The sequence below is a fragment of the Mesorhizobium sp. M0923 genome (assembly GCF_040319365.1).
GTDB lineage: Bacteria > Pseudomonadota > Alphaproteobacteria > Rhizobiales > Rhizobiaceae > Mesorhizobium.
In genome coordinates this window covers 109,442-219,833 of sequence record NZ_JAMYNW010000003.1, presented here as the reverse complement: position 1 = coordinate 219,833, position 110,392 = coordinate 109,442, and the positions used below count along the sequence as shown (strand labels likewise).

Genomic DNA, 110,392 nt, shown 5'->3' with positions numbered 1-110,392 from the left:
GGTCGTCCATCGAGCCGCCGACATCGAAGAACATCAGCAGCTTGACCGCATTGCGACGTTCGGGTTGTGTCTTAACGTCGAGATATCCGTGCTCGGCGGTGGCGTGGATGGTCCCTGGCAGGTCGAATTCCTCTTCGGCACCTTCGCGCACCCAGCGGCGCAGGCGTTTCAGCGCGACCTTGATATTGCGGGTGCCGAGCTCGACGGCATCATCGAAATTCCTGAACTCGCGTTTGTCCCAGACTTTTACCGCGCGGCGGTTGCGGCTTTCGTGCTGGCCGATGCGCACGCCTTCGGGATTGTAGCCATAGGCGCCGAAGGGCGAGGTGCCGCCGGTGCCGATCCATTTCGAACCGCCCTGATGCCGGCCCTTTTGCTCCTCCAGTCGCTTCTTCAGCGTCGCCATCAGCTTTTCGAAGCCGCCCAGCGCCTCGACCAGCTTCTTCTCCTCATCGGTCAGGTGCTTTTCGGCGAGCCTCCGCAGCCATTCCTCCGGGATGTTTGCGACATCGACCGGGTTTTCGCCAGCCCGCGCCTCGACACCTTTGAAGATGTGCGAAAAGACCTGGTCGAAGCGGTCGATGTGGCGCTCGTCCTTCACCAGAGCGGCGCGGGCGAGATAGTAAAAGCCCTCAACATCATAGTCGACCAGCCCGGCCTCCAGCCCCTCCAGCAGCGACAGATATTCGCGGAGCGAGACCGGAACCCGCGCTGCCTTCAGTTCGAGGAAGAAGGGGATGAACATCTCACGGTCTACAGCAGATCATACTCGATGAAGCCGGTCCTGCGCGCCACATGGTCGTAGAGCTTGCGTGCGGTGGTGTTGGTCTCGTGCGTCATCCAGTAGACGTTCTTGACGCCGATCTTGCCGGCTTCCTGCCTGACCGCTTCGATCAGGGCGGCGCCGACGCCCTTGCCGCGCACATCGGGGTCGGCAAACAGGTCCTGCAGATAGCAGTTGTTTATCTCCGACCAGCAGGAGCGATGGTAGAGATAGTGCGTCAGGCCGACGGCCTTGCCGTCGAGGGTGGCGATGAAGCCTTTCGGCTCGAACTCGCCCGCCGTGAACAGCCGCTTCCAGGTGACGGCGTAAACCGCTTCCGGCAACTTGGTTTCGTAGAAGGTGAGATAGGCGGTCCACAGACGCCGCCAATCGGCATGGTCGGATTGCGCCAATGGGCGGACGGTGATCTCGGTCATTTCATTTCCCTCTGAACTCGGCAACCCGAAGCTGCCTCCGTCCCTGACCAAGGGCAACGGTCCAGCGACGGGAAACCGCTGTCCGAGGGCTTTCGTCGGCTTCCGACTGACCAGCCCCTCACCCCTGCCGTCTCGCCATGAAGGCCAGGCGCTCGAACAGATGCACGTCCTGTTCGTTCTTCAGCAACGCGCCATGCAGTTTCGGCAACGCATTCTTCGGGTCGGCGCGCAGGTCCTCGGGCGCGATGTCGTCGGCGACCAGCAGGCGGATCCAGTCGAGTGCCTCGGAGGTCGACGGCTTCTTCTTCAGGCCGGGCACATCGCGGATCTCATAGAACTGGGTCAATGCCGCTCGCACCAGTTTCTGCTTGATGCCGGGATAATGCACGTCGACGATTTTGTGCAAAGTGTCGACGTCGGGGAAGCGGATGTAGTGGAAGAAGCAGCGGCGCAGGAAGGCGTCCGGCAATTCCTTCTCGTTGTTGGAGGTGATGATGACGATCGGCCGGACGGTGGCGCGGATGGTCTCGCCGGTCTCGTAGACGAAGAACTCCATCCTATCCAATTCCTGCAACAGATCGTTGGGGAACTCGATATCGGCCTTGTCGATCTCGTCGATCAGAAGCACGACTTTCTTGCCGGCCGCAAAGGCATTCCATAATTTGCCGCGCTTGATGTAATTGCGAATGTCGTTGAAGCGCTCGTCGCCGAGCTGGCTGTCGCGCAGCCGCGAGACGGCATCGTATTCATAGAGACCCTGCTGCGCCCGCGTGGTCGATTTGACGTGCCATTCGATCAGATCCAGACCGAGCGCTGCCGCCACCTGGCGGGCAAGTTCGGTCTTGCCGGTGCCGGGCTCGCCCTTGACCAGCAACGGCCGCTCCAGCGCGATCGCCGCGTTGACCGCCACCATCAGATCCTTGTCGGCAACATAGGCTGCCGTGCCTTCGAAACGCATTTTTGCTCCCGGGTTCATCGCGCGACCCTAAGGACGCGGCCTTCGCTGTGCAAGGCGCTGCTGGCGAAGCGGGGATCTTGCCGGCGCTGACCTCGTTGAGGGGTTCTGCGTCGATTTAAGACTCGAAGCGTGTCGTCTCTCTGGCGCTGGGCCTGCCGTCTGCCTATATTGGCGGGGACGGTCTGCGCTTCCCGGCAGGAGAACATTTTCCCCGGGGCCTTAATGATCCCTAGGGAGCTGTCCCTGGGAAGACCCGTGGGTTTTCTCATACGGCGCCCACCTACTTTGTAGGTTCCCGGGATCGCTCTCTCCACCGGTTGTGTGGATCGTCACTCACATTTCAGTGGGCCATGCGGTAGGAAACGTCGCTCCCAAAACCCCGTCCAGATCCGACTTTTTCTATCCTGGCTCCATGACCTTCCGAAAAGACCTGAAAAAAAATCTCCGCAACGAAGCCCTCGGGCGCCGCGACGCGCTCGATCCGTTCTGGCGGGTAGAGGCAGCACTCGAAATGGCCGAGACGGCGCGCGACCGGATCACCGTCGAGCCGGGCCAGATCGTCTCAGGCTTCTGGCCGATGCGCTCGGAAGTCGACGTCCGGCCGCTGATGTTTGCCTTGCGCGAGAAGGGCGCGAGGCTCTGCCTGCCGGCCATTCTCGACAAGACCACCATCGTTTTTCGCGAACTGGTGCGCGGCGCGCCAATGATCGACATGGGCTTCGGCACCGTCGGGCCGCATGAGGAAGCCGAGGTACTCGATCCGCAGGTGATGCTGGTGCCGCTTGCCGCCTTCGATGCGCGCGGCCACCGCATCGGTTACGGCGCCGGCTATTACGACCGGGCGATCGCGCGGCTGGCCGACAACGGACAGCAGCCGCGGCTGATCGGCATTGCCTTCGACTGCCAGGAGGTGGCCCTGGTGCCGGACGAGCCGCATGACGTGATCATTCCGGAAATACTCACCGAGAGCGGGTTGCGCCTGTTCGCGCCGAAATTGTAGATAAGTTCCTGGACGCATGGTCTTTTCCGAAAGTCATGCAGCTTTTTGCTTCGCTGACCTTCAGTTCAGGATCACGCTTATATGAGACTTCTCTTTCTCGGCGACATGGTCGGCAAGACAGGACGTACGGCGGTGTGGGAACAACTGCCCGGCCTGATCTCGGATTTCAAACTCGACTTCGTCATCGTCAATGGCGAGAACGCCGCCGGCGGCTTCGGCATCACCGAGGAGATTTTTCGCGAGACGATCTCGGCCGGCGCCGATGTCGTCACCACCGGCAACCATGTCTGGGACCAACGCGATGCGCTGATTTTCGCGCCGCGCGAGGAACGCTTCCTGCGTCCGTCCAACTTCCCGAAAGGCACGCCGGGGCGCGGCTCAGGCGTCTACATCGCCAGGAACGGCGCGCGCGTGCTGGTCGCCAACATCATGGGCCGGGTGTTCATGCATCCCGAGCTCGACGATCCGTTCCAGGCCGGCGAGCGCGAACTTGCCGCTTGTCCGCTTGGCGAGCAGGCCGATGCGATCGTCATCGATTTCCATGCCGAGGCGACCTCGGAAAAAATGTGCTTCGCCCATTTCGTCGACGGCCGTGCCAGCCTTGTTGTCGGCACCCACACGCATCAGCCGACCGGCGATCACCAGATCCTCAATGGCGGCACCGGTTATATTTCCGATGCCGGCATGTGCGGCGATTACGATTCCTCGCTCGGCATGGACAAGGAGGAGCCGCTCAACCGGTTTTTGTCCAAGGTGCCGAAAGGCCGTTTCGAGGCGTCGACCGGACCGGCGACATTGTGCGGCCTCGGCGTCGACATTTCCGACCGTAGCGGCCTGACTGAACGGATCGCGCCGTTTCGCCGCGGCCCGCGGCTGGAGGAAACGGCTCCTTCCTTCTGGTCGTGACATTGATATGGACGCTTGCAATACCCAATTGCCGGCGAAACTGCTCTAGATCGTAGAGGGGACGACCTCCATGCAGCTAGTCGAATTCCTGGCGCCGCATTTCGCCTTTGTCTCCGACCCGACGGCATGGGTCGCGCTGCTGACGCTGATCGTGCTGGAGGTCGTGCTCGGCATCGACAATCTGATCTTCATCTCGATTTTGACCAACAAATTGCCGGTAGCGCAGCGAGCCCGCGCCCGGCGGCTCGGCATCTCCGCCGCGCTGGTGATGCGGCTGATCCTGCTGGCCACCATCTCGATCATCGTCCAGTTGACGATGCCGATATTCACCGCCTTCGGCCACGGCTTTTCATGGCGCGACCTGATCCTGATTGCCGGCGGCCTGTTCCTCGTCTGGAAGGCGACCAAGGAGATCCACCACACGGTCGATCTCGATGATCACCAGGACACGATGATGGGCGAAACGCTGCAGCTTTCGCTGGCCGGCGCCATCTTCCAGATATTGCTGCTCGACCTCGTCTTCTCGATCGACTCAATCATCACCGCGGTCGGCATGACCGACGAAATCGCGATCATGTACATCGCGGTGATCGTGGCGGTGAGCGTGATGATGCTGGCGGCCGGGCCGCTGGCCGATTTCATCGCCAGGAACCCCAGCATCGTCATGCTGGCGCTCGGCTTCCTGCTGATGATCGGCATGACGCTGATCGCCGACGGCATGGGTTACCACGTTCCGAAGGGCTACATCTACGCTGCCATGGGTTTTTCGGCACTGGTCGAAGGGCTCAACATGCTGGCCCGGCGGCGGAAGAAGGCAAAGGGCGGCGGGCACTGAGGATGGCCCACCGCGGTTGACCTAATGCCCCGGCAAACCCTTCGGATGGCGGTCGCCGGTCAGGCCAAGCGTCAGGCCTTGCTCGAGCCACGCCTTGGCGCCGGCGAGCACCAGCGCAAAACCGCCGGTCGAGTCGATCGCCTGCTTGACCTGCTCATCGGGGCTGCCGGCAAAGCCGAAATTGCGGACCTCGAGAAAGGTCGTGCCGCCCGGCATCTCGGTCAAGGTCCACACCACCGTGGTCGGCGGATCGCTCCATTGCATGACGATCTTCTCGTTCGGCACGATCTCGCTGACCGTTACCGTCGTCGAGACGCCATACATGCGCCATTCCCAATGGATTTCCTTGCCGCTGTCCAGCCTGTCGCTGCCGTGGGTGAACCAGAATTTTGTCGTGATCGCCGGATCAACGATAGCTTCGAACACGTCGGCGACCGGCCGCCTTATCAGCATGCCGGCTTCGGCGGTCGGTGTTTCATGGATTTCCATAGCGTCCTCCTTTCCACGGCGCCGCCCCGGTTCACCAAGCATCGGGTTCGCGCACGAGGTGAATGATGTTGGCCGGGTTGGTGATCCAGCCGCCGCGAAAGCCTTCACCCAGTGCCTCGATGGCGTCGCAGCGCACGACGCCGGCCCTGGCGAGATGGTCCGCCGCGCCTGGAAAATCATCGGTGAACAGTTCCAGCCAGACCTCGGCCTGACTAAGCATCGGCGCCTCGTCGATCCACAGGCGATTGGGACCGAGTTCAAAGCCGATAGCGGGCGCCTTGGCCGTGAATGGCTTCAGGCCGATGACGTCGCGATAGAAGGCGATCGTTGCCTGGTATTGATGTGGCGGCACTTTCATGGCGATGTTGATGCCGCCGCTGATCTTCGCGGTCATTTGCTGGCTCCATTCCCGTGTTCAGGTTCGATTGGCCGGTTCGGTCCAGAACCCGCTATGCCAAATTGATTTGCCAGGAGACTCCGAACCTGTCGTTGAGCCATGCAAACCGGCGGCTGAAACCATAATTGTCCAGCGGCATCAGAAATTTGCCGTGCTTGGCCAGGGCCTCGACAATGCCGTTCAGCTCTGCCTCCGTGGAGCAATCCACATACAGCGAGACCGACGGCGTGAATGTGAAGGCATGGTGCACGGGGCTGTTGTAGACCATCACTTCCAGACCGCTTATGGACACGCGCGCCAGCTTGACCGCCCCTTCCGGGCCGTCTTCGCCGGAGCCGTAACGTGTGACGTCAAGGACGCTGCTGTCGGGGATCGTCTCGCAATAGAAGGTCATTGCCTCTTCGGCCTTGCCCTCGAACATCAGAAATGGCGTCACTTGCTTCATCGCAGGCCTCCGTCATCTTGGTGGTTTTTCAGATGTTGTTCTCGTTGGCCGGCTCGCCCTTCATCTCGCTGCGGTAATAGCCGTCGCGCAGATTGATGCCGTATTCGACATAGGCCTTCATGCAGGCCAGCATCTGCGACCAGCCCTCGCAATTGAGATAGGACTTCTTCAGGCCGACCGCGTCCTCGCGCCAGCCGGTCTCGGCGATGGTGACAAAGGTGCCGCCATCATCGAGCGGTTCGAAATTCATCTCGATGCGGGTCTTGTAGGCTGGCTTGCCGTCGGCATCGGAGGCGTCCCAGTGCAGCACGATGCGGCTGTCCTTGATCACTTCGTCGACCTCGACGGGGACCTTGCCCCACCAGACAACACCGGCACCAGCCACCAGCGGCGCGCTGGCGCCGCCGATCGTAGTGAAATAGCCGCTAAGCTTCTTCGGATTGACGACCGCGTCGAAGACTTCGGCGACCGGCTTGCCAATGCGGCCGGAAACCCTGAATCCAAGAGACATATCCACAGCTCCTTCCTTGAAGGGTTCAACGATATGTTATAGAAACATAACATGTCAAGCCATTCGCAGGACGACAATGTTTTCAAGGCGCTGGCGCATCCGCGCCGGCGTGAGTTGCTGGACCGGCTGAAGGATGCGCCGCAGACCACCGGCATGTTGTGCGATGCCTTCCCCGACATGGACCGCTGCACGATCATGCTGCATCTGAAAGTGCTGGAGGAGGCAGACATGGTCGTGGCGCGGCGCGAGGGCCGCGAGCGTTGGAACCATCTCAACGCGCTGCCGATCAAGCACATCCACGACCGCTGGATCAGCCAGTATGCCACGCACGCGATCAGCATTCTCGACCGGCTGAAGTCCGATCTGGAGGGGTGAACGGCCGCCGAAGCCTGCCTTTTTCGGGTCTCAAGCCCTTGCGTGTCGTCTGCCACGGCGCGGCTGGACGAATTGAGCCGATTTATCTATAAGCCGGCCATTCCGACATAGAGCGCCGTACGTCCGTCCGGACGCAGCAGGACGTTCTGAGATTTTGAATTCGAGCATTTTGCAAGGCGCCGGGTGGTTCACCAGGCCGCGGATGCTCTAGCCGAGAAGACGACAGGAGTGCCATGGCTGGCCATTCACAGTTCAAGAACATCATGCACCGCAAGGGCCGTCAGGATGCGGTGCGATCGAAAATGTTTTCCAAGCTGGCGCGCGAAATCACCGTCGCCGCCAAGAGCGGCACGCCCGATCCATCGATGAACCCTCGCCTGCGCCTTGCGGTGCAGAACGCCAAGGCGGTGTCGATGCCGAAGGACAACATCCAGCGCGCCATCAACAAGGCGTCGATGGGCGATGCCGAGACCTACGAGGCCGTGCGCTACGAGGGTTATGGGCCGGGCGGCGTCGCGCTGATCGTCGAGGCGCTGACCGATAACCGCAACCGCTCGGCGTCGAATGTGCGCGCTGCCTTCACCAAGGCCGGCGGGGCGATGGGCGAGACCGGCTCGGTGTCGTTCATGTGGGACCGCGTCGGCGAGATCTACTATCCGGCATCGGCCGGCAGCGCCGAAAAGGTGATGGACGCGGCGATCGAGGCCGGCGCCGACGACGTCCAGTCGGACGAGGAAGGCCACACGATCTACTGCGCCTTCGAGAATCTCGGCGAGGTGTCGAAGGCGCTGGAAGGCGCGCTCGGCGAGGCTGAATCGGTGAAGCCGATCTGGAAGCCGCAGACCAATATCGCGGTCGACGAGGAGCGGGCACAATCGCTGATGAAGCTGGTCGCGACGCTTGAAGATGACGACGACGTGCAGAGCGTCTACGCCAATTTCGAGGTCGACGAGGAGACCTTGGCGAAGCTCAGCGCGGCATGACCCAACACGCGCTGCCTACAGTCCGCATCACCTATTGCACGCAGTGCCTGTGGCTGCTCAGGGCCGGCTGGATGGCGCAGGAGCTGCTGTCCACCTTCGGCACCGATCTCGGCGAAGTGGCGCTGGTGCCCGGCACCGGCGGCATCTTCACCATTTCCTGCAATGACACGCTGGTCTGGGACCGCAAACGTGACGGCGGTTTTCCCGACGCCGCAAAACTCAAGCAACTGGTTCGCGACGTCATCGATCCGGATCGCGATCTCGGCCATGCCGATCGCAAGGGTCATAAGTCGAAGGACCCTGCCTGAGGGTCTTCTTGCCCCGGCATTCACCGCCACGCGAAGATAAAACAGCCCAGCGCCACGATGGCGGTGATGGTGCGGACATGGTTCCACATCACCCAGTCCTTGAGATAAGTGGCCCATACCGCGGCGCCGTTGGCGCTTGCCGGATCGACGGCGGCCAGGGCGTTGTTGAGCGGCACGTTGAACATCATCGTCACGATCGGGTTGCCGACGAGATAGATCAGGGCGCCGGCGAGAAGCCAGAACGCGCCCGGCTGGCTCCAGCCGATAAGAGCGCCGGCGGCAAGCACAAGACAGACCAGCCCGGTGCCGAATAGCGCGGTCATGAATGCCGGCGTAATCACGGTGATGTTGATCGAATTCATGGCGGCGATGCCGCCTCCGGCAGGCAAGCGGGCGAGCGCCGGCATGATAAAGTTGGAGAAGGCGAAGAAAACGCCGCCGACAACGCCTGAGCCAATGGCAGCGACGAAGGTGAGGGTGGGAAGCAGTTTCATGATCATGTCAGTCACTCCAGATGCCCGTGGCGGCGGTTTCGGTTGCGTAGGTGGAAAAGTCTTTTGGGGCGCGGCCGAGCACGCGCTGGACGCCGTCGGTCAGCGTTTCGTTGCGGCCGTCGAGCACTTCGGTGAACAGCTCGTTGAGCAGCCAGGCGAACTCTGCCGGCAACTCGTGCTCGGCGATGGCGGTGGTGAACTCGGCATAGGAAACCCGCTTGAAACGAATGTCGCGGCCGGCGGCCCTGCCGATCTCGGCGACCGCGTCGGCAAAGCTCAGCAGCCGCGGCCCGGTCAGCTCATAGAGCTCTCCGACATGTCCTTGCTGGGTTAGCACGGTAAAGGCGGCCTCCGCGATATCGTCGGCATCCACAAATGGTTCGCCCACACTACCGACAGGCAACGCCACCTCGCCCTCCTGCAAAGATTCGACGAGGAAGCCTTCACTGAAGTTCTGGGAAAACCAGGCGCAGCGCAGGATCGTCCAATCGGCGCCTGAAGCTTTGAGCATCTCTTCGGCGCGCTGTGCTTCCGTTTCGCCGCGCCCCGACAGCAGTACCAGCCGACGCACACCACACTCCACGGCAAGACGAGAGAAGGCGCCGACGGTGTCGGCCGCGCCGGGCACCGCAAGATCAGGATAGTAGCTGATGTAGACGGCGCCGACACCATCAAGTGCGGGCTCCCAGGTCGTGCTATTTTCCCAGTCGAAGGGCGGCGTACCCGAGCGCGAGCCGATCTGCACCGGCAGGCCCCGCGCCGTCAGCCGCTCGGTGAGACGGCGGCCGGTCTTGCCGGTGCCGCCGAGGATCAAAGTTGGTTTCGTTACAGTAGGGTTCATGTCGATTTTCCTCAGTTTGCAAATGTGAGCAATCCTCACATTTGCCAAACGTGATAAACCCTCGTATTTTGCGAGTCAAGCCAATTTGTTGATTGTTCGCCTGGAGACAGTGATGGAAGGCTCTGCCGTATCGGATTCACAGGATGGCCAGATCGCATCGCCGCGCCGAACGCCGAGCCAGCAGCGTAGCCGCGAGCGGGTCGAGCGCATGCTGGCCGCAGCGTCGGCGCTGATCGCCGAGCAAGGCAGCGATGCGATGCGCATGGGCGAGGTGGCCGAGAGGGCTGGCGTGTCGATCGGCTCGCTCTACCAGTTCTTCCCGGACAAGCGGGCAATCATTTGGGCGCTGGCCGAACGCTACACCGCCGAAAGCCAGGCCTGCATCGCGGCGGCACTCGCCGACGTCAGTGACGCCGACGGCTTGCGCCAGGCGTTTTCGGAGCTGGTGGATATCTACTACCGGTTATTCCTGGCCGAGCCGGTGATGCGCGACATCTGGTCGGGGACACAGGCCGACAAAGCATTGCGCGAGCTTGAGCTTGCCGACAGCCGGGCCAACGCCGAATTCCTCACCACGGTGCTGAAGCGGTTGCGGCCGTCCGCCGATCCGGAAGCGCTGGAAACCACGGCATTTCTCATCTGGCAGATGGGCGAGGCCGCAATGCGGCTTGCGATTTCGGTCGACCGGCAAGAGGGTGACAGGCTGGTTGCGGCCTACAAGCGGATGGCTCTGCGAGAGTTGCTCGGCGCTTGACCGGCGCCGCGCGCATTCATTTTCCCTTGCCTGGCAAGGAGATGGCCGGCATCGTGCCCTTCGGCGGCCGATACTTCCGCCGCCACGCCTTCGGGCTCAGGCCGGTGATGCGCAGGAACTCACGGTTGAAGTTCGATTTGCTGAGGAAACCGGCGTCGAGCATGATGCGGGTGATCGGTTCGTCGGTCGCCGCGAGCAAGCGGCGGGCCTCATCGATCCTCCTGCCGTTGACGTATTGGGATACGCTCGATCCGTGGACGCGATTGACCGCCGATGACACTTGCCGTGCGGGGAGGCCGAGCCGCCTGGCGATGCGCCCGAGGTTGAGATCGACATCCTTGTAGAGATATTTCGATGTCATCAGCGCGTCGACCGCCGCCGCGACCGCGGAATCTTCGCTGGTCACCCGTGGCGTGGTTTGGGCGTGCGACACATCCTCTTCCTCTTCGTCGGAAGCAGCGGTTTCGCTGGCAACAGCGGCCGCGCTGCCGAGCAGCATCAGCGCTAGGACGTTGGCGGCGGCAATCACCGCGCCGGAATGAGTGCCACCTGTCCATTCGAGGTCGAAGCTGATGATGATGTCGGTGACCGGCGATGCAAGGATCGCCAGCGCCGTCACCAACAGCGATCGGTAGGACCGCAGGACGCCGTCGAGACGCGATTCGACAAGAACATCCGGACCGGCCAGCGCTAGCCAAAGAAGGGCGGCGCCATAGGACAGGAAAACGAGGATGATCACCGGCCCGACCGGCTCGCGCCAGAAGATCAGGAGCAGGACAACCAGGCAGGCCGGCAGCAAATGCGGCCAGAGTGATGCCAGGCGATGCGCGGACGGTTCCTTTGTCAAACCGCTGAAGGCTATCCAGGCAAGGGGTGCGATCAGTGTCGCCAGGACCGACTGGAACGGCATGATTGCCCTGACATCATAACCCCAGCGAATGCCGATCAGCACCGACTGCAAGGCATAGGCGGCGATCAGCAGCATGAAGGCGATGTTTTCACGCAGATCGGCCTCGTTTCGGCGGACCATCTGCACGAGCAGGATGACCAGCAACAGGGCAACGACGAATGGCAGGGGAATGAAGATCATGATCGCAAGCGTGGTTCCAAAGCGGGCAGCGGCCGACAATGACCCGGATTGCGTTCGCGGTCGTCCCGGATCGCGATCAAGGTCGCGGAAATCGACGTTTCAGATCATCTCGACAACGCCACGGTCCAGTCGCGACCGCCCAACATGATCGGAGACAATGATGAAATCCGCAATTCTCGTCTTGCTGCCTTTTGCCGGCGTTGCCCTGGCATCGCCGGCGACCGGTGAGGCCTCCAAGACGCTCGATCTCGTCGGGGTGAGCGCCGTCGTCATCACCGGCGAAGCCAGTTCCGTCAAGCTCACCACTTCGTCCGCGGCACCCTACCACGCGACGATCAGCGGCCGCCGTGAAGGCTGGTTTGCGAGCTGGTATTCGAGTTGGTTCGCCAGTGACTGCCGTTCCGCCAGCGACATGAAGCTGGTGGCCTCGACGCTACGCATCGATGTTGCTCCCTCCTCGTGGCTGGATCCTTCGGACTGCGTGGTCGAGATCAACGCCAACATCCAACCCGAGAGTTCCGTGTCGATCGACCAGGCGGCGCTGCAAGCCAACACGGCGGGGAATTTCTCTACTATCGCCATCGCCGGCAAGGCCGCCGATGTTTCACTCGACGGGCATGCTTCGAGCATCGATCTCAAGGGCGAGGCGCTGAAGGTCAATCTCTTCTATGGCAGCATCCGGCAGGACGAAAACATCGCGATTGCCGGCAAGGCGCTGGATGCCACGCTGTCCTTCGGCCAGCAGGTTCCGATCAGCTATTCGGTGACAGCATTGGCGTCCTTCGTCGACAGTTCGCTTCCCAACACCGCCGGCGCCAAACCCTCGATCGTCATCAAGGGCGATTTCGTTCGCGCGACGATCCGCTGAATAAAAAACCCGCCACAAGGGCGGGTTTTTTATCTGCAGGCAGCCAATACGGCTTGAGCGTTCTTCGACCTTACAGGCCAAAACCTTCGAAGCGCTTCTTGAACTTCGACAGGCGGCCGCCGCGGTCGAGCAGGGTCTGCTGGCCGCCGGTCCAGGCCGGATGGGTCGTCGGGTCGATATCGAGGTTCATCGTATCGCCTTCCTTGCCCCAGGTCGAACGGGTCATGTATTCGGTGCCGTCGGTCATGACGACCTTGATGGTGTGGTAGTCGGGATGGATGTCGGTCTTCATGGTTCTGTTCCTGGCTTGCCGGGTGCTGCCGACGGGCTGAAGCCTGCGTCGATGCGCCCCTTTTTAAAACTCGAAGCCGCAGCTATTGAGGAGCCACGGCTTCTAAAACGGTCGGCGAGCCTATACATCAGCCGGAATTGAATCACAAGGCCGCGGCAAGCGCATATTGATGGCGCAAACCTCAAAAGGCCAAAGGACACGGTCATGGCGAACATCAGCGGCGATGCAGACGAGCGCAGGCGCTCGCTGAGGCCGCTGCAGCGCCTGTTTCCCTACATCACCCATTACCGCAAAATGGTCATCGGCGCGATCATCTCGCTGGCCGTCGCGGCGGCGACGACGCTGGCGCTGCCACTGGCCGTGCGGCGGATGATCGATCACGGCTTTTCCGCTTCCGATTCCAGCTTCATTGCCGAATATTTCGCCATGCTGGTGGTGATGGCCGCCGTGCTGGCGGCGGCGTCTGCCAGCCGCTACTATTTCGTCATCACGCTGGGCGAGCGCGTCGTTGCCGATATCCGCCGCGATGTCTTTGCCCACGTCACGACGCTGTCGCCCTCCTTCTTCGACACGGCCCAGTCGGGCGAGATCGTCTCGCGGCTCGCCGCCGACACGACACAGGTCAAATCGGCCGTGGGTGCTACCGCCTCGGTGGCTTTGCGCAACGTCATCCTCGGCCTTGGCGCCGTGGCGATGATGGTCTTCACCAGCCCAAAACTGTCCGGCCTGGTCATCGCGGCCATTCCGTTAATCGTGCTGCCGCTGGTCGCCTTCGGCCGCTCGGTGCGGCGCAAGTCACGGCTGGCGCAGGATACTCTGGCCAATGCCACCGCCTATGCCAGCGAGCAGATCGGCGCGGTCCGCACCCTGCAGGCCTTCACCAACGAGAAGCTTGTCACCGGGTATTTTTCATCCGCCGTGGAAGCAGCGTTCGAAGCGGCGCGGGCCTCGATCTTTGCCCGCTCCTTTCTCACCTTCTTCGCCATCTTCATGATCTTTTCCTCGGTGGTGGCGGTGCTGTGGTTCGGTTCGCGCGACGTGCTCGACGGCACGCTGTCGCCAGGTACGCTTGGCCAATTCCTGCTCTATTCGGTGTTCGCTGCTGGCGCGCTCGGCGCCTTGTCGGAGGTCTGGGGCGAACTGTCCCAGGCAGCAGGCGCTGCCGAACGGCTGACCGAGATCCTGGCCGAGAAACCCGCGATCCAGGCGCCCGCCGATCCGAAGCCGCTGCCGGCAAAGGCGAGAGGCGCGATCAGCTTCGACGATGTCTCCTTCTCCTATCCGGCCCGGCCCGACCACGCCGCCGTCCATGGCCTCAGCTTTCAGGTCAAACCCGGCGAGACGGTGGCGATCGTCGGACCATCCGGCGCCGGCAAGAGCACCGTGTTTTCGCTGCTTCTGCGCTTCTACGATCCGGAAGCCGGCAGGATCGTCATCGACGGAGTCGATCTGCGCGAGGCCGATCCGGCCGCGATCCGCGCGCGCATAGCCATCGTGCCGCAGGATGTCACCATCTTTGCCGCAAGCGCGCGCGACAATATCGGCTTTGGCCGGCCTGGCGCCAGCCAGGCCGAGATCGAGGCGGCGGCGAAAGACGCGCTTGCCGACGAGTTCATCCTGAAACTCGAAAAGGGCTATGACAGCCAGGTCGGCGAGCGCGGGGTGACGCTGTCGGGCGGCCAGCGCCAGCGCGTGGCGATCGCCCGCGCCATTTTGCGCGATGCGCCGATCCTTCTGCTCGACGAGGCGACCTCGGCACTCGATGCCGAAAGCGAGACGCTGGTGCAGACGGCGCTCGACCGGCTGATGCATGGGCGTACCACGATCGTCATCGCCCATCGGCTGGCAACCGTGCTGAAGGCCGATCGCATCCTGGTCATGGATGGCGGCCGCATCGTCGAGGAAGGCACGCATCAGAGCCTGGTCGCCAAGGGCGGCATCTATGCGCGGCTGGCCAAGCTGCAGTTCGAAACCGGGGCGAATGCCTTCAGGGGCGCGGCCGAGTAGGTCCCCCAGCGACCGCTGGGATTCTTCAGCTACCGAAAGCTCGGCGTTTGCCGCGTCGATAGGCGATGAACAGGGGAACGCCGACAAGCAACGACAACAAAAGCATGCTGGCGACGGTCTGTCGCTGCTCCTTTGCCGGATCGCTGAGCTGCACATCGGCAGGCGGCTCTTCATAGGTAAAATCGTACTGCCACCGGATTTCGTCCGCGACGTCATCGACGGTTTTCAGATAGTCGGCAATCGCCTTGGCCGGCACTTCAGTTGCCAGGCTCTGAAAGTTCCATTCGACTTGAAATTCGGTGGGCGTGTTGGACCAGGACGCCTTGAGAGACAGATAGGGCGTCACGACGTTTTTCATCGACTCGCCGGAAAACCTCGCCTTGAGGTTGCGCACCGTTATCTTGTGACGCCGGTAGAACTGGGGGCCGATGGAGACTGGCCCGGTTCGGTCGACGATTGTCGGGGTTGGAAGAGAGTTGTTGCCGAGATCGGCCGCGCGGATCGGGAAATTCTTTGCCAGATCGTTGGCCGCCAGCGCCTCTGCCGGCAAGCGATAACTTTCCTTCACGCTCACTATGTTGTCGTCGCGGCGATCCACGATTTCCGGCTTGGCGACGGTTTGGATGCCCGGATATTGCTTGTTGTAGTATTTCAGGTAGGCGTCCGACACCTCGCTCAGCGACCGGCTGGCCAAATTGCCGCGCATCCAATCGGCATCGGCGTCCTGATATGTCGAGAAGACCGTCAGCACGAGGGGATCGCCCGGTTTCCGCGGAAAATCGAAGTCCTCGGCGATCTGGATCGATGGGCTGGTAAGCACAGGACTCGGCATCTTCTCCAATCCGCCGGTGCTGGAAAGCGGCAGCGCGAAGCCGTAGTCCGACTGTGCGAGATTGGGCGCCTTGCCGCCCTGAAGATAGTCGGTAGCATCCAGCCAATATGTCTTTGTTCCGATCCTCGCCTTGACGATGGCATGGTCGAAATCGCGAAGCGCCGGCAGATGCTGGTCCAGGGCCCGCCCTTCGTCGAGATCGGCCAGGGCAACCTCGGCAGCAATGCCAAGCCGCACAAGCGAAGAAACCAGCAGCAGTGCCTTGTCCTTGCAGTCACCAAACCCGCTCAGGATGACGGTCGCGGGATCACGCGGAATGTAGGAACCGGCACCCATCGACAGGCTTACATAGCGGATCTGGTCCTGCACCAACCGCATTGCCTCGACCATCCGGTCTTCGGGCACTGGATGCCGCAGTGCGATGTCGTCGAGCTTTGCGGCAAAAGCCGAGGGAAAAACGGTCGCTGGCTTGTAATAGGGCGCAACAGCATCGACCACACTTTGCCAATTCGCGGTCGATGCGACATCGATAGAGCCCCAGCCTGGATATGTCACGGGCAGGTTGTCCTCGACATTGACCGGTTTCGGGTTTGGAATTTCCCACAGATAGGTCGTGTCCGGCCCTGTCGACGAGATCGAAGGCTTGAGTTGGGTCCCCCTTGTCTTGGTCTCGAGCGGCTGGCCCGAAGGCCAAATGATGCTCGTGCGGATAAGCGCTACCGGCTCTTCCCATTCGGTGGAGAAATTCTTGAAGAAGAGATCCTTGCCAACGAGCGGCGTTATCTCATAGGTCGATCCGTAATCAACGATGTCGCCGGCGCGCACGTCATCGATGTTGACATGTGCTGTCAGCCAGCCGTCGAAGACGCCTTTCTCGGCATCTCTTTCCCTGCGGAAGATGTCGAATTCGACGTCTTCCAGCCGGTCCAAAACGGCGCCGTCGCGGATGATGTGAAGATAGTTGAGCGTGACCTTGTGCCGGGACGGATCGAATTGCAGATCGATACTCGCGCCCCGATCCAGCCCGGGACGGTCAACGATTTTATAGACTGTGCGCGAGTACTCGACATAGCCGCCGGCGCGATGCTTGATCTGGTCGTCCGAGAGCAGCCATGAAACGCCATTCTTGATTTGATCCGATCGGGTGGGATCGGCAGCCGGAATATCAACCTGCATTACCCAGCTTTCCGCGGGGCCCTTGAGAACCATGTCGTCGGACATGGCCGGAGAACTCAGGCCGATCAACAAGATGAAAAATACCAAGCGGGGCCAGAAAGACTTCATCCTACGAAAACTGTAACAGGCAGACATCTACGCTCGCCCAACTTGGAAGAACTCCTTTTTCAGAGGCTTTCCTGCCAAAGTAAAGGCCAGTTTCGCGGATTTCTGCAGTCACCGCAGCAAGAACCAGGAACAGACGAAGCGACTCAGTTACCGTACCGCTTCTTCAGATGATCGGTGAAATGCACGGCATTGAGCTTTTCGCCCGTGGCGCGTTCGAGCAGTTCCGGCGTCGACCAGCGCGAGCCTTGCGACCAGATCCTTTTGCGGCGCCAGTCGTTGATCGCGGCGAAATCTCCCTTGGCGAGGTCTTCGTCGGCTGAAGGATGATCTCTGGTCAGTGCCGCCCATTGCTGCGCCGCCATCATGGCGCCCAGCGTATAGGAAGGGAAATAGCCAAAGGCGGCGCCCGGCCAGTGGACGTCCTGCATCGGACCATCAGCCGGATTGTCTGATGTCGACAGGCCGAGATAATCGCGCATCTTGGCATCCCAGGCCTCGGGCAGGTCGGCTGCCTCAAGCCGCCCCGAGACAAGCTCCTGCTCCAGCTCGTAGCGCAGGATGATGTGCAGCGGATAGGTGACCTCGTCGGCATCGACGCGGATCAGGCCGCGCTCGACCCGGTGCACATGCGGCAGGATGTCGTCGATCGTCCAGCTCTCGCCGAGGTGCCTTTCGACCACCGGCAGCGCCCAGCGCCAGAATTCTGGATTGCGGCCGATCTGCTTTTCGACGAACAGGCTCTGGCTTTCATGCACCGCCATGCCGCGCGCTCTGCCGAGCGGCCAGTGTGCCCACGCCTTCGGCAGGTTCTGCTCGTACAGCGCATGGCCGGTCTCGTGCAGCACGCCCATCAACGCCGACAGGAAATCCGAGGTCTTGTAGCGGGTGGTGATGCGCACGTCGCTCGGCACGCCGCCGCAGAAGGGATGGTGCGAAACCGACAGCGAGCCGTGGGTGAGGTCGAAGCCGACTGCCGCCATCATGGCGAGGCCAAGCTCGCGCTGCTTGTCCAAGGGGTAGCTGCCGGAAAGCGGCTTTAGCGGATGTTTCGCCAGCCGCTCTTCCTGCACGGCCAGTGCCTCCGGTACGAAGCCTTTCAGGAAGGCCTTCAACTCGGCAAACACCGGCGTGATGTCGGCGGTGCGATTGCCCGGGTCATATTGCTCCATCAGCGCGTCGTAAGGCTCGAGCCCGAGCACCTCGGCGCGAAGTGTCGCCTCCTCGCGGACCAGCGCCACGACGCCTTCGAGTGCCGGCAGGAAGCCGGCCCAGTCGTTCTTGGCGCGCAGGTCGCGCCAGAGCTGCTCGGAGCGCATGCGTACAGTCGTCTGGCGCTCGACGAACTCGACCGGCAGGCAGGTCAGGTTGGTGTATTGCCGGCGGAATTCCCTGACCGCGGCCTGCTGCTCTTCGTTCAACGCCTCCTGCTCGGCCGCCGCGATCCAGTCGGCAATCTCCGGCGCAGTCGCCTGGGTGTGGTGCATGCCGGCAAGCGCCGACATCGCCTCGGCGCGCTTCTCGCCGCCGCCGACCGCCATATGGGTCGCCTCGTCGGCGCCGAGAATGGCGAGGGCATGTTCCAGCGCTTCGAGCTTGTGGCCGAGGTCGTCGAGTTTTTGAAAGGACATGGTGGGTTCCGCTGATTTGACGGCGGGAAAAGATACCAACGCAAAAGTGTTGGCAACCCCTGAAGACCGTCTGCGACCGATGCATTGACTGCCGGCCGCAACGGCCGAACGGCATCTTGCGGAAGCGTGGCGTGCGTGATCAATGTCGTCGGCGGCGGCAGACCGCAATGGGGGAGACGAGATATGATCGCCAATGTGCTGGTCGGGCTGGTGGCCGTGATCCACCTCTGCATCGTCTATCTGGAGACGGTGCTGTGGGACACGCCGCGCGGCCACATGGTATTCAAGCTGACGCCGGAATTCGCCAGTGCCTCGAAAGTGCTTGCGGCCAATCAGGGACTTTACAACGGTTTTCTCGCAGCCGGGCTGATCTGGGGGCTTTACCTCGGCGAAGCCGGTTTCCAGTTCAAAGTCTTCTTCCTGCTCTGCGTCGCCGTCGCCGGTCTCTACGGCGCGGCGACGGTGGGCCGTAAAATCCTGTTCATCCAGACAGTGCCGGCAATGCTGGCGCTGATTGCGCTGGCGTTGGGCTAGCGCATGATCCCTGAACCGAAAACTGGAAAAGGATCATACGCAAAATCAATTGCCACAGCGCCGGGCGCTGCGGCCGATCTCAGCCGCCTGGATAGTTTGGGCCGTAGCCGTTAGGATAGTATCCGCCATCGCCGCCGTTGCCGATGAGGAAGGCACTGCCGGTATCAGCGCGTAGCTTTTGGCTGACATCGTCGAGCTGCGCCAGCAACTGCTGATATTGCGTGCTCGGCATCGTTCCATCGCGCGCGGCCCTCTGGGCGGCCCGATCGAGTTGAGCGACCTGCGTGCGCAAGTCACGCGCCTCGCCCGGCTCGAGCTTGTTCGCCCGGATGGCGCCCTGGATACCCGTCTCCACGCTCTGGATCTGATTGATCAAGGCCGTCACACGCGGGCCGGCGTAAGCGCCAGCAAACGGAACGGCGAGGAGAAGTGTGGCGAGCGTAGCAGTCCTGAGGTTCCTGGGAGCGAAGAAGCGCATGGTTGCGTCTCCTTTACTGGGGAAGGCGGTGGTTGGGAGGGGCCCGCCTTCCGGCCGCGGGCCGTCAGGTTCCGTCGCGTCGCGATGAGCGGTTCCACCGCCGGCGGTTCTCGGCCCATGACCAAGGCTAAAAGGTGGTGGTGGCAAAGTGTAATTAAAAAAAGGTAATTTTTTCAGCTCTTGCCGCTGCCGCACCAGTGCCCTAGATGCCGCCGACTTGAGCCGGCTCGATCCGGTGCATGTAACGAGCCAAAGGCTTGCAGATCACCGCTCGGTCAGCTTCAGCTCGATGCGGCGGTTCTTGTTGCGCGCCTCTTCGGTATCGGCGGGGTCGAGCGGCTGGAATTCGCCGAAGCCGGCGGCGACCAGCCGGTTGGCCGGGACGCCGTTCTCGATCAGGAACTTGACCACCGACGTCGAGCGCGCCGTCGACAATTCCCAATTGTCGCGGTAGCGGCCGGTGCCGGAGAGCGGCTTGTTGTCGGTGTGGCCGTCGACGCGCAGCACCCAGTTGATCTCCGGCGGGATCTCCTTCTGCAATTCGATGATGGCATCGGCGAGCTTCTTCATTTCGACCTTGCCGGCATCGTTGATCACTTCGGAGCCGGTCGGGAAAAGCACTTCCGACTGGAAGACGAAGCGGTCGCCGACGATGCGGATGTTCTCGCGGTCGGCGAGAATTTCACGTAAGCGGCCGAAGAAATCGGAGCGGTAGCGGTTCAGTTCCTGCACGCGTTGCGCCAGCGCGACGTTGAGGCGGCGGCCGAGATCGGCAATCTTGGTGTTGGACTCGCGATCGCGCGTTTCGGACACGTTGAGCGCTTCTTCGAGCGCTCCGATTTGCCTGCGTAGCGCCGCGATCTGCTGGTTGAGGATTTCAACCTGGCTCAGTGCCTGTTGACTGATCTGGCGCTGGCTGTCGAGCTCGCCGGAAAGTGCCGTTGCGCGCTGGTTGGCGGCGTCGCCGGCGCCAGCGCCTTGCGCCAGCAATTGTTCGAGCCGGCTCTTTTCCGCCTCCGATGCAGACAGCGAGGCCTGCAAATTGGCAAGGGTGTCCTCCTTGTCCTGCGTCGTCGAGCGCTCCAGCGCCAGAAGCTGGGTCAACTCATTGATCTGGGAGTTGAGGCGGTTGAGCACCGTGTCCTTGCCGGAGATCTCGCGGCCGAGCAGGAACTGCGCCAGCACGAAAACCGTGAGCAGGAACATGATCGCCAACAGCAGCGTCGACAGCGCATCGACGAAGCCAGGCCAGTAATCGATGCGGCGGTCGGAGCGCCGGCCTCGTGCCAACGCCACGTCAATGCACTCCAGGTTTCTTCAAGGCGTCGGCGATCTTCTCCAGGGTGTTGCGCATCGCCTTCTGCTCGTCGGACTGGGCCTCGACCCAGTCGCGCATGATCTGCTGTTCCGAGCGCATGTTCTTGACCAGGCCAGAAATGCCGTCGGCGAGATTGGCCATGGCGGTGGCGACGCGCGGATTGGAGCCGCCGCCATTCTCCTGCAGGGTGCGCAGCTTTTCCGACAACAGACGGATTTCATCGGAGGGTTCGCTCTTGGCCGCGTCGGCAACGACGATGTCGGAGGACAGGTCGGTGACCGAGGACAGCCAGTTCTCGAGCTCGGTATAGAAGCGCGTCTGGGCGCGGCCGGCCTGCAGGTCGAGGAAGCCGAGCACCAGCGAGCCGGACAGGCCGAACAGAGACGACGAGAAAGCGGTGCCCATGCCGGCCAAAGGGGCGGAAAGCCCCTGCTTCAGGGATTCGAGCACGGCCGCTGCGTCGCCGGTGCCGGGATCGAGCGACTCGATGGTTTCGCGGATCGAGCCGATCGTGTTGAGCAGGCCCCAGAAGGTGCCGAGCAGGCCGAGGAACACCAGCAGCCCGACAAGGTAGCGCGAGGTGTCGCGGCTTTCGTCGAGGCGGGTGGCGATCGAATCCAGCATGGTGCGCATCGAACTGGTCGAGAAGGCAATCGTCGAGGAGCGGCCGATCATCGCCTTCATCGGCGCCAGCAGCACGGGTTCGGTGGTTTCGGAACCGGCGCGGAACGAATTGACCCAGCGCACCTCGCGGAACAACCGGCCGACCTGGACGAAGGCCAGCAGGATGCCGACCGCCAGCACGCCGATGATCAGGCCGTTGAGGCCGGGATTGGTGACGAAGGCGGTCGAGATCTGGCGGGTCAGGATGGCGGCGATAAAGGCCACGATGAACAGAAAGATCACCATGGTCAGCAGAAAGACCTGCGGGCTCGACAATTTGTGCGGGTCGTAGATCAGAACGTCGGAGCGCCTGCCCATGCCGAAGGATCTGAGTAAAGTCATCCGTGCCCCGTTTCCGATGCCATCGCCGCCGATCACATTGTGTTTGCGACTCTAAACGGAATTGTGACGAAATTGAATGGCGCTTGGCAATATTGCCACTGTCCGCGACCGGAGGTCAAAGCCGGTTGATGACCAGGCAGTCGACCATGGCGGCCAGATGCAGGCCGGCGCCGGTGACGACAAAGCCGTGCCACAGCGCATTGTGGAAGCGCAGGCCTTTCCAGGCGAAGAAGATCACGCCACAGGAATAGACGATGCCGCCGGCAACGATGAGGGCGATCGATGTCGCCGGCAGCGTCCGTAGGAGCGGCTCCACCAGAACGATGCCGCTCCAGCCGATGGCGAGATAGAACACGATTGCCAGCCGGTCGAAACGGCCGGGGAGAAAGACCTTGATGGCGATGCCGACCGTCGCGGCGATCCAGACCAGGACGATCATCGAAACAGCCAGCGGCGAGCCGCCGAGCTGGGCAAGGAACGGCGTGTAGGTCGCAGCGATCAGCAGGTAGATCGCCGCATGGTCGAAGCGCCGCAATATCCATTTCGCCGGCGACGATACCGGCCACAGATTATAGGCCAGCGAAACCGACAGCACGGTGAGCAGCGAGACCACATAGAAGGCGGCGGCGACATATTCGCCGGGGCCGGTTCGATAGGCGGCCAGTGCCAGCAACGTCGAGCCGGCAGCGATCGCCAGCACGATGCCCACGGCGTGGACGATACCGTCGGCGATGATCTCGGCGCGCGAGTAATGCCAGCGCCCCATGAAGGGGATGTCGAGCTGGGATAATTCGCTCTGGGATGTGGGCCGGCTGTTCGTCATCGATGATCCTGCGTCGCCTTATCTGGGCGGCCGCGGGACAGTATTTCAAGCTTTGGTTGCGGTTTTGCGACTGCGGCGCTTCAGCGCGGCGCGACTACATCAGCGCGCTGGGAGCGGCTTCTTCACCGTCTTCAACAGCGCGCGTTGCATGAGTTCGTTGCCGGCAACGACCGAACCGGCGGTCAGCATGTCCTGGCCGCCGGCAAAATCGGAGACGAAGCCGCCCGCCTCGCGGATCAGCAACATGCCGGCGGCAATATCCCAGGCCGACAGGCCGATTTCCCAAAAACCGTCCATGCGGCCGGCGGCGACGTAGGCGAGATCGAGCGAGGCGGAGCCGAGGCTGCGCACGCCCGAGACCTCGGCCATGACATTGCGCAACTCGACAAGGAAATTGCCGTGCTGGCCACGCCCGAGATGCGGCACGCCGCAGCCGATCACCGCATCGACCAGCTTGGTGCGGCCGGCGACGCGCAACCGTCGATCGTTCATGAAGGCGCCGCCGCCACGCTCGGCGGTGTAGAGCTCGTCCATCGCCGGATTGTAGATGACGCCGGCGACGATCTGGCCTTGGCGCTCCAGCGCGATCGAGATCGCGAACAGCGGGATGCCGTGCAGGAAATTGGTGGTGCCGTCGAGCGGATCGACGATCCAGCGGTGCTGGCCGTCGTCGCCCTCGATCACGCCGCGTTCCTCCATCAGGAAGGCGTAGCCGGGCCGCGCCTTGGACAGTTCGGCAAAGACGATGTCTTCGGCCTTGCGGTCGGCCTGGCTGACATAGTCGCCCGGCCCCTTCATCGAGACCTGCAGGTTCTGCACTTCGCCGAAGTCGCGCGACAGCGAGCGGCCGGCCTTCATTGCGGCCTGGACCATGACATTGAGGATCGCGGAACGCGCCATTGCTCTTCTTCCTGTCGCTGCGCCTATCTGCTTTGACGCGTGATCCTATCCAAAAAGTCTGCCACTTTTCGGGATCACGCCTTAGTCGGCGCGGCGTACGTAAGTGATTTCGTTGGTATCGACGATGATACGCTCGCCCGAGCCGATGAACGGCGGCACCAGCACACGGATGCCGTTTTCGAGTATCGCCGGCTTGTAGGACGAGGCTGCCGTCTGGCCCCTCACCACCGGGTCGGCCTCGGTGATGGTCAGCGTCACCTGGTCGGGCAGCGAAATGCCGATCGGCCTTTCGTCATAGAGCTGGACCGTCACCATCATGCCGTCCTGCAGGAAGGCGGCGCGATCGCCGACGAACTCCTTTTGCAATTCGAGCTGCTCGTAGCTTTCGGTGTCCATGAACACCAGCGCGTCGCCCTGCTCGTAGAGGAAGGAAAAATCCTTCAGATCGAGCCGGATCTGCTCGACCGTCTCGGCCGAACGGAAGCGCTCGTTGAGCTTGGTGCCGTTGATCAGGTTCTTGAGTTCGACCTGGTTGTAGGCGCCGCCCTTGCCGGGCTTGACGGTGTTGGTCCTGACCGCCACCCAAAGGCCGCCATCATGCTCGATGACGTTGCCGGGACGGATTTCGTTGCCATTGATCTTGGCCATGGTGAGGTGATCCGGAAATGAGATGATCGCCGCAAAGGGCAATTTGGCGCCTCCAAGACCACAAATCGCTAGCAGAGGCAAGGAGCGCCTTCCGATGAAGCGGGAACGAAGCTCGCCCGGCAGCGCGGCGCGGCAGCCTCAGTCCGTCCTGACGATGGCGGTTACGGCCGCGCTCATGGCGTCGGCTACCTCTGTTAAAAGATGCAGGTGCGGCGAACGCAAGACGACAATTCGCAGCGACAGCTCGAGGCCGGGAGCGTCGACCAGGGCAATGCCCTCCGGCAGCTTTTCCTGCAGCAGCCGCTTGGGCAGCAGGCCAAGGCCTTGGCCTCGACGAACCCAGTCGATCTGCAGCGCGCTGTCCTGAATCTCGGCGCCGACCATCAACCTGTGGCCGCCCTCGGCAAGGGCAGCCGCCAGCCGCCGGCGCGCGTCGCACGGTTCAGGACTGAGAACCCAGGGCATGGTCTTGACGTCGGCTTGCCGGCCGGTGTTTTCGGCGGCGATGATGGCGAGGGGCTCGGTTCCGACAACGCCGTCGCCAGTTTTGGAATTGCCGCCGTCCAGGATGAAGGCGAGGTCGAGCTGTCCGCGCTTGTGCTGGTCGGCCAGCTCAAGGCTCCAACCGCTCTTCAGACGCAGCGAAACCTTCGGAAACCGCGCCACGGCATCAGCAATGGCGGCGGCCACGGCTTTGTCGCAAAGTCCATGGGCGAGGCCGAGCCGCAGCAGACCCTCCGGCTCGTTGCCCCTGGCGAATGATCGCAGCGCGTCGACGGCGGCGAGAATGTCCTTGCCGCGTGCCAGCACCTCTACGCCGGCCGGGGTCAGTCGCGACGGCTTTAGCCGGCGGTCGAGCAATTCCGTGCCGAGCATCTCCTCCAGCCGCTGGATCTGGCGGGTGACGGCCGGCTGCGTCAACGGCAGGCGTCGAGCCACCTTCTGAATCGAACCCTCCTCGGCAAAGAGGGCCAGTGTTTTCAGTTCTTCGAGCACGAGACACCTGAACATGTCAGAGAGGCATAATTATGCTGAACATTATGAATTTGAAATCCGATGGATGGCAAGCGATTTTCCTCCGGCAGGGCCAGCAGAGAAGGAACACGATGAAAGCGATCGAATTGCAGAGCCCGGGCGGCCTCGAGAATCTCAGAATGGTCGAGCGGCCGATGCCTGAACCAGGGCGCCAAGAGATGATTGTGAAGGTGAAGGCGACGGCGCTGAACTACCGCGATGCCGAGATCGTCCGCGGCAGCTATCACACGAAGTTTGCATTGCCGCTGGTGCCGCTGTCGGACGGCGTCGGCGAAGTCGTAGCCGTCGGCGCCGAGGTCAGCAGGTTCCAGATCGGCGACCGGGTCTGCGGCACGTTCTGGCAGCGCTGGGTCGGCGGCAGTTTCGCGATGGCCGAGCCCTCCTATCAACGTGGCGGCCCGATCGACGGGCTGCTCAGCGAATTTGCTCGGCTCGATGAACAGGCGGCGGTGCTGGCGCCGGCCAATCTGAGCGACTTCGAGGCGGCGACGCTGCCCTGCGCCGGCGTGACGGCATGGCACGCGCTGTTTACAGAGGGCAGCGTCAAGCCCGGCGACACCGTACTTTGTCTCGGCACCGGCGGCGTTTCCTTGTTTGCGATGCAATTCGCCGCCGCTGCCGGGGCGCGCGTCATCGTGACGTCGAGCAGCGACGAGAAACTTGCACGGGCAAAGCAACTGGGCGCGCATGATGGCGTGAACTATCGCAGCGTCCCCGACTGGGCATCGGCCGTGTTGGGATTGACGGATGGGCGCGGCGCCGACCATATCATCGAGGTTGGCGGACCGCAGAGTTTTACACAATCGCTGAGGGCAGCGGCGCGCGCCGCCCAGATCAACGTCATCGGCTATCTCGGCGGCAGTGACGGCGCCATCAACCCGCTCGACATCTTCCGCCGGCAGGTCAGGGCGCGAGGCATACCGGTGGGCTCACGCGAATCCTTCGAGGCGATGAACCGCGCCATTGTCGTCAACCGATTGAGACCGGTGATCGACCGGGTCGTACCGTGCACCCAGGCCGCCGAAGCCTTTCGGTACCTTGAACACGGCTCGCCCTTCGGCAAGGTCGTGCTCGATCATACGCAATGAGCCTCGCGCTTGCGAGTCCGGGTGCAATGAGTCGCGAGATCACAGTCAGGGCAGGCGATTGGCCCGTTGCAGCGCCTGCTGCGTCTGCTCGTCGGTCAGGCCCTGCAGGAAATCGTCCATCTCTTGGTCGATGAGCCCAGCGCGGCGGGCGACAACATACCAGGCGCCGGCGAGGATCAGATCCGGATCGGTGCCGATGCCGTTCATGTAGAGCTTGGCGAGACGGTTCTGGGCGGCGACGTTGCCGCCTTCTGCGGCCTGCTTCATCCAGTTAAAGCCCGATTTCAGGTCGCGGGCGCCGCCGCGCCCCTCGATCATCCAGGTGGCGAGATCGATCTGCGCCGTGTCGTAGTTCTGCCGCGCAGCCTGTGCCAGCAGGCCGCGGGCGCGGACATCGTCGCGCGGCTTGCCGCCGGCGCCATTGGCGTAGACCTGTGCCATCGCATATTGTGCGTCGGCAAGCCCGGTCGCGGCGGCGCGCTCGTAATAGGATACGGCTTTGGCAATACCGGCATCGCCGGGCTCCTGTTCGACCATCAGCTGGGCAAAATTAAACTGCGCCAGGCGGTTGCCGGCTTCGGCGGCGGCCTGCATCAGCGCATAGGCCTCCTTCTCGTCCTTTTTGACGTAGCGGCCATCGAGCAGCATCAGCGCATACTGGAATTGCGATTCCGGGATGCCCTGCTCGGCGGCAAGCGCATACCACTTCGCCGCCCCTGCCGCGTCGACCGGCACGCCGAGGCCGCGCGACAATATCTCGGCCACCAGCGTCTGTGCCGCCGGATCGCCGTTTTGAGCACGGGAAATCGCAAGGTTGTAGGCCGTCTTGTAGAGGCCGCGCTGAAAGGCGCCGTAGGCGGCGTCGGACGGTTTTGCGCCGAAGCGGTCGGGGTTGATGGTATCGGCCGACGGCAAAGGGGCCGTGGTGGCGGGCTGCGGCAATGGTGGGAGAAACGGCTTGTCGGCAGGCTCGCTGGAATCCGGCCTCGGCTGCGGCAGCGGAACGGGTTCCGCCGCTATCGCCTGGGTTACGGCCGTTGCGAGAAAAGCGCTGAAAAGGATCGTCCGAGAGAGCACGTCAGTCCTCGAAGCGCGGTGCGGTTTCGTCGAGCAGCGCGTTGGCGGTGGCAACCGCCGTCTTCGGATCGACGTCGCCGGCGAAAACCGCGCTGGAAAGCGCCACGAATTCGGCACCGGTGCCGGCGACAGCTTCCACCGAGGCAAGATCGGATCCGGCCATGACGATGCAAGGGATCTGGATCACGTCCGCCCACCATTGCCCGAGCGACAGGTTGCGGGGATGCGGCTCCGGCTTGTTGTCGTAGCCGAAGCGACCGAAGAAAATATAATCGGGCCTGACCTCGCCAAGTTCCAGCGCGTCGTCGCGGGTCTTGGCGCCGCCGGTGCCGACCATCATCCTGGCCTGGAAGTGTTCGATCGTTTCGGCGAGCTCGTCCTTGCCGACCTCGACATGGATGCCGTCGGCCTGGACGCGGCCGGCGATGCGGGTGTCGCCAGCAATGATGACGGCAATGCCGGCCGCTTGCGCCACCGGCACGATCTGCTCGGCAAAGGCCTGGAAGGCGGCCTCGTCCATGCCGTTTTCCGGCAGGATCAGCGAGGCGACGTCACCGCCGTCGAAGGCTGCGGCGATGCGCTCGGCCGGCACGTTCGGCGGCGCGATCAACACGATACGGCAGCGGTTGGGGGGCGTTGCGTCATTCATTGGTGTTCGGTCCCGGTTATCGCCTATGCCGGGCGAAGATGGTTGCATTGCGGCATAGAGCAAAGTGCGGGGATTGAACAGGCGGCAGGGGGATCACGATTGCCGGCTAGATCTATCGGGGCTCGGCGCATGACTACCGTTGGCCGAAATTCTCCTCGCCTGGTCGCTTGCGGGCTCTACGCAGGCACTTTCGATTTCCAAAGCGACCAGCCGAGGTTCATGCCGGCGGCGGCGACCAGGATGGCGGCGGCGCCGGCGATCTGCGCCGGATGCAGCCGGTGGCCGAAGGCGACGACGTCGACGAGGATGGCGACGACTGGATAGATGAAGGACAGCGACCCCTGCAGATGCGTCGGCAGTTTCTGGATGGCGCCGTACATGAGGATGTACATCAGGCCGGTATGGACGATGCCGAGCGTCGCCAGCATGACCCAGCTCCGCGCATCGGCGGGAAGGTGGGTGAGATTGGCGAAAGGTGCCAGCATGAGAACGCCGACGCAGACCTGGATCAGGGCGATCAGGTGCGGCGGCGTGCCTTTGAGCTTCTTGGTGACGACAGCCGCAACGGCCCAGAAGAAAGCCGCGGCCAGCGCCATCGCAATGCCGGTAAAGTAATCCGTACCATGATCGCCTGCATCGGGCGCGGCATGCACGATCAGCAGCATGCCGGCGAAGGCGATGCCGAGCCAGGTCAGCTTGGTCACCGTCAGCCGTTCGGAGAAGAAGAGCGCGCCAAAACCGACCAGCATGAAGGGTTGCGTATTGTAGACAGCCGTGGCGATCGAGATCGACGCGCGGGAAAACGCGCTGAACAGCAGCAGCCAGTTGATAACGATGGCAGCACCGCCGAGAGCCGCGATCGCGACAATGCGAAGCGACAGCCTGCCGCGCAGCAGTCCCAGCGCCGTGCAGATAACCAGCAGCGTTACCGCACCGAAGGCGCAGCGCCAGAACACCACGTCCATGATGGGTTGGCCGGACAGGACGACGAACCAGCCGATCGTGCCGAGGATCGCCATCGCCGCAGTCATTTCGATCGTGCCGCGTACCGTGTTGTCCATGGATGCTCCCGAAACCCGTTGAGATTCTATAATCCCACGGCAGATATGGGCCTTTCCATGACTTGTAGCTGGTGATATGCAGAACGAACCTAATTTAATTAGGTAAACATCGGCTTTTTCTTGGAATTGTAAAATGCTGGACGAGCTCGATAGAAAGCTCCTCGATATCCTGGTCAGGGATTCACGGACCTCGCTGAAGGAACTGGCGCTGCAGGTCGGGTTGTCGTCGCCAAGCGTTTCGGAGCGGCTTCGGCGGCTTGAGGATCGCGGCGTCATTCGCGCATTCACCATCGACATCGATCCGCAGGCGCTCGGCTACGCCTTGCAGGCGATCGTTCGCATCCGGCCGTTGCCCGGTAAGCTGCACATCGTCCAGAAGCTGATCGAGGAAATCCCGGAATTCGGCGAATGCGACAAGGTGACGGGCGATGACTGCTTCGTCGCCCGGCTGTTCGTCCGCTCGATCGGCGAGCTCGACGGGATTCTCGACCGCATCGCCGACAAGGCCGAAACCAGCACCGCCATCATCAAGGCGCAGCCGATCCGGAGACGCCCGCCGCCGCTCGACATGCCAAATATGTGACGGGCTCCGGTGGCGTGGCCCACGTATTTGCGGTCGCGGTCTGGCCATTTCTGGTCTATTCCAGAGTTCAACTTTCCCTCCAGCCTCCTTTCCCCATGTCAGGCCTGCTCATCGATCCCTGGTTCTATGCCGCGGCCATGCCGGCCGTCATCCTCGTCGGCCTGTCGAAAGGCGGCTTCGGCGGCGCCGTCGGCTTTGTCGGCGTGCCATTGATGGCGCTGACCATGTCGCCGGTTCAGGCTGCCGCAATTCTTCTGCCAATTCTGTGCCTGATGGACATTGTCTCGGTGTGGACATGGTGGGGTATCTTCGACCGCAAGATGCTGGCCGACATGATGCCGGGTGCCGTGATCGGCATTGCCCTTGGCTGGCTGACGGCGGCACTTGTAACCGAAGAGATGGTCCGGCTGATCGTCGGCGCGGTCGCCCTGATCTTCGTGCTGCGCTGGCTCTATTTGCAACTCCGCCACGGTGCCGGCCACGCGGCGGAGCCCAACCGCGTTGCCGCCGGCTTCTGGGGTACCGTTGCCGGGTTCACCAGCTTCGTCGCCCATGTCGGCGGCCCGCCTTTTCAGGTCTATGCGTTGCCGATCAGGCTGGATCCGAAGGTGCTGTCCGGCACCGCGGCGATCTTCTTCGCCGTCACCAATGCACTGAAGCTCATCCCCTATTTCGCGCTCGGCCAGTTCGACACCACCAATTTGACCGCGTCGGCGGTGCTGATGCCGCTGGCGCCGCTGTCGACAATCGCCGGCGCCTGGCTGGTGCGGCGGATGCGGCCGGAGCTGTTCTATCCCTTCACCTATGCGACCGTGGCGGTCGTCGCGGTCAAGCTTCTGTGGGACGGCATCGCCGGCCTTCTGTAAGACGGCGGCCCCAGGCGGCCGCCGCCGGATTCCTTAAACCTCAGGCGGCACTCGGCAGCAGCGGCCGCGTCCTGCCAAGCGCGAGAGCAGCGCCGGTTGCCAGCACGAACGCCAGGCAGCCAAGAATGGTGATGTCGTGCAGTGTCGGCTTCAGCACCATGTCCGCGATGATCATCAGCATCACCGAATAGTCGAAGCGCGCGGCATTGAGGACGCGCTGGCCCTGGGCAAGCACCGCCGGCGTCACGCCATCCTTGGCGATCATGCCTGCCATGCGGTCGGCAGTCGGCTTGAAGACGAACATGCCGATGCAGAAGGTCGTCGCATAACCGGCAAGGCCGATCAGCACCCACAAATCGGAAAAGCCGACCCAGAAGCCGCACATGATGAGGCCGAAGAGCAATGTCAGCATCGACATCGGCGCGAAGAACCGGTTACCGAGCTCGCCAGTGGCGCGCATCGCCTGCAACATGCCTTCGACGTTTCCAGCGCGGTCGGCGCGTACCGCAAGCAGCATCAGGGTGAAGCCGCCGCCGACCCAGAGGATCGCCGAGACGATGTGCAGAAATTTAACGGCCGAGTACCAGTCCATTGTTCGCTCCTTGAGAAATTTTGATGATTGCCGGAGCGCAATTTTGCTCCGCCTCGTTGCGAGGAGCGGGCGTTTAGCGCGGCGCCTGTTTCGGAACGATGTCGCGCGGCGAGCGGATCTGTTTCGGTATGTCGGTCACGATCTGGAGGAACCGTGGCGCAAGCGCGTCGCCCCCACTTTCCAGCCGGTGGTGAGAGCGGCGGCTTAGCCGGCCATCTGTGCTGTTACGGCACAGATGCTGGGCGCTTGATCGAAAAATATGCCCTGCGTTAAGGCTTTGTTAAGCTTTACAGGCGTTTACTATGTCCATCCAGTGATCTGGATTCTTACCGAGTGGTTGGAGCCACTTTGTTTGACGCCTCCCTGTTAAACTCCTGAGAGCCGCCTTATCCGCGGCTCTTTTTTTGTTCGCCGGCATGGAGCCCCTTGGGCCAAATGCGGCCGTTAACCGTTTGTTAAACATGTGCTTGCCTTCGCCGGCAGCGAAGCGCATTTTCAAGCTTCAGTCGTTTAGGCTGCCGGATATGGCGGCCAAGAGCCGAATCGGCCGGCTGTCAGGCAAGTGCAGGGGCGCAGCGATGAACGAGCCTTCGAAGGCGAGCGCGAACACCATCAAGCTGGCGGAGCGCCGGGTTTTCTCCCAATCCTTCAAGCCGCTCTATCAGGAAGGCATGGGCTTGGTCGAGCAGGCGGCCGAATATCTCGACGGCAAGGGCCGCGCCGAGGCCAAGAAGCTGTCGAGGCTGGCGGCGACGCTTTATGCGGCCGAGTCGATGCGGCTGACCACCAGGCTGATGCAGGTCGCCTCGTGGCTGCTTTTGCAGCGGGCGGCGAATTCCGGCGAGATGACCCGCGATCAGGTGGCTTCCGAAAAATCCAAGGTGCGTCTCGACACCGCCTCCGCGCATGACGAGGCGCCCGGCTGGGCCGAGCTGCCGACGGATTTCGTCGACCTCGTCAACCGCTCGCTGCGCCTGCAGGCGCTGGTGCGCCGCATGGACGAGGAGATCTATGGCGGCCTCGCCGAGGTGCCTCAGTCGAGCCGTCGCCTCAATCCGGTCTCCGACCAGATCACGTTGCTCAACACGGCTTTCGCCCGCGGCTGAGAGACCGTTTGGAAACTCTACTCCAGCGGCCATCTGGCGGCGTTTTCTCCGCTTACCTGCAGCGCCGCGTCCTTTTGGACGCGCAAAGGACGCTGCAGCACTTTGATTGCGCATGATCCCCTCGGGATCACGCGTGGGCTCACGGACCCAAATGTCCGCTGCGCTCCGGTTCTCGAAACCACCACCATATGACTCGCCGGAGCGACCTTTCGAAACGGTCTCAGAGGCTTTGTGGACATCACGAGCCCCGTTTCTGGTTTGTTCACATTTCGCTGGCATCGCTGCCCGCCGAAGGTAGACTTGGCGGATGGGGGAAGCGATTCGCATCATCGGCATCGATCCGGGGCTTAGGCGCACCGGCTGGGGCATCGTCGAAAGCCTTGGCAATTCGCTGCGCTTCGTCGCTTCCGGCACAGTACGGTCCGACGACAAGGCGGCGCTGGCGGTGCGTCTTTGCCAATTGCATGACGGGCTTGCCGAGATCCTGCATGCCACGATGCCGCACGAGGCGGCGGTGGAGCAGACCTTCGTCAACAAGGATGCCGCGGCGACGCTGAAACTCGGCCAGGCACGCGGCATCGCCATGCTGGTGCCGGCGCGCGCCGGCCTTGCCGTTGCCGAATATGCGCCCAACGCCGTCAAGAAGGCGGTGATCGGTGTCGGCCATGGCGACAAGAAGCAGATCCATATGATGGTCAAGGTGCTGATGCCGAAGGCGACTTTCGACACCGACGACGCCGCCGATGCGCTGGCCATCGCCATCTGTCACGCGCATCACAGGCAGAGCATCGCCTACAGGATGGCGATGCTGGCCGAATAAGTTTGTTCTTGACTTGTTCTCCAGTGAACAATAAGTAATACCAACGAGGTATTACCATGCGCGTTACCACCAAGGGCCAAGTGACCATCCCGAAGGAAATACGGGATCATCTGGGTATCGGCCCGGGCTCGGAGGTGGAGTTCGTCCCCACCGAGGACGGTGCTCGTGTCATTGCGGTCGACGAAAACATGTCGAAGGAGGAAGCCTCGCGCAGATTCAGCCAGATGCTCGGCCGTATGGCTGGTACGCTGGATCTGGGGGGCATGACGGCGGACGAATATGTGGAATGGCTGAGGGGCCCGCGTGAAGACCTCGACATTGATTGACACAAACGTCCTGATCGACGTTTGGGGTCCTGCCGGACGGGAGACGAAATGGTCGGCATCAGCAATTACCGCATGCCGGCGCGACGGCGCACTCGTAATCAATGCAATCGTCTGGTCCGAACTCGCGCCGTTGATCGCGACCGAACAGGCCCTTCGCCAAGCAGTCGACATGCTCAAGATGGATCGCGAATTCCTGCCGTGGGAAGCGGCCTTCCTTGCTGGTGTCACGCACTCCCGCTATCGCCGCGCCGGCGGCCTCCGCGAACGAACGCTGCCGGATTTCTTTATTGGAGCCCATGCGGTTGTCGCTGGGCATCGCCTGCTGACGCGCGATGCCGCGCGCTATCGCAGCTATTTCCCGGACCTCGATATCATCTCTCCGGAAACCCACCCGGCATGATCGGCAAGCTCAAATGATCGGCAAGCTAAAAGGCACGCTGGACGAGATCGACGAGGATTTCTGCATCGTCGACGTGCATGGCGTCGGCTATGTCGCCTATTGCTCGGCGCGCACGCTTGCCGCATTGCCGCCGCCCGGCGAGGCGGTGATATTGTTCATCGAGACCTATGTGCGCGAGGATATGCTGCGGCTCTATGGGTTCCAGTCGGTGCTGGAGCGCGAATGGTTCCGGTTGTTGATGAACAATGTGCAGGGCGTCGGCGCCAAGGTGGCGCTGGCAATCCTGTCGACGCTGGCGCCGGCCGACCTCGCCAATGCGATTGCGTTGCGCGATATCGCCATGGTCAGCCGCGCGCCGGGCGTCGGCAAGAAGGTGGCGGAGCGCATCGTCACCGAGTTGAAGAACAAGGCGCCGGCCTATGCAGGTGCTGCCTCCGGCACCATCGGCCTGAAGCAGGAGCTCGGCGAAGGCGTTGCTTCGGCGCCGATCACCGACGCAGTCTCGGCGCTGGTCAATCTCGGCTATTCTCGCGACACTGCCGCCAACGCAGTGGCGGCGGCGTTGAAGACGGCCGGCGAGGAAGCGGACGCGTCGAAGCTGATCCGCTTCGGGCTGAAGGAGCTGGCACGGTGAGATGTTGCCCGACAAATAAATTCCGACTAGGAACAAGAGCATGGTCGGATATGCGGGCTTGACCTCCAGGGGGCAGCTTACGATTCCAAAGAAAGTCCGGAACGAGTTGTCGCTCAAGTCAGGCGATACTGTTGCCTGGACGGTCGTGGATGGTCTCCTGATAGGAACGCCGCGCAATCTCGAATTTGCCGACCTCGCTGGATTTCTGGGTGATCCACCTAACGGGCCCGCTACGCTGGAACAGATCGACGCGGTGGTAAGGGATGCAGTGGGCCGCCAGGTTGTTGGCGAGCAGCAAGACGCCGAACGAGAGGGTGCCGGGTGACGTTAATCCGTGTCGATACGAACTTTTTCCTTCGAGCGGTATGCGCATGAGCCTTTCGCCACGCCTCATTGCTCCCGACAGACGCGGCGAGGACGCCGAGCAGACCTTGCGGCCGCAGACGCTCGGCGACTTCGTCGGCCAGGCGGCGGTGCGAGCCAATCTCAAAGTGTTCATCGAGGCCGCCAAGGGCCGCAGCGAAGCGCTCGACCATGTGCTGTTCGTCGGCCCGCCCGGCCTCGGCAAAACGACGCTGGCGCAGATCATGGCGCGCGAGCTCGGCGTCAATTTCCGCTCGACCTCGGGTCCGGTTATCGCCAAGGCCGGCGATCTCGCGGCGCTGCTCACCAACCTCGAAGACCGCGACGTGCTGTTCATCGACGAGATCCACCGGCTCAACCCGGCGGTCGAGGAAATCCTCTATCCGGCGATGGAGGATTTCCAGCTCGACCTGATCATCGGCGAGGGGCCGGCGGCGCGCTCGATCAAGATCGACCTGGCCCGCTTCACGCTTGTCGCCGCCACCACCCGGCTCGGCCTGTTGACCAACCCGCTGCGCGACCGCTTCGGCATTCCGGTGCGGCTCAATTTCTACTCGGTCGAGGAACTCGAGCAGATCGTGCGGCGTGGCGCCCGCATCCTTGCCATGCCGCTCGGCGACGACGGTGCCTTGGAGATCGCCCGGAGGGCGCGCGGCACGCCGCGCATCGCCGGCCGGCTGTTGCGCCGGGTGCGCGACTTCGCCAGCGTTGCCGGCGACGGCCATGTCGACCGCAAGATCGCCGACGAGGCGCTGACGCGGCTGGAGGTCGACGGGCTCGGCCTCGACGCGCTCGACCGCCGTTATCTGTCGATGATCGCCCGGAATTTCGGCGGCGGGCCGGTCGGCATCGAGACCATCGCGGCCGGGCTTTCCGAGCCACGCGATGCCATCGAGGACATCATCGAACCCTTTCTGATCCAGCAAGGCTTCATCATGCGTACCCCGCGCGGCCGCGTGCTGGCGGCCAATGCCTGGCGGCATCTCGGCCTCGACGCGCCAAAGGACCTGGCGCAGCAGCAGATCAGCCTGTTCCAGGAAGAACCCTAAGTTCCGCTGCTTATGGCTTCGGTGCTGGCAGTTCCCCGGCCCAGCCCTCCAGGTCTTGATCATCGCCGGTCTATGCGCAAAACAGGTGTTGCTTGAAACAGGGCCTGTCGGGCCAAAAGGACAGCGCAATGGACGATCACGGTGAATCGGCATTGTCCGCCGGGCTTTCCGGCGCGCTGACGGAATTCGGCCATCGACTGATGGCGCGGGTCTATTATGCAGACACCGATTTTTCCGGCGTCGTCTACCACGCGCGCTATCTCGAATTCTTCGAGCGCGGCCGTTCCGACTATCTGCGGCTGGCCGGCGTCCACCACACCGAGCTTGCCGACGGCAAGCATGGCGAGAAAATAGTCTGGGTGGTGCGGCGCATGGAGATCGATTTCCGCGGTTCGGCCCGCATGGATGACATCCTGACCATCGATACGCGCACCGACGAGATTTCCGGCGCCCGCATCGTCATGGCGCAGCAATTGAAGCGCGGCAGCGAAGTGCTGGTCGAGGCGCGTGTCGAAGCGGCGATCGTCGGCGAGAACGGGCGGCCGCGGCGCTTTCCCAAGGACTGGATCGCAGCCTTCATGCCCAGAACGCGCAAATAAAGGTTCAGAGGCGGACGATCCCGGAGCTCCCGGTCCAGGCCAGAATCGCGAGGCGGCCTATCAGGGCGCGGCAATGCGCCGCGCTGTACGTCCTAACCCATCCTTAACCATAACGGTCCATGAAGGGATTGGTTAAGATTGGGAGAATCCAAGCGCCTTCCTTTCACCAATATTTGCCCCGAAAAGGCCGCCAACGGTGCATTTGGGGTTATTCCGCAAGCCTAACGCGAACGGACCACAAGGGATGCCCATGGGCCAGCCGCCAGCCACGCCCGGAAAATCTTTAAGGACGTAACATGGAAAACATCGCTCTCGCCGAACCGGGCGCGCATTTATCGATTTGGGCCTTGTTCATGCAGGCCGGTTGGGTGGTCAAGCTGGTCATGATCGGGCTGCTTGGTGCCTCGATCTGGACCTGGGCGATCATCGTCGACAAGCTCGTCGCCTATGCCCGCATGCGGCTGGCGCTCAACCGCTTCGAACAGGTGTTCTGGTCGGGGCAGTCGCTGGAAGAGCTTTACCGCACGCTCGCCGACCGCAAGACGACCGGCATGAGCGCGATCTTCGTCGCCGCCATGCGCGAATGGAAGAAGAGCTTCGAGAAAGGCGCGAAATCGCCACTCGGCCTGCAGACCCGCATCGACAAAGCGATGGATCTGGCGCTGACCCGCGAGATGGAAAAGCTTGAAGGGCGGCTCGGCTTTCTCGCCACCACCGGCTCGGCGGCGCCCTTCATCGGCCTGTTTGGCACGGTTATCGGCATCATGACCTCGTTCCAGGCGATCGCCGCCTCGAAGAACACCAGCCTATCGGTGGTCGCGCCCGGCATCGCCGAAGCGCTGCTGGCGACGGCCATCGGCCTGCTCGCCGCAATCCCGGCCGTCATCGCCTACAACAAGCTGTCGTCCGACGCGAGCAAGATCGCGGTGCGCATGGAAGGGTTCGCGGATGAGTTCTCCGCCATACTCTCGCGCCAAATCGATGAAAAAGTCGCGCAGAAGGCTTGAGGAACGATCATGGGAATGTCTGTAGGCGCGGGTGGCGGAGGGCGCGGTGGTCGAGGCCACAGGCGGCGCGGCCGCCATCACGCGATGATATCGGAAATCAATGTCACGCCGATGGTCGACGTGATGCTGGTGCTGCTGATCATCTTCATGGTCGCCGCACCCATGTTGACGGTCGGCGTGCCGGTCACCCTGCCGGAGACGAAGGCCAAGGCGATGAACGCCGATACCCAGCCGATTACGATTACGATCGACGGCACAGGCAAGATCTTCGTGCAGGAGACCGAAATCCCGCAGGAGGAGCTGATCGCCAAGCTGAAGGCGATTTCTAAGACCGGCTACGAAGAGCGCATTTACGTCAAGGGCGACAAGACCACCAATTATGGCGACGCGATGGTGGTGATGGGTCTCATCCAGGACGCAGGCTACAAGAACCTCGGCCTGATTACACTGCCGAAACAGGATCAATAAACGCGAGATGAGGACCGGCCTCACCACATCGGTGATTTTGCATACGGTGGCGATCGCCTTTGGGCTGTTCACCCTGTCGGCGCCGGCTGCGCTTCCGTCGTCCGATGTCGAGTCGGTCGCAGTGGACATTGTGCCGATGGAGGCCGTCTCGCAGGTTTTGCAGGGCGACAAGAAAGCCGTGATGCACGAAAAGCCGGCGCCGCTGCCGACACAGCGTCCCGACATCGTTCCCGACGCCCAGAAAGTCGGCGATAACAGCGTCGACACCGACAAGCCCCCGACACCTGAGCCCAAGCCCCAGCCAGTCGACATGACGGCGGCTCCGCCACCCGCGCCGACGCCAGTCGAAAAGCCCAAGCCCGAGGACGTGCCGAAGCCGAAGGAAGAGCCGAAGCCAATTCCCGCTACGGAGGTGGCGCCGGTGCCGCAGCCGAAGGAAGAGGTCAAGCCCGAACCTGTCAAGCAGACCGAGCCCAAGCCGACGCCGGCCAAGGAGCCGACGCCCACACCGCCGCAGGACAAGACTGCCGCGATCGATCCGCAGCCCGAGGTCAAGCCGGATGCCGTCGCCGAGGCGATTGCCAAGCAACCGCCAACCGAGGAGGCGCAGCTTCCGGACTCGGCGCCAGCACCCGAGGCTCGGCCGAAGCCGCAGCCGGCCCAGGCCGAAAGCGCCAAGGCGCCCGAGCGCAAGGATGCCGACAAGCCGGTCCAGGAAGCCTCGTCCAGGCCGAAATCTGAAGACAAGCAGTTCAACGCCGACGAGATTTCGGCTCTGCTCGACAAGCGGAAGCCGTCCGGCGGCGGCGCCAAGCGCTCGACCCAGCAAGCATCGCTCGGCGGCGACAAGGATCAGGGCCAGAAGCTTTCGAAATCGGAGCAGGGGGCATTGGAGGCCCAGCTTAGTAATTGCTGGACCCTGCCGGTAGGGCTCGAGGGTTCGGAGAATTTCGTGGCTGTGATCCAGTTCAACCTGGACGCCTCCGGCAAGCTGGATGGCCGGCCTACTGTCGAAAAATCGAGCGGAAACCGCCCGTTTGACGAAAGTGCAGTGCGCGCGGTTCAGAAATGCGACATGGCCGGCCTGCAGGTTCCGGCGGGCAAGCAAGACATCTGGTCCGACGTTCGGGTCACTTTCGACCCCAGGGAGATGCTCGGCCTTTAGGCCCGGCTCCCACAGAATCAGCGAAGAGAAGCGAGAAGACATGAAATCCATCCTCAAGCCGCTCCTGATGATCGTAGCGATGGCGCTGGGCATGACTGCCGCCGCCACCTTGCCGGCGCGGGCGCTCGTTGAGCTCAACGTCAACAAGGGTAATGTCGAGCCGTTGCCGATCGCCATCACCGATTTCCAGGGTGGCGATGCACTCGGCGCCGAGATTTCCGGCATCGTCAGTGCCGACCTGAAACGCTCCGGCCTGTTCGCGCCGATCGACAAAAGCGCTTTCATCGAAAAGATCTCGAACCCGGATGCCACGCCGCGCTTCGAGGACTGGAAGGTGATCAATGCGCAGGCGCTGGTCACCGGCAGTGTCGGCAAGGAGGCTGACGGCCGTGTCCGCGCCCAGTACCGGCTGTGGGACACCTTTGCCGGCCAGCAGATGTCGGGCGAACAGTTCTTCGCCAACGACGCCAATACCAGGCGCGTCGCCCACATCATCGCCGACGCCATCTACGAACGGCTGACCGGCGAGAAGGGCTATTTCGACACCCGCGTCGTCTTCATCGACGAGTCCGGCGCCAAGAATGCGCGTAAGAAGCGGCTTGCCATCATGGACCAGGACGGCGCCAACGTCCGCTATCTCTCGAACGGCAAGTCGATCGTGCTGACGCCGCGCTTCTCGCCGAACCGGCAGGAAATCACCTATATGTCCTACGAGAGCGGTCAGCCGCGGGTGTACCTGCTGCAGATCGAGACGGGGCAGCGCGAGCTGGTCGGCAATTTCCCCGGCATGACGTTTGCGCCGCGCTTTTCGCCGGATGGCCAGAAGGTAATAATGAGCCTTCTGCGCGACGACGGAAATTCCAACATCTTCGCCATGGACCTGAGAAGCCGCTCGACGACCAGGCTCACCAATTCGACCGCCATCGATACCTCGCCATCCTACTCGCCTGACGGCAGCAAGGTGGTGTTCACGTCGGACCGCGGCGGCCGCGCGCAGATCTATGTGATGGGCGCCGACGGCTCGGGCCAGACCCGCATCTCGTTCGGCGACGGCGTCTATTCGACGCCGGTGTGGTCGCCGCGCGGCGATCTCATCGCCTTCACCAAGCAGACCGGCGGCGAATTCCAGATCGGCGTCATGCGCACCGACGGTTCGGGTGAGCGCATCCTGTCCACCGGCTTTCAGCAGGAAGGGCCGACCTGGGCGCCCAACGGCCGGGTGCTGATGTTCTTCCGCGATTCCAATGGTGGACCAAAACTTGTTTCGGTCGATCTCACCGGCCGCAACGAACAGTCGATCCCGACGGCGAACTTCGCCTCGGATCCGGCTTGGTCGCCGCTGCTCGAATAGAGGAACTGAGGAATTGACGAACTGACGAGTTGAAGAACTGAAGAATGGAGAAGCCAGGGGCCTACATCGAGCACGCGAGGGATTTGGAAGTCTATAAGCGCGCCTATGCGGTTTCCCTTGGGGTACACAGAGCCACGCTTGCTTTTCCGAAAATGGAGCAATACGCGCTCGCCGATCAACTACGTCGTTCCAGCAAGGCGATCTGCGCCAATTTGGCTGAGGGTTTTGCCAAACAGACCCGCTCCAAGCCCGAATTCGCACGCTTCATTTCGATGGCCATAGGGTCATGCAGTGAAGTGGAGACGTGGATTTCGTATGCGTTCGACCTCGAGTATATCACACAGGTGCAACGCGACGACTGGTTGCAATCCTATGCCCGCATCTACGGAATGCTGGTCAATCTCAGAGAGAAGCTGAGGTGATCTCTTTCCTCAATTCCTCAACTCTTCAATTCTTCAATTCCCTCTTTTTCATGTTTTGGCCGCATTTCCGCCTACGGTCCGCGCTCATTGTCGCCCTTGAGTAGCCCTCGGCAGAACGGTTGTGGACGGCAGCCGAAACCAAATTTTAACCGTGTTTCTTGAGCGCCGGTTAACCCAAACGTGGTTACTGGACGATCAATGAAATCACTCGAATTGCGAAGGAGAGGCGGCATGGGCCGTATCGCAGCACTTACCACAAACCCGGTCATGATCGCGCTGGTCGCGATGCTCGCGATCACCGGTTGCGCCTCGAAGAAGACGCCAAACAGCGCCGCCGATCTCGGCCTCAACGGCGCTGGTGCGGCAACGCCCGGGTCAGCCCAGGACTTTACCGTCAACATCGGCGACCGCATCTTCTTCGACACCGATTCGTCGTCGATCCGCGCCGATGCGCAGACGACGCTGGCGCGCCAGGCACAGTGGCTGAACCAGTACAAGCAGTATGCCATCGTCATCGAAGGCCATGCCGACGAGCGCGGCACGCGCGAATACAATCTGGCGCTCGGCGCCCGCCGTGCTGCCGCCACCCGCGACTTCCTGGTCGCGAAGGGCGTTTCGGCGCAGCGCCTGAAGACCATTTCCTATGGCAAGGAGCGTCCGGTCGCGGTTTGCGACGACATCTCCTGCTGGTCGCAGAACCGCCGCGCCGTAACCACCCTGGGCGGCGCCGGCTCCTGATCGGCATAAATGCAACACTTGGTGCGAAAGGCGGCCAAAGGGCCGCCTTTTTCATATCTGCCCGCTCCAAACAAAATTTGGCCGAAGTCTCACGTCCTGTTAAGAGCCGAGAGCGTCTGGCTAGTCCCAGTTGGCTGGTCTACTTCGAGTGAGAGGCGCGCAACAACGGTTTCACGGCGAGAGGCACATGCATTTCAGATCGGTCTTGAGCGGCACGCTTGCGCTGCTGCTCGTATCAAGTATCGCGGCACTTGCTGACGGGGCAAGCGGCACCGAGCAGTCATCGGAAAGCGGCTTTTCCTTCCATCTGCCGACGATCAAACTGCCCGGCATTTTCGGTGAAAAGAAAAAGCCGGATCAGGTTCAACTCGCGCAACAGGATGGCACCGGCACTCCGGCGCTGGAGGAACAGCTCCGGCAGATGAACGGCAAGATCGAGGAACTCAACTTCCAGGTCCTGCAGATGCAGGAGCAGATCCGCAAGCAGCAGGAAGACAACGAATTCCGCTTCCAGCAGTTGGAAGGCGGTCCGCAAGGCGCGCAGCAGCCGGCCGAGCAGAAGAAGTCCGAGGCGGCGCCCAACAGCGACAACCCCAACGGCGACAGTAACGTGGCGGAGGCGCCTGCAACGCAGGCTCCGGCCGCTGCCGACACGCCGCCAGCCGGCGACAAGAGCGTCGAGGACGTCATCGTCGAATCGCCCAACGGCGATCCCGGCAAGCTGATCCCCGGCGCGCCGCCCAAGACGTTCGGCACCATCACCGTCGACAAAAACGGCAATGTCGTCGAAGCCGATGGCAATGCGCAGGCGAACGCGCCGGAGCAGAATACGGCCCCAGCCAACGGCGCCAACGCAGCCGGCAACAAGGCCGGCAAATCCGACGATACGGTGGTCGCGGCACTCCCCTCGACCAACGACCCGGAGGAGCTTTACCGCAACTCTTACCAGTTCATCCTGTCGGGCGACTACAGCACCGCCGAACAGGGCTTCCGCGACCATATCGCTCGGTTTCCCCGGGACGCCAAAGCGGCGGACGCGCATTACTGGCTCGGTGAATCGCTGCTCGGCCAGCAGAAATACCGCGATGCGGCCGAGACTTTCCTCGCAGCCAGCAAGGACTATCCCAAGGCCAAGAAAGCGCCAGACATGCTGCTGAAGCTCGGCGTCTCACTGGTCGGGCTGAAGCAGCGCGACGTGGCCTGTGCCACCTTCAGCGAGATCGGCAAGCGCTACCCCGATATTTCCGGCGCGCTCAAGGAGCGGGTCAAGCAGGAAAGGGCACTCGCGGCGTGCTAGTTTTTCTGTTGCACGTCGTTGCCCCAAAACCGGGCCCACTTTTGGGCGACATGCATGACGCTCGACACCGAGCCTGATCTTTCGGATTTTTCGCGGATCGACTTTTCCAACGGCGCTGTTGTGGCCGTGTCCGGCGGCAGCGACTCGACCGCCCTTCTCCTCCTCCTCAAAGCCCATCTCGACCGTACCGCACCGGCAACGAAATTGCTGGCGGTGACGATCGATCACCAATTGCGGCCGCAAGCGGCAGCGGAAGCGCAAGCCGTGGCCAGGCTGTGCGCGGCGCGCGGCATTGCCCATCGCATCGTCGTCTGGTCGGGGCACAAACCAGCGACCGGCCTGCCCGCCGCCGCGCGCGAAGCCCGATACCGGCTGCTCGCCGAGGCCGCCGAAGCGGCAGGCGTCGGGCTGATCCTGACCGGCCACACCGCCGACGACCAGGCCGAGACCGTGCTGATGCGGCAAGCGCGTGACGAGGTGCCAAGTGAGGAGAGGCCGCGGGGCCTTGCCGGCATGGCGCCGGCAACCCTCTACGACTGGCGGTACTGGATCGTGCGGCCGCTGCTCGGCGTGCGGCGTGCGGCGCTGCGCGAATTCCTCCGGCGCGAACAGGTCGCTTGGGTCGAGGACCCGACCAATGCCGACACTGCTTTCGAGCGCCCGCGCGTCCGCGCAGCACTTGTTGAAGGCGACGATGCGCTTCGCATGGCTGAAACGATGGCGCTGGCCAGAAAGGCGGCGGTCGAGCGTGAGCAGTTAGGACAGCGCGCGGCCATGCTGATCCGCGGCTTGGCCTCCAGGCCGGCCGCCGGCCTCGTCCGCCTCGATCAGGATTTTGCGACGGTCGCCGACCGCCGGGCGGCTATTTATGCGCTGCGCATCCTGCTGGCGGCGACCGGCGGTACCGCCTTCCTTCCCGACCAGGCCCGCGGCGAAGCCCTTTTCGGCCGGCTCCGGGCCGGGCCGCTTTGTGCCACATTGTCGCGGAGCGTGGTCGATGCCCGGCGTACCGGCATCTTTCTGCATCGTGAGTTGCGCGATCTGCCGCCCGCTGTTGCGGTTTCCGACAATGCCCTTTGGGACGGCCGCAGACGGATCACATTGAGCGACAGTTCAGGTGCATTGTTGATCGCGCCGCTGTTGGTTGCCCCGCTCGGGGTGGCTCTTGCCGCAAAGCGGGCAATTGCCGGGCATGGCACGCCGGCAAGCCTTGTGCGTGCCGCCTTGGCCGCCGAACCAGCGCTATGGCGGGATGGCGAGTGCCTTGGTCTGCCTGGGCAAGGCCCGGGTTTGCCTGAGGAAAGCCCGATGCCGGCGGCGGTCGCCGCATATCCGGCAGTCGCGCCCTTCGCCCGTTTCCTGCCGTCCTTCGATCTGGCGCCGGCCGATGCCGTCGCCGCGTTGCTTGGCGCGGCGCCGGTTCCAGCCGCGCCATTCGGCGGCCACAGTGCCGGCCTACCACGGGCGAAAGCTTAACCGAGACCTGCTGTTATGCTTGGCAAGGGGAGACGCTCTCCCTATGTTAGGGCCAAGTTTCCTCTCACGACGTGCGTCCGCCCAGCGGGCGCCAACGGGACAATTGATGAATCCAAATTATCGCAACCTCGCGCTCTGGGCGATCATAGCGGTCCTGCTCATCGCTCTCTTCAATCTTTTCCAGACGCCGCAGACGCGTGGAGCCTCGAGCGATGTCCCCTATTCGCAGTTCCTACAGGAGGTCGCGGCGGGACGGATCAAGTCGGTGACCATCGCCGGCGCCCGTATCTCCGGCAACTACACGGACAGCTCCAACGGCTTCCAGACCTATTCGCCTGGGGACCCGTCGCTGGTTTCGCGGTTGCAGGACAAGAACGTCACCATTAATGCGCGTCCTGAATCCGACGGCTCCAATTCGCTGTTCGGCACCCTGATCTCCTGGCTGCCGATGATCCTCATCCTCGGCGTCTGGATATTCTTCATGCGCCAGATGCAGTCCGGTTCCGGCCGCGCCATGGGCTTCGGCAAGTCGAAGGCGAAGCTGTTGACCGAAGCGCATGGCCGCGTCACCTTCCAGGACGTCGCCGGCGTCGACGAAGCCAAGGAAGATCTAGAAGAGATCGTCGAGTTCCTGCGCGACCCGCAGAAATTCCAGCGGCTCGGCGGCAAGATCCCGCGCGGCGTGCTGCTCGTCGGTCCTCCCGGAACCGGCAAGACGCTGCTCGCCCGCTCGGTCGCCGGTGAAGCCAACGTGCCGTTCTTCACCATTTCCGGCTCGGACTTCGTCGAGATGTTCGTCGGCGTCGGCGCAAGCCGCGTCCGCGACATGTTCGACCAGGCCAAGAAGAACGCCCCTTGCATCATCTTCATCGACGAAATCGACGCCGTCGGCCGCCATCGCGGTGCCGGCCTCGGCGGCGGCAATGACGAGCGCGAGCAGACGCTGAACCAGCTGCTGGTCGAGATGGATGGCTTCGAATCCAACGAAAGCATCATCCTGATCGCCGCCACCAACCGGCCCGACGTGCTCGATCCGGCGCTGCTCAGGCCGGGCCGCTTCGATCGCCAGGTGGTGGTGCCGAATCCCGACATCGTCGGCCGCGAGAAGATCCTGAAGGTGCATGTGCGCAACGTGCCGCTGGCGCCCAATGTCGACCTCAAGGTGATCGCACGCGGCACGCCGGGCTTTTCCGGCGCCGACCTGATGAACCTGGTCAACGAGTCCGCCCTGATGGCGGCGCGGCGCAACAAACGCCTCGTCACCATGGCCGAATTCGAGGACGCCAAGGACAAGATCATGATGGGCGCCGAGCGCCGCTCGTCGGCGATGACGCAGGCTGAGAAGGAGCTGACAGCCTATCACGAGGCCGGCCACGCCATCCTGGCGCTCAATGTGCCGTCGGCCGATCCGCTGCACAAGGCGACCATCATCCCGCGCGGCCGGGCACTCGGCATGGTCATGCAGCTGCCGGAAGGCGACCGCTATTCGATGAGCTACAAATACATGATCTCGCGCCTCGCCATCATGATGGGCGGCCGTGTCGCCGAGGAGTTCAAGTTCGGCAAGGAGAACATCACCTCAGGCGCCTCTTCCGATATCGAGCAGGCGACCAAGCTGGCGCGCGCCATGGTGACGCGCTGGGGCTTCTCCGACAAGCTCGGCCATGTCGCCTATGGCGACAACCAGGAGGAGGTGTTCCTCGGCCATTCGGTGGCGCGCACGCAGAATATCTCGGAAGAGACGGCGCAGATCATCGACGCCGAAGTGCGCCGGCTGATCGACGAGGCCTATTCGACGGCAAGGTCCATCCTGACCAAGAAGAAGAAGGAATGGATCGCGCTGGCGCAAGGCCTGCTCGAATACGAGACGCTGTCCGGCGAGGAGATCAAGCAGCTGATCGCCGGCAATAAGCCCGCACGCGACCTCGGCGACGACACACCGCCGAGCCGCGGCTCGGCCGTGCCGAAGTCCGGCCGCCGCAAGAAGGGCCCCGAGCCCGAAGGCGGTATGGAACCCCAGCCGTCAAGCTAGGCTCCGGCCCAGGAGAGATCGACTTCGAAACGCCGCGGCTCTGACCGCGGCGTTTTTCTTTGGGGAATGCGACCCTTCCTGCATCGCTGGAAATTGGCGAAAGTGACGATGACGGCCAATCTCCCCCCTCGCGGGGGAGATGTCCGGCAGGACAGAGAGGGGCGCGAAGGAACGCGGCCTTCTATCGTCCTCGTTGACGACTTCGGGAAGATCGACAAGGCGCGCCGGTGAAGGAAATTCGCAGTTTTTTGCCGACGGCGCCACATTTTGTTCTTGCTTTGTGCCGGCAGCTATGCTACTAATTTGCGTATGGTGCCAATTGGCTCCAACGACCCGCCCGCCGAGGCGGGTTTTTTGTTTCAGGCTCCTTCGACCAAACGTGGCGCGTGCTGCCGACCATCGATGTCGGCGGGACAGCGCCCCTCTCTGTCCTGCCGGGTCCTGCCGGACATCTCCCCCACGAGGGGGGAGATCGCTAGAGCGGCGGCCGACTGCGCGCGGATGCCGCCTCTTCGGAACGCGCGGCAGCATGCAGCAACAAAAAAGCCCGCGAACCTTGCGGCTCGCGGGCTCATGTCGTCGGATGATGGCGCTGGTCAGCTCTTCAGCTTGGCGTTGCAGAGGCTGTAGAAGCCGCCGCCCTTCTGGATCCACCTGAGGCCGCCCAGCGTGTTGGCGTCCTTGTTGGCGTAATACAGGTCGAGGCAGGTGTGCATGCGGCCCTTGGCCGGGGTCTCGGTAGCGTATTTCTTGGAGATCGCCGTCGGGAATTTCACGCCCTGGGGGGCGGTGATGGTCGGCGCTTGCGGATCGCCGGTGTACTTCGCATCGGGAGCCGGCAGGGTGTCGTCGTCGTCGGCTGCGCCGGCGCCGCATTGGCTCTTGCGGAAGTCGTTCCACTTCATGCCGTTCAAAGTATTGCCGGACTTGGCGGCCTGATATTTGGCGCTGCAATCAGCCATGCTGAGGCCTTTGCCGGTATCGGTCGCGGCAGCTGTCGTCGCCTTGGCAGGTGCCGCGGCAGGTTGTGCCGCTGCAGTTGCGCCGGCGGCGCATTCACTCTTGCGGAAATCGTTCCATTTCATGCCGTTGAGCGTGCCGGCAGCCTTGGCGGCCTGGTATTTGGTGCTGCATTCCTTGGCCGTCAGGCCCGGCGCAGCGTCGTCGGCGGTGGCTGCCGCAGCCTTGGTCGTGGCGGCGGGTTGTGCGGCTGCCGTCGCGTCGGCGGCGCACTGGGTCTTGCGGAAATCGTTCCACTTCATGCCGTTCAGCGTGCCGGCGGCTTTTGCCGCCTGGTACTTGGTGCTGCACTCCTTCGCCGTCAGCCCAGGCGCCGCATCGTCGCCGGCGGCTGCCTTGGTGGTGTCGGCGGCCTTGGCCGTGGCTTTGGCTGGGGCGGGATCGGTCGTAGCGGCGGTGGCATCGGTGCCGCATTGGGCCTTGCGGAACTGGTTCCAGTTCTGCCCGCCAAGCGTTCCCGCATCCTTGGCCGCGTTATACTTGGTGCTGCACTCGGCCATGGTCAGCGCATTGGCAGGCGCCGCCAGGAATAAGGTCGCGACGGCAAGGCCCGTCAAAGTGGCAAGTCGATGGATGAGCATGCGTTTTCTCCCTATGGCGGTTCATGATATGTCCCAGTGCAGCAATAGCGCTCAACGGCTGGTTGCGCCAGATGCTAAGTAGCGTAGAGACAATTTAGAAGTGCATTCTTTTCTTTAAGGTGATGAATTCGTTGCCGGGACTGTTTCCCAGCCAAGTTCGTCCGGGTGCATTGCACGGAGAGCGCGCATATGGCTCGTTCCCAGCGAGTACACTGCGTCGCATGACAGCCAGTCAAATCGGCGGGTGCGACGGACCTGAGCCTATCTCTGTCTGAAGCAGCGCGATGCGGATTCGGGTTCAAGGCCACACTGTCACAAACCAAAGGATCCAGATGAGGTTTGAGGTTGACGTTTCTGATGCTGCTGCCGCAACAAGGGCTCGAAACTTGAAAATCAACACATTAGCGTGACGCAAAACACACAAGACAACAATTTTCTAAGGATTGGTCGTCCATAATCATACAATGTGATGACAGAGCTCGGCCGATTTTATGGCATGAGATGCTCGGAAAGAACCATCGGGAAGCTGGCTAGCATGGCAGGACATTATTTCGGTACGGACGGTATTCGTGGGCGCGCCAACAAGTTTCCAATGACGGCGGAGGTCGCCATGAGGGTCGGCATGGCCGCCGGCCTCTCGTTCCAGCGCGGCAGCCACCGCCACCGCGTCGTGCTCGGCAAGGATACCAGGCTTTCCGGCTACATGATCGAGAACGCGATGGTGTCGGGCCTGTGCGCCGCCGGCATGGATGTCTTCCTGCTCGGCCCGATCCCGACGCCAGCGGTTGCAATGCTGGTGCGCTCGCTGCGCGCTGATATAGGGGTGATGATCTCTGCCTCGCACAACCCCTATTACGACAATGGCATCAAGCTGTTCGGCCCCGATGGCTACAAGCTGTCCGATGAGATCGAGGAGCGTATCGAGGGGATGCTCGACAAGGATATCGAACTGGCGCTTGCCGATTCTGATGGGCTCGGCCGCGCCAAACGCGTCGACGGCGTGCATGACCGCTATATTGAATTCGCCAAGCGCACGCTGCCGCGCTCGATGTCGCTGTCGGGCCTGCGCATCGTCGTCGATTGCGCCAATGGCGCCGCCTACAAGGTGGCGCCCGACGCGCTATGGGAACTCGGCGCCGAGGTCGTTGCCATCAATGTCGAGCCCAACGGCTTCAACATCAACAAGGAATGCGGCTCGACCCATCCGGCCGGCCTGCAAAAGAAGGTGCACGAGGTGCGCGCCGATATCGGCATAGCGCTCGACGGCGATGCCGACCGCGTCGTCATTGTCGACGAGAACGGCGCGATCGTCGATGGCGACCAGATCATGGCGCTGATCGCCGAATCCTGGCACCAGAGCGGGCGGCTGGCCGGCGGCGGGGTCGTCTCGACGGTGATGTCCAATCTCGGCCTCGAACGCTTCCTCGGCGACATGAACCTGCAGTTGCATCGCACCAAGGTCGGCGACCGCTATGTCGTCGAGCACATGCGTGCCCATGGGCTCAATGTCGGCGGCGAACAGTCGGGCCACATCGTGCTGTCCGATTTCTCGACCACCGGCGACGGCCTCGTCTCGGCGCTCCAGGTGCTCGCCTGCATCAAGCGGCAGAACCGGCCGGTCAGCGAATTGTCGAAGAAGTTCGAGCCGGTGCCGCAGCTGTTGAAGAACGTGCATATTTCCGGCGGCAAGCCGCTGGAGGAGGCGCCGGTCAAGGCAGCGATCGAAGATGCGCGCCATCGCCTCGGCAAGGCCGGGCGCTTGGTCATCCGGCCATCCGGCACGGAGCCGCTCATCCGTGTCATGGCGGAGGGCGACGACCCGCAGCTTGTCGAGTCCGTGGTCAACGACATCGTCGAGGTCATTTCGGAAACGCGCAGCGCCGCCTGATCTCCCTCCAATATCAGTTCAAAAAGCCCGCCTTGCCGGCGGGCTTTTTGTTGGATCGCCTGTCAGTCCTGCAACAGCAACGGCCGCCAGAATCCTCGGATTTTAGAGATTCGTGGTTAATCGACACGGTTAAACGCCTTTTAACCTTTCCGATTCATTATCCACAACTGAGGTCAATCATATTTCGGGCGCGTTCGCCGTTCGAGGGTTCTCAGGGGTGATAAGCATGTTCAACACAGCAAGAATGGCTCTCCTGGCCGCGCTGTTTGCCGGCGTCGGGCCGGCATTCGCCGCCGATTTCGTCGAGCCGCCGGTGGTCGAGGAGGCGCCGCCACCGATCGCCTACGAGCCGCCGGCCGAGTATGGCGGCTGGTATATCCGCGGCGATATCGACTATCACTGGTCGAAGTTTCGCGGTGGCGACTATATCACCTACGGTGTAGCGCCCCAGAATCCCGGCAAGTTCGATACAGGCAAGCTGGATGGCGCCTTCTCGGCCGGCGCCGGTGTTGGTTACCAGATCGACGAGCATTTCCGTACCGATCTCACCTTGGACTGGATGAGCAAATCCAAATTCCGCGGCTCGACCAACGGCTTCTGCGGCGTATTACAAACCCCTTGCACATCCGTCGACACCTCGTCCTATTCGGCGCTGCTGCTCTTGGCCAACGCCTATGTCGATATCGGCACCTGGCATGGCGTCACACCTTATGTCGGAGCGGGCATCGGCGGCGCCTGGGTCAAGTGGGATGAACTGCACAACGTCGATGACGACGGCGAGTTCGAGCATCATGGCGGTAAGGGCTGGCGTTTTGCATATGCTGCGATGGCGGGCGCATCCTACTGCCTGACCGACCGCGTAAAGCTCGATGTCGGCTACCGCTTCAGCCACATCAACGGCGGCAAGATGTTCGAATATGCTTCGGATAGCAATGTCGGCCCAGGTTATGACCGAGGCATCAACGTGCACGAAGTGCGCGGCGGCCTGCGCTACCAGTTCGGCAGGTCGGACTGTGCTCCGCCCCCGGAGCCCTATGTTCCGGAACCCGAGCCCGTCTACACCAAGTAGTCGCTTCGAAATCGAAGAATTCGTCGACCGCCCGGCTTCTGCCGGGCGGTTTCGTTTGGCTGCCTAAAGATGCTGCGTTGCTCTGTAATACCGTCCAGCTCGAGGAGCGAAAACGGATCAAATCAATTGCTAACGCCTTGTTATCCTTAACCCGCACTTAACCACTATGGTTAACAATGCTCTCTGAAACGGCGCGCGCGATCGCGAATGCGCCAAGTCGGGAGCCGGGGACCATGACATTCAAATCGCCTGTAGTGCTGGCGCTTGCAGCAGTCGTCCTGATGCCGCTCACGCCGGCGCTTGGCGCCGATTACGATCCGCCGGTCTATGTCGACCAGGCGCCCGACTATGTACCGGTCGAGGTTGGCTCGGGATGGTATCTGCGCGGCGATGTCTCCTATCTGGTGCAGAAGAGCTTCAAGGATGAGGATTTCGCCTTCACGCCCGCGAGCTTCGACGAAAAGGAAGATCCCATCTTCGCCAGCATAGGCTTTGGCTACCATTTCAACGACTATCTGCGGGCCGATCTCAATGTCGGCTATCTTCCCGGCAACAAGATCGACGTCGGCTATAACGACGGAACGACGGTGGCATCGGCGACCCTGAAGAACTATGCCTTCTCAGGCATATTCAATGGCTATGTCGACCTTGGCACCTATGTCGGAATCACACCTTATCTCGGCGCTGGTATCGGTGTCGTCCAGAGCAAGCGTCGCCTCTCGGCGAGCTACTTCATCGACAACGCCAACCCCGCCGACGATTTCGTCCTGCGTGACGACAAGACCCAATACTCCTTCGCCTACACGCTGAATGCCGGCCTTGCCTACCAAGTGTCCAAGAACGTCTCAGTCGATCTGGGCTATCAGTATTTTTCCGCGCCAGACGCCGAATATGTGACTGCGGAGAGCCTGACTTCTTTTCCGATCCGCAAAGGAATCAACAATCATCAAGTCAAAGTCGGACTACGCTACGACCTCTGGTAGGCTCGATCGAAGCCGAGGCGTTAACAATGGCGGGTCGTAGGCTCGCCGTTCGCATTTTTGCCCCGGGCGCTGGCAATATCCTGACAGCGACAAAAACTTTCCCCTTGACGCCGAAAGCCTGAACGCATATCGCCGTTCGTGGGCCACCCCTCCCCAACGAGGGGCCACTATCTGGAAGGATAGACCACGATGACGACGCATACGAAGCCCGGATTCCGTCCGGCAAATCCCAATTTTTCCTCAGGTCCCTGTGCAAAACGCCCCGGCTGGTCGGTCGAGGCGCTCAAAAATGCCGCGCTCGGGCGCTCGCACCGTGCCAAGATCGGCAAGACCAAGCTCGAACAAGCGATCGAGCTGACGCGGGAAATCCTCCAGGTTCCGGCAGACTATCGCATCGGCATCGTGCCGGCCTCGGACACCGGCGCGGTCGAAATGGCGCTGTGGTCGCTGCTCGGCGAACGCGGCGTCGACATGGTCGCCTGGGAGAGCTTCGGCTCCGGCTGGGTCACCGATGTGGTCAAGCAGCTGAGGCTTGCCGATGTGCGCAGGTTAGAGGCCGACTACGGGGCACTGCCCGACCTGACCAAAATAGACTTCGACCGCGACGTGGTCTTCACCTGGAACGGCACGACGTCGGGCGTGCGCGTGCCGAACGGCGATTTCATCCCGGCCACCCGCAAGGGCCTGACCATTTGCGACGCCACTTCGGCGGCCTTTGCGCAAAAGCTCGATTTTCAGAAACTCGACGTCGTCACCTTCTCCTGGCAGAAGGTGCTGGGCGGTGAGGGCGCGCATGGCATGCTGATCCTCAGCCCGCGCGCCGTCGAACGCCTGGAAAGCTACAAGCCGGCCTGGCCACTGCCGAAGATCTTCCGCCTCACTTCCGGCGGTAAGCTGATCGAGGGCATCTTCAAGGGCGAGACTATCAACACGCCGTCGATGCTGTGCGTCGAGGACTATCTCGATGCGCTGCATTGGGCGAAGTCGATCGGCGGCCTCGATGCGCTGATCGCCCGTGCCGACGCCAATGCCGCCGTGCTCGATGGCTTTGTCCGGAAATCTTCCTGGCTCGGCCATCTTGCAGCCGACCCGGCGACGCGCTCGAACACATCGGTATGCCTTTCCTTCACCGATCCGGATGTCGCGGCACTCGACGCCGACGGACAGGCCGCGTTCGCCAAGGCAATTGTCTCGGTGCTCGACAAGGAAGGCGTCGCCTATGACATCGGCGCCTATCGCGACGCACCGCCCGGCCTGCGCATCTGGTGCGGCGCGACGGTCGAGGCCTCCGACCTCGAGGCGCTGCTGCCTTGGCTGGACTGGGCCTTTGCCGCGCAAAAGGCGTCGCTCAAAGCGGCGGCCTGATCCCTCCCCCTCGAGGGGAGGGTGGCCCGAAGGGCCGGGTGGGGTCGCCTCCACCCGCTCAACGACACGAGCTCAACGATCCACCATCCAGAAAGATTCGGCCGCATCCGGCCGCACCGACCCCACCCCGGCGCTTCGCGCCGACCCTCCCCTCAAGGAGGGACGCCAATCGCAAAGGACCAAGCCAATGCCTCGCGTTCTCGTCTCGGATAAACTTTCCACCACCGCCGTGCAGATCTTCAGGGATCGCGGCATCGACGTCGACTATTTGCCGGATCTCGGCAAGGATAAGGAAAAACTGCTCGAGGTGATCGACCAGTATGATGGGCTGGCCATCCGCTCGGCGACAAAGGTCACGGAGAAGCTGATCAACGCCGCGACCAGGCTGAAGGTCGTGGGCCGCGCCGGCATCGGCGTCGACAATGTCGACATCCCGGCGGCGAGCCGCAAGGGCATCATCGTGATGAACACGCCCTTCGGCAATTCGATCACCACTGCCGAGCATGCGATCGCCATGATCTTCGCGCTGGCCCGCCAGATACCGGAGGCCAACGCCTCGACCCATGCCGGCAAATGGGAAAAGAACCGCTTCATGGGTGTCGAGATCACCGGCAAGACGCTGGGCATCATCGGCTGCGGCAATATTGGCTCGATCGTCGCTACGCGCGGCGTCGGCCTGAAGATGCATGTCATCGCCTTCGATCCGTTCCTGTCGGACAGCCGCGCCGAGGAGCTCGGCGTCGAAAAGGTCGAGCTCGACGAGCTGTTCGCCCGCGCCGACTTCATCACGCTGCACACACCGCTCACCGACAAGACGCGCAACATCATCGATGCCGCGGCGATCGCCAAAATGAAGACCGGTGTGCGCATCATCAATTGCGCGCGTGGCGGGCTGGTCGTCGAGGCCGACCTGATCGCGGCACTGAAAAGCGGCAAGGTGGCAGGCGCCGGCATCGACGTGTTCGAGGTCGAACCGGCGGAGTATAATGAACTGTTCGGCATGGAGAATGTCGTGGCGACGCCGCATCTCGGCGCGTCGACCACCGAAGCGCAGGAGAATGTCGCCCTTCATGTCGCCGAGCAGATGTCCGACTATCTGATCAAGGGCGCCGTTTCCAACGCCATCAACATGCCGTCGATCACCGCCGAAGAGGCGCCGCGGCTGAAACCTTTCGTCAAGCTTGCCGAAGTGCTCGGCGCCTTTGTCGGCCAGGTCACCGAGGATCCAATCAAGGAGGTCGAGATACTGTTCGACGGCTCGACCGCGACGATGAACACGCGCGCGCTGATCAGCGCCACCCTTGCCGGGCTGATCCGGCCGCAGGTCTCCGACGTCAACATGGTGTCGGCGCCGATCATGGTGAAGGAGCGCGGCATCATCGTCGCCGAGGTCAAGCGCGACAAATCCGGCGTGTTCGACGGCTATATCAAGCTCACGGTCAAGACCGAGCATAGGACACGCTCGATCGCCGGCACCTGCTTCTCGGATGGCAAACCGCGCTTCATCCAGATCAAGGGCATCAATCTCGACGCCGAGGTCGGCCAGCACATGCTCTACACGACGAATGCCGATGCGCCTGGGATCATCGGCCTGCTCGGCACGGTCTGCGGCGAGAACGGCGTCAACATCGCCAATTTCCAGCTCGGCCGCAACCGGCCGGGCGGCGATGCCATCGCATTGCTCTATCTCGATGCGCCGTTCCCGGAAAAGGTGTTGGCGCAGGTGCGCTCGCACAAGTCGATCGACTCCGCCAAGCGGCTGCACTTCGACGTCGGCGTGGCCTGAAATTCGGTCACCCCGTGTGCAGCAGCACGCGGGGCGCTTCCACGGTCGTTGATGGACCGCAGTCAAACGTCGCGGCAAGCGACTTCATTCAGCGGCGGATATCGCCGTCTTCCGTCCGCTGTATTCGGCGAGGCTGATGCCGCTGAGCACCAGCGCGAGTGCCAGCGCCTGATAGAGCTGGAATGTCTCGCCGACGATCAGCACCGACAGCAGCGTACCGAAGATCGGCACCAGATTGATGAACAGGCCGGCCCTGTTGGCGCCGATCAGCTCGTTGCCCCTGATATAGAAGATCTGCGAAATGACCGAGGCACCGATGGCGGTATAGAACGCGACCGCCCAGCCGCGGGCATCGGGGACGATGACCTTGCCGGCGGCAATCTCCCACAGGAAGAAAGGCAGCGATGTGATGAGTGCGGCAACCGACAGCGCCAGCATCAGGCTCTGCCAGCGGATGGCCGGCTTCAGCCGCAACCCGACCGAATAGAAGGAGTAGCAAAGCACGGCGATCAGCATGATGGCGTCGCCGAAGTTGAGATCCAGCCTGAGAAGCTGGCGTGGATCGCCATGGCTCGCCGTCACCGCGACGCCGGCGATGGTCAGCACGACGCCGATGATCTGCACGCCGTTGACGCGCAGGCGAAAGAACACGAAATTGGCGATGATGATGACGATCGGGATCGCCGCCTGCTCGATCGAGACGTTGATTGCCGTGGTGTAGTTAAGCGCCGTGTAGAAGATCGTGTTGAAGAAGGCGAAGCCGCAAGCGCCGAGCCCGCCAAGCAGCAACCAGTGCCTGCGCACCACCGACCAGTCTTGGCGCAGCGTTGCCCAGCCGATCGGCAGCAAGATCAGAACCGCCAGCAGCCAACGCAGGAAGACAAGTGTCATCGGCGAGATATGACCGACCGCCAGCTTCCCCGCCACGGAGTTGCCGCCCCACAGCAAGGTGGTGAACAGCAGGAACAGATAGGCGGCTCGATGCATCGTGAAGTCCCGGCCAGGCGGAGAGAAATGCGCGGTCGATGCGGGCCTATTGCGGCAGCTCGCGCAAGTAAATGATGTCAAAGGCGAAAATTGTTGTGCCTCGGAGCGTTTTGGGCGGCAAAGAATGGTCGCGCTCGCCCGGTCTTGACGCTATAGAGGCCTGTCGTTTCGAACCGTTTCAAGCTGCCTGGCGCGGCATCTCAAGGGAAAAGAAGCATGGCCAATGTGGTGGTCGTCGGCTCGCAATGGGGCGATGAGGGCAAAGGCAAGATCGTCGACTGGTTGTCCGAGCGCGCCGACGTTGTCGTGCGCTTCCAGGGCGGCCACAATGCCGGCCATACGCTGGTCGTCGATGGCAAGGTCTACAAGCTGTCGCTGCTGCCGTCCGGCGTGGTGCGGCAAGGCAAGCTGTCGATCATCGGCAATGGCGTCGTCTTCGATCCGCACGCTTTCGTCGCGGAGGTGGCGAAATTGAAGGCGCAGGGCGTCGAGGTGACGCCGGACCGCCTGAAAATAGCCGAAAACACCGCGCTTATCCTGTCGCTGCACCGGGAGCTGGACGGATTTCGCGAGGACGCCGCTTCCAATTCCGGAACGAAGATTGGCACGACCCGTCGCGGCATCGGTCCGGCCTACGAAGACAAGGTGGGCCGACGCGCGGTCAGGGTGATGGATTTGGCGGATTTGGAAACGCTGCCCTTGAAGGTCGACAGGCTGCTGACGCACCACAATGCGCTGCGCCGTGGGCTCGGCCATGCCGAGGTCACGCATGAGGCGATCATGAGCGAGCTGATCTCGGTCGCCGACGAGATTCTGCCCTATATGGACCGGGTCTGGAAAATCCTCGATGACAAGCGCCGCGCCGGCGAGCGCATCCTGTTCGAAGGCGCGCAAGGCACGCTGCTCGACATCGACCATGGCACCTATCCGTTCGTTACCTCCTCCAATACGGTTGCCGGCCAGGCCGCCGCTGGATCCGGCGTCGGCCCGGGCGCCATCGGCTATGTGCTCGGCATCACCAAGGCCTACACGACGCGCGTTGGCGAAGGCCCGTTTCCAACCGAACAGAAGAACGAGATCGGCGAGTTCCTGGGCACGCGCGGCCATGAATTCGGCGTCGTCACCGGCCGCAAGCGCCGCTGCGGCTGGTTCGATGCCGTGCTGGTCCGCCAGGCTGTCGCCGTCAACGGCATCAAGGGCATTGCGCTGACCAAGCTCGATGTGCTCGATGGGCTGGACGAGATCAAGGTCTGCACCGGCTACCGCCTCGACGGCGAGGCGATCGATTACCTGCCGGCCAGCCAGGGCGCGCAGGCGCGCGTCGAACCGGTCTACGAGACGCTGGAGGGGTGGAAAGGCACCACCGCCGGCGCGCGCAGCTGGAACGACCTGCCGGCCCAGGCGGTGAAGTACGTCCGCTACATCGAAGAGCTGATCGGCGCGCCGGTCGCACTCCTTTCCACCAGCCCTGAACGGGACGACACGATACTTGTGACCGATCCGTTTCAAGACTAGTTTCTCAGCCTTTCCGGGCATTGCGGCTGATTTGCGGGGGCCGGCCCAGAAACAAAATGCAGGTCGACTGAAGCATGGTAGATTTTGTTTCTGTTCTGAAAAAGACGCTCGACAATCTCGGCGAGCCGTCGGCGGAGGTGCGCGCCAGGGTCTACGACAAGGCCCGTTCGACGATTGCAAAGAAGATTGCCGAACGCGATCCACCGCTTGCGCCGTCGGACGTCGCCAGGCAGAAGCGTGCACTCGAAGATGCCATCGCAAGCATTGAGCGAGAGTATGGCAAACCGGCGCCGGCATCCGATCCGCTGGCGGAGCTGGAGGACATCTTCTCCTCCATCGACCGCAACAAGAACCAGCCCAGCCATGTCCGCCAGCCGGCCAAAACCGAGCCGGCCAAGACCGAGCCGGCAAAGACCGGGCCGGCACAGACTGGGCCGGCATGGCAGCCCACGCCCGCCAAGCCGGCGTCGAACTGGCAAAAGCCGCAGCCCGTCGCTCTTTCTCAGGAGCGCGCTGGTCCGCCGCCGTCCGACATGGATCTTCCGACAGCCGATGACCAAGACGGGGTTTTTCGGGGCGATGACTTTTCCAACGACGGCGACCCCGCGGAGGACAGGTTCCAGCGGCTCCATCCTGCCGAGCGCAGGCGCAGCTATGGCGGTGTGATTGCCGCTGCCGTCGCCTTGCTGGTCATTGCCGGTGGCGGTTACGGCATGTGGCTGAACAAGGATGCGTTCGGCAGCATGCTCGGCCTCGACGGGACCAAAACCGTCGCCACCGAACCGCTGGTAAAGCCAGCCCCGGCCAAGCCGGTGGCCGATGCGGCCGTCCCGGCCGCCGCGCCTCCGACGGAGGCCGGCGAAGGCGCGAAGTTCACGCAGCGCCTGACGCCCGAAGGCCACGAGGTCGATCCCGGCCCCGCGGCCGGGCAGGCGGGCATCGGCGAAGGCGAATCCGTCGCCGCGCTGACCACGCCGCCGTCGGCCGCACAAACGCCGACCAGCCCGGTACCCGCCGCGCCGGCACCGGCCGCGCCCGCAGACGCGCAAGCCACGGCCAATGCTCCAGCAGTCGACGGGTCCGCTGCACCAACTCCCGCAACGCCGCCCGCCAACGGGGCGGCAGCGCCGGCCGATGCTGCAGCTGTCCCGCCAGCGCCTGCAGCGGCCGCCACACCGCCCGTGGCGGCAGCGGCACCGACGGTAGTTCCGCCGGAAGCCGCGCTGGCCGTCGGCCAGAAAGCGATCTTCTACGAGGAGCGCACCAGCACCGCTCAAGGCTCGGCCGAGCCCGGCAATATCGTCTGGTCACTGGTGCAGGAATCGCCCGGCGGCGACCTGCCGCCCGAGCCGGCGATCCGCGCCGAGGCGACCATTCCAGGCAAGGATATCCAGTTGCGCATGACGATCCGTCGCAACACCGACCAGACACTGCCGGCCAGCCATATCATCGAGATGATCTTCCTGACGCCTGACGGCTTCGAGGGCGGCGGCGTCGACAACATCCTGCGTGTCGCCATGAAGGGCTCCGAGCAGGATGCCGGCAGCCCGCTGATCGGCATCCCGGCCAAGATCGCCGACGGTTTCTTCCTGGTTGCGCTCAACGATACCAAGGCAGATGAAGACGCCAATCTGACCTTGCTCAGGGGCCAGGACTGGATCGACGTGCCGGTCGTCTACAAGACCGGGCGGCGGGCGCTGCTCACGATGGAAAAGGGCATTCCGGGCGAGAAGGTGTTCGACGAGGCGCTGAAGGCCTGGCAAACCAAGACGGCGGGTTGAGGCCGGCTCACCAGCCCAACCCCTCTTTGGCTCAGAAGCCTTGGAACAACATGTCGATTGCGCTCACGATGTCGTCGTGATGGCGAGAAAGATTTCCTTCGGCAATGGGCAATTCAGATGTCATCAAGGCTGACATGAATTGAGTGACCATGACATGGTCCTTACCGTTGATGGTGAAGATAGGATTTAGCCGGCGGCCCGGCACTGGAGCCTTATTGGCTGGCATCAGCGGGACGACTACCTTGGTGTCGAGCCGTCCCAGAAGGTCGGACTGGAGATCGAGAAGATAACCGTCGCCTTCGGCAGTCTGGTAGAAATCATAACGCGCCATCAAAACAGCCGGTGCTTGGCCAGAGGCAAGCCGTTGCGCCTGACATAGTCATTGGAACTCTCGATCGCTTCCTTGTTTTCCTCCTGCCATCGCCGGGTTTTTTCGGCCGAAATCGCCTTGGCGATACCCTCTTCTGCAGCGCGGGATATATTGATGCCCAACGCCTTGGCGTCCTCGATCAATCCGGAGTCGATCGATGTATTAACCGACTTTCTTTGGGTTTTTGGATTCGATCGAGGCATGGAGCCGCTCCCATTTATGCGCATAATGTAGGCGCATATGAGCGTGCATTCAACCTCTCACCCCTCCATCTCTTCGCGCAGCATCTCGAGTTCCAGCCATTCCTCTTCGAGCGCTTCCAGCGTGGCGCGCTCCTTGTCGAGCGCGGCAATCGTCTTCTGGAACGACGCCGGGTCGCGCTCATAATAGGCCGGATCGGCGATGTTGTTCTCCAGCCGCGAGATCGAGGCCGACACCGCCTCGATCTTCTTGGGTAAGGTTTCCAGCGCGAATTTCTGCTTGAACGACAGTTTCTTGGCCAGGCCCCTGCTAGCGGCCGCTTCGCTCCTGCTTGCCGCCGTCGCCTCGCCGGTCTCTGCCTTCGGCCGCGCCTTGCGGTCGTCCAGCCTGGTGCCGCCGCGCTGCGCCAGCATATCGGAATAGCCGCCGGCATATTCGATCCAGCGGCCGTCGCCATCCGGCGCGATGATGCTGGTCACCGTGCGGTCGAGGAAATCGCGATCGTGGCTGACCAGGATCACCGTGCCGGCAAAGCCGGCGACCAGTTCCTGCAGCAGCTCCAGCGTCTCCATGTCGAGATCGTTGGTCGGCTCGTCGAGCACAAGCAGGTTTGCCGGCCGCGCCAAAACGCGGGCGAGGATCAGCCGTGCCCGCTCGCCGCCCGAAAGCTCGCGCACCGGCGTGCGCGCCTGTTCCGGCTTGAACAGGAAGTCCTTCATGTAGGACACGACGTGGCGCTGCTCGCCATTGATGACAAGGTTCTCGCCGCGTCCGTCGGTGAGATACTGCGCCAGTGTCTCCTGCGGATCGACGGCCTCGCGCTTCTGGTCGAGCGTGGCGATCTCCAGGTTGGTGCCGAGCCGCACCGTGCCTGCGTCCGGCTTCAATTCGCCGGTCAGCATCTTCAATAGCGTCGTCTTGCCGGCGCCGTTCGGCCCGACCAGACCGACGCGATCGCCGCGCTGGATGCGTGTCGAGAATCCCTTGACCAGGGTCAGATCGCCAAAGCTCTTCTCGATGTTCTTGGCCTCAATCACCAGCTTGCCGGATTCGGCGGCGTCGCTGGCTGTCATCGTCGCCGCACCCTCGGCGCCACGATGACCGCGAAAGCGCTGGCGCATGGTCTGCAACTCACCGAGCCGGCGCATGTTGCGCTTGCGCCTTGCCGTCACGCCATAGCGCAGCCAGTGCTCCTCGCGCACGATCTGGCGGCCGAGCTTGTGCTGCTCGCGCTCTTCCTCCTCCAACACCGTGTCGCGCCATTCCTCGAAATAGGCAAAGCCCTTATCGAGACGGCGGGTCTGGCCGCGGTCGAGCCAAATTGTGGCGCGTGACACGCGTTCGAGAAAACGGCGGTCATGCGAGATGACGACCAGGGCCGAGGAGGTGCGGGCAAGCTCCTCCTCCAGCCATTCGATAACCGAAAGGTCAAGATGATTGGTCGGTTCATCGAGGAGAAGAATGTCGGGCTCGGGCGCCATGACGCGGGCGAGTGCCGCGCGCCGCGCCTCGCCCCCGGAGAGGTCGTTCGGCCGTTCCTCGCCGGTCAGGCCGAGATGCTCCATCAGATAGGTGGCGCGGTAGGGATCATCGGCGGGCCCGAGCCCCACCTCGACATAGGCGCGAACGGTCGCAAAACCGTCCATGTCGGGCATTTGCGGCAAATAGCGCACCGTCGCCGAAGGCTGGCGGAAGACTTCGCCGTCCTGCGGTTCGATCAGCCCGGCAGCGATCTTGAGGAGCGTCGACTTGCCAGAGCCGTTGCGCCCGACCAGGGCGATCTTGTCGCCAGCTGACGCCGTCAGGGCGGCACCGTCGAGCAGCGGCGCGCCGCCAAAGGTCAGCTTTATCCCGTCGAGATTGAGAAGCGGCGGCGCCATGTCAGCTTTCAGGTAGGGGAAAAGGATGCGCGAGCAGCAGCGCGCGGCCGCTGGCCAGCGCGATTTCCAGCCGGCCCTTGACCTCGTTGGAAATGGTCAGCGACGAGCCGAAGGCAACCTCGACATGGGCGAGCGGCCATTTGGCGCCGGTGACTGTCAGGCCGGCGAGATCCGAAAAGCCGAGCACCGAAAACAGCGTACCGTCGACATAATCGAAGCCAGTCTTTCCAGGCAGCAAAGGAATGCCTTCCTGTGCGCCGCTGGTCAAAAGCACTTCCGTTCCGCCTTCCGCCAGCCGGACGCTGAGCGCCAGATGCAGGAAGATGTGGTCGGTGCGTTTGCCGCCGAAGGCGCCTGCGAGCACAAGGCTGGTCGCACCGCGTTCGAGCGCGGCGGCGATAGCGAGTTCACCGTCGGTCTTGTCCTTTTCGGCGGGAAACACCTGCCGTGGCACGGCGGCCAGATCCTCCGGCAAATCGGCAGGCACGGAATCGAAATCGCCGACCCAGAGTTCCGGCATCAGGCCCAGCATAAGGGCATGGCCGATACCGGCATCGGCAGCGATGACGCGGGAGCCTTCGACCTGGCGGTCGAGCAGCGGCGTGCGGATGAGATCGCCGCCAAGCAGGATGGTGAATGTGCTCATATCTCGTGGCCCTTACCAGCCCTGCCCCGGAAACGGAAGATGAAACGGCAGATGAAACAGGACGCCGCGCTTTGGATGCCCGGCAAACTTCCGCTTGCGCAGCACTTCGGCCGGGCCTATGTGTCGAAACGCTCTAACGGGGTGCCGGACGCGATCTTCGCGGACCGGCTGAGAGGCAAGACTGCCAACCCGCTGAACCTGATCCGGTTTGTACCGGCGGAGGGATTAGACGTTTCGGACAGCCCGACGCCTCAATTCCTTTCAACGCGAACGAAGGAGGCGCCGATGCGCAGTTTTTTCCACTCTCTTGCCTCGATTATCCTGCTTGCGGCATCCGTGCTTGCCCTACCGGGGCAGGCATCGGCACAGGATAAGCTGACCGTCTATACCTATGAAAGCTTCACCGCCGATTGGGGTCCGGGACCGGCGGTGAAGAAGGCCTTCGAGGCCGAGTGCACCTGCGTCGTCGAATTCGTCTCGGTCGCCGACGGCGTGGCACTGCTCAACCGTGTGAAGCTGGAAGGGGCCGCGACCAAGGCCGATATCGTGCTTGGCCTCGATACCAATTTGACGGCGGACGCCAAGGCAACCGGCCTGTTTTCGCCGCATGGCGCCGTGACGGACGTCAGTGTGCCGGGTGGCTGGAGCGACGATATCTTCGTGCCGTTCGACTATGGCTATTTCGCTATCGTCTACGATAGCGAAAAACTGAAGAGCCCGCCGAAGAGCCTCAGGGAATTGGTCGAGGGCGATGCCGGCGACAAGATCGTCATCCAGGATCCGCGCACCTCGACGCCGGGCCTTGGCCTGCTGTTGTGGGTCAAGTCGGTCTATGGCGACAAGGCTCCGGAAGCCTGGGCCAAACTCAAGGCAAAGGTGCTGACGGTGACGCCGGGCTGGAGCGAGGCCTACGGCCTGTTCACCAAGGGTGAGGCGCCGATGGTGCTGTCCTATACCACTTCGCCAGCCTACCACATGGTTGCCGAAAACACCTCGCGCTACCAGGCGGCGTCCTTCGAGGAAGGCGAATATCTGCAGATCGAGGTCGCTGGGATCACCACCAAGGGCGCGAAGAACCCGCTGGCGGAAAAGTTCATCGCCTTCATGACCGGGCCGAAATTCCAGGATCTCATTCCCGAAACCAACTGGATGTTCCCGGCCGGCAAGACCGACAAGCCGCTCAATCCGGCGTTCGACAAGCTCGTCAAACCGACCAAAACCTTGCTGTTCAGCTCGGAAGAGGTCGCCGCAAATCGCAAGGCCTGGGTCGACGAGTGGCTGGCGGTGATGAGCAAGTAGCTCGGATTGAAAGATGATCGCCCTACGGCGCCCCCCTCTGTCCTGCCGGACATCTCCCCTACAAGGAGGGAGATTGGCCGTCATGCCGGCTTTCGCCAATCTCCGACATTGCCGGAATGAGCGGAGCGCTGAACCTGCCAATCTCTCCCCATGTGGGGGAGATGTCCGGCAGGACAGAGGGGCGCGCGAAGGAACGCAATCCTCGCTAAGAATCTCGAATCTGGTGGTCTAGCGTGCAACGCGCGCCATCATCGGATACCCGCGTCGCTGCCGGTATCGTCGCGCTCGCCGCCATCGCGCTGCTGATCGGCGGGGCATTCGCCGGGCTCGTCGTCGAAGCCATGCGCGACCTGTCGGGCGCCGCCTCCGCCTTTGATTCCTATCTCCTCCGTGTTGCCCGCTTCACGCTCTGGCAGGCTCTGTTGTCGACCCTGCTCTCCGTCGCACCGGCGCTGTTCGTCGCGCGCGCGCTGTCGCGGCATCCACAGTTTTTCGGGCGAGGCTTTGTCCTGCAGCTTTTCGCCGTGCCGCTGGCGCTGCCGGCCATTGTTGCCGCACTCGGTGTCTTGGCACTCTATGGCCGCGCCGGGTATTTCGCCGGCTTGCTCGGTGCGATTGGCGGCCAGAACTGGCCCGGCATCTATGGCCTATCGGGTATTCTCGTCGCCCACGTCTTTTTCAACCTGCCGCTGGCAACGCGACTGTTCCTGGAAGCGTTGCAGACGGTGCCGGCTAACCAATGGCGGCTGGCGAGCCAGCTTGGCATGGGTGCTGCGCCGGCCTTCCGGCTGATCGAATGGCCGGCGTTGCGTGCGGCCCTGCCGGGCGTTGCCGGGCTCGTTTTCATGCTGTGCATCACCTCCTTCACCATCGTGCTTACGCTCGGCGGCGGGCCGCGCGCGACGACGCTGGAGGTTGCCATATACCAGGCGCTGCGTTTCGACTTCGACCCGGCGCGGGCGGTGACGCTGACCTTGTTGCAGATTGCCCTGACCTTCGTCGTCGTGCTGGCACTAACGCGGCTTGGCGCCAATATGACCGGCGACGCCAATCTGCCGGTAGCCCCGCGCCGGTATTTTTCAGCCGGTGCGGCCGAGACCGTGCTGAACGCACTGGTGATCGGGCTGGCACTGCTGTTTGTCGCCGGACCGATGGCGGCTACGCTGTCGGCCGGGCTTGGCGCCGATCTCGGCCGCCTGGCCGGCGAGAGCGCGGTGCGGCAAGCGACGGCGACCAGTGCCGTGCTCTCCCTCCTGTCGGCGCTGCTCTCCTTGGCGTTGTCGCTGTCGCTGGTTATGGCGCGCCGGGCGCTGGCGCTCACCCGGCGGACCGGCAGGCGGACGCTGCTCGAACACCTGGCCGACACCGGTGCGGGGTTCGTCCTGGTGGTGCCGCCCATCGTCATCGGTGCCGGCTGGTTCCTGCTCCTGCGCAGCGTCAGCGATGTCTTTGCGATCGCCCCTGTCATGGTGGTTGTGGTCAATGCGGTGATGGCGATGCCGTTCGCCATCCGCGCCATCCGCCCCGCCTATGACGCGGCGAGCGAACGCCACGAACGGCTCTGTGCACAGCTTGGCATCTCGGGCTGGAACCGGTTGCGTCTGGTCGACTGGCCGTCGCTGCGGCGGCCGCTCGCCACCGGCTTCGCCTTCGCCATGGCGCTGTCGCTCGGTGATCTCGGCGTCATTGCGCTGTTCGGCAGCGATTCCGTGCAGACATTGCCCTATCTGTTGCTGGCGCGCATGGGCAGCTACCGCACCGAGGATGCGGCCGGCCTGGCGCTGCTGCTCGGCCTTGTCTGCCTGGCGCTTGTGCTGACCGCGGACTGGCTGGGAAGGAGGGAGAAATCATGATGCCGATCAGCCCGGAACGGTCGATTTCGGTCGAAAAAGGCGCGGCCGTGCGGCTCGATAATGTCTCGTTCAGCTATGGTGAAACGCCGCTTATATTCGATGTCGATTTCCCGGCGTCGGAAATCACCGCCATCATGGGGCCGAGCGGTTCGGGAAAGTCGACGCTGCTCAATCTGGTGGCCGGTTTCGAGGCGCCGCGGTCAGGCCGCGTGCTCATCGGCGGCGCCGACGTCAGCACTGCGCCGCCATCAGCGCGGCCGGTATCGATGGTGTTCCAGGAAAACAACCTGTTTGCCCATCTGTCCCTCGAGCAGAATGTCGGGCTCGGCCGCTCGCCTTCGCTCATGCTGAGCGAGGCTGACCGCGCCGCAATCGCCGCAGCGCTGAAGCGCGTCGGCCTTGCCGGCAAGGAAAGCCGGCTGCCGCGCGAACTCTCCGGCGGTGAGCGGCAGCGCGTCGCGCTCGCTCGGGTCCTGGTGCGCGACCGGCCGGTGTTGTTGCTCGACGAGCCGTTCGCTTCGCTCGGACCGGCACTGCGCGACGACATGCTCGACCTGGTCGCCGACGTCCATTCGGAGCAGCGCATGACGGTGCTATTCGTCACGCACCAGCCGGACGATGCGCGCCGTATCGGGCAAAACATGGTTTTCCTGGATGGTGGCACGGTTGCCGCGACGGGCACTGCGGCCGATTTTTTCGTCGGGGCTGGACCGGAGGCATTCCGACGCTATATCGGCTCGGGTCCGTTTGCGGCTGGATCACGAGATGTTGCCCGGAAGCGGACATAATTTATGGTCAAACCGGCGGAAGGCGAAGCGGCGCTTGCTTGCCATGGTCGAGGTAGTGTGGCTAGGTCCGCCAGGAGCTGGTCCGGCTTAGACCGTGATTTGCCCTTGCTGCCTCGTATCTGTCGGACGCCGTAGCACTTGATTTTGCGCGTGATGCTTTCCGGAAATCGCGCCCGATTTTCGCGGTCACGTGCCAGGACTTGAAAGGAAGCCGATCTGCCGACCGGCATCGACAATCGGAGGGTGAAACCGCTGGCGCGCTTTCTGGCGCTGGCCGGTCTTGCCGTGGCGCTGGCAAGCTGCCAGATGTTCACGCCTCCCGACGTGCAGGAATCAGGCTTTCAGCCCTCAGACAAGCCGATCACGGTCGACAACGTCGCCGCCAACGGCAAGCTCGCCCAACTGGCGAAGGCGCAGCACCCGCGCATCCTCGCCACCTATGGCGGAGAATATTCCGACCCCAAGCTCGAGCGCATGGTGGCCAAGATCGTCGGCAGACTGACCGTAGTGTCGGCCAACCCGACCCAGACCTACCGCATCACCATCCTCAACTCGCCCAACGTCAATGCCTTCGCGCTGCCGGGCGGCTATCTCTACATCACCCGGGGCCTGCTTGCCTTGGCCAACGATTCAGCCGAGCTTGCCGCCGTCATTGCGCATGAAATGGGCCATGTTACGGCCAATCACGGCCTGCAGCGCCAGCAGCTGGAAGCCGAAGAGGGGTTGGCGACCAAGGTCGTTTCGGATGTGCTCGGCGACAACCCGACGGCCAAGGCGGCGCTGATCCGCGGCAAGCTGAGGCTGGCCCAGTTCTCGCGCAATCAGGAGCTGGAGGCCGACGCCATCGGCATCAAATCGATCGGCGAAGCCGGTTTCGATCCCTACGCTGCCGGCCGCTTCTTGCAGTCGATGTCGGCCTATACCGATTTCCGCTCGATCAGCGGCGCCACCGACGCCAGCCTCGACTTCCTGGCGACGCACCCCAACACGCCGCAGCGTATCGACCTCGCGCAGCGCCACGCCCGCCAGTTCGGCGCGCCCGGTGTCGGGTCGCGCGATCGCGATTCATTCCTTTCCGGCGTAGACGGGCTGCTTTACGGCGACACACCGGAGGAAGGCTATGTGCGCGGCGAAACTTTCCTGCATCCTGGCCTCGGCGTGTCGTTCTCGGTGCCCAACGGCTTCATCATCGACAATTCGGCAGCGGCGGTGACGGCGACAGGCCCGGGCGACATCGCGATCCGCTTCGACGGCGTTTCGATCGACAAGGGCCGCTCGCTGACCGACTACATCCGCAGCGGCTGGGTTGCCGGCCTCGACGACAGCAGCGTGCGCCAGGAAACGATCAACGGCAACGAAGCGGCAACCGCGCATGCCGGCGCCGATGGCTGGCAATTCGATATTGCGGTGATCCGCGCCGGCGGCCAGGTCTACCGCTTGCTGACCGCGGCGCCTTCGGCCAGCACCTCGCTGAGCACGGTGGCGCGCTCGGTCAGCGGCTCGTTCCGCATCCTGAGTGCTGCCGAGAAGGCGGCGTTGAAGCCGCTGCGTATCCGCATCGTCACGGTGCAGCCCGGCCAGACAATGGGCTCCCTGGCCGCACAGATGGTCGGCGTCGACCGCAAGCTGGATTTGTTCAGGGTGCTCAACGCGCTGTCGCCGGGCGCCGCCGTTTCGGCCGGCGACAAGGTCAAGATCGTCACCGACAAGTAATCGCGACGCTGCTTGTGTAAGGGCCAGAGCCTGAATACCGTGGCAAGCTGCGCGCCATGCAACGAGGCGGTTTTGTACACTTTCTTCAATTTCATGATGAAAACGCTGGTCGCTAAAGCGGAGCGCAGCAGGTTTCCAAGGTTCTTTGTGGTGGTCTGCTACCTGCTTTCGATTTCACTGGCGGTAGGCCTGACATATGTCAAACAGCATCAACCGGGCAGCGGGCAAGAAATAATCAGCCAGGACGTGGCACGTTAGGCTGCGAGAAATTCCGGGTTCTGCTTCACCAAAGCTGCCTTGAGCTTTTCCATGGCGCGCGCCTCGATCTGCCGGACACGTTCCTTGGAGATGCCGAGCGTCTCGCCGAGCGCTTCGAGCGTCGCGCCCTCGTCGCTCAGCCGGCGCTCCTCGATAATCCTGAGTTCTCGCGCATTGAGCGCGCCGAGCGCCGTCTTCAGCCAGACAGAGCGGCGTTCGACATCGATCGTGTCGCCGACGACCTCGTCGGGCAGCGGGTCATCCGAAACCAGGAACTCCATCCGCTCGGTTGCGCCCGCATCGTCGGCAAGCGGCGTGTTGAGCGAGCTGTCGGGTGCCGAAAGGCGGGAATCCATCATCGCCACATCGGCCTCGGAAACGCCGAGAGCCGCCGACACTTCGCGGTAAAGCGTGGCATTCGACGTCTGCTCGGCGCCGTTTGCCAGGCGGGCGCGCAGGCGCCGCAGGTTGAAGAACAGCGCCTTTTGCGCGGAGCTGGTGCCGCCGCGCACGATCGACCAGTTGCGCAGGATATAATCCTGCATCGAGGCGCGGATCCACCATGTCGCATAGGTCGAGAACCGCACCTCGCGCTCGGGCTCGAAACGGGCCGCGGCCTCCAGCAGCCCGACATGGCCTTCCTGGATCAGGTCGCCCAGGGGAAGGCCGTAGTGGCGGAACCGCGACGCCATGGAAATAACCAGCCGCATATGGGCGACGGTGATGCGGTGCAGCGCGTGCTGGTCATTGTTCTCCTTCCAGCGCAGCGCCAGGAGATGCTCTTCGTCGCGCTCCAGGTAAGGGGCTTTCATCGCCGCGCGAACCATGGTCCGTCCTGCACTGTCTTGCATCATGCCGCGCTCCTGCTTCAGGCGTTGCGGTGCGATCGCTGAATCGTGAGTTGGCGCCGATGGTTGAAATGGCGGCGCCGCGCCCTACAACAGCCAAGAACGTGCGATGCGGGGGAATGTTCCCCCGGACTGTCATGCCGATTGCGCTGTTCCAGGCGATTCGCCATCGGCCTTGACTCAGCCGGGTGCCGCCGGGAGGTGTTGGTTGAGAATGGGATTTCAAGGGCGCGAGATTTTTGAAATTTAGTTTCTTATTTTGGCATCGCGCATCTGTCATTTTCCGGCACTCGCAACGACGCCGGACATCGGCCAAGGACGGGATCACAGAAAAATGAAATGGCTCAAATCGCTCATTATCGCCGGAACGCTGCAGGTTCTGGCAATCGCCGCCGGTCATGCCGGCGCCAATCTCGACCAGATCAAGCAGTCCGGCGTCTTCAAGGTCGGCACGGAAGGAACCTATGCGCCCTTCACCTATCATGATGCTTCCGGCGCGCTGGTCGGCTTCGACGTCGAGATCGCCCGGGCCATCGCCGAGCGCCTCGGCGTCAAAGCCCAGTTCCTCGAAGGCAAATGGGACGGGCTGATCGCCGGTCTCGACGCCAACCGCTACGATGCCGTCATCAACGAGGTCGGCATCACCGAGGCGCGCAAGGCCAAATATGATTTCTCCGATCCTTACATCGCCTCCAAGGCGGTGCTGATCGTGCGCGGCGACAACACCGACATCAAGGGTTTCGCCGATCTCAAGGGCAAGAAGGCGGCGCAGTCGCTGACCTCGAATTTCGGCAAGCTGGCTGAAACCAATGGCGCCGAGCTCGTCGGCACCGACGGCTTCGACCAGTCGATCCAGCTTCTTCTCACCGGCCGCGCCGACGCCACCATCAACGACAGCCTGTCCTTCCTCGACTTCAAGAAGCACAAGCCCGACGCCAATGTGAAGATTGCCGCGCAGGAAGAAAACGCCGACTATTCCGGCGTCATCGTGCGCAAGGGCGATCCGGAACTGGTGGCCGCCATCAATAAGGCGCTGGCCGACATCAAGGCCGACGGTACCTACCAGAAAATCGCCGATACCTATTTCGGCCAGGACGTTTCGAAGTAAACGGCTTTTCTCGCGTGGGCCGAATGCCGGCCCGCGTCGTTCATGTCGCGGCGAGCTGTCTTTGACGGCCCGCCGCTTTCGCGTGATATGAGCGACGGCAATCTGGCAAGGAGGAGGCTTCGTGCCGCACTGGCTGCAATTGATGCTGGAATCCCTGCCTACGCTGCTGTGGGCTGCACTGATCTTCACCGTGCCGTTGACGCTGCTGTCGTTTGCATTCGGTCTTGTCCTCGGTCTGGTCGTGGCGCTTGTCCGGCTGTTCGGTCCCAAACCGCTGGTCGCCGTGGTCCGGTTCTACGTCTGGATCTTCCGCGGCACGCCGCTTCTCGTGCAACTGTTCCTTATCTTCTACGGCCTGCCATCGGTCGGCATCCTGCTCGACGCCTTTCCGGCAGCACTGATCGGCTTTACCTTGAACATCGGCGCATATTCGTCGGAAATCATCCGCGCCGTCATTGGTTCGGTGCCGAAGGGCCAGTGGGAAGCGGCCTATTCGATCGGCATGACCTGGGCCCAGGCAATGCGGCGCACCATTCTTCCACAGGCGGGGCGCGTCGCCGTGCCGCCGCTGTCCAACACCTTCATCTCGCTGGTCAAGGATACATCGCTCGCCGCCGCCATTACCGTGCCCGAGATGTTCCAGGCGGCGCAGCGCATTGTCGCCACCACCTATGAGCCGCTGATCCTCTATGTCGAGGCAGCGGCTCTGTACCTGGTCATGAGCTCCGTGCTGTCGGCCTTGCAGGCCCGATTGGAAACGCGGCTTAACCGCTATGGTGGCTTCCTGGAGGCGCGTGCATGATCGGCCTCACCAACATCGAAAAGCGTTTCGGCGACAATTTGGTGCTGAAGGGTGTGACCGTCACTATCGAGGAAGGCAGTGTCACCGCGCTTGTCGGGCCATCGGGCGGCGGGAAAAGTACGCTTTTGCGCTGCATCAACCTGCTCGAACTGCCGACTTCAGGCACGGTGCGGATCGGCGACGATGCACTCGAATTCCACCCCGGCGGCAGGGTCTCGACCAGGGATATCCAGCGGCTGCGGCTGCAGACCGGCATGGTGTTCCAGAATTTCCAGCTGTTTCCGCATCGCACCGCGATCGAGAACATCATGGAGGGGCTGGTGACGGTGCTTAAATGGCCCAAGGAAAGGGCGCGCGAACGGGCGCTCGCCCTGCTCGAAAAGGTCGGCATGGCGCACAAGGCCGACGCCTGGCCGGCGACGCTGTCAGGCGGCCAGCAGCAGCGCGTGGCGATTGCCCGGGCGCTGGCGCCGTCGCCGAAAGTGCTGCTCTGCGACGAACCGACCTCGGCACTCGATCCGGAACTGGCGCAAGAGGTGGTCGACGTGCTCGGCAAGCTCGCCAGCGAGGGCACGACCATGGTGATGGCGACGCATGATCTGAGGCTCGCCTCCAAGATCGCGCGGGAAGTGGTGTTCCTCGATGCCGGCAACATCGTCGAACAAGGGCCGGCCGCGGTGCTGTTCAGCAACCCGGAGCGCCAGCGGACCAAGCGGTTCATCGCCACGCTGAAGCAGGAGGCGGAAAGGGAGGGCGGTGTCGAAGGTTAGATATGCATTCGCCGATCCCAAAAATAAAAACCCGGCGCGAGGCCGGGCTTTTCTGAATTCGAAGGCGAAAAGGCTCAGGCGGCCTCTTCCTGCTCGGCTTCCTCGTTGTCGGCCTTGGCGCCGCGCTTCGGGCCCTTGTTGAGGTTCACCTCGATAAGGCGCACCGCTTCGGTCTCCGACATGCGGTTGACGGCCGCGATCTCGCGGGCCATGCGGTCGAGGGCCGCCTCGTAGAGCTGGCGCTCGGAATAGGACTGCTCCGGCTGGTTGTCAGCGCGATAGAGGTCGCGCACCACTTCCGAGATCGAGATCAGATCGCCGGAGTTGATCTTGGCATCATATTCCTGGGCGCGGCGCGACCACATGGTGCGCTTGACGCGGGCCCGGCCCTGCACGACCTTCAGCGCGCGCTCGACATAATCCTCTTCCGACAGCTTGCGCATGCCGATCGAGGTCGCCTTGGCGACTGGCACCTTCAGGCGCATCTTGTCCTTCTGGAAGTCGATGACGAACAGTTCCAGCTTGTGGCCCGCGACTTCCTGCTCATCGATCGAGACGATCTGGCCGACACCATGCGCCGGATAGACGATGTACTCGCCGGTCTTGAAACCGTGGCGCGCTGCGGTGGACTTCTTCTGCGGGGTGATCGTTGCCATTACGCCCTGAACTCCTTGTTGTGGTACCGGCATCGTGCCGGCCCGAACTCGTGCGACCGGGGTGACCGGTCCTTAGCCACACAACGATGAACTCACCGGAAGGCCAGGACCGGCAAATCGCAACATTGCGACCGCCTGCCCCAGATCGCTCTGGTCCGGATTGAGAAATTCACCTTTCAGTGATTTGGGGCGTTTGCGCCATAAATCGACGTTGTGTCACCGGCATGTTGGGCTGATATAACACAAAAAGTCGGAAGAATCAAGGTTTTGCTGCACGCGCGAAGGCCATGCGCCATCGCCGCCTGTCAAGGCAGTTAATGTATCACGTCTGTTACGCCGCGTCAGGCTGCCGCAATCAGCGCTCTCGTTAATCGCCTTCGCCGGGCTCCGGGGAGAAATATTTCTCGAATTTGCCAGCTTCCCCGTCGAAGGATTTGGCGTCGGCCGGGGGCTCCTTCTTGGCGGTGATGTTGGGCCATTTATCGGCATATTCGGTGTTGATCTGCAGCCATTTGTCGAGGCCCGACTCGGTGTCGGGCTTGATCGCGTCGGCCGGGCATTCCGGTTCGCAGACGCCGCAGTCGATGCACTCGTCCGGGTGGATGACGAGCATGTTCTCACCTTCGTAGAAACAGTCGACCGGACAGACCTCGATGCAGTCCATGTATTTGCATTTTATGCAATTGTCGGTCACGACATAGGTCATTGGTCGGCTCCGGGACGTCCCATTTTGTTGGGCTTTTTTGGTGAGGTAACGCCTTTGTCCGCCGCTGGCAAGGGCAGCCCTTGCCAGCGGTGCCGGGGTTTCCGGAATGGAATTCCAGAGGCCCGGCAAAGCGGAAGTTCGACCTTGCTCAATCGTCGCCGAGCAGGTGGTCGGTCTGGCGGCGTTCCTTCTTCGTCGGGCGACCGCTGCCGGCCTCGCGCAACGGCGGCACCGCATCCGGAAGCGCCTCGCCCTTGGGCGCGGGGGGCGGCGACATGTCCTCGTAAAGCAGGCGGGCTTCTTCGGCCGGGCCGCGCCGTGCGCCGGTGCCAAGGACTTTCCAGACGAAGATCCGCCGCTCGAGCGTGATGGTCAAAACGTCACCCGGCCGGACCGTATCGGATGCCTGCGCTGCTTTGTCGCGATTGATGCGGACGCGTCCGGTGACGACCAGCTTGGCTGCCAGCGTGCGTGATTTTACCGCGCGCGAGAAGAACAGCCACTTGTCGATGCGCTGGCGGGCATCAGTGACCATCGGACGAACAGCTTACTTCTTCAGCTGGTCGCGCAACGCGGCGAGCTTGGCGAAGGGCGAGTCCGGATCGAAGCGGACCGGGCGTTCCTCACGCGGCTTTGGCTGGAAGGCGGGCTTTGCGCCTTGGGCGCCGCCTTTGCCGTCCTGCCGTCCAGCCTTCCAGTCGGGCCGGTTTTCGCGCCGGTCGAGGCGTTCGCCTTGCGGCTTGCCGGCGCGCTGCTCTGCCGCCTCGCCTTGCGGCTTGGGCTTGAACTTGCTGCGGTCGAAGCGTGGCTTGCCGGCGCCGTCGCGCTGATCGTGGCGCCCTTGACGGGCGGGCCGGTCGCCCGGCGTCGGTTGCCCGCCGGCATCTACCGGCGCATCGCTGCGGCCGTCCGGCGCAGCTTGACCATTGCGCGGGCGACTGTCCCGATGATTGTCCCGGGGGCGGTTGTCATGCTGGCGATGACGCGGGCGCTGGTCGAAACGACCCTGCCGCCACAACAGCACAGGTTTTGGCTCCTCGGCTTCTGGGGCAGCTTCGCCGGCGACGGCTTCCGCCGTTGCTGCAGGTTCGGCCGGCGATGCTTCCATAGTGTCGGAAACCGGCGGCTCTGCCGGTGCCGTAGCCTCAGTTTCCGCCCCAAGTTCCGTCCTTGGCTCAGCCGCTGGTTCTGCAGCCGCTTCGGCGGCGGGCTGGGTCTCTTGCGTGACTTCTGCCGCAGCTTCAGGGGCTGGAGCTTCCGGCTGGTCTTCCGCGACAGGCTCTGCCGCCGCTTCGGTCACGGCTTCGGCCGCCTCCGCAACAGGAGCCGCATCCGACACAGGCTCCGAAGCCTCCGCCGAAACCTCCGCCGGCGGCTCTGCCGCGGCAGCTGCTTCCGCCATCCTCGCCTGCTCGGCTCGCGTTGCCTCTTCCGCCGCCTGCTTTGCAGCGGCCGCTTCACGCGCGGCATTGTCCTGTGCTTCGAGCCGCGCCTTGACCTCGGCCGCCGGCTTGGCATCGGCGCGATAGCCGAGCCCCTTCAGGATTTCTTCCATGTCGTCGGCGGTGGCGCCGAGGATCGACATCATCGGCGGCGTCACCATGAAGGACTGACCGTCATAGGCGCCGTCGGGGCGAGGTCCGAGGCCCGGCTTCCAGTTGGTCGCCGGCCGGATCAGGTCGGCCAGCCGTTCGAGAATATCGACGCGTACAGCACGCCGGCCAAGATTGCGGTAGCCCGCCAGCTTGTAGAAAGTCTTGTCGAAGGTTGGATCGATGACCACCGAGGTGCGGCCGGAGGCCAGTGCGTGAACGACATCGCCGAAGCCGGGCTTGTCCTTGCCGTCGTTTCTCAGCGCCCACAGCAGCGTTATCAACCCGGCCGGCGCCGGCTTGATCAGCGCCGGCACGAAGACATGGTAGGCGCCGAAGCGCACGCCGAGACGGCGAAGCGCCGCGCGGCCCTCCTGGTCGAGCGACTTCATCTCGTCGGCGATGTCGCGACGGTTGATGAGGCCGAAATGCTCGACGAGCTGGAAAGCGATGCCGCGGCCGATGCCGGTGATCTGCTCGGCATTCTTGAGATCGACCAGCGGCTTCAGCAGGGATTCGATCTGGAAATTGACGAAGCGCTCGGCGCGCGCCGCAACCTTGTCGCGGGCCGGGCCGGTGAGTTGCTCGTCGGCGAGCAGAACGAGACGCGGCTTCAAAGCGTCTTCGCCAGCGACCAGCGTGCCGATCGGCGCGCCGATCCAGCGCAGCGTGCCATCCGAACCCAGCGCGATGTCGCCATTGGCCGAGGCGCCGAAGCGTTCGGCCCGCGCCTCGAACTCGGCGGCAAGCGCCTTCTGCGCCGCCGCCCGCACCGCCTTGGCGTCCTCGCCGCCGGCGCTCTGGTCGGCGGTGAAGCGGAAACCCTGCAACTCGCCGACGTGATGGCCTTCGACGAGGACGGTTCCGGTTGGGCTGATTTCGGCTTCAGGCATCGTGTTTTCTCTAAGGCGCCGCATGAGGACGGAAGTCCTGCGGTCTACAAAACGTTTCGTCAACCGCTCATGCAGCGCATCCGACAATCTGTCTTCGATTTCGCGCGTCTTTTCCTGCCAGTGTGCCCGATCGGCCAGCCAGCCGGGCCGGTTGGAAACGAAGGTCCATGTGCGGATCTGGGCAATCCTGTGCGATAGCGTGTCGATATCGCCTTCAGTGGTGTCGGCGCGGCGCACCTGCTCGGCCATGTAGTTCTCGTCGACATGGCCGTGCCTGGCAAGGTCCATGTAGATGGAGGCGATCAAGTCGGCGTGCTGGGCCGGCGCGATCTTCCTGTAGTCGGGCAGCGCGCAGGCTTCCCACAGCAGCGCCACCCGCCTGGCGTCGGTGGTGAGTGCCCGGATGTCCTCGTCGCGCGACAGATGCTCGAGCGCCTGCGCGTCCACGGCCGGCAGTGCGCGCGTCAGGCCTTCGACCGGGGCGTTGGTCTCGATCGAGCGCTTCAGCGCATCGAGGTTGGCGAAATCGAAATGCGCGGTACGCCACTGCAGCACTTTCACCGGATCGAAATCATGCGCCTCGATCTTCTTGACCAATTCCTCATCCAGCGGATCGACCTGGCCGGTGACGCCGAAGGTGCCGTCGCGCAGATGCCGGCCGGCACGGCCGGCAATCTGGCCGAGCTCGGCCGCGGTCAGGTTGCGGTACTGGTAGCCGTCGAATTTGCGATTCTGGGCGAAAGCGACGTGGTCGAGGTCGAGGTTGAGGCCCATGCCGATGGCGTCGGTGGCGACGAGGTAGTCGACATCGCCCGACTGGAACAGCGCCACCTGGGCGTTGCGGGTGCGCGGGCTGAGCGCGCCGAGCACGACGGCGGCACCGCCCTGCTGGCGGCGGATCAGCTCGGCGATGGCATAGACCTCGTCGGCCGAGAAGGCGACGATCGCGGTGCGCCGCGGCAGGCGGGTCGGCTTCTTCGAGCCGGCATAGGCAAGATGCGACAGCCGTGGCCGGGTCACCACCGACACGCCCCGCAGCAGGCGCTGCAGAATGCCGTGCATGGTGGCCGCACCCAGCAGCAGCGTCTCCTGGCGGCCGCGCAGATGCAGGATGCGATCGGTGAAGATGTGGCCGCGTTCGAGATCGCCAGCGAGCTGGACCTCGTCGATGGCAACGAAGGCGGCGTCGGTCTCGCGCGGCATCGCTTCCACCGTGCAGACCGAGTATTTCGCGCCCGCCGGCTGGATCTTTTCCTCGCCGGTGATGAGCGCAACCTTATGGGCGCCGACCTTCTCGCAGACGCGCGTATAGACCTCGCGGGCAAGCAGCCTGAGCGGTAGGCCGATGACGCCGCTCTCATGCGCCACCATGCGTTCGATGGCGAGATGGGTCTTGCCGGTATTGGTCGGGCCGAGCACGGCCGTCACGTCTCGACCCGACAGGATCAGCGGTTCAGTGTGTTTCGGATGGATGTTCATCGGCCTGGAAATAAGGCTCTCTGCCTCGCATTGTCGGGAGCGCGCCGATATTGGCCGCGTATGACAGGCGACACATAGGGATTTCGGGCGCGAAGCGAAAGCGGAATGTGCCGAGGGCAGGCTGATTGGTCGGTTCGAAGCCAGAAATCTGTTCCCGATTAACAGTTGGAACGAGTCTGGAACGAATCAGCGACGAATCACTGACTCGCGCTGATTCAGGTTTTGTTCACGGCTACATCTGGGATTTCTGCCGGCGAGTCTCACCACATGCTGAATCACAGAAACTGGCCCGATTCATGCAGGCGGCATTCAAACGAGCACCACCGTTAACCTTTGCCGGTGAATGATCGTGGCCGGCCAATCTGCTTCGCCCAACATTATGAAATTATTGATGTTTCCTAATGCGCTTTAATCATTTCGAGGGTGTTTTCGGCTCTCGCCGTTAACGTTCCGCTCAAAGCCGGAACGAATCGGCGACGAATCAGCGATAGGCAAAGTTTCTTGGTTTGTTCACCGCAACATGTTGTGTTGTGAACAGCTTTTCCACCGAGAATCCACAGGCTGCCGGGCAGTTTTTGCACAGGCTGCGCAGCGGCCGTTAACCTTTGCGTGCCGGATTGGGGCAGCGTGCTGAATCGAGATCTTGCAACGGGAAGACCGCTATAGAAACGGGCCGTTTTGCAGGCCCGTTCGTCCAAGCGCGTATCTATCTCAACGTAAAGATAAACGGTCAGGCGATGTACTGCCCGCCATTGGCTGATATGGTCGAGCCGGTGATGAACCCGGCATCGTCGGAAGCGAGGAAGACGACGCAGCGCGCGATCTCCTCCGGCTCGCCGAGACGGCCGACCGGGATCTGCGGAAGGACACGCTCGTTGAGCACCTTCTCGTCCATCGCTTTGACCATCTCGGTGGCGATGTAGCCGGGGCAGATGACGTTGACGGTGATGCCGGCGCGCGCGCCTTCCTGGGCCAACGCCTTGGTGAAGCCGATATCGCCGGCCTTCGAGGCCGAATAATTGACCTGGCCGACCTGCCCTTTCTGGCCATTGATCGAGGAGATGGTGATGACGCGGCCGAATTTGCGGTCGCGCATGCCGCCCCACAACGGATGCGTCATGTTGAAGACGCCGGAAAGGTTGGTGTCGAGGACCTCTTTCCATTGCTCGCGCGTCATCTTGTGGAACATCGCGTCGCGCGTGATGCCTGCATTGTTGACCAGCACCGATACGGGACCGAGATCGGCCTCTACCTGTTTGATGCCGGCAGCGCAGGCCTCGTAGTCGGCAACCGACCATTTGTAGACCGGGATGCCGGTCGCTGCCTTGAACTTTGCTGCCGCTTCCTCATTGCCGGCGTAGTTTGCGGCAACCGAATAGCCGGCGCTTTTCAAGGCGACCGATATCGCCGCGCCGATGCCGCGCGACCCGCCTGTGACGATTGCAACCTTTGTCATGTGTCCTCCCGGGAAATGCAGATGACTGAGCGTTGAAGCGGTAGGTTTTGCCCTCTATTCCCTACTCGCTTTGCGCCAGTATCCTATTCGTATCGCTTATCTCATCACAATGCTTCCACGCACATGGCAACGCCCATGCCGCCGCCGATGCACAGCGTGGCAAGACCTTTCTTGGCACTTCTGCGGCGCATTTCGTAGACCAGCGTGTTGAAGATGCGGGCGCCCGAGGCGCCGACCGGATGGCCGATGGCGATGGCGCCGCCATTGACGTTGACGATGGACGGGTCCCAGCCCATGTCCTTGTTGACGGCGCAGGCCTGCGCGGCGAAGGCCTCGTTGGCTTCGACCAGATCGAGGTCGCCGACCGACCAGCCGGCCTTGGCCAGCGCCTTGCGCGAGGAGGGGATCGGTCCCGTCCCCATGATCTGCGGGTCAACGCCGGCGGTCGCCCAGGAAACGATACGCACCAGCGGCGTGATGCCGCGCCTTGCGGCTTCCGCTTCGGTCATCAGCACCACGGCGGCGGCGCCGTCATTGATGCCGGAAGCATTGGCTGCTGTCACCGTGCCGTCTTTGTCGAAGGCGGGCTTGAGCTTGGTCATGGCGTCGATCGTCGCGCCATGGCGGATGTACTCGTCCTGGTCGACTATCGTGTCGCCCTTCCTGCCCTTGACTGTGAAGGCAACGATCTCGTCGTTGAATTTTCCGCCTTTCTGCGCAGCCTCGGCCTTGTTCTGGGAAGCCAGTGCGAACTGGTCCTGGTCGTCGCGGGTGATTTGGAACTGGCGGGCGACGTTCTCCGCCGTGTTGCCCATATGATAACCATAGAAGGCATCGGTCAGGCCGTCCTTGATCATGGTGTCGATCAGCTTGAAATCGCCCATCTTGACGCCACCGCGCAGATGCTGCGCATGCGGAGCCATCGACATCGATTCCTGGCCGCCGGCAACGATGATTTTTGCATCGCCCTGGGCGATCTGCTGCATGCCGAGCGCGATGGCGCGCAGGCCGGAGCCGCAGAGCTGGTTCAGGCCCCAGGAGGTCGCCTCCTGCGGCACGCCGGCGGCCATGGCCGCCTGCCGCGCCGGGTTCTGCCCTTGAGCCGCGGTCAGGATCTGGCCGAGAATGACCTCGTCCACCTCCTTGCCGTCGACGCCGGCGCGGGCAAGCGCTTCCCTGACGGCGACGGCACCCAGTTCATGAGCTGGCGTGTTGGCGAAGGCGCCGTTGAAGGAGCCGACAGGCGTGCGCGCCGCACTGGCGACAACGATGGCGTTGGAAGCGGACATGTTCTTCTCCAGACTTTCGGGGAGCGATTTCGGGTGCCGTCGGGGACTTTTCTTGCCCTTTCCACAACCCGAGTCAAACCCGAAATGGGCATGGCGTTCCTCCGCGGCAAGCAGGCCGCGCGTCGCTGCGATGACGGCCCATCCGTGCTGCGCAGCATAAAATGTTCCCGCACTGCACAAACAGCTTGGATTCATGACGCTTTTGCGCATATCCTTTAACAAGGCGCAATCGTTACCGGCGGCTTACTTAAGCTGGCCGGTGTCCGGGGAGGATGCAGATGGCCGCGAAAGACGAACCTATTGTTATCAAGAAATATGCCAATCGCCGTCTCTACAATACGGGCACCAGCACCTATGTGACGCTCGAGGATCTCGCAGAAATGGTCAAAAAAGGCGAGGACTTTACTGTCCAGGACGCCAAGACCGGCGACGACATCACGCATCCGGTGCTGACCCAGATCATCTTCGAGCTGGAGAACAAGGACGGGCAGAACATGCTGCCGATCCCGTTCCTGCGTCAGCTCATCGCCTACTACGGCGACCAGATGCAGATGATCGTGCCAAGCTTTCTCGAACAGTCGATGCTGGCCTTCTCGAAGGAGCAGGAACGCTTTCGCGAGCAAATGAAAGATGCCCTCGGCAAGTCGCCGATGGACATGATGAAGATCGCGACGCCGATCAAGGTGCTGGAGGAGCAGACTCGGCGTAACATGGAAATGTTCCAGAACGCCATGCGGCTGTTCACGCCGTTCCCGCCTGCGGGGTCTGCGCCGGCAGCAGCACCGGCCGAACAGGCCAGGAAAGAAACACCGGAAAAACCGGACGACCTTCAGGAGCTGAAGGAGCAGATCGCCGCGATGCAGCGCAAGCTCGACACGATGTCGTGACTGCCGGCCGGCGAAGCGCCGGCCCAAAATTTCCCTCAGCAGGCCTGTGTCAGAAAACATCTTCGCCTCGAAGGTGAAGATGTCATCCACGCTCTATTTTGTGGCACGCTCTATTTCGTGGCATGCCCTATTTCGTGGTCACCGTCACCAGAGCGGTAACAGGTTTGCCGTCTACTAGAATGGGCCGGTGATGATCATCGGCAAGAAGCACGCCGATCACGTGTCTGCCGGCGGCATCCGGGCAATGGCCGAAACGGGCCTTGATAAGATCACCGCCAAAGTCGCTGTTCATGCTGTTGTACGGCTTGCCGGGGATGTTGCAGGTGTCTCCGTTGGGATCGATCTTCATATGCACGTGGCCGCATTGCTTGATTTCCCCGCACTCACCCGCAGTGAGCAGCCTGAAGTTGCTCCTGACGACAACGCCTATCGCCTTCTCAGGAGAATTGCCCAGTTCGACAACTGAACCCGCCGTCGGCCAGACGACTTCCAGGGTGGGCCGATCCTCGGCCTCGGCAGATACGAGCGACAATAAGGAGAAAGCGAGGGCAGTCGTTGCGGTGATGCGAAACATGGTAACCTCCGTTGCGATGTAAACATTGATTACATACGCAGCGCTCGAACACAAGGGAAATAATCAGTGATTACATTCCGCTCTCGTGCTATTTGACTGAGATGACCAAGACAACTGATTCCGACGAAGCCGGAGATGCCAAGCGATACCATCACGGCAATCTCGTCGAGGCCTTGATCACGGCAACCGTGGAGATCATCGAGGAGCGGGGAGCCGAGCATGTGTCCGTACGCGAGGCCGCAAAACGTGCCGGCGTTTCGCCCGGCGCGCCATTCCGGCATTTTCGATCGAAAACAGCGCTGCTCACCGCGGTCGCCGAACAGGCCATGGATCGGCTGACAAAGGCCGTTGCCAAGGCGCGGTCGAAAATCGACAGCGCAGATCCCATTGAGGCCTTCGAAGCAATCGGACAAGGCTATCTGGAATGGGCAATTAGCAACCCCACGCATTTCCAGATCATCAGTTCCCGAACCCTGATTGATTTTGAAGGGTCGGACAGCCTTCGTGATCAGAATGAGGCTATTCGGCGGACGATGATCGACTTGCTGACGCAAGCGCAACAACAGGGTCGGCTTGCTCCCGGCACCGACTTTGATCATCTTGTGCTTGCCGCGCGTGCACTCGTTTATGGGTTGGCACGCATGGCGATCGATGGTCATTTCCGGGAATGGCATCCGTCCGAGCCGCCAGCCCTGGCCGCGCAGCGGGCTCTCCGACTTTTCATGAGCCGGATGACCATTCCATCTAAAGCTTAATCCGCCAGCACCCAAAAAAAGGGCCCGCGATTGCGTCGCCAGCTAATGGAACTCCGGCAGCGGTCCCTGGTAGCGGGCGCGTGGTCTGATCAGGCCGCTGCTTGTCACCTGCTCCACGGCATGCGCGGCCCAGCCGATGCTGCGGCCGAGCGCAAACAAGCGAAACGGCGCATCGGACGGCAAACGGAGGCTGCGCGTCAGCGCGGCCAAGGCGAAATCGACGTTCGGGCGCATGCCCGTTGCCGCAAAGGCCGCATCGCAAAGCCGTAACAGCCCATCATCGACATCGATCGCGGCCAGCAACGGTTCCGCACGCGGATCGCCGTCGGGATAAAGCGGATGGCCAAATCCGGGCAGTGGCCTGTCGTGACCGAGCCAGCGTCCGACAGCCGCATCCGGCCCCAATCTCTGCGCATCCTCCGCCAGCATCATGACCGCCTCCGCGGCGCCGCCATGGCGCGGACCGGAGAGCGTGGCGAGGCCAGCAAGCAGGCAGGCCGAAACAGGTGCACCGGTGGACGCGGCGACCCGCGCGGCGAAGGTCGATGCGTTCAGTTCGTGATCGGCCAACAGCACCAGCGAGCGGCGGATCAAGTCTGCGCCGGCTGCATCGAGGGACCAGCCCTGCGCCAGTCGTTCGTGCACGGCACCGATTCCGCGAACCGCGCCGAGCGCCTGGGCCAGAGCGGCGATGGCGCCGGCCGCATCGTGGTTGAGCGAAGCCGCCCTGCGGCCGAGCGAAGGCCGGCCCTTGGCCGCCAACGCGGCCAATTCCGCGAAGGCAGCCGGCCGGCCAGTTGCGCCGTTGCCATGGCGGCTCGCCGACACGAACGACACTGGTGCGTCAGATGCCCAAAGCAGGTTTGCCGTCTGCTCCAGCGTGGCAGTCTCGCAGAGTGCAACCGCATCCTGGCCACGATAGACGAGGCGGCCGTGCAAAACGGTCGAGATCGTGGTGGCGATCGCCGGCTCACCCCAGGCAATTGCACTTTCGGCGATTGCCTGGGGATTTCGGCCGCGCGCCCGGCGGCTCGCCAGCGCCGCGATGTCGTCGGCGCGATACTGGCTGCGGCGTGGGTCGGCCCGATCCGGCCGCATGCCGATGCGTCCGCGGCTGACATAGGCATAGAGCGTCTGGGCGCGCACCTTGAGGCGCTCCAGGGCTTCGTCCCGCGTCAGCCACTCAGTCATGTAAACCTGGCACGTTGATTCGGTTGATCAAGATTGATGGTCCAGCCGCCAACCCTTATCTACGACCCGGAAAGGGTCAAGGAGAAAACCAATGGCGAATGGGCTCGATGATGTGGTGGTGGCAGAAACGGTGCTCTCCGATGTCGACGGTCTTGGCGGCCGCCTGACCATCCGGGGCCATTCGTTGCCGGAACTGGCAGGCCGCTGGAAATACGCCGACGTGGTTCGGCTGCTGTTCGACGGCTCTTTCGACGATCTTCCCGGCGAAAAGGAGCTGGCGAAAGCGATCGGCCGGGCGCGCAGTGAAGTGTTCGAGCGGATCGAACCCTTGCTGCCGTTTCTCGCATCCCTCGATATCTACAGCGCGATGCGCGCCGGCATTGCCCTACTGCCGGACGGCGACAAATTGCCGGACGCGCTCAGGCTGGTTGCGGCACCTGCCGTGCTGACGCCGGCCTTGCTGCGCTTGCAGCGCGGCGAAAGCCCAATTGCGCCTGATCGCAAGGCCGATCATGCCGCCGACATGCTGCGGATGCTGACCGGCATGGCGGCCTCGCCGAAGTTGGCGAAAGCGCTCGATACCTATCTTGTGACGGTTTGCGACCATGGCCTCAACGCATCGACCTTCGCCACGCGCGTGGTCGCCTCGACGCAGGCGGGGCTTACTTCGGCGGTGCTGGCCGGACTCGGAGCGCTCAAGGGGCCGCTGCATGGCGGCGCGCCAGGTCCGGTGATCGAGATGCTGGATGCGATAGAGGCGCATGGCGACGCCGCCATCTGGCTGCGCGACGAGATCGCGCGCGGCCGCCGCATCATGGGCTTCGGGCATCGCATCTACCGTGTGCGCGATCCGCGTGCCGACGTGCTGAAAGCGGTGGTGCGGCAACTCGGCGCCGAGGGCGAAGCCGGCCACCGGCTGGCGTTTGCCGAAAGCGTGGAGCAAGCGGCGCTTGAAGTGCTTCGCATCGCCAAGCCGTCGCGCTCGCTCCAGACCAATGTCGAGTTCTTCACAGCACTTCTGCTGGAGGCCGCGGGCTTTCCGAAAGAGGCGTTCACCAATGTCTTTGCTGCCGGGCGCGTCGCCGGCTGGATCGCCCACGCCCGCGAGCAGCAGACGAGCGGACGGCTGATCCGGCCGCAGTCGCGCTATATCGGGCCGGTGCCGGACCTCGTCGCCTAAGGATTTTCCCCCGCATGCTTTGCGGAAACCGGCCCCGCTACAGCCGGTGCCAGACACTCTCTCGTCAAGGTGAGAGAGGTCCTCATGACAAAAATTTCATGTCATTGCTCCACACATCCGCTGTTCTTGGGTGGCAGAGAGCCTATATGCTGCAGTGCAGCATGGTTCCGCGGGAGCCCGCCTCGAAAGGAATAAGCCGCCTTGACCGCCAGAAAAACCGCCATCGTCACCGGTTCCACCTCGGGCATCGGCCTGGCCATTGCCCACGCGCTCGCGGCCGAAGGCTGCAACATCGTCGTCAATTCCTTTTCCGACACCGCCGACGACCACGCCATCGCCGACGCAATTGCGAAACACCACAAGGTCCAGACCGCCTATGTCAAGGCTGACATGTCGAAGCCGGCCGAGTGCCGGGCTCTGGTCATGAAGGCAGCCGAGACATTCGGCTCGGTCGACATCCTGGTCAACAATGCCGGCATCCAGCATGTCGCGCCGGTGGAAAGCTTCCCGATCGAGAAGTGGGATGCGATCATCGCCATCAACCTGTCATCGGCCTTCCACACCATCGCCGCCGCCATCCCGTTGATGAAACAGGCCGGTGGCGGCCGGATCGTCAACGTCGCCTCGGCCCATGGGCTGGTGGCCTCGCCGTTCAAGTCGGCCTATGTCTCGGCCAAGCACGGCATTATGGGCCTGACCAAGACGGTCGCCCTGGAACTGGCGCGCGACAAGATCACCTGCAATGCCATTTGTCCCGGCTATGTGCTGACGCCGCTGGTCGAGGCGCAGATCGCCGACCAGATGAAGGCCAACAAGATGGACCGCGAGACTGTGGTCCGCGAGGTCATGCTCGAAAAGCAGCCGACCAAGGAGTTCGTCACCGTCGAGCAGGTTGCGGCGGCGGCAGTGTTCCTGTGCTCGGATGCGGCAGCGCAGATCAACGGCACGCACATCTCTGTCGATGGCGGCTGGACCGCTCAGTGAGCCGTCCAGCGGTCAAGGGTCACGCCATGCCGAAAAACGGCAAGGCGGAGAAGCCAAAGAAGATCAACATCGCGCTGCAAGGCGGGGGTTCGCACGGGGCGTTTTCCTGGGGCGTGCTCGATCGGCTGCTCGAGGACGGGCGCCTCGATATAACGGCGGTTTCGGGCACCAGCGCCGGCGCCATGAATGCCGTCGCGCTGGCCGACGGCTTCGTTCGCGGCGGCGTCGAGGGCGCACGGCGGAAACTTGATGATTTCTGGCGTGCGGTGGCGGCAAAGGGCCGCTTCAGCCCAGTGCAGCGCATGCCGTGGGACGTCGCCTGGGGCAATTGGTCGATCGAGAACACGCCCGGCTATTTCCTGTTCGATACGATGTCGCGGGTATTTTCGCCCTATGTCGCCAATCCGCTCGCCATCAATCCGCTGCGCGATGTGGTCGAACGTGAGATCGATTTCGACAATGTGCGCGCCTGCAAGTCGATGGAACTGTTCATTTCCGCGACCAATGTCGAGACCGGCCAGTTGCGTGTCTTCTCGGACGGCGAGATCGACCTCGACACGGTAATGGCGTCGGCCTGCCTGCCGCAATTGTTCCGCGCCGTCGAGATCAAGGGCGTGCCCTATTGGGATGGCGGCTATGGCGGCAACCCGGCACTGTTCCCGTTCTTCAAGACGGCGGCCACTGAGGACGTGCTTTTGGTGCAGATCAATCCGGTGGTCCGCGAAGGGACGCCGAAGAGCGCCAATGAGATCCAGAACCGCATCGACGAGATCACCTTCAATGCCGGGCTGTTGCGCGAATTCCGCTCGATCGCCTTCGTCAAGGAACTGATCGCCGCCGGCCGATTGCCGCACGGCGAATATCGCGACATCCGCATGCACCGCATCGATGCCGACGAAGCGTTCAAGGATCTGTCGGCATCGTCCAAGGTCAATGCCGAATGGGCGTTCCTTGCCTATCTGCGTGACCTCGGCCGCACCGCAGCCAGTGATTGGCTGGAAGAAAATTACGACGCCGTCGGCAAGCGGCCGACGATCGATCTGTCCGGCGAGCTCGACGACGGCTTGAAGCCGGTGCGCGGGCCGGCGCCGGGCCGGCGGGTCAAGGAGTTTCTTGCGGCGCGCAAGCAGCCCGAGGCCGCCCGCCGTCCGGCCTAGAACGATTTACCGTTTCACGGAAACGCCGAACCGCTCTATCTTTTTTGACGCAATTCCGGACGGAAAACCGTTTCACACTTTTCCTGGAATTGTTCTGGCTCCCCCGCAAAGCAGATGACATCGCAATCTGTCCAATCATCCTGACACTTGCTGCCATACCGCTGTTTTGGCGATCAACAGCCGATGCTGCAGCCGCATCTTTGCGGACAAAGCAACAATCCATCAACTTTTCTGACTATATTGCGACGCAACTTTAAGGTAGAAGCGCGCTTCGCCGATCACGGCAATTTGAATACGGCCTCGCGCGCACCCATATCGGCGACGCGCCCCAAGTAGAAGATGCGGCCTGGCCGAACCCCGCGCACTGGAAAAAATGACGATGCCGAAATTCAGGTTTCACAAGCTTGCAGCCATTGTTGTGCTCATCGGGTTCGCCGGCTGGATGGCGACAGGCGAATTCTCGTCCGTCGGCAGCGCGTCCGCCGACAACAAGCCCAAGGCAGGAGAGGTCGAGCAGCCCAAGGCCGCCGACTCAGGCAAGCCCCAAACTGGCGAACAGGGGGCTGCCAAGCCGGGGACTGCCGAGGCAGAACAGCCCAAAGCGGCCTTGCGGACGGTCGCGATCATAACCCCGCCGCGGCGCATCTATGCGCGCGCTATCCGCATTTCCGGACTGACCGAAGCCGACAAGCGCGCGGTCCTGGCGACACGCGTCGCCGGCGTCATCGACAAGCTGCCGGTCAAGCAGGGTCAGCACGTCAAGACCGGCGACCTGATCCTGATGCTTGCCGCCGAGGAAAAAATCTCGGCGGTCGACAACGCCAAGCAGCTTGTCGTGCAACGTGAGGCCGAGCTGGCTGCGGCCCTGCGGTTGATGAAAACCGGCAATCTGCCGACGCTGCAGCTCGATACGGCCCGTTCCAACCTGACGCTGGCCAAGTCGCAACTGGACGCCGCGCAAGCCGAACTCGACCGCAACGAGGTGAAGGCGCCCTTCGACGGTGTCATCGACCGGGTGCCGGTGGAGCTTGGCAGTTCCGTCATGCAGGGCGGCGAGGTGGCGACCATTCTGAAGCTCGATCCGGTGATCGCCCGCGGCGAAGTCAGCGAACGCGATCTCGGCTATCTGAAGATCGGTGACGAAGCCAATGTGCGCCTGGTCAGTGGCCAGACCGTCAAGGGTACGGTGCGCTACATCAGCCGGGATGCATCTTCGGCAACCCGTACCTTCCGGGTTGAAGTCGCTATCCCCAATGCCGATGGGTCCGTACCGGCCGGCATGACGGCAGAAATTGCGCTCAGCGCCCAGCCGACCGACGCCGTGATGCTGCCGCGATCGGTGGTGACGCTCGGCGACAAGGGCGACCTCGGCATCCGCGCCGTCGACAAGGATGACAAGGTCGTGTTCTTCCCGATCGACCTGGTCGACGACACGCCGACCGGCCTGGTGCTCGGCGGCATTCCGGCCGACGCCCGCATCATCGTCGCTGGCCAGGAGCTGGTGAAGGAAGGCGAAGTGGTCAAGCCGGTCGAGGCCGACCAGGCGACCATTCAAAAGCTGTTGGGCGAAGCGACGACCGGGACGCAGTAATCATGGACATCGTCAAACTTGCAATCAGCAATGCCCGGCTGACCATTGCGGTCCTGGTCTTTCTCATCCTTGCCGGTGCGGTCGCCTACCAGTCGACGCCGAAGGAAGCGGAACCCGACGTTCCGATTCCGATGATGTATGTCAGCCTGATCTATCAGGGCATCTCGCCGGAAGACTCCGAACGCCTCCTGCTGCGGCCGATGGAAGCCAAGCTGAAGAGCCTGAAGGGCCTCAAGGAGATGCGCTCGGCCGCCTTCCAGGGCGGCGGTTATGTGCTGGTCGAATTCCAGCCACAGACGGATCTCGCCACTGCGCTGCAGGACACGCGCAGCAAGGTGCAGGACGGCAAGGCCGACCTGCCGCAAGCGGCTGAGGAGCCCGTGGTCTCCGAGGTCAACATCTCCGAGTTCCCCGTCCTGGTCGTGACGCTGTCGGGCGAGGTGCCCGAGCGCGTGCTGACGGCGGCGGCGCGCGAGCTGCGCGACCGCATCGAGGAAGTGCCTGGCGTGCTCGAGGGCTCATTGCAGGGTGCGCGCGACGACCTCGTCGAAGTGGTCATCGATCCGATGAAACTTTCGTCCTACGGGCTGCAGCTCGACCAGTTGATCGGTGCGGTCGGCGCTTCCAACAGTCTTGTCGCCGCCGGCAACATCGAAGGATCCGAGGGCAAATACGCAGTCAAGGTGCCCTCGCTTATCGAGACACCAGAAGATGTGGCGGCGCTTCCGGTCGTCGCCGGCCCCAACGCGGTGGTGCAGGCCAAGGATATCGCCACCATCCGCTCGACCTTCAAGGACGCCGAGACGGTTACCCGCCTGGACGGCAAGCCGGCGATTGCCATCGAGGTGAAGAAGCGCATCGGCTCCAACCTGATCGATACGATTGGCAAGGTCAGGGAGGTGTCCGACGCCTTCATCAAGACGATGCCGGAGGGCATGCACGTCACCTACACGCAAGACAAGTCCGTCTTCGTGAACCAGTTGCTCGGCGACCTTCAGAACCACGTGATGATCGCCGTCATCCTGGTGTTCATCGTCATTCTCTACGCGCTGTCTGGCCGTGCCTCGCTACTGATCGGATTGGCCATCCCCTCATCCTTCCTGATCGGCATCCTGTTGCTGGCGATGATGGGCTACACGATCAACATGATCGTGCTGTTCAGCCTCATCCTGGCGGTCGGCATGCTGGTCGACGACGCTATCATCGTCACCGAATTCGCCGAGCGACGCATGAGCGAGGGCATGCCGAAGGAACAGGCGTTCGCGCTTGCGGCCAAGCGCATGGCCGGCCCGGTCATCGCCGCGACGATGACGCGCATTGCCGCCTTCTCGCCGCTGTTGTTCTGGCCGGGCATCATCGGCGATTTCATGAAATACATGCCGATCACGTTGATCGTGACGCTCTCGGCCTCGATGCTCTATGCGCTGGTCTTCGCGCCGACGCTGGGCGCCATATTTGCCAAGGCGCCGGCTCATCACCCCGACGACAATCGCGACGGCTGGTACATGGCCGTGGTCAAGCAGGCGGTGCATTATCCCATCACCGTGCTTGTCCTTACCGTCGCGCTGTTGTTTGGCGTGGGCTACGCCTATTCGAAATTCGGCGCCGGCGTCGAATTCTTCCCGAATGTCGAGCCTGACTACGGCCTGCTCTATGTCCACGCCCGCGGCAATCTTTCGCTTGCCGAAATGGACGCGGCCACCAAGACGGCGGAAAATCGGCTGCTCGGCTGGCCGGGCGTGAAGTCTGTCTATACCCGTGTCGGCAAGACGCAGGGCGGCGGCCAGGACGTTCCGGAAGACGTGGTCGGCGTGATCCAGTACGAATTCGTCGACTGGCGCGAGCGCAAATCGGCGAACTCAATCCTCGACGAACTGCGCGGCGTGATGGCCGGCATTCCCGGTGTCGACGTCGAGGTTCGCGTGCCGGAAGCCGGCCCGCCTACCGGCAAGCCGATCCAGATCAGGCTTTCGGCCGTCGATCCGAAGGGTCTTGACGACAAGGCCCGCGCCGTCGCCGCGCGCATTGCCAAGGTGCCCGGCGTCATCGATATTTCCGATGGCCTGGCGCCGCCCGGCGTCGATTGGGCGCTCGAGGTCGATCGCGCCAAGGCGGCGCAGTACGGCATCAGCCCGACCGCGGTCGGAACGGTGGTCCAACTGGTGACCAACGGGCTGAAGCTCAGCGAGTACCGCCCCGCCGGCGCCGACGATGCCGTCGACATCAGACTGCGCCTGCCCGAGGATCGGCGCACGCTGTCGACGCTCGACGAACTCAGGGTTCAGACCGCGCAAGGCTCGGTGCCGATCTCGAACTTCGTCGTGCGCAAGCCGGAGCCGACGGTCGGTATCCTCAATCGCATCGACGGCGCGCGAACGGTGGTCGTCCAGGCCAACGTCGCTGCCGGCGCCCAGGTGGCTGCCGTCCAGCAGGAGGTCACCAAAGCTGTCGCCGACATGAACCTCGGCAGCGGCATTCGCTGGAAGCTTGCCGGTTCCAATGAGGACAGCGCGGAGGCCGGGGCCTTCCTCAGCAAAGCCTTCGGTGCCGCGATCTTCCTGATCTTCATTGTGCTTCTGGCGCAGTTCAACAAGTTCACCAGCGTCTGGCTGGTGCTGTCCTGCGTGGTCATGGCGACGATCGGCGTGTTCCTAGGGCTGCTGCTGACGGGAGAGGCATTCGGCATCGTCATGTCGGGCATCGGTGTCATCGCGCTGGCCGGCGTGGTGGTGAACAACAACATCGTGCTGATCGACACCTATGACCGGTTGCGCGAAGAGGGCTGGGACAAATACGAAGCCGTTCTGCAGACCTGCCGCGAACGTGCCCGCCCAGTGGTGCTGACGGCGGTGTCGGCGATCCTCGGCGTGCTGCCGATCGCTTTCGGCCTCGGCCTCGAAATCTTCCATCACGAGACGACGATCAACGCGCCGTCGACGCAATGGTGGATTTCGCTGTCGTCGGCGATCGTCTTCGGCCTGTCCTTCGCCACCGTGCTGACGCTGGTGGTGACGCCGTCAATGCTGATGGTGTTCACCCGCGCCAAGGTAAAACCCGGTGCGCGTCGGGGCTGGTTCAGTCGCCTGTTGGGGCGCGGCAAGGCCGAGATCTCGTCGGAAGGCCTGGAGGCCGATCTGGGCGCCGAACCGGCGATCGCCTTCCCGAAGGCCGCCGAATAGAGGCTGAATCGCCGTCCTGATCAAGCAAAGGCCGCCCGGGAACAATGGGCGGCCTTCTGCATTGTTCCGTCATTGCAACCTCAAAGCGAGGATTTTCTGATGACGATAAGCACCATTCTCATCATTATCCTTATTCTTATCCTGATTGGCGCGGTTCCGGCGTGGCCGCATTCGCGGTCCTGGGGTTACGGACCATCCGGCATCGTCGGCGTCATCCTGATCGTTGTCCTGGTGCTGCTGTTGATGGGCCGGATCTGACCGCAATCATTGGTCCCCGACAAGCGGCGGATGACCGTCAGGCCATCCGCCTTTTTTCAGATTGCTTCTGCGCTGCCTTCACCGTGGCGATACCGATGTCTTCAAGCGCTTCCGACACTGCATTTTCCAGCGGCGTGTGGGGGATCGCACCGATAATGCCTTCAAGCCCGCCTGAAACCAGCCGGTGCGGCTCGAAGCGGAGATAGGACATCGAAACGATCTCGCGCCACATCGCCACAAACGGGCTGCCGGCACGCAGCACCCACCACGGCATCGACGTCAGTTTCAACGTGCGCCCGAGCGCCTTCTCAGCGGCCGCCTTGATCTCGAGATCGGTCACCGCATGGCCGGGAAAGTTCAGCGCCTCGTAGGAGCCGAGCTTGTCGAGATTGTCGGCCAGTCCGACGAAAGCCTTGGCCAGGTCGGGCAGATAGGCCCATTCATGCACGAGATCGACCGGCCCTGGGGCGGTATAGACGCCCTTGGTCATCTTGGCGGCAACGACCAGATCGAACCACGATCCGCTGCCGGTGCCGCCGAAGAAGTCACCGGCGCGCAGCAGGATGGTGCGCACCCGACCCGCGTCGGCCTCGCGGCGAAACAGGTCTTCCATGGCAACGCGGATGCGGCCCTTTTCCGTCGTCGGACGAAACGGCGTGTCCTCGGCGATCACCGCCGGCATCGGCGAGCCGTAATTGTAGACGGTGCCCGGGAAGAGATGCAGTGCGCCATTCGCCCGGCAGGCAGCCATCACATTCTCGGCCATCGGCAGGCATTTGCTCCAGTCGGTGTAGAGCGGGTTGAGGCCGTTGAAAATGATATCGACGCCTTCGGTCGCGCGGATCAGCGCAGCACGGTCGAGCGCGTCGCCGGCGATCGCCGTGGCGCTTTTGAGTTCCGCCGGCACCTTGCCGCTGCGGGTGACGGCACGGACATCGTAGCCGGCATTAATGAAGGCCTTGGCCACCGTGCGGCCGAGCCGGCCATTGGCGCCGAGAATTGCGATCTTGGTCATTGTTTGTCTCCATGTTTGCGTATGACCCAAGATGATCTCCTCGCAAACGAATGGAAATTGACGAAAGCTGGCGGTCTGATATTCAATTTTGAATGGATATAGACTGGAACCTGATCAAGAGTTTCGTCACGGTGGCGGAGACCGGGAGCCTGTCGGCCGCCGCGCGAAAGCTTGCCGCAAGCCAGCCGACACTCGGCCGCCACATCGCCGAGCTGGAGCAGGCGCTCGGCGTCACCTTGTTCCGGCGCGGGCGGCGCGGCTATGCGCTCACGGAAGCGGGCAGCACGCTTTTTGAACGGGGCCGCGCGGTGAGCGAGCAGGCGAGCGCATTTTCGCTGCTGGCCCTGGGATCGGTCGAAGCGATCGAGGGCACGGTGCGCATTGCCGCCAGCGAGGTGGTGGCGGCCTATGTGCTACCCGAGATGACGGCGCGGCTTGCCGTCGAGGAACCCGGCATCGAGGTTGAGATCGTCGCTTCGAACCAGGTCGAGAATCTGCTGCGTCGCGACGCCGACATTGCCATCCGCATGGTCAAGCCGGCGCAGAATGAACTGGTCGCGCGCAAGGTGACCGACATTCCGCTCCGCGCCTGCGCGGCAAAATCCTATCTCGACCGGCGTGGCCGTCCGCGCGAGGCCCGCGATCTTGCCGAGCACGATCTGGTCGGCTTCGATCGCAGCGATGAAATCATTCGCGGCTTCGCTCAATTCGGGGTTCCGCTCAACCGCAATGCCTTCCGCTTCAGGACCGACAACCACATAGTTTTGTGGGAGGCACTGCGGGCGGGAAACGGCATCGGCTTTGGCCAGCAGCCGCTGGCCGAGCGCGATGCACTGGTGGAAATCGTGCTGCCGGACCTCCCGCTGCCGACGCTGCCGGTGTGGCTGGCCATGCACCGCGACGTGCGTACCAGCGTGCGCATCCGCCGCGTGGCGGATTTCCTCTACGAAGAGTTGAAGCGCTATTCAGCCGGTGCTGCCTCGGCAGCGAATTCGGCACGGTGAGCGAGGCCAGCCATCACCAACACGACGATCAGTAGCCCAGAGAGAGCGACGAAGATCGGGCCGAAGCTCGAGTGTTCGGCGATGAAGCCGATCGCCGAAGGCGCCACCAGGATGCCTGAGTAACCCATTGTGGTGACGACGCTCATGCCGGTGCCGGGCGCCATGCCCTCCTGGTTGCCGCCGGCCGAAAAGATGATCGGCACCATATTGGCAATACCCAGGCCGCAAAAGGCAAAGGCGGCAATGGCCAGCCACGGCGAGGGAGCCAGCCCGGCCACCAGCATGCCGGCTGCAGCGGCAAGCGCCGACGCGCGCAGCGTCGTAACGGCACCGAAACGGTTGCGGACGCCGTCGCCGAGAAAGCGCATGACGGCCATGACGCCGGAAAAGGCGGCATAGGCCAGGCCTGCGATAGCAAGATCGGCGCCGAGCTCCTGCCTGAGATACAGCGCTGCCCAGTCGAGCACCGCGCCTTCGGAGATCATCGTCAGCAGCGCCATCAGCCCGACCAGATAGACAAGCGGGTTTGCCGGCAGGGCGAATTTGTGATGCTCGGCGACCGGATGCTTGTCCTCGGCGATCAGGTAGCGGATCGCTACCGCGATGACAGCAAAGGCAAGCGCCGTCACCATCGTCGCATGCGCGAGATGACCATAGTTCTGGATGGCGAAACCGCCCAAAGCGCCGCCTGCGAAACCGCCAAGGCTCCAGAAACCGTGCGAGGACGACATGATGGCGCGGGACAGCCGCCGTTCCACCGCCACCGCATTGGCATTCATGGCGACGTCCATGCCGCCGATCGAACCGCCGAAGATGAACATGGCGATGGCCGCCAGGGGCACATTGGGGGCCAGAGCCACCATCAAAAGACCGAAGCTGCCGGCAAGTCCGAACCAGCGCAGCACGGTGCGCGAGCCATGCTTCGAGATCAGATGGCCGCACCAGGTCATGGCGGTGACGGCGCCGGCGCCGAACAACAGGATCAGCAGGCCGAGCATGAATTTGCTGATGTCCAGCCGGGTCAGGAACACCGGGATCTGCGGCGCCCAGCTGCCGGTCAGGAAGCCGTTGGCGAGGAAGATGCCGGCCACGGCCCAGCGTCCACGAATCGCGATTTGCGTGATTTTCTGCGCGTCCATCGGGTAGAATCCGGTCCGGAAATGGCTTTGCGCGGCAAATTAGATCGATTCAATTCACAGTCAAGCGCTCTTCGCCGAAAGTGCTTGGACCAGACGGCGCCACAAGGCGCCGGTGGACGCTACGTCCTCTCGTGTCGGCCAACCACCTCGGTGGTCCACTCCAAAATCTCTACGGCTCGGGATAAGGCGCGCCATCCTTGTGCACAAACCGGCCGTCGGCGTTGGTGCTCATCATGTCGATGTCGGAGCAGGTGGTTACGTCGGCGGGCCAACGCGAACCAACTTCGAGATAGATCGCAACTGCGCCCGATTTGTTGATCATGTGATGGCCGTTGCCGGAGCCTTTCGGAAAGGCCGCGCAATCACCCGCGCGCAGCACCGTCTCGCCGGCATCTTCGACGAGCGTCAGCTCGCCTTCGAGCACGTAGACGAACTCGTCTTCGTGCGAATGCCAGTGGCGCTGGCTCGACCAGTTGCCCGGCGGCAGGCGCATGAGATTGATGCCGAAGTCGGTGAGCCCGCCGGCGTTGCCCAGCCGCTGCCGCACGCGTTCGGCACAGGGTGCATCGAACGGAGGTGGATAGGATGAGCCCTTGCGTCCGGGTACGTCGGCGACGTCGATCTTAGGCACGGCAGTCCTCCCATTTGGGGCAAAAACCATTCGTGAAGGTCGTTCAGTGCGATGGATTGTGACCCTGGAACGGTTCATCGTTTCACGGAAACGCCGAACCGTTCCATCCTTTTGTCTTGACGCAATTCCGGACGGAAAACCGTTCACACTTTTCCTGGAATTGCTCTAGTGGTCCCTGGGGCGTCTTGCCTCGAACTCGGCCTTCTTGGCATCGGAGGCCTCGATCTGGTTCAGTGCCTGCCACTCGGCATAGGCCATGCCGTAGATGATCTCGCGCGACTGGTCCTTGCTGAGTTCGACACCCTCGGCTTGCGCCGCATCGCGGTACCAGTTGGACAGGCAGTTGCGGCAGAAGCCGGCGAGGTTCATCAGGTCGATGTTCTGCACGTCGGAACGCTCGCGCAGATGCGCGACCAGCCGGCGGAAGGCAGCGGCTTCGAAATCGCGCTTTTGTACGTCGCTGAGTTCGGTCATGGCTTGTTGGCCTCCTTGGCCTCCATCATGCCGGCCCGGTGCGCGAGCCGAATATTTTCACTGCATGTATATCGGCACGTCGATCTATCGCGTCAACGATCGGCGCCAGCCGTTCGGCCCAGGCGAGCGCACCCTTCCGGTCGGCGATCAGGTCCTGGCGGATCTCGATAAGCGCATGGGCAAAGCCGTTGACGATAACGTGCCTGAACATGGTATCGCCGCGCAGTGCGCCGTCATAGGGTTCGTTGTCGCCGACGACGAGGCTCTTGTCCTCGGCGAGCATGTCGATCAGCGGCCGCGCAACGCGATCGTCGAGATCCCATAATATGCCGACATGCCACGGCCGCATGAAGCCCTGCATGGTCGGTGTGAAGGAATGCACCGAAAAAATGAAGGGCGCCTGCGCCGACGCTTGCGCCACCGAGGCGATCATGGCGCCGACGGCGTCATGATAGGGGCGGTAAAAGCGATCCAGCCGTCTTTCGCGTTCCTCCGGCGCCATGGGATAATTTCCCGGGATGACGGTGCCGTCATAGAGCTGGCGAATCAGCGTTGGATCGTCCTCGCCGCGATTGGGGTCGATCAGCAGTCGCGAAAAATTGGCAAGCACCGCCGGAACGCCGAGCAGACTTGCGAGTTCGCGGGTTACAGTCTCGACGCCGATGTCGTAGGCGATGTGGCGGTCGAACTCCGCCGCGGCCAGGCCGAGGCTGCCATACTCCTCCGGCAGGTCGCGGCGGGCGTGATCGGCCAAAAGCACCATGCCGCGCTTGCGGTCGCCTTCGACGATGTCGAAAGGCGCGAAAACTGTGGATCGGGTCATTGGTGGGAAAGGTCTGTTCGCTGGCTTCAGGGGAGGGTGGTATCGTCATTCCACGAAGAGAACGCTTGCGCAATGCCGTTGTTTGGCCACGGTTTCTGCCAAAAAACTGAGCAGGGGCGACCGCAAGCGCGTCAGAGCCTTCTAAATCGATTGGAATTGGATAGATCGGCGCGTTGACATGCGTACGGACTTTTCCGAAAAGGGGCGTTGAGAGATGCAAATGTGGTTCTTGAGGGGTTTCAGGATGGGTTTCGCCGGCAGGCTGCGTGTGCGCCATGCCTTGGCCATGCCGCTCCTGATACCGGCCATGGGCCTTTTTGCGGTGATTTCGGCCTCGCCGGCACGGGCCGATTTCCGGGTCTGCAACGCCACGCAGAACCTGGTCGGTGTCGGCATCGGCTATCGCGCCAAAGCTGGCTGGATCACCGAAGGCTGGTGGCACATCGAAGGGTCGAGCTGCAAGACGCTGATCGAGGGACCGTTGTCATCAAGGTTTTACTATCTTTATGCAGAAGACGCCGAGCGCGGCGGACGCTGGGATGGCCCGATCAACATGTGCGTGGCCGAAAAAGAGTTCAAGATCGCCGGCGTTACCGATTGCGTCGCCCGGGGCTTTCAGCGCGCCGGATTCCAGGAATATGACACGGGCGAGCAGGCAAGCTGGATGGTCCAGCTGACTGACGAGCCCGCAACGGATGGCGCTCCAGCCGCCCCGGGAACAAACAGTCAATGAGACGCAGCCGCAAGGTCAAGATCCTCGCCACCATCGGTCCGGCCTCCTCGTCCGAGGAGATGCTGAAGAAGCTGTTCGAAGCCGGCGCCGACGTGTTCCGCATCAATATGAGCCACACCGACCATGAATTGATGCGTACGCTCGTCGGCCGTATTCGTGCCGTCGAGGAGGCGGTCGGCCGGCCGATCGGCGTTCTCGCAGACCTGCAAGGGCCAAAGCTGCGCGTCGGCAAGTTCGCCAACGGCAAAGAGGTGCTGACCGTCGGTCAGACCTTCACGCTCGACGACAATCCCGAACCCGGCAATTCGACGAGGGTCTACCTGCCGCATCCCGAAATCCTGCGTTCGGTCGAGGCTGGTCATCGCCTGCTGATCGACGACGGCAAGCTCGAGCTCAAGGCGGTCAGCAGCAACGGCAAGGCGATCGTCTGCACCGTCGTCGCCGGCACGATCATTTCCGACAAGAAGGGCGTCAGCCTGCCCGACACCGACCTGCCGGTCGGAGCGCTGACGGAAAAGGACCGCCGGGATCTCGACGCGGTTCTGGCGACCGGCGTCGACTGGGTGGCACTGTCCTTCGTGCAGCGGCCCGAGGACCTGGCCGAAGCACGCAAGATCGCACGCGGCCGGGCGCTGATCATGGCCAAGATCGAAAAGCCGCAGGCCGTCGCCCGGCTGGCCGAGATCATTGAACTTTCGGATGCGCTGATGGTTGCCCGCGGCGATCTCGGCGTCGAGATGCCGCTCGAAGCCGTGCCTGGCATCCAGAAGCAGATCACTCGCGCCGCGCGCCGTGCCGGCAAGCCGGTGGTGGTCGCCACGCAGATGCTGGAATCGATGATCACCGCGCCGGTGCCGACACGCGCCGAGGTGTCGGACGTTTCGATCGCCGTGTTTGAAGGCGCCGACGCGATAATGCTTTCGGCGGAGTCCGCCGCCGGCGCCTATCCGGTCGAGGCGGTGGCGATGATGAACCGGATCGCCACCAAGGTCGAAACCGACCCGACCTATGCCGGCATCATCAACGCGCAGCGCTCGGAACCGGAAGCGACGGGAGCCGACGCCATCTCGCTCGCCGCCCGCGAAATAGCCGAGACGCTTAAGCTGTCGGCGATCATCACCTATACCGCGTCCGGCACAACCGGCTTGCGCGCCGCGCGCGAGCGGCCGCAAGTGCCGATCGTGGCGCTGTCGCCGATCCTCAACACGGCGCGGCGGCTGTCGCTGCTGTGGGGCACGCATTGCGTCGTTTCTCCCGATGCCATCGACCTCGACGACATGGTCGATCGCGCCTGCCGCATCGCTTTGGACGAAGGCTTCGGCAAGCCCGGCGACCGCGTCATCATCACGGCCGGCGTGCCGCTGAGGACGCCGGGCTCGACCAACATGCTGCGCATCGCCTATGTCGGATCGGAAGTCGGCCGCTAATGTCGGCTGCGGCTGCCGGATGGGCCGGCTGCATGGCGCGTCGTAAACGCGGCGCCAGCCCGGCGCATCGACCGCAGTCGGGTTAGGATCGACGCCGAACTCCGCCAGCTTGCATCAGCCTGTGGCCGGCCGTGAAGCGGTTCGAAGGCCCTATCCGACTTGAGCTGGAAGTCAGTTAAGGTAATCTCTCCTGGGAGAAAGAGGAGGGTGATCCAATGTGGATGCGCACTGATCTTCTGGAACTCCTCGGCATTGAACACCCGATAATCCAGGCGCCGATGAGCGGCATCACCACGCCGGAACTCGCGGCGGCAGTCAGCAATGCCGGGGCGCTTGGCTCGCTCGGATGCGGCATTCTGCCTGCGGCGGCTATCCGCGAGCAGCTCACGGCGACACAGCACGCCACCAATCGTCCGATCAACGTCAACTTCTTTGCGCACCCGGCGCCGGCACGCGATGATGCGGCAGCTCAAAGTATGCGAGACCGCCTTCGCGGCTGCTATGAGGAGGTCGGCCTCGGACCGGTGCCCGAGCCGGGCGAACCCTTCCCCACCTTCGATCGTGAGCGTCTCGAAATTGTGCTCGAGCTTCGCCCGAAGGTGGTCAGCTTCCACTTCGGCCTACCCGACACCGCAATTGTGCAGCAGTTGAAAGCCGGCGGCTGTATTGTCCTGTGTTCGGCTACCACCGTCTCGGAAGCGCGCCAGCTTGAGGCAGGAGGGGTGGACGCCATTATCGCGCAGGGATACGAGGCGGGTGGGCATCGCGGCACATTCACTGGCGACCCTGCTATCGGCACAGCCGGCACTATGGCCCTCGTACCACAGATTGTTGATGCCGTGCGGGTGCCTGTAATTGCTGCCGGCGGTATCTTCGACGGTCGCGGCATTGCTGCCAGCTTTGCACTTGGTGCATCTGGTGTGCAGATCGGCACGGCTTTCCTGGCCTGTCCTGAAGCCAATGTGCAGCCAGTCTATCGCGTAGCATTGCGCTCGGCCAACGACGAGAGCACGTCGGTGACTCGCTGCTTCACTGGCCGCCCAGCGCGCGTGGTGCGCAACCGGTTTGTGATGGAAATGGCTGGTGAGGAAGATGCTGCGCTGGCGTTTCCGCTACAGGCGAGTCTGGTCATGCCGCTTTCAATGGCAAAGGATGAAAGCAAGCGGGCTGACTTCTTGCCTATTTGGGCCGGGCAGGGCGTTGCGAAGCTGCGGGAGATGCCGGCCGCCGCCCTTGTGGAGAAACTCGTCACGGAAGCAAGCGGCATAGATCGGGCCGATAGGGAGTAGGGGAGTAGGGGAGTAGGGGAGTAGGGGAGTAGGGGATGTGTTCCAGAGTGCATCTACACCACTCACATACTGCCTTACTCCCCTATTCCCTTACTGGTCTCAAATGCCTTCGCCGGCAAGCTCTTCGGAAAGTGCGGCGACCTGGTCCTGGGCGCTGCGCATCATCGGATAGATGCCGAGAACGCGCTGCCAGGCCTCGAGCGCCGACTGCTTGTGGCCGGTTTCGGCCATGATCTGGGCCAGGCCGGAAAGCGCGCCGAAATGGCGTGGTTCGAGCTGCAGGGTACGGTCGATGTCCGACATCGACTTCCCGTAGTTCTTCATCATGAAATGAACCGTGGCGCGCCGGTTCCAGCCTTCCGCATAGGTCGGCTGCAGGGTTACCACCTGATCGAGGAAATCGAGCGCAACATCGAATTTCTGGTTTTCAGTCGCCTTTTGCGACCATTGCATCATCAGGTCGATCGAGGCACTGCCCGACTGGGACCACTCGCTGCCGATGCGCCCGGCGATGCGCTCGGCCGCCTTTTCGTTGCGTTCGCGCTTGAGATCGGCAAACAGCTGATCGAGCCGCGCCTGTTTCGTCATCACAACCGGAGGTGCTGTCGGCCGATTTGCTGTCGGATCTTCAGCCCACGCCGGCAGCGAGACAGCGCTGGAAACGAAGAAAGCCGTGAAAAATGCAAAAAGAATCCGCATCGCGGGAATCTAGCCCCCGACGCCGGATCGTCAAACTGAATTTAGCGTGAGAGGCGTATCATGCGCACGGAGGCACGCAGCCTCCGGTCAAAAACTCAACCCTGGCGCGCCTTGTAGCGCGGAGCGGTCTTGTTGATGATGTAGACGCGGCCCTTGCGACGAACCAGCTGGTTGTCGCGGTGACGCGCCTTCAACGCCTTGAGCGAATTCTTGATCTTCATGGTCTTGCCCGTCGGTCTGGGCCCGGTCCCGGGCCGAACTATTAAGGCGCGCCCACAGACGCGCCTTTGAACTGTGCGTGGCTCATAGACGAGGAGCCTTGCCCGTGTCAACCGCAAGCGCGTTGCCTAAACGATACGGACCGTTTCGTATCATCGAAATACCCGCCAACGGCGCCTTGCGGCATTGCGCGGGCTTGAGACGGCTGGAATGATGCGGTTGCGAATTGGAGATCATCATGCGCCGAATTCTTGTGTCCGCCTGTCTTGCCGTCCTTGCGGCAGGTTCTGTTGCCCATGCGCAGGAATGCGACCGCAACGACGACAGCCAGCAGATGATGAACATCTGCGCCGACGCGGACTACAAATCCGCCGACGCCAAACTCAACAAGGCCTACCAGGAGCTCATCAGCGCAAGCGATGCAAAAGCCAGGAAGCTGTTGCAGACGGCGCAGCGCGCGTGGATCGCCTTTCGCGACGCGGAATGCAGCTATTCCGCCGCGGACAGCGAAGGCGGCTCGATCTATCCGATGCTGATATCGGAATGCCTGACGCGGCTGACCGACGACCGCACCAAACAGCTCACCGCCGATTCGACCTGCGCGGAAGGCGATGTGAGCTGCGCCAGCCCCGACGAGGACGAGAGCGGCGACATCCAGTAAGCGTAGGTTCTAACTTTTGTTTGAGCATGATCGTTCCCGAAAACCGGATCCCACTTTTCGGGATCATGCTCTAGCTGCGGCGGCTCACGCGCGTGAAATGGCCCATCTTGCGGCCGGGCCGCGCCTCGGCCTTGCCATAGAGGTGCAGCATCAGATCGGGCTCGGCGAGAAGTTCAGGAACGCGCCGGATGTCGTCGCCGATCAGGTTTTCCATGACGCAGTCGAACTGCCGTGCGGGATTTCCCAGCGGCAGGCCGGCGACGGCGCGGATGTGCTGCTCGAATTGCGAGATGGTGCAGGCGGCCTCCGTCCAGTGACCGGAATTGTGGACGCGCGGCGCAATCTCGTTGGCCAGCAGCGAACCGTCGGCCAGGACAAAGAATTCGACGCCGATGACGCCGACATAGTCGAGCGCTGCAAGTATCTCGGCCGCCGCCGTTTGAGCCGCAGCCGCCGTGTCGGACTTCACCCCGGCCGGCAGCGTCGAACTGTGAAGAATACCGTTGCGATGGACATTCCAGGCCGGATCGTAGGCGGCGAGCGAACCGTCGATGCCGCGCGCGGCGATCACCGAAATCTCGCGCTCGAAGGCGACGAATGATTCCAGGATCAACGGCACGTTGCCCATCGCCTCGCAAGTGCCGGCAAAGCCGCCTGTTTCCATGTTGCGGAAGACACGCTGGCCCTTGCCGTCATAGCCCATCCGGCGCGTCTTCAATATGCCGCTGCCGTTGAACTTTTTCAGCGCGGCCGTCAGTTCCTCGTCATTGTCGACGGGGCTGAAATCCGCGGTCGGTATGCCGATGCCGTTGAGGAATTTCTTTTCCGCCAGCCGGTCCTGAGCCACTTCCAGTGCGCGTGCCGGCGGATAGACCGGGACCGTGGTGGCAAGTGCCGCGGCGGCCGCAACCGGAACGTTCTCGAATTCGTAAGTAACGACGGCACTGGCCGCAGCCAGCTCGCCGAGCGCGGCCGCGTCGTCGTAGGCGGCGACGATCTGCCGGTTGGCGACCTGTGCCGCCGGGCAGTCTGGCTGCGGCTCCAGCACGACGATGCGGTAGCCGAGGCGGGCCGCGGCCATCGCCAGCATGCGGCCGAGCTGGCCGCCGCCAATGATGCCGATGGTCGATCCGGCGGGCAGGCTCACGGCGTGTCCACGGGCTCGGCGGCCACCTTGGCGGTCTGTGCGGCGCGCCAACTATCCAGCCGGGCGGCAAGCTTTTCGTCGCTCAGTGCCAGCACCGCGGCAGCCAGAAGGGCAGCGTTGGCAGCGCCGGCCTTGCCGATGGCCAAAGTGCCGACCGGAATGCCGGCCGGCATCTGCACGATGGATAGCAGCGAATCCTGGCCGGACAGCGTCTTCGATTCCACCGGCACGCCGAACACCGGCAGTGGCGTCATCGCCGCCGTCATGCCGGGCAGATGCGCCGCACCGCCGGCACCGGCGATGATCACCTTGTAGCCGGCGGCCTTGGCGCCCTTGGCGAAGTCATAGAGCCGGTCGGGAGTACGGTGGGCCGAGACGATCAGCCGCTTGTGCGGGATGCCAAGCGCTTCAAGCGTTTCGGCGGCGTGGCGCATCGTCGCCCAGTCGGACTGGCTGCCCATGATGATGGCGACGTCGGCGCGGTGATTGTCCAAGCTTCTGCTCCCCGGCGGCAAACGCGCGCATTAGCGGAAATCGAGGGGAGCCGCAAGGATAGGAGCTTCCCGCACTCGGGCGAATGGCGCCATCGCTACCTAATCCGGCCAGCGCAAAGCCCCGGCAGACTGCTTGCGAGCGGACTTCATCGCATCCGCGGGCCGCTCAGCAGCGCTCAACACCGCCCGCAGGCGCTCGGCGACGATCTCCGCCTCGCCGGGGTGCAGATTGCACGGATCAAGGAAGAAGTGGCCGCGCTCGACCTCGTGGTTGCGAACGATAATGGGGGGCGAACCCGCCGCCAGTGCCGAGGCCAGCCCGGCGGCGGTGAACCGGCTTTCGGGCGCAACAAACACCTGCAGGCGCTCGAGAGGATTTCCGGTCGGATCGGGAATGATGTTTGCTGCGATGCCGGGCAGGCCCTGCAATGCGGTTTGCCACAGATGCAGTGCGGCTTCTTCCCGCTGGCGGATGCCGGCATGGTCGCGCCGTTCCCAGGCTTCCAGGGCCGCCATGGTGCCGGCAATGCTCTCCTTGCCGACCTTCATGGCCCGCGCAACGCCGCGGTTCTGGAGATAGGCGGCCCGCACCAGATCCTTGCGGCCGGCAACGACGCCGCTTGTCGGCCCTGAGAGAAATTTGTGCCCGCTATAGACGACAATGTCGGCGCCGCGCGCCAGAAAGCCGCGCAAATCGTATTCCGAGGCGGCGTCGACGATCACCGGCACGCCCTTGGCGTGGCAGATCTCGCAGAACTCTTCGAGCGAGAGCATGCCGTATTGCACGGTGTGGTGCGCGACGACGTAGAGGGCTGCCGCCGTCCGGTCCTGGATCGCCTCGCCTACATGATAGTCCTGCGTAACGCTGACCGTGCCGGCGGGCACTGCCTTGGCTCCGGCAAGCCGGATCGACTGGTCGATCGGCGCGCCATAATTGACGATGTGGCCAAGCTGGACGATGACCTCCGATTTGAGGCCCTCGGTGTCGTCCGGCAGCCGCTCGATCGCAAGAAGGCTGGTTCCGGTCATCGCGCCGGCAATCGCCATGGTTATGCCGCTGGCGCAGCATGCGGTGATAAAGCCGGCCTCGCCGCCGGTGAGGCGTGCAATCACCGTGCTTGCGGCGCGCTGCAGATCGTCCATCTCGACCCATTGCGAGGCGATTTCCGACATTGCGGCAATCGCTTCCGGCACGATGATCGAAGCGCCGAGCGCCGTCATCGTTCCGGAAACATTAATGATCGGGCGAAGGCCGAGCCGTTCGCGGATTGTCGTATTGGAACGGTCAGCGGCATAGGTCGTCATCTCTGTAGATCCTGTTTTCAGGCGGCGATCTCGACGACCGCCTCGATTTCAACTGTGATGTTGCCCGGCAGCGAGCCGACACCGATCGCGGAACGGGCGTGTCCGCCAAGCGTATCAAAGACGGCCGCGAAAAGATCGGAACAGCCATTCACCACCTTGGGGTGCTCGCTGAATGTCGGCGTTGCATTGACAAAGCCAAGCAGCTTGACGACGCGCACGATGCGGCCGAGGTCGCCGGCCGCGGCATGCATGACGGCGAGCAGGTTCAGGCCGGTGAGACGGGCATGCCCATAGGCCTCCTCCACGGAGACATCCTCGCCAACCTTGCCGGTGCAGAGCGCGCCATCAGCGCGCAACGGCCCCTGGCCGGAGAGGAAGATCAGCCGTCCGCTCTCGGCATAGGTGACGAAGTTGGCGATGGGCTTCGGCGGCTCGGGCAGCGTCAGGCCCAATTCCGCGAGCCGGATGTAAGGCGTCATAAAAGCTCCTTGCGACAGCTTTCGCCGTCCGGTGTCAAAAATGCGAGGCGCGAAACCGCGCCAGGAAGCTGCGAAGGCGTTCATTGTCGAAGTCCGCAGCCAGGATCTCGGCGGGAGGTCCGACGGCACTGACGCCGCCATCCGCCATGAAAACGATGCGGCTCGATGCATCGCGTGCAAAAGCCATCTCGTGCGTGACCATCAGCATCGTCATGCCGTCTTCGGCGAGGCTGCGTACGACCTCGAGCACCTCGCCAACCAGTTCGGGGTCGAGCGCCGAGGTTATCTCGTCGAGGAGCAGGATCTTCGGCTCCATCGCCACAGCGCGGGCGATGCCGACGCGCTGCTGCTGGCCGCCGGAAAGCTCGGCCGGCAGACTGTCGGCCTTGTGGGCGAGCCCGACCCGGCCGAGCCAGTGCTCGGCAATGGTGCGGGCCTCGGCATTGCTCTTGCCGCGCACCTTGCGCAGGCCGAGCATGATGTTGCCGGCCGCAGTCAAATGCGGAAACAGATTGAAGCTCTGGAACACCATTCCGGTCTCGGCGCGCATCGCCGCCAGGTCGCGCTCGCTGCGTCGCTGGCGTGTTCCCGCCTCGCGGTAGCCGACCTCTTTACCGTCGATACGGATCGAGCCGTTATCATAGCTCTCCAGGAAATTGACGCAGCGCAGCAGGGTGGTCTTGCCGCTGCCGGATGGGCCGATGACCGTCACCACCTCGCCGCGCGTCACCTTGAGGCTGACCGAGCGCAGGACCTCGACGGATCCAAAGGCTTTGGAGACCTCGGAGATATCGAGAAGCGCCGGATTTGCGTGCGAGGCTTTGGACATCTTGTTATTCCCGGATGAAGGAGAAACGCCGCTCCAGCCGCCGGCTGGCCAAGGAGAGGGCGTAGTTGACGGCGAAGTAGACGAGCGCGCCGAGGATGTAGAGCGGCATCGCCTCATAGGTGCGGCCGATGACCTGGTTGATCGCTTGCATCAGGTCGGTGATGCCGAGCAGCGAGACCAGCGCGCTGCCTTTCACCGCGTCGGTGACGCCGTTGATCCAGGGCGGCAGGAAGCGCCTGAACGCTTGCGGAAAAATGACGTAGGCCAGCCGCTGGCGGAAGGTCAGCCCGATCGCCATCGCCGCCTCCGACTGACCCTTGGGAATCGAGCCGACGGCGCCCCTGAGATACTCGACGACTTGTGCGGTCTTGAAGAGGGTGAGGGCGAGTACGGCCGCCCAAAAGGACTCAAGATGCAGTCCCACCGCGGGCAGGCCGTAATAGACGAAGAAGATCAGCACCAGGATCGGAATGCCGCGTATGGTGTCGCTGAAGACGCGCACTGCCCAGCGCAGCGGAGCCGGACCATAGACGAGGCCGACACCCATCAGCACGCCGGCGATAAGCGATAGCACCACAACCAGCAGCGACACCCACAAGGTTACGGCAAAGCCTTCGGCGAGGAACGGCAAGGCATAGATGATCTGGCTCAGCATGTCAGCGCGCCGCCTTGAACCGGCGCTCGACCAGCCGCAGCGCGAAAAGCAGCGCGTAGCCGGTCAACAGGTACATCGCAGTCACCACCAGATAGACCTCGACAATGCGGAAGGTGTTGAAGTTGATCCACTGGGCGCCATAGGTGAGCTCGGGTACCGAGATGACCGACGCCACCGACGTGTCCTTGAAGAGCGATATGAAAGTGTTGGAAAGCGCCGGCAGCGTTATGCGCAGCATCGTCGGCAAGCGTACATGGAGCAGTCTCTGCCAAGGGGTCAGGCCAATCGCCTTGCCGGCGTCGAGTTGTCCGCGCGGCACCGCCTCGAGCCCGGAGCGAAATACCTCGACCAGATAGGCGCCGCTGTAGAGCGACAGCGTGGCAATGAACGAGGTTTGCGCGCTGTAGGCGATATCGACCACGGTCGGCAGGCCGTAGAAGACCAGGTAGACGAGCAGGATCAGCGGCACGTTGCGGATGAACTCGACATAGCCCGCGATGACGGTCCGCACCGCTCGCCCGGCCGACACGTACCAGACCGCCAGAAGCAGCCCGATGACGATGCCGATCGCGATGGAGATGACAGCCAGCTCAAGGCTGAGCAGCAGCCCCCCCCAGAGCTTGTCGAAATGCCGCCAGATCAGGTTGAAGTTGAGGGTATAGCCCATGCGTCCTGCTTAGTGCCGACAGTCCGGGAACGAGGCGGAAGGGCGCCGGAGGCATCCTTCCGCCTGATGGATCAGATAACCGGGAATCCAGGATGGCGGGCCGGCGGCTCCTGTCCGAAATAATCCTTGAACGCAGCGTCGTAGAGTGCCGTTTCATGGCCGAACATGGCGATGGTGAAGGTCTGGTTGACGAAGGTCAGCCAGTCGAGGTCGCCCTGCCGCAGTGCGGCACCATAAAGCATCGAGAACCAACTCTTGCCGGCATCGAAGTATTTGTCCGGATTGCGCGAGGCGAGCCAGCGGACCGTCGACAGATCGACGGCCGCGGCGTCGGATCGCTTCGATTCCAGTGCCTGCAGCACGTTGGCCTGCGTGTCTATCTGCATCACCTGCGCCTCCGGCAGGACGATGCGCACGTTTGCCTCGGCATCGACGTTTTGCAGGATGGAAATCCGGGTCGCCGAACCGGCGGCAAGCAGCTTGTCGAAGGTCTTATTCTCGGCGTTCGGAAGGGTCAGCAAGGCGATGCCTTCGACATAGTAGGGCCTGGAGAAGTGGATCAGCTGCGAGCGCTGGGCGGTCATGGTCATGAACTGGATGGTGATGTCGACCTTGTTGGTGGTCACGTTCGGAATGCGCTGAGCCGGATCCTGCATGACGAATTCGACTTTGGTCGGATCGTCGAAAAGCCCCTTGGCGAGAATGCGACCCATGGTTATGTCCATGCCCACCAGTTCGCCGGCATCGTTCTCGAAGTGCCAGGGCGCGTTGGTGCTGCCGGTGCCGACGATCACCTTGCCGCGCTCGAGAACGGTGCGCAGCAGGCTGTCAGGCGCTGCCTGGGCCGCAGCTTTCTGGACATCGACCGCAGTGGCGGCACTCATCACTCCGGCCGTTGCAAGCCCGGCCATTCCCAGTTTCAGAAATTCACGCCTTTTGGATGTGTCGTTCACGGCGACCTCCTTCGTGTTGTGTTCCCCGTTGGACCAGCAGCGCAGGCATCGGTTGCAATTGACGTCATTGTCCCTTACAAGGGACGCCTGTACTCTGTACAAGACAGATTAACATCAGGAATCGATAATGCAAGAAGGCAATGCCTTGGCCGCTCGACCGGACGCCGGTCTGGACGAAGACAAGAATTCGGGCTCGCGGGAGAAGGGCCTCAACCGGGTCCTCCAGATTCTGGAGTTTCTCCACGCGACCCAGCGCGCGATCGGCATTGGCGATCTTGCCAGAGGGGTGAACGCACCGCGGTCGACGACCTATACGCTGGTGCGCTCGCTGGTCGACGCAGGCCTTCTGGAGATGGCCGGAGACGGCAATCGGGTCTATTTTGGAAAGAAGCTCTATCTCTACGGAATGGACTATGTGCGGGGCAACGACCTGCTCAGGCGAGGGCGGCAGGAAGTCGACCATCTGTCACGCGAGTCCGGCGAGACCTCGGAGCTGTGCATGCTGCAAAGCGGCCGCTACACCATCGTCCATTCAAGCCCGGGAACCAGGCCATTCAGGATCAGCTCGGCGACGGGTCTGCAAATACCGCTTCCCTGGACAGCTTCCGGGCGGCTGCTCCTCGCCGGCTTCGACAGGGCAGCGATCGAGGATATGGTCTCGGAAGACGACCTCGTACTGCCGGACGGCCGCAGGTTGCAGCTCGACGATTTCATAGCCGATATCGCGGTGGCCAAGTCGGCCGGCTACTGCGTCACCTCCGGCCTTGTCGATGCCTACACGAAATGCCTGGCCGCGCCGGTCTTTTCGGCGCCGGGCAGGGTCGAGGCGACGATGTGCCTGGTGGTTCCCATCGATACCTCGACCGAAAAGACCGATGACCTGATAGAGCTGTTGCTCGAGCGCGCCGCGCGGCTTTCGATCGCGGCATAGGCCGCCTTTTCAGCAGGCCAGCGCCGGCGTCCATTCAAGCGATAATGTCTGGAATGATCTTGTCTTCCAGCGCCATCAGCCTGTCCTTCAGGAAAAGCTTCTTTTTCTTCATGCGCTGGATCTGCAGCGGGTCGCAATTCATGGCGATCATCGCATTGATGGCCGCGTCGAAATCGGCGTGTTCCTGCTTCAGCCGGGAATATTCGAGGCGGATATCTGCCTGTTCCTGATCGGACATTTTTACCGTCTGCACGTCTGCGGCGCCCAAACTATGGGCCTGATTGGGCGGGACCGGGGGTCTTCTTGCACCGGCGCGCAGCCCATACCACATTTCATATTGTCGTGGAATGCTACCACGCAGCATTCGACATCGGTGCGCGATGGTGGCACACTGTCATTATGCCGTCACAGAAGCGAGCCTGCGGTGGACGTGCCATGACGGCTGCAATCCGAGGAAACCATGAAAGGGAGAACCAATCATGTCTCTTGCATCCCATCTTGATGAGCTGCAGCGGAAACACGGCGACATCGAACGCGAAATCGACGATGCGATGACCCATCCGTCGGTAGACGACCTCGAAATCGTGAATCTCAAGCGGCGCAAGCTGGCGCTCAAGGACGAGATTGAAAAACTGAAGGCGAAACCGACGACGCACTGACGCCCATCCAGGACTAGCTGCGCCGCCTGGCGCGCGATTTCTTTCCGGTGGCATGTCTCTATGCTGCCGGAAACGCTTATGGATTTGCGGCAAGCTGCCGTCTTGTCATTTCCGATTTGCTAGGTCTGCGCGCCAGTCGCCATTGACAAGCCATCTTTGCTCCTCCACCTCATGCCCGGACCTTCAAGATTAAAGGCAGCCGGCATGACCGGATATTTTTCCTCACCCTTCCCGCGCCGCAGGTCGGTCGGTGTCGACGTCGGCGGCGTGATGGTCGGCGGCGGCGCCCCAGTCGTCGTCCAGTCGATGACCAACACCGACACGGCCGATGTCGACCAGACGGTGGCGCAAGTGGCGGCACTGCATCGCGCCGGCTCCGAGATCGTGCGCATAACGGTCGATCGCGACGAAAGC

General features: G+C 62.8%; 117 protein-coding genes, 1 other RNA gene, 1 pseudogene and 1 riboswitch (2 of these 120 cut by a window edge). Of the genes and pseudogenes, 62 read left to right on the top strand and 57 right to left on the bottom strand.

Going from position 1 to position 110,392, the window contains the following annotated elements:
* From NKH89_RS07145 to NKH89_RS07135, 3 genes are all read right to left on the bottom strand, one after another.
* Positions 1-745: the 5' portion of a vWA domain-containing protein gene (locus tag NKH89_RS07145; RefSeq protein WP_352908539.1), read on the bottom strand. Its footprint begins 446 nt before the window's first position; the window shows 745 of its 1,191 coding nt (coding positions 1-745); its start codon is at positions 743-745; the stop codon falls past the left edge of the window.
* A gap of 8 nt (positions 746-753) precedes the next feature.
* Positions 754-1,200 carry a GNAT family N-acetyltransferase gene (locus tag NKH89_RS07140; protein ID WP_023719647.1) on the bottom strand — a complete coding sequence of 149 codons (447 nt, stop codon included), beginning with the start codon at positions 1,198-1,200 and terminating at the stop codon, positions 754-756.
* 118 nt (positions 1,201-1,318) lie between these two features.
* Positions 1,319-2,158 (bottom strand): AAA family ATPase, encoded by an 840-nt coding sequence (locus tag NKH89_RS07135; RefSeq protein ID WP_023719646.1) that lies wholly within the window; start codon positions 2,156-2,158, stop codon positions 1,319-1,321.
* A 176-nt stretch (positions 2,159-2,334) separates the two neighbouring features.
* Between NKH89_RS07135 and ssrS the strand changes: the two genes are divergently transcribed.
* From ssrS to NKH89_RS07115, 4 genes are all read left to right on the top strand, one after another.
* Positions 2,335-2,490: non-coding RNA, 6S RNA (gene ssrS / locus NKH89_RS07130), on the top strand.
* Between the two features lie 80 nt (positions 2,491-2,570).
* Complete coding sequence (locus NKH89_RS07125) at positions 2,571-3,158, top strand: 5-formyltetrahydrofolate cyclo-ligase (protein WP_023719645.1); 588 nt, start codon at positions 2,571-2,573, stop codon at positions 3,156-3,158.
* Between the two features lie 81 nt (positions 3,159-3,239).
* Positions 3,240-4,064, top strand: a complete 825-nt coding sequence (locus NKH89_RS07120; RefSeq protein ID WP_352908538.1) for a TIGR00282 family metallophosphoesterase — start codon at positions 3,240-3,242, stop codon at positions 4,062-4,064.
* Positions 4,065-4,134: 70 nt separating this feature from the next.
* Positions 4,135-4,899 carry a TerC family protein gene (locus NKH89_RS07115; RefSeq protein WP_352494148.1) on the top strand — a complete coding sequence of 255 codons (765 nt, stop codon included), beginning with the start codon at positions 4,135-4,137 and terminating at the stop codon, positions 4,897-4,899.
* A 21-nt stretch (positions 4,900-4,920) separates the two neighbouring features.
* Here the strand turns inward: NKH89_RS07115 and NKH89_RS07110 are convergent, their stop codons facing one another.
* The 4 genes from NKH89_RS07110 to NKH89_RS07095 are packed head-to-tail and all read right to left on the bottom strand — an operon-like array spanning position 4,921 to position 6,741.
* Positions 4,921-5,388, bottom strand: coding sequence for an SRPBCC family protein (locus NKH89_RS07110; RefSeq protein ID WP_352908537.1), 468 nt, complete (start codon positions 5,386-5,388; stop codon positions 4,921-4,923).
* A gap of 31 nt (positions 5,389-5,419) precedes the next feature.
* Positions 5,420-5,782 carry a hypothetical protein gene (locus NKH89_RS07105; RefSeq protein ID WP_352908536.1) on the bottom strand — a complete coding sequence of 121 codons (363 nt, stop codon included), beginning with the start codon at positions 5,780-5,782 and terminating at the stop codon, positions 5,420-5,422.
* Positions 5,783-5,837: 55 nt separating this feature from the next.
* Positions 5,838-6,230, bottom strand: coding sequence for a VOC family protein (locus NKH89_RS07100; protein WP_352908535.1), 393 nt, complete (start codon positions 6,228-6,230; stop codon positions 5,838-5,840).
* Between the two features lie 28 nt (positions 6,231-6,258).
* Positions 6,259-6,741 (bottom strand): SRPBCC domain-containing protein, encoded by a 483-nt coding sequence (locus tag NKH89_RS07095; RefSeq protein ID WP_023719640.1) that lies wholly within the window; start codon positions 6,739-6,741, stop codon positions 6,259-6,261.
* A gap of 51 nt (positions 6,742-6,792) precedes the next feature.
* Between NKH89_RS07095 and NKH89_RS07090 the strand changes: the two genes are divergently transcribed.
* The 3 genes from NKH89_RS07090 to NKH89_RS07080 all read left to right on the top strand — a co-directional run bounded on the left by NKH89_RS07090 (position 6,793) and on the right by NKH89_RS07080 (position 8,407).
* Positions 6,793-7,116 (top strand): ArsR/SmtB family transcription factor, encoded by a 324-nt coding sequence (locus NKH89_RS07090; RefSeq protein ID WP_352815026.1) that lies wholly within the window; start codon positions 6,793-6,795, stop codon positions 7,114-7,116.
* 233 nt (positions 7,117-7,349) lie between these two features.
* Positions 7,350-8,099: a YebC/PmpR family DNA-binding transcriptional regulator gene (locus NKH89_RS07085; RefSeq protein WP_023678028.1), complete on the top strand. Its 750-nt coding sequence runs from the start codon at positions 7,350-7,352 to the stop codon at positions 8,097-8,099.
* On the top strand, positions 8,096-8,407 hold the full coding sequence (locus NKH89_RS07080) for an Rdx family protein (protein WP_352480935.1): 312 nt from the start codon (positions 8,096-8,098) through the stop codon (positions 8,405-8,407). The genes NKH89_RS07085 and NKH89_RS07080 overlap by 4 nt, the downstream gene beginning before the upstream one ends.
* A 20-nt stretch (positions 8,408-8,427) precedes the next feature.
* On the opposite strand, the gene NKH89_RS07075 is transcribed toward NKH89_RS07080, so the two are convergent.
* Together NKH89_RS07075 and NKH89_RS07070 are read right to left on the bottom strand one after the other, a co-directional pair.
* Complete coding sequence (locus tag NKH89_RS07075) at positions 8,428-8,907, bottom strand: anthrone oxygenase family protein (RefSeq protein WP_352480934.1); 480 nt, start codon at positions 8,905-8,907, stop codon at positions 8,428-8,430.
* 1 nt (position 8,908) lies between these two features.
* Positions 8,909-9,742 (bottom strand): Rossmann-fold NAD(P)-binding domain-containing protein, encoded by an 834-nt coding sequence (locus NKH89_RS07070; protein ID WP_352908534.1) that lies wholly within the window; start codon positions 9,740-9,742, stop codon positions 8,909-8,911.
* Positions 9,743-9,854: 112 nt separating this feature from the next.
* Here NKH89_RS07070 and NKH89_RS07065 point away from each other — a divergent pair, with 112 nt between their 5' ends.
* Entirely contained in the window at positions 9,855-10,496 is a 642-nt protein-coding gene (locus tag NKH89_RS07065) for a TetR/AcrR family transcriptional regulator (RefSeq protein WP_352480932.1), read from the top strand.
* Positions 10,497-10,512: 16 nt separating this feature from the next.
* Here the strand turns inward: NKH89_RS07065 and NKH89_RS07060 are convergent, their stop codons facing one another.
* On the bottom strand, positions 10,513-11,586 hold the full coding sequence (locus NKH89_RS07060) for a helix-turn-helix domain-containing protein (RefSeq protein WP_352480931.1): 1,074 nt from the start codon (positions 11,584-11,586) through the stop codon (positions 10,513-10,515).
* Between the two features lie 160 nt (positions 11,587-11,746).
* Here NKH89_RS07060 and NKH89_RS07055 point away from each other — a divergent pair, with 160 nt between their 5' ends.
* A complete protein-coding gene (locus NKH89_RS07055) occupies positions 11,747-12,454 on the top strand; it encodes a hypothetical protein (protein WP_352787915.1) in 708 nt (235 codons plus the stop codon).
* A gap of 70 nt (positions 12,455-12,524) precedes the next feature.
* Here the strand turns inward: NKH89_RS07055 and rpmE are convergent, their stop codons facing one another.
* Positions 12,525-12,746 (bottom strand): 50S ribosomal protein L31, encoded by a 222-nt coding sequence (rpmE, locus tag NKH89_RS07050; protein WP_006327661.1) that lies wholly within the window; start codon positions 12,744-12,746, stop codon positions 12,525-12,527.
* Between the two features lie 204 nt (positions 12,747-12,950).
* Between rpmE and NKH89_RS07045 the strand changes: the two genes are divergently transcribed.
* Entirely contained in the window at positions 12,951-14,753 is a 1,803-nt protein-coding gene (locus NKH89_RS07045; RefSeq protein WP_352908533.1) for an ABC transporter transmembrane domain-containing protein, read from the top strand.
* A 25-nt stretch (positions 14,754-14,778) separates the two neighbouring features.
* On the opposite strand, the gene NKH89_RS07040 is transcribed toward NKH89_RS07045, so the two are convergent.
* Positions 14,779-16,806 (bottom strand): DUF3857 domain-containing protein, encoded by a 2,028-nt coding sequence (locus NKH89_RS07040; RefSeq protein ID WP_352908532.1) that lies wholly within the window; start codon positions 16,804-16,806, stop codon positions 14,779-14,781.
* A gap of 206 nt (positions 16,807-17,012) precedes the next feature.
* Complete coding sequence (locus NKH89_RS07035) at positions 17,013-18,497, bottom strand: carboxypeptidase M32 (protein WP_352480927.1); 1,485 nt, start codon at positions 18,495-18,497, stop codon at positions 17,013-17,015.
* Positions 18,498-18,680: 183 nt separating this feature from the next.
* Between NKH89_RS07035 and NKH89_RS07030 the strand changes: the two genes are divergently transcribed.
* Complete coding sequence (locus NKH89_RS07030; protein WP_352480926.1) at positions 18,681-19,031, top strand: DUF1304 domain-containing protein; 351 nt, start codon at positions 18,681-18,683, stop codon at positions 19,029-19,031.
* 79 nt (positions 19,032-19,110) lie between these two features.
* On the opposite strand, the gene NKH89_RS07025 is transcribed toward NKH89_RS07030, so the two are convergent.
* The 7 genes from NKH89_RS07025 to NKH89_RS06995 all read right to left on the bottom strand — a co-directional run bounded on the left by NKH89_RS07025 (position 19,111) and on the right by NKH89_RS06995 (position 25,199).
* Complete coding sequence (locus NKH89_RS07025) at positions 19,111-19,509, bottom strand: hypothetical protein (protein ID WP_352480925.1); 399 nt, start codon at positions 19,507-19,509, stop codon at positions 19,111-19,113.
* Between the two features lie 264 nt (positions 19,510-19,773).
* Complete coding sequence (locus NKH89_RS07020) at positions 19,774-20,805, bottom strand: peptidoglycan -binding protein (protein ID WP_352480924.1); 1,032 nt, start codon at positions 20,803-20,805, stop codon at positions 19,774-19,776.
* Position 20,806: 1 nt separating this feature from the next.
* A complete protein-coding gene (locus tag NKH89_RS07015; protein ID WP_023719628.1) occupies positions 20,807-21,832 on the bottom strand; it encodes a MotA/TolQ/ExbB proton channel family protein in 1,026 nt (341 codons plus the stop codon).
* A gap of 115 nt (positions 21,833-21,947) precedes the next feature.
* Entirely contained in the window at positions 21,948-22,655 is a 708-nt protein-coding gene (trhA, locus tag NKH89_RS07010; RefSeq protein ID WP_023719627.1) for a PAQR family membrane homeostasis protein TrhA, read from the bottom strand.
* A gap of 99 nt (positions 22,656-22,754) precedes the next feature.
* Complete coding sequence (locus tag NKH89_RS07005) at positions 22,755-23,555, bottom strand: inositol monophosphatase family protein (protein WP_023719626.1); 801 nt, start codon at positions 23,553-23,555, stop codon at positions 22,755-22,757.
* A gap of 81 nt (positions 23,556-23,636) precedes the next feature.
* Positions 23,637-24,203, bottom strand: coding sequence for an elongation factor P (efp, locus tag NKH89_RS07000; RefSeq protein ID WP_023678016.1), 567 nt, complete (start codon positions 24,201-24,203; stop codon positions 23,637-23,639).
* 138 nt (positions 24,204-24,341) lie between these two features.
* A complete protein-coding gene (locus NKH89_RS06995; RefSeq protein WP_352609220.1) occupies positions 24,342-25,199 on the bottom strand; it encodes a LysR family transcriptional regulator in 858 nt (285 codons plus the stop codon).
* A 110-nt stretch (positions 25,200-25,309) separates the two neighbouring features.
* Between NKH89_RS06995 and NKH89_RS06990 the strand changes: the two genes are divergently transcribed.
* Positions 25,310-26,326 (top strand): zinc-dependent alcohol dehydrogenase family protein, encoded by a 1,017-nt coding sequence (locus NKH89_RS06990; protein WP_352908531.1) that lies wholly within the window; start codon positions 25,310-25,312, stop codon positions 26,324-26,326.
* A 45-nt stretch (positions 26,327-26,371) separates the two neighbouring features.
* Here NKH89_RS06990 and NKH89_RS06985 read toward each other — a convergent pair whose 3' ends face one another.
* The 3 genes from NKH89_RS06985 to NKH89_RS06975 form a co-directional block, all read right to left on the bottom strand.
* Positions 26,372-27,403 (bottom strand): tetratricopeptide repeat protein, encoded by a 1,032-nt coding sequence (locus NKH89_RS06985; RefSeq protein ID WP_023719623.1) that lies wholly within the window; start codon positions 27,401-27,403, stop codon positions 26,372-26,374.
* Between the two features lies 1 nt (position 27,404).
* Positions 27,405-28,052, bottom strand: a complete 648-nt coding sequence (locus tag NKH89_RS06980; RefSeq protein ID WP_352908530.1) for a thiamine phosphate synthase — start codon at positions 28,050-28,052, stop codon at positions 27,405-27,407.
* 176 nt (positions 28,053-28,228) lie between these two features.
* Positions 28,229-29,113, bottom strand: a complete 885-nt coding sequence (locus tag NKH89_RS06975) for a DMT family transporter (protein WP_352908529.1) — start codon at positions 29,111-29,113, stop codon at positions 28,229-28,231.
* Between the two features lie 133 nt (positions 29,114-29,246).
* Here NKH89_RS06975 and NKH89_RS06970 point away from each other — a divergent pair, with 133 nt between their 5' ends.
* Both NKH89_RS06970 and NKH89_RS06965 read left to right on the top strand, forming a co-directional pair.
* On the top strand, positions 29,247-29,696 hold the full coding sequence (locus NKH89_RS06970) for an Lrp/AsnC family transcriptional regulator (protein WP_023719620.1): 450 nt from the start codon (positions 29,247-29,249) through the stop codon (positions 29,694-29,696).
* A gap of 95 nt (positions 29,697-29,791) precedes the next feature.
* The gene (locus tag NKH89_RS06965; protein ID WP_352908528.1) at positions 29,792-30,562 is read left to right on the top strand and encodes a sulfite exporter TauE/SafE family protein; all 771 of its coding nucleotides are present in this window, start codon (positions 29,792-29,794) and stop codon (positions 30,560-30,562) included.
* A 40-nt stretch (positions 30,563-30,602) separates the two neighbouring features.
* Here NKH89_RS06965 and NKH89_RS06960 read toward each other — a convergent pair whose 3' ends face one another.
* Positions 30,603-31,154 carry a DUF2269 family protein gene (locus tag NKH89_RS06960; protein WP_352908527.1) on the bottom strand — a complete coding sequence of 184 codons (552 nt, stop codon included), beginning with the start codon at positions 31,152-31,154 and terminating at the stop codon, positions 30,603-30,605.
* Positions 31,155-31,732: 578 nt separating this feature from the next.
* Here NKH89_RS06960 and rcdA point away from each other — a divergent pair.
* The 6 genes and pseudogenes from rcdA to NKH89_RS35785 all read left to right on the top strand — a co-directional run.
* On the top strand, positions 31,733-32,260 hold the full coding sequence (gene rcdA, locus NKH89_RS06955) for a protease adaptor protein RcdA (protein ID WP_023719617.1): 528 nt from the start codon (positions 31,733-31,735) through the stop codon (positions 32,258-32,260).
* Positions 32,261-32,567: 307 nt separating this feature from the next.
* Complete coding sequence (gene ruvC, locus NKH89_RS06950; RefSeq protein WP_352480921.1) at positions 32,568-33,080, top strand: crossover junction endodeoxyribonuclease RuvC; 513 nt, start codon at positions 32,568-32,570, stop codon at positions 33,078-33,080.
* 56 nt (positions 33,081-33,136) lie between these two features.
* Positions 33,137-33,406 (top strand): AbrB/MazE/SpoVT family DNA-binding domain-containing protein, encoded by a 270-nt coding sequence (locus tag NKH89_RS06945; RefSeq protein WP_023719615.1) that lies wholly within the window; start codon positions 33,137-33,139, stop codon positions 33,404-33,406.
* On the top strand, positions 33,384-33,806 hold the full coding sequence (locus tag NKH89_RS06940) for a type II toxin-antitoxin system VapC family toxin (protein ID WP_023719614.1): 423 nt from the start codon (positions 33,384-33,386) through the stop codon (positions 33,804-33,806). Before NKH89_RS06945 ends, NKH89_RS06940 begins: the two co-directional genes overlap by 23 nt.
* Positions 33,807-33,819: 13 nt before the next feature.
* The gene (ruvA, locus tag NKH89_RS06935; RefSeq protein WP_023719613.1) at positions 33,820-34,440 is read left to right on the top strand and encodes a Holliday junction branch migration protein RuvA; all 621 of its coding nucleotides are present in this window, start codon (positions 33,820-33,822) and stop codon (positions 34,438-34,440) included.
* Between the two features lie 40 nt (positions 34,441-34,480).
* Positions 34,481-34,555, top strand: a pseudogene (locus NKH89_RS35785) (AbrB/MazE/SpoVT family DNA-binding domain-containing protein); the annotation flags it as partial.
* A 3-nt stretch (positions 34,556-34,558) separates the two neighbouring features.
* Here NKH89_RS35785 and NKH89_RS35780 read toward each other — a convergent pair.
* A complete protein-coding gene (locus NKH89_RS35780; protein ID WP_348633225.1) occupies positions 34,559-34,813 on the bottom strand; it encodes a hypothetical protein in 255 nt (84 codons plus the stop codon).
* On the opposite strand from NKH89_RS35780, the gene ruvB reads away from it, so the two are divergent.
* The 11 genes from ruvB (at position 34,812) to ftsH (ending at position 46,407) form a co-directional block, all read left to right on the top strand.
* Positions 34,812-35,852 (top strand): Holliday junction branch migration DNA helicase RuvB, encoded by a 1,041-nt coding sequence (ruvB, locus tag NKH89_RS06925; RefSeq protein ID WP_352480920.1) that lies wholly within the window; start codon positions 34,812-34,814, stop codon positions 35,850-35,852. The two genes, NKH89_RS35780 and ruvB, sit on opposite strands and share 2 nt — an antisense overlap.
* Before the next feature lie 128 nt (positions 35,853-35,980).
* Positions 35,981-36,451, top strand: a complete 471-nt coding sequence (gene ybgC / locus NKH89_RS06920; protein WP_023677998.1) for a tol-pal system-associated acyl-CoA thioesterase — start codon at positions 35,981-35,983, stop codon at positions 36,449-36,451.
* A gap of 296 nt (positions 36,452-36,747) precedes the next feature.
* Positions 36,748-37,458: a protein TolQ gene (tolQ, locus tag NKH89_RS06915; protein ID WP_023677997.1), complete on the top strand. Its 711-nt coding sequence runs from the start codon at positions 36,748-36,750 to the stop codon at positions 37,456-37,458.
* A 9-nt stretch (positions 37,459-37,467) separates the two neighbouring features.
* A complete protein-coding gene (gene tolR, locus NKH89_RS06910) occupies positions 37,468-37,926 on the top strand; it encodes a protein TolR (RefSeq protein WP_023677996.1) in 459 nt (152 codons plus the stop codon).
* A gap of 7 nt (positions 37,927-37,933) precedes the next feature.
* The gene (gene tolA, locus NKH89_RS06905; RefSeq protein ID WP_352908526.1) at positions 37,934-39,091 is read left to right on the top strand and encodes a cell envelope integrity protein TolA; all 1,158 of its coding nucleotides are present in this window, start codon (positions 37,934-37,936) and stop codon (positions 39,089-39,091) included.
* 67 nt (positions 39,092-39,158) lie between these two features.
* Entirely contained in the window at positions 39,159-40,442 is a 1,284-nt protein-coding gene (tolB, locus tag NKH89_RS06900) for a Tol-Pal system beta propeller repeat protein TolB (protein WP_502895839.1), read from the top strand.
* Positions 40,443-40,486: 44 nt separating this feature from the next.
* Positions 40,487-40,864 (top strand): four helix bundle protein, encoded by a 378-nt coding sequence (locus tag NKH89_RS06895; RefSeq protein ID WP_352480916.1) that lies wholly within the window; start codon positions 40,487-40,489, stop codon positions 40,862-40,864.
* A gap of 231 nt (positions 40,865-41,095) precedes the next feature.
* Positions 41,096-41,602, top strand: coding sequence for a peptidoglycan-associated lipoprotein Pal (gene pal, locus NKH89_RS06890; RefSeq protein WP_352480915.1), 507 nt, complete (start codon positions 41,096-41,098; stop codon positions 41,600-41,602).
* A gap of 187 nt (positions 41,603-41,789) precedes the next feature.
* Positions 41,790-42,899, top strand: a complete 1,110-nt coding sequence (gene ybgF / locus NKH89_RS06885) for a tol-pal system protein YbgF (RefSeq protein ID WP_023719604.1) — start codon at positions 41,790-41,792, stop codon at positions 42,897-42,899.
* 54 nt (positions 42,900-42,953) lie between these two features.
* Positions 42,954-44,375, top strand: coding sequence for a tRNA lysidine(34) synthetase TilS (tilS, locus tag NKH89_RS06880; RefSeq protein ID WP_352494162.1), 1,422 nt, complete (start codon positions 42,954-42,956; stop codon positions 44,373-44,375).
* Positions 44,376-44,481: 106 nt separating this feature from the next.
* Positions 44,482-46,407: an ATP-dependent zinc metalloprotease FtsH gene (gene ftsH, locus NKH89_RS06875; protein ID WP_023677989.1), complete on the top strand. Its 1,926-nt coding sequence runs from the start codon at positions 44,482-44,484 to the stop codon at positions 46,405-46,407.
* Between the two features lie 596 nt (positions 46,408-47,003).
* On the opposite strand, the gene NKH89_RS06870 is transcribed toward ftsH, so the two are convergent.
* Complete coding sequence (locus NKH89_RS06870; protein ID WP_502896311.1) at positions 47,004-47,669, bottom strand: hypothetical protein; 666 nt, start codon at positions 47,667-47,669, stop codon at positions 47,004-47,006.
* Between the two features lie 874 nt (positions 47,670-48,543).
* On the opposite strand from NKH89_RS06870, the gene glmM reads away from it, so the two are divergent.
* The 5 genes from glmM (at position 48,544) to serA (ending at position 55,099) form a co-directional block, all read left to right on the top strand.
* Positions 48,544-49,896 carry a phosphoglucosamine mutase gene (gene glmM, locus NKH89_RS06865; RefSeq protein ID WP_352494163.1) on the top strand — a complete coding sequence of 451 codons (1,353 nt, stop codon included), beginning with the start codon at positions 48,544-48,546 and terminating at the stop codon, positions 49,894-49,896.
* A gap of 226 nt (positions 49,897-50,122) precedes the next feature.
* The gene (locus NKH89_RS06860) at positions 50,123-50,965 is read left to right on the top strand and encodes an outer membrane protein (RefSeq protein WP_352640148.1); all 843 of its coding nucleotides are present in this window, start codon (positions 50,123-50,125) and stop codon (positions 50,963-50,965) included.
* Positions 50,966-51,198: 233 nt separating this feature from the next.
* Entirely contained in the window at positions 51,199-51,948 is a 750-nt protein-coding gene (locus tag NKH89_RS06855) for an outer membrane beta-barrel protein (RefSeq protein ID WP_352787890.1), read from the top strand.
* Between the two features lie 189 nt (positions 51,949-52,137).
* Positions 52,138-53,313 carry a phosphoserine transaminase gene (locus tag NKH89_RS06850; protein WP_023719598.1) on the top strand — a complete coding sequence of 392 codons (1,176 nt, stop codon included), beginning with the start codon at positions 52,138-52,140 and terminating at the stop codon, positions 53,311-53,313.
* Between the two features lie 187 nt (positions 53,314-53,500).
* Positions 53,501-55,099 (top strand): phosphoglycerate dehydrogenase, encoded by a 1,599-nt coding sequence (serA, locus tag NKH89_RS06845; RefSeq protein ID WP_352480909.1) that lies wholly within the window; start codon positions 53,501-53,503, stop codon positions 55,097-55,099.
* 84 nt (positions 55,100-55,183) lie between these two features.
* Here serA and NKH89_RS06840 read toward each other — a convergent pair whose 3' ends face one another.
* Positions 55,184-56,086, bottom strand: coding sequence for a DMT family transporter (locus NKH89_RS06840; protein WP_352480908.1), 903 nt, complete (start codon positions 56,084-56,086; stop codon positions 55,184-55,186).
* 216 nt (positions 56,087-56,302) lie between these two features.
* Here NKH89_RS06840 and NKH89_RS06835 point away from each other — a divergent pair, with 216 nt between their 5' ends.
* Both NKH89_RS06835 and NKH89_RS06830 read left to right on the top strand, forming a co-directional pair.
* On the top strand, positions 56,303-57,601 hold the full coding sequence (locus NKH89_RS06835; RefSeq protein ID WP_023680654.1) for an adenylosuccinate synthase: 1,299 nt from the start codon (positions 56,303-56,305) through the stop codon (positions 57,599-57,601).
* Positions 57,602-57,675: 74 nt separating this feature from the next.
* Positions 57,676-59,382 (top strand): hypothetical protein, encoded by a 1,707-nt coding sequence (locus tag NKH89_RS06830; RefSeq protein ID WP_352494167.1) that lies wholly within the window; start codon positions 57,676-57,678, stop codon positions 59,380-59,382.
* A gap of 31 nt (positions 59,383-59,413) precedes the next feature.
* Here NKH89_RS06830 and NKH89_RS06825 read toward each other — a convergent pair whose 3' ends face one another.
* Genes NKH89_RS06825 through NKH89_RS06810 form a run of 4 tightly spaced genes read right to left on the bottom strand, consistent with a single transcriptional unit; the run spans position 59,414 to position 62,479 of the window.
* Complete coding sequence (locus NKH89_RS06825) at positions 59,414-59,713, bottom strand: CcdB family protein (protein ID WP_352480906.1); 300 nt, start codon at positions 59,711-59,713, stop codon at positions 59,414-59,416.
* Positions 59,713-59,955 carry a type II toxin-antitoxin system CcdA family antitoxin gene (locus tag NKH89_RS06820; RefSeq protein ID WP_352480905.1) on the bottom strand — a complete coding sequence of 81 codons (243 nt, stop codon included), beginning with the start codon at positions 59,953-59,955 and terminating at the stop codon, positions 59,713-59,715. The genes NKH89_RS06825 and NKH89_RS06820 overlap by 1 nt, the downstream gene beginning before the upstream one ends.
* Before the next feature lie 57 nt (positions 59,956-60,012).
* Positions 60,013-61,833, bottom strand: a complete 1,821-nt coding sequence (locus NKH89_RS06815; RefSeq protein WP_352640150.1) for an ABC-F family ATP-binding cassette domain-containing protein — start codon at positions 61,831-61,833, stop codon at positions 60,013-60,015.
* 1 nt (position 61,834) lies between these two features.
* A complete protein-coding gene (locus NKH89_RS06810) occupies positions 61,835-62,479 on the bottom strand; it encodes a thiamine diphosphokinase (RefSeq protein ID WP_023721026.1) in 645 nt (214 codons plus the stop codon).
* A gap of 127 nt (positions 62,480-62,606) precedes the next feature.
* Positions 62,607-62,721, top strand: a riboswitch (TPP riboswitch).
* Positions 62,722-62,764: 43 nt separating this feature from the next.
* Between NKH89_RS06810 and thiB the strand changes: the two genes are divergently transcribed.
* The 5 genes from thiB to NKH89_RS06785 all read left to right on the top strand — a co-directional run bounded on the left by thiB (position 62,765) and on the right by NKH89_RS06785 (position 68,390).
* On the top strand, positions 62,765-63,778 hold the full coding sequence (gene thiB, locus NKH89_RS06805) for a thiamine ABC transporter substrate binding subunit (RefSeq protein ID WP_352640151.1): 1,014 nt from the start codon (positions 62,765-62,767) through the stop codon (positions 63,776-63,778).
* A 233-nt stretch (positions 63,779-64,011) separates the two neighbouring features.
* On the top strand, positions 64,012-65,631 hold the full coding sequence (gene thiP / locus NKH89_RS06800) for a thiamine/thiamine pyrophosphate ABC transporter permease (RefSeq protein WP_352480902.1): 1,620 nt from the start codon (positions 64,012-64,014) through the stop codon (positions 65,629-65,631).
* Complete coding sequence (thiQ, locus tag NKH89_RS06795) at positions 65,628-66,419, top strand: thiamine ABC transporter ATP-binding protein (RefSeq protein ID WP_023721024.1); 792 nt, start codon at positions 65,628-65,630, stop codon at positions 66,417-66,419. The genes thiP and thiQ overlap by 4 nt, the downstream gene beginning before the upstream one ends.
* Before the next feature lie 243 nt (positions 66,420-66,662).
* Complete coding sequence (locus NKH89_RS06790; protein ID WP_023721023.1) at positions 66,663-68,132, top strand: M48 family metalloprotease; 1,470 nt, start codon at positions 66,663-66,665, stop codon at positions 68,130-68,132.
* Positions 68,133-68,204: 72 nt separating this feature from the next.
* Positions 68,205-68,390: a hypothetical protein gene (locus NKH89_RS06785; RefSeq protein ID WP_352480900.1), complete on the top strand. Its 186-nt coding sequence runs from the start codon at positions 68,205-68,207 to the stop codon at positions 68,388-68,390.
* On the opposite strand, the gene NKH89_RS06780 is transcribed toward NKH89_RS06785, so the two are convergent.
* Positions 68,387-69,244: an RNA polymerase factor sigma-32 gene (locus tag NKH89_RS06780; RefSeq protein WP_031194549.1), complete on the bottom strand. Its 858-nt coding sequence runs from the start codon at positions 69,242-69,244 to the stop codon at positions 68,387-68,389. The two genes, NKH89_RS06785 and NKH89_RS06780, sit on opposite strands and share 4 nt — an antisense overlap.
* A gap of 328 nt (positions 69,245-69,572) precedes the next feature.
* Here NKH89_RS06780 and NKH89_RS06775 point away from each other — a divergent pair, with 328 nt between their 5' ends.
* The 3 genes from NKH89_RS06775 to NKH89_RS06765 all read left to right on the top strand — a co-directional run bounded on the left by NKH89_RS06775 (position 69,573) and on the right by NKH89_RS06765 (position 71,918).
* Complete coding sequence (locus NKH89_RS06775) at positions 69,573-70,346, top strand: amino acid ABC transporter substrate-binding protein (RefSeq protein WP_023721021.1); 774 nt, start codon at positions 69,573-69,575, stop codon at positions 70,344-70,346.
* A gap of 121 nt (positions 70,347-70,467) precedes the next feature.
* A complete protein-coding gene (locus NKH89_RS06770; protein ID WP_023721020.1) occupies positions 70,468-71,148 on the top strand; it encodes an ABC transporter permease subunit in 681 nt (226 codons plus the stop codon).
* On the top strand, positions 71,145-71,918 hold the full coding sequence (locus NKH89_RS06765) for an amino acid ABC transporter ATP-binding protein (protein ID WP_352588268.1): 774 nt from the start codon (positions 71,145-71,147) through the stop codon (positions 71,916-71,918). The genes NKH89_RS06770 and NKH89_RS06765 overlap by 4 nt, the downstream gene beginning before the upstream one ends.
* Positions 71,919-71,992: 74 nt before the next feature.
* On the opposite strand, the gene NKH89_RS06760 is transcribed toward NKH89_RS06765, so the two are convergent.
* The 7 genes from NKH89_RS06760 to NKH89_RS06730 form a co-directional block, all read right to left on the bottom strand.
* Positions 71,993-72,574, bottom strand: a complete 582-nt coding sequence (locus NKH89_RS06760) for a CarD family transcriptional regulator (RefSeq protein WP_006327799.1) — start codon at positions 72,572-72,574, stop codon at positions 71,993-71,995.
* Between the two features lie 367 nt (positions 72,575-72,941).
* A complete protein-coding gene (gene fdxA, locus NKH89_RS06755) occupies positions 72,942-73,280 on the bottom strand; it encodes a ferredoxin FdxA (protein ID WP_023721018.1) in 339 nt (112 codons plus the stop codon).
* A gap of 148 nt (positions 73,281-73,428) precedes the next feature.
* Positions 73,429-73,815 carry an RNA-binding S4 domain-containing protein gene (locus tag NKH89_RS06750; RefSeq protein ID WP_023721017.1) on the bottom strand — a complete coding sequence of 129 codons (387 nt, stop codon included), beginning with the start codon at positions 73,813-73,815 and terminating at the stop codon, positions 73,429-73,431.
* A 12-nt stretch (positions 73,816-73,827) separates the two neighbouring features.
* On the bottom strand, positions 73,828-77,244 hold the full coding sequence (locus NKH89_RS06745; RefSeq protein ID WP_352908525.1) for a helicase-related protein: 3,417 nt from the start codon (positions 77,242-77,244) through the stop codon (positions 73,828-73,830).
* Positions 77,245-77,642: 398 nt separating this feature from the next.
* Positions 77,643-77,942, bottom strand: coding sequence for a hypothetical protein (locus NKH89_RS06740; protein ID WP_352480898.1), 300 nt, complete (start codon positions 77,940-77,942; stop codon positions 77,643-77,645).
* A 32-nt stretch (positions 77,943-77,974) separates the two neighbouring features.
* Positions 77,975-78,700, bottom strand: coding sequence for an acetoacetyl-CoA reductase (phbB, locus tag NKH89_RS06735; RefSeq protein ID WP_023721015.1), 726 nt, complete (start codon positions 78,698-78,700; stop codon positions 77,975-77,977).
* A gap of 104 nt (positions 78,701-78,804) precedes the next feature.
* Positions 78,805-79,989 carry an acetyl-CoA C-acetyltransferase gene (locus tag NKH89_RS06730; RefSeq protein ID WP_352480897.1) on the bottom strand — a complete coding sequence of 395 codons (1,185 nt, stop codon included), beginning with the start codon at positions 79,987-79,989 and terminating at the stop codon, positions 78,805-78,807.
* 278 nt (positions 79,990-80,267) lie between these two features.
* Here NKH89_RS06730 and phaR point away from each other — a divergent pair, with 278 nt between their 5' ends.
* A complete protein-coding gene (gene phaR / locus NKH89_RS06725; protein ID WP_023721013.1) occupies positions 80,268-80,876 on the top strand; it encodes a polyhydroxyalkanoate synthesis repressor PhaR in 609 nt (202 codons plus the stop codon).
* Positions 80,877-81,003: 127 nt separating this feature from the next.
* On the opposite strand, the gene NKH89_RS06720 is transcribed toward phaR, so the two are convergent.
* Positions 81,004-81,450, bottom strand: a complete 447-nt coding sequence (locus tag NKH89_RS06720) for a hypothetical protein (RefSeq protein ID WP_023721012.1) — start codon at positions 81,448-81,450, stop codon at positions 81,004-81,006.
* 101 nt (positions 81,451-81,551) lie between these two features.
* Between NKH89_RS06720 and NKH89_RS06715 the strand changes: the two genes are divergently transcribed.
* Positions 81,552-82,205: a TetR/AcrR family transcriptional regulator gene (locus NKH89_RS06715; RefSeq protein ID WP_352494173.1), complete on the top strand. Its 654-nt coding sequence runs from the start codon at positions 81,552-81,554 to the stop codon at positions 82,203-82,205.
* Between the two features lie 42 nt (positions 82,206-82,247).
* Here the strand turns inward: NKH89_RS06715 and NKH89_RS06710 are convergent, their stop codons facing one another.
* Entirely contained in the window at positions 82,248-83,396 is a 1,149-nt protein-coding gene (locus tag NKH89_RS06710) for a citrate synthase (protein WP_023721010.1), read from the bottom strand.
* A 91-nt stretch (positions 83,397-83,487) separates the two neighbouring features.
* On the opposite strand from NKH89_RS06710, the gene NKH89_RS06705 reads away from it, so the two are divergent.
* The 6 genes from NKH89_RS06705 to NKH89_RS06680 all read left to right on the top strand — a co-directional run bounded on the left by NKH89_RS06705 (position 83,488) and on the right by NKH89_RS06680 (position 91,745).
* A complete protein-coding gene (locus NKH89_RS06705; protein WP_352480894.1) occupies positions 83,488-84,576 on the top strand; it encodes a citrate synthase/methylcitrate synthase in 1,089 nt (362 codons plus the stop codon).
* A 201-nt stretch (positions 84,577-84,777) separates the two neighbouring features.
* Positions 84,778-85,560: a 3-hydroxybutyrate dehydrogenase gene (locus NKH89_RS06700; protein ID WP_352908524.1), complete on the top strand. Its 783-nt coding sequence runs from the start codon at positions 84,778-84,780 to the stop codon at positions 85,558-85,560.
* Between the two features lie 26 nt (positions 85,561-85,586).
* On the top strand, positions 85,587-86,717 hold the full coding sequence (locus tag NKH89_RS06695) for a patatin-like phospholipase family protein (protein WP_352908571.1): 1,131 nt from the start codon (positions 85,587-85,589) through the stop codon (positions 86,715-86,717).
* 379 nt (positions 86,718-87,096) lie between these two features.
* Positions 87,097-88,308: an efflux RND transporter periplasmic adaptor subunit gene (locus tag NKH89_RS06690; RefSeq protein WP_023721006.1), complete on the top strand. Its 1,212-nt coding sequence runs from the start codon at positions 87,097-87,099 to the stop codon at positions 88,306-88,308.
* A 2-nt stretch (positions 88,309-88,310) separates the two neighbouring features.
* Positions 88,311-91,487, top strand: coding sequence for an efflux RND transporter permease subunit (locus NKH89_RS06685; RefSeq protein WP_352847144.1), 3,177 nt, complete (start codon positions 88,311-88,313; stop codon positions 91,485-91,487).
* Positions 91,488-91,586: 99 nt separating this feature from the next.
* Complete coding sequence (locus tag NKH89_RS06680; RefSeq protein WP_023678456.1) at positions 91,587-91,745, top strand: DUF3309 family protein; 159 nt, start codon at positions 91,587-91,589, stop codon at positions 91,743-91,745.
* Positions 91,746-91,782: 37 nt separating this feature from the next.
* On the opposite strand, the gene NKH89_RS06675 is transcribed toward NKH89_RS06680, so the two are convergent.
* Positions 91,783-92,760: an SDR family oxidoreductase gene (locus NKH89_RS06675; RefSeq protein ID WP_352908523.1), complete on the bottom strand. Its 978-nt coding sequence runs from the start codon at positions 92,758-92,760 to the stop codon at positions 91,783-91,785.
* A 92-nt stretch (positions 92,761-92,852) separates the two neighbouring features.
* On the opposite strand from NKH89_RS06675, the gene NKH89_RS06670 reads away from it, so the two are divergent.
* Positions 92,853-93,764, top strand: coding sequence for a LysR family transcriptional regulator (locus NKH89_RS06670; RefSeq protein WP_352908522.1), 912 nt, complete (start codon positions 92,853-92,855; stop codon positions 93,762-93,764).
* On the opposite strand, the gene NKH89_RS06665 is transcribed toward NKH89_RS06670, so the two are convergent.
* The 4 genes from NKH89_RS06665 to NKH89_RS06650 all read right to left on the bottom strand — a co-directional run bounded on the left by NKH89_RS06665 (position 93,722) and on the right by NKH89_RS06650 (position 96,831).
* Positions 93,722-94,903, bottom strand: coding sequence for an MFS transporter (locus NKH89_RS06665; protein ID WP_352908521.1), 1,182 nt, complete (start codon positions 94,901-94,903; stop codon positions 93,722-93,724). The two genes, NKH89_RS06670 and NKH89_RS06665, sit on opposite strands and share 43 nt — an antisense overlap.
* A 169-nt stretch (positions 94,904-95,072) precedes the next feature.
* A complete protein-coding gene (locus NKH89_RS06660) occupies positions 95,073-95,534 on the bottom strand; it encodes a cupin domain-containing protein (RefSeq protein WP_352480892.1) in 462 nt (153 codons plus the stop codon).
* Between the two features lie 165 nt (positions 95,535-95,699).
* Positions 95,700-96,008: a DUF1244 domain-containing protein gene (locus NKH89_RS06655; protein WP_023721000.1), complete on the bottom strand. Its 309-nt coding sequence runs from the start codon at positions 96,006-96,008 to the stop codon at positions 95,700-95,702.
* A 25-nt stretch (positions 96,009-96,033) separates the two neighbouring features.
* Complete coding sequence (locus NKH89_RS06650; protein WP_352908520.1) at positions 96,034-96,831, bottom strand: N-formylglutamate amidohydrolase; 798 nt, start codon at positions 96,829-96,831, stop codon at positions 96,034-96,036.
* Positions 96,832-97,117: 286 nt separating this feature from the next.
* On the opposite strand from NKH89_RS06650, the gene NKH89_RS06645 reads away from it, so the two are divergent.
* From NKH89_RS06645 to NKH89_RS06635, 3 genes are all read left to right on the top strand, one after another.
* Complete coding sequence (locus NKH89_RS06645) at positions 97,118-97,564, top strand: DUF1036 domain-containing protein (RefSeq protein ID WP_473505739.1); 447 nt, start codon at positions 97,118-97,120, stop codon at positions 97,562-97,564.
* Positions 97,561-98,991 (top strand): pyruvate kinase, encoded by a 1,431-nt coding sequence (gene pyk / locus NKH89_RS06640; protein WP_352494178.1) that lies wholly within the window; start codon positions 97,561-97,563, stop codon positions 98,989-98,991. The genes NKH89_RS06645 and pyk overlap by 4 nt, the downstream gene beginning before the upstream one ends.
* Before the next feature lie 215 nt (positions 98,992-99,206).
* Entirely contained in the window at positions 99,207-100,280 is a 1,074-nt protein-coding gene (locus tag NKH89_RS06635) for an NAD(P)H-dependent flavin oxidoreductase (protein WP_352908519.1), read from the top strand.
* 99 nt (positions 100,281-100,379) lie between these two features.
* Here the strand turns inward: NKH89_RS06635 and NKH89_RS06630 are convergent, their stop codons facing one another.
* Entirely contained in the window at positions 100,380-100,979 is a 600-nt protein-coding gene (locus NKH89_RS06630) for a tetratricopeptide repeat protein (RefSeq protein ID WP_023720995.1), read from the bottom strand.
* Between the two features lie 95 nt (positions 100,980-101,074).
* Positions 101,075-101,200: a type B 50S ribosomal protein L36 gene (ykgO, locus tag NKH89_RS06625; protein WP_006327841.1), complete on the bottom strand. Its 126-nt coding sequence runs from the start codon at positions 101,198-101,200 to the stop codon at positions 101,075-101,077.
* A 236-nt stretch (positions 101,201-101,436) separates the two neighbouring features.
* Between ykgO and NKH89_RS06620 the strand changes: the two genes are divergently transcribed.
* Positions 101,437-101,859, top strand: a complete 423-nt coding sequence (locus NKH89_RS06620; RefSeq protein WP_023720994.1) for a lysozyme inhibitor LprI family protein — start codon at positions 101,437-101,439, stop codon at positions 101,857-101,859.
* A gap of 70 nt (positions 101,860-101,929) precedes the next feature.
* Here the strand turns inward: NKH89_RS06620 and NKH89_RS06615 are convergent, their stop codons facing one another.
* The 8 genes from NKH89_RS06615 to NKH89_RS06580 form a co-directional block, all read right to left on the bottom strand.
* Entirely contained in the window at positions 101,930-103,006 is a 1,077-nt protein-coding gene (locus tag NKH89_RS06615; RefSeq protein ID WP_352640164.1) for a 5-(carboxyamino)imidazole ribonucleotide synthase, read from the bottom strand.
* Positions 103,003-103,500, bottom strand: coding sequence for a 5-(carboxyamino)imidazole ribonucleotide mutase (gene purE / locus NKH89_RS06610; RefSeq protein WP_352788780.1), 498 nt, complete (start codon positions 103,498-103,500; stop codon positions 103,003-103,005). Before purE ends, NKH89_RS06615 begins: the two co-directional genes overlap by 4 nt.
* 99 nt (positions 103,501-103,599) lie before the next feature.
* The gene (locus tag NKH89_RS06605) at positions 103,600-104,805 is read right to left on the bottom strand and encodes an aminotransferase class V-fold PLP-dependent enzyme (protein ID WP_352717025.1); all 1,206 of its coding nucleotides are present in this window, start codon (positions 104,803-104,805) and stop codon (positions 103,600-103,602) included.
* Between the two features lie 17 nt (positions 104,806-104,822).
* Entirely contained in the window at positions 104,823-105,284 is a 462-nt protein-coding gene (locus tag NKH89_RS06600; protein WP_023678474.1) for a RidA family protein, read from the bottom strand.
* Between the two features lie 34 nt (positions 105,285-105,318).
* The gene (locus NKH89_RS06595; RefSeq protein WP_023720990.1) at positions 105,319-106,113 is read right to left on the bottom strand and encodes an amino acid ABC transporter ATP-binding protein; all 795 of its coding nucleotides are present in this window, start codon (positions 106,111-106,113) and stop codon (positions 105,319-105,321) included.
* A 4-nt stretch (positions 106,114-106,117) separates the two neighbouring features.
* Entirely contained in the window at positions 106,118-106,768 is a 651-nt protein-coding gene (locus NKH89_RS06590; protein WP_352640167.1) for an amino acid ABC transporter permease, read from the bottom strand.
* A gap of 1 nt (position 106,769) precedes the next feature.
* Positions 106,770-107,435 carry an amino acid ABC transporter permease gene (locus NKH89_RS06585; RefSeq protein ID WP_023720988.1) on the bottom strand — a complete coding sequence of 222 codons (666 nt, stop codon included), beginning with the start codon at positions 107,433-107,435 and terminating at the stop codon, positions 106,770-106,772.
* A 71-nt stretch (positions 107,436-107,506) separates the two neighbouring features.
* The gene (locus tag NKH89_RS06580) at positions 107,507-108,388 is read right to left on the bottom strand and encodes a transporter substrate-binding protein (RefSeq protein ID WP_031194546.1); all 882 of its coding nucleotides are present in this window, start codon (positions 108,386-108,388) and stop codon (positions 107,507-107,509) included.
* Positions 108,389-108,515: 127 nt separating this feature from the next.
* Between NKH89_RS06580 and NKH89_RS06575 the strand changes: the two genes are divergently transcribed.
* Complete coding sequence (locus NKH89_RS06575; protein ID WP_023720986.1) at positions 108,516-109,319, top strand: IclR family transcriptional regulator; 804 nt, start codon at positions 108,516-108,518, stop codon at positions 109,317-109,319.
* 34 nt (positions 109,320-109,353) lie between these two features.
* Here NKH89_RS06575 and NKH89_RS06570 read toward each other — a convergent pair whose 3' ends face one another.
* Positions 109,354-109,557, bottom strand: coding sequence for a YdcH family protein (locus NKH89_RS06570; protein ID WP_023678480.1), 204 nt, complete (start codon positions 109,555-109,557; stop codon positions 109,354-109,356).
* Positions 109,558-109,798: 241 nt separating this feature from the next.
* Here NKH89_RS06570 and NKH89_RS06565 point away from each other — a divergent pair, with 241 nt between their 5' ends.
* Together NKH89_RS06565 and ispG are read left to right on the top strand one after the other, a co-directional pair.
* Positions 109,799-109,978, top strand: coding sequence for a YdcH family protein (locus NKH89_RS06565; RefSeq protein WP_023678481.1), 180 nt, complete (start codon positions 109,799-109,801; stop codon positions 109,976-109,978).
* A gap of 204 nt (positions 109,979-110,182) precedes the next feature.
* A protein-coding gene (gene ispG / locus NKH89_RS06560) for a flavodoxin-dependent (E)-4-hydroxy-3-methylbut-2-enyl-diphosphate synthase (protein ID WP_352480886.1) crosses the window boundary here: on the top strand, positions 110,183-110,392 show its 5' portion. It continues 1,044 nt past the right edge of the window; the window shows 210 of its 1,254 coding nt (coding positions 1-210); it begins with the start codon at positions 110,183-110,185; its stop codon lies off the right edge, out of view.

Coding starts and splice junctions, on each gene's coding strand:
- NKH89_RS07040 (WP_352908532.1), bottom strand. CDS start 16,806: ATGTCCGACGACATGGTTCTCAAGGGCCCCGCGGAAAGCTGGGTAATG.
- thiQ (WP_023721024.1), top strand. CDS start 65,628: ATGATGCCGATCAGCCCGGAACGGTCGATTTCGGTCGAAAAAGGCGCG.
- ruvB (WP_352480920.1), top strand. CDS start 34,812: ATGAGCCTTTCGCCACGCCTCATTGCTCCCGACAGACGCGGCGAGGAC.
- NKH89_RS07095 (WP_023719640.1), bottom strand. CDS start 6,741: ATGTCTCTTGGATTCAGGGTTTCCGGCCGCATTGGCAAGCCGGTCGCC.
- NKH89_RS07085 (WP_023678028.1), top strand. CDS start 7,350: ATGGCTGGCCATTCACAGTTCAAGAACATCATGCACCGCAAGGGCCGT.
- NKH89_RS07060 (WP_352480931.1), bottom strand. CDS start 11,586: ATGATCTTCATTCCCCTGCCATTCGTCGTTGCCCTGTTGCTGGTCATC.
- NKH89_RS07115 (WP_352494148.1), top strand. CDS start 4,135: ATGCAGCTAGTCGAATTCCTGGCGCCGCATTTCGCCTTTGTCTCCGAC.
- tolB (WP_502895839.1), top strand. CDS start 39,159: ATGATCGTAGCGATGGCGCTGGGCATGACTGCCGCCGCCACCTTGCCG.
- NKH89_RS06990 (WP_352908531.1), top strand. CDS start 25,310: ATGAAAGCGATCGAATTGCAGAGCCCGGGCGGCCTCGAGAATCTCAGA.
- ruvC (WP_352480921.1), top strand. CDS start 32,568: ATGGGGGAAGCGATTCGCATCATCGGCATCGATCCGGGGCTTAGGCGC.
- NKH89_RS06830 (WP_352494167.1), top strand. CDS start 57,676: ATGGTAGATTTTGTTTCTGTTCTGAAAAAGACGCTCGACAATCTCGGC.
- NKH89_RS06670 (WP_352908522.1), top strand. CDS start 92,853: ATGGATATAGACTGGAACCTGATCAAGAGTTTCGTCACGGTGGCGGAG.
- rcdA (WP_023719617.1), top strand. CDS start 31,733: ATGAACGAGCCTTCGAAGGCGAGCGCGAACACCATCAAGCTGGCGGAG.
- NKH89_RS07065 (WP_352480932.1), top strand. CDS start 9,855: ATGGAAGGCTCTGCCGTATCGGATTCACAGGATGGCCAGATCGCATCG.
- NKH89_RS06975 (WP_352908529.1), bottom strand. CDS start 29,113: ATGGACAACACGGTACGCGGCACGATCGAAATGACTGCGGCGATGGCG.
- NKH89_RS07070 (WP_352908534.1), bottom strand. CDS start 9,742: ATGAACCCTACTGTAACGAAACCAACTTTGATCCTCGGCGGCACCGGC.
- NKH89_RS06895 (WP_352480916.1), top strand. CDS start 40,487: ATGGAGAAGCCAGGGGCCTACATCGAGCACGCGAGGGATTTGGAAGTC.
- NKH89_RS06620 (WP_023720994.1), top strand. CDS start 101,437: ATGCGCCGAATTCTTGTGTCCGCCTGTCTTGCCGTCCTTGCGGCAGGT.
- NKH89_RS06590 (WP_352640167.1), bottom strand. CDS start 106,768: ATGCTGAGCCAGATCATCTATGCCTTGCCGTTCCTCGCCGAAGGCTTT.
- NKH89_RS06565 (WP_023678481.1), top strand. CDS start 109,799: ATGTCTCTTGCATCCCATCTTGATGAGCTGCAGCGGAAACACGGCGAC.
- NKH89_RS06945 (WP_023719615.1), top strand. CDS start 33,137: ATGCGCGTTACCACCAAGGGCCAAGTGACCATCCCGAAGGAAATACGG.
- NKH89_RS06780 (WP_031194549.1), bottom strand. CDS start 69,244: ATGATGCAAGACAGTGCAGGACGGACCATGGTTCGCGCGGCGATGAAA.
- NKH89_RS06630 (WP_023720995.1), bottom strand. CDS start 100,979: ATGCGGATTCTTTTTGCATTTTTCACGGCTTTCTTCGTTTCCAGCGCT.
- NKH89_RS07135 (WP_023719646.1), bottom strand. CDS start 2,158: ATGCGTTTCGAAGGCACGGCAGCCTATGTTGCCGACAAGGATCTGATG.
- NKH89_RS07030 (WP_352480926.1), top strand. CDS start 18,681: ATGATCGCCAATGTGCTGGTCGGGCTGGTGGCCGTGATCCACCTCTGC.
- NKH89_RS06960 (WP_352908527.1), bottom strand. CDS start 31,154: ATGGACTGGTACTCGGCCGTTAAATTTCTGCACATCGTCTCGGCGATC.
- tolQ (WP_023677997.1), top strand. CDS start 36,748: ATGGAAAACATCGCTCTCGCCGAACCGGGCGCGCATTTATCGATTTGG.
- ruvA (WP_023719613.1), top strand. CDS start 33,820: ATGATCGGCAAGCTAAAAGGCACGCTGGACGAGATCGACGAGGATTTC.
- NKH89_RS06575 (WP_023720986.1), top strand. CDS start 108,516: ATGCAAGAAGGCAATGCCTTGGCCGCTCGACCGGACGCCGGTCTGGAC.
- NKH89_RS06655 (WP_023721000.1), bottom strand. CDS start 96,008: ATGACCGAACTCAGCGACGTACAAAAGCGCGATTTCGAAGCCGCTGCC.
- NKH89_RS06570 (WP_023678480.1), bottom strand. CDS start 109,557: ATGTCCGATCAGGAACAGGCAGATATCCGCCTCGAATATTCCCGGCTG.
- NKH89_RS06685 (WP_352847144.1), top strand. CDS start 88,311: ATGGACATCGTCAAACTTGCAATCAGCAATGCCCGGCTGACCATTGCG.
- tolA (WP_352908526.1), top strand. CDS start 37,934: ATGAGGACCGGCCTCACCACATCGGTGATTTTGCATACGGTGGCGATC.
- phbB (WP_023721015.1), bottom strand. CDS start 78,700: ATGACAAAGGTTGCAATCGTCACAGGCGGGTCGCGCGGCATCGGCGCG.
- NKH89_RS07110 (WP_352908537.1), bottom strand. CDS start 5,388: ATGGAAATCCATGAAACACCGACCGCCGAAGCCGGCATGCTGATAAGG.
- fdxA (WP_023721018.1), bottom strand. CDS start 73,280: ATGACCTATGTCGTGACCGACAATTGCATAAAATGCAAATACATGGAC.
- NKH89_RS07100 (WP_352908535.1), bottom strand. CDS start 6,230: ATGAAGCAAGTGACGCCATTTCTGATGTTCGAGGGCAAGGCCGAAGAG.
- NKH89_RS06810 (WP_023721026.1), bottom strand. CDS start 62,479: ATGAGCACATTCACCATCCTGCTTGGCGGCGATCTCATCCGCACGCCG.
- NKH89_RS06870 (WP_502896311.1), bottom strand. CDS start 47,669: ATGAAGTGGAACGATTTCCGCAAGACCCAGTGCGCCGCCGACGCGACG.
- NKH89_RS06650 (WP_352908520.1), bottom strand. CDS start 96,831: ATGACCCGATCCACAGTTTTCGCGCCTTTCGACATCGTCGAAGGCGAC.
- NKH89_RS06855 (WP_352787890.1), top strand. CDS start 51,199: ATGACATTCAAATCGCCTGTAGTGCTGGCGCTTGCAGCAGTCGTCCTG.
- NKH89_RS06850 (WP_023719598.1), top strand. CDS start 52,138: ATGACGACGCATACGAAGCCCGGATTCCGTCCGGCAAATCCCAATTTT.
- thiB (WP_352640151.1), top strand. CDS start 62,765: ATGCGCAGTTTTTTCCACTCTCTTGCCTCGATTATCCTGCTTGCGGCA.
- NKH89_RS07140 (WP_023719647.1), bottom strand. CDS start 1,200: ATGACCGAGATCACCGTCCGCCCATTGGCGCAATCCGACCATGCCGAT.
- NKH89_RS06595 (WP_023720990.1), bottom strand. CDS start 106,113: ATGTCCAAAGCCTCGCACGCAAATCCGGCGCTTCTCGATATCTCCGAG.
- NKH89_RS06715 (WP_352494173.1), top strand. CDS start 81,552: ATGACCAAGACAACTGATTCCGACGAAGCCGGAGATGCCAAGCGATAC.
- NKH89_RS06705 (WP_352480894.1), top strand. CDS start 83,488: ATGGCGAATGGGCTCGATGATGTGGTGGTGGCAGAAACGGTGCTCTCC.
- NKH89_RS06730 (WP_352480897.1), bottom strand. CDS start 79,989: ATGTCCGCTTCCAACGCCATCGTTGTCGCCAGTGCGGCGCGCACGCCT.
- NKH89_RS06665 (WP_352908521.1), bottom strand. CDS start 94,903: ATGGACGCGCAGAAAATCACGCAAATCGCGATTCGTGGACGCTGGGCC.
- serA (WP_352480909.1), top strand. CDS start 53,501: ATGCCTCGCGTTCTCGTCTCGGATAAACTTTCCACCACCGCCGTGCAG.
- NKH89_RS06585 (WP_023720988.1), bottom strand. CDS start 107,435: ATGGGCTATACCCTCAACTTCAACCTGATCTGGCGGCATTTCGACAAG.
- NKH89_RS06680 (WP_023678456.1), top strand. CDS start 91,587: ATGACGATAAGCACCATTCTCATCATTATCCTTATTCTTATCCTGATT.
- NKH89_RS07015 (WP_023719628.1), bottom strand. CDS start 21,832: ATGACTTTACTCAGATCCTTCGGCATGGGCAGGCGCTCCGACGTTCTG.
- NKH89_RS07055 (WP_352787915.1), top strand. CDS start 11,747: ATGAAATCCGCAATTCTCGTCTTGCTGCCTTTTGCCGGCGTTGCCCTG.
- NKH89_RS07105 (WP_352908536.1), bottom strand. CDS start 5,782: ATGACCGCGAAGATCAGCGGCGGCATCAACATCGCCATGAAAGTGCCG.
- NKH89_RS06695 (WP_352908571.1), top strand. CDS start 85,587: ATGCCGAAAAACGGCAAGGCGGAGAAGCCAAAGAAGATCAACATCGCG.
- NKH89_RS06860 (WP_352640148.1), top strand. CDS start 50,123: ATGTTCAACACAGCAAGAATGGCTCTCCTGGCCGCGCTGTTTGCCGGC.
- NKH89_RS06825 (WP_352480906.1), bottom strand. CDS start 59,713: ATGGCGCGTTATGATTTCTACCAGACTGCCGAAGGCGACGGTTATCTT.
- NKH89_RS06815 (WP_352640150.1), bottom strand. CDS start 61,833: ATGGCGCCGCCGCTTCTCAATCTCGACGGGATAAAGCTGACCTTTGGC.
- pal (WP_352480915.1), top strand. CDS start 41,096: ATGGGCCGTATCGCAGCACTTACCACAAACCCGGTCATGATCGCGCTG.
- NKH89_RS06605 (WP_352717025.1), bottom strand. CDS start 104,805: ATGACGACCTATGCCGCTGACCGTTCCAATACGACAATCCGCGAACGG.
- NKH89_RS06980 (WP_352908530.1), bottom strand. CDS start 28,052: ATGAATGACGCAACGCCCCCCAACCGCTGCCGTATCGTGTTGATCGCG.
- tilS (WP_352494162.1), top strand. CDS start 42,954: ATGACGCTCGACACCGAGCCTGATCTTTCGGATTTTTCGCGGATCGAC.
- glmM (WP_352494163.1), top strand. CDS start 48,544: ATGGCAGGACATTATTTCGGTACGGACGGTATTCGTGGGCGCGCCAAC.
- NKH89_RS06710 (WP_023721010.1), bottom strand. CDS start 83,396: ATGACTGAGTGGCTGACGCGGGACGAAGCCCTGGAGCGCCTCAAGGTG.
- NKH89_RS07080 (WP_352480935.1), top strand. CDS start 8,096: ATGACCCAACACGCGCTGCCTACAGTCCGCATCACCTATTGCACGCAG.
- pyk (WP_352494178.1), top strand. CDS start 97,561: ATGAGACGCAGCCGCAAGGTCAAGATCCTCGCCACCATCGGTCCGGCC.
- NKH89_RS06965 (WP_352908528.1), top strand. CDS start 29,792: ATGTCAGGCCTGCTCATCGATCCCTGGTTCTATGCCGCGGCCATGCCG.
- NKH89_RS06745 (WP_352908525.1), bottom strand. CDS start 77,244: ATGAACATCCATCCGAAACACACTGAACCGCTGATCCTGTCGGGTCGA.
- NKH89_RS06765 (WP_352588268.1), top strand. CDS start 71,145: ATGATCGGCCTCACCAACATCGAAAAGCGTTTCGGCGACAATTTGGTG.
- NKH89_RS07120 (WP_352908538.1), top strand. CDS start 3,240: ATGAGACTTCTCTTTCTCGGCGACATGGTCGGCAAGACAGGACGTACG.
- NKH89_RS06675 (WP_352908523.1), bottom strand. CDS start 92,760: ATGACCAAGATCGCAATTCTCGGCGCCAATGGCCGGCTCGGCCGCACG.
- NKH89_RS06690 (WP_023721006.1), top strand. CDS start 87,097: ATGCCGAAATTCAGGTTTCACAAGCTTGCAGCCATTGTTGTGCTCATC.
- phaR (WP_023721013.1), top strand. CDS start 80,268: ATGGCCGCGAAAGACGAACCTATTGTTATCAAGAAATATGCCAATCGC.
- NKH89_RS07045 (WP_352908533.1), top strand. CDS start 12,951: ATGGCGAACATCAGCGGCGATGCAGACGAGCGCAGGCGCTCGCTGAGG.
- ybgF (WP_023719604.1), top strand. CDS start 41,790: ATGCATTTCAGATCGGTCTTGAGCGGCACGCTTGCGCTGCTGCTCGTA.
- NKH89_RS06600 (WP_023678474.1), bottom strand. CDS start 105,284: ATGACGCCTTACATCCGGCTCGCGGAATTGGGCCTGACGCTGCCCGAG.
- NKH89_RS06835 (WP_023680654.1), top strand. CDS start 56,303: ATGGCCAATGTGGTGGTCGTCGGCTCGCAATGGGGCGATGAGGGCAAA.
- ftsH (WP_023677989.1), top strand. CDS start 44,482: ATGAATCCAAATTATCGCAACCTCGCGCTCTGGGCGATCATAGCGGTC.
- NKH89_RS07025 (WP_352480925.1), bottom strand. CDS start 19,509: ATGCGCTTCTTCGCTCCCAGGAACCTCAGGACTGCTACGCTCGCCACA.
- ybgC (WP_023677998.1), top strand. CDS start 35,981: ATGGACGATCACGGTGAATCGGCATTGTCCGCCGGGCTTTCCGGCGCG.
- NKH89_RS06760 (WP_006327799.1), bottom strand. CDS start 72,574: ATGGCAACGATCACCCCGCAGAAGAAGTCCACCGCAGCGCGCCACGGT.
- efp (WP_023678016.1), bottom strand. CDS start 24,203: ATGGCCAAGATCAATGGCAACGAAATCCGTCCCGGCAACGTCATCGAG.
- NKH89_RS06970 (WP_023719620.1), top strand. CDS start 29,247: ATGCTGGACGAGCTCGATAGAAAGCTCCTCGATATCCTGGTCAGGGAT.
- NKH89_RS35780 (WP_348633225.1), bottom strand. CDS start 34,813: ATGCGCATACCGCTCGAAGGAAAAAGTTCGTATCGACACGGATTAACG.
- NKH89_RS06720 (WP_023721012.1), bottom strand. CDS start 81,450: ATGTTTCGCATCACCGCAACGACTGCCCTCGCTTTCTCCTTATTGTCG.
- trhA (WP_023719627.1), bottom strand. CDS start 22,655: ATGACGAACAGCCGGCCCACATCCCAGAGCGAATTATCCCAGCTCGAC.
- NKH89_RS07090 (WP_352815026.1), top strand. CDS start 6,793: ATGTCAAGCCATTCGCAGGACGACAATGTTTTCAAGGCGCTGGCGCAT.
- NKH89_RS07075 (WP_352480934.1), bottom strand. CDS start 8,907: ATGATCATGAAACTGCTTCCCACCCTCACCTTCGTCGCTGCCATTGGC.
- NKH89_RS07035 (WP_352480927.1), bottom strand. CDS start 18,497: ATGTCCTTTCAAAAACTCGACGACCTCGGCCACAAGCTCGAAGCGCTG.
- rpmE (WP_006327661.1), bottom strand. CDS start 12,746: ATGAAGACCGACATCCATCCCGACTACCACACCATCAAGGTCGTCATG.
- tolR (WP_023677996.1), top strand. CDS start 37,468: ATGGGAATGTCTGTAGGCGCGGGTGGCGGAGGGCGCGGTGGTCGAGGC.
- NKH89_RS06775 (WP_023721021.1), top strand. CDS start 69,573: ATGAAATGGCTCAAATCGCTCATTATCGCCGGAACGCTGCAGGTTCTG.
- NKH89_RS06645 (WP_473505739.1), top strand. CDS start 97,118: ATGCCGCTCCTGATACCGGCCATGGGCCTTTTTGCGGTGATTTCGGCC.
- NKH89_RS07125 (WP_023719645.1), top strand. CDS start 2,571: ATGACCTTCCGAAAAGACCTGAAAAAAAATCTCCGCAACGAAGCCCTC.
- NKH89_RS06820 (WP_352480905.1), bottom strand. CDS start 59,955: ATGCCTCGATCGAATCCAAAAACCCAAAGAAAGTCGGTTAATACATCG.
- NKH89_RS06635 (WP_352908519.1), top strand. CDS start 99,207: ATGTGGATGCGCACTGATCTTCTGGAACTCCTCGGCATTGAACACCCG.
- ykgO (WP_006327841.1), bottom strand. CDS start 101,200: ATGAAGATCAAGAATTCGCTCAAGGCGTTGAAGGCGCGTCACCGCGAC.
- NKH89_RS06840 (WP_352480908.1), bottom strand. CDS start 56,086: ATGCATCGAGCCGCCTATCTGTTCCTGCTGTTCACCACCTTGCTGTGG.
- NKH89_RS07005 (WP_023719626.1), bottom strand. CDS start 23,555: ATGGCGCGTTCCGCGATCCTCAATGTCATGGTCCAGGCCGCAATGAAG.
- NKH89_RS06750 (WP_023721017.1), bottom strand. CDS start 73,815: ATGGTCACTGATGCCCGCCAGCGCATCGACAAGTGGCTGTTCTTCTCG.